101 protein-coding genes and 3 tRNA genes (2 of these 104 only partly in view) are annotated in these 115,343 nt (G+C 45.1%); 43 read left to right on the top strand and 61 right to left on the bottom strand.

The window, feature by feature from the left end:
- The 13 genes from ACYIA1_RS20450 to ACYIA1_RS20390 all read right to left on the bottom strand — a co-directional run.
- Positions 1 to 351: the 5' portion of a sugar transferase gene (locus ACYIA1_RS20450; RefSeq protein ID WP_036616143.1), read on the bottom strand. 249 nt of this gene lie to the left of the window's left edge; the window shows 351 of its 600 coding nt (coding positions 1-351); its start codon is at positions 349 to 351; its stop codon lies off the left edge, out of view.
- A gap of 17 nt (positions 352 to 368) precedes the next feature.
- Positions 369 to 1,046, bottom strand: coding sequence for a PIG-L deacetylase family protein (locus ACYIA1_RS20445; protein WP_130882589.1), 678 nt, complete (start codon positions 1,044 to 1,046; stop codon positions 369 to 371).
- A gap of 69 nt (positions 1,047 to 1,115) precedes the next feature.
- Positions 1,116 to 2,174 carry an NAD-dependent epimerase/dehydratase family protein gene (locus ACYIA1_RS20440; protein ID WP_232044560.1) on the bottom strand — a complete coding sequence of 353 codons (1,059 nt, stop codon included), beginning with the start codon at positions 2,172 to 2,174 and terminating at the stop codon, positions 1,116 to 1,118.
- The gene (locus ACYIA1_RS20435) at positions 2,146 to 2,874 is read right to left on the bottom strand and encodes an IspD/TarI family cytidylyltransferase (RefSeq protein WP_036616126.1); all 729 of its coding nucleotides are present in this window, start codon (positions 2,872 to 2,874) and stop codon (positions 2,146 to 2,148) included. Before ACYIA1_RS20435 ends, ACYIA1_RS20440 begins: the two co-directional genes overlap by 29 nt.
- Positions 2,875 to 2,876: 2 nt before the next feature.
- The gene (locus ACYIA1_RS20430) at positions 2,877 to 3,782 is read right to left on the bottom strand and encodes a LicD family protein (protein ID WP_130882588.1); all 906 of its coding nucleotides are present in this window, start codon (positions 3,780 to 3,782) and stop codon (positions 2,877 to 2,879) included.
- Between the two features lie 45 nt (positions 3,783 to 3,827).
- Entirely contained in the window at positions 3,828 to 4,934 is a 1,107-nt protein-coding gene (locus ACYIA1_RS20425; RefSeq protein WP_036651326.1) for a glycosyltransferase WbsX family protein, read from the bottom strand.
- A 91-nt stretch (positions 4,935 to 5,025) separates the two neighbouring features.
- On the bottom strand, positions 5,026 to 5,673 hold the full coding sequence (locus ACYIA1_RS20420; protein WP_051635756.1) for an acyltransferase: 648 nt from the start codon (positions 5,671 to 5,673) through the stop codon (positions 5,026 to 5,028).
- A 63-nt stretch (positions 5,674 to 5,736) separates the two neighbouring features.
- Positions 5,737 to 6,876 (bottom strand): glycosyltransferase family 4 protein, encoded by a 1,140-nt coding sequence (locus ACYIA1_RS20415; protein ID WP_036651329.1) that lies wholly within the window; start codon positions 6,874 to 6,876, stop codon positions 5,737 to 5,739.
- Positions 6,877 to 6,983: 107 nt separating this feature from the next.
- Positions 6,984 to 8,249 (bottom strand): O-antigen ligase family protein, encoded by a 1,266-nt coding sequence (locus ACYIA1_RS20410; protein WP_036616952.1) that lies wholly within the window; start codon positions 8,247 to 8,249, stop codon positions 6,984 to 6,986.
- A 4-nt stretch (positions 8,250 to 8,253) separates the two neighbouring features.
- Complete coding sequence (locus ACYIA1_RS20405) at positions 8,254 to 9,510, bottom strand: flippase (protein WP_480336329.1); 1,257 nt, start codon at positions 9,508 to 9,510, stop codon at positions 8,254 to 8,256.
- An 18-nt stretch (positions 9,511 to 9,528) separates the two neighbouring features.
- Positions 9,529 to 10,848: a nucleotide sugar dehydrogenase gene (locus ACYIA1_RS20400; protein WP_036616969.1), complete on the bottom strand. Its 1,320-nt coding sequence runs from the start codon at positions 10,846 to 10,848 to the stop codon at positions 9,529 to 9,531.
- Positions 10,849 to 11,140: 292 nt separating this feature from the next.
- Positions 11,141 to 12,697, bottom strand: coding sequence for an ATP-binding protein (locus ACYIA1_RS20395; protein ID WP_443899444.1), 1,557 nt, complete (start codon positions 12,695 to 12,697; stop codon positions 11,141 to 11,143).
- Positions 12,698 to 12,844: 147 nt separating this feature from the next.
- On the bottom strand, positions 12,845 to 13,045 hold the full coding sequence (locus ACYIA1_RS20390) for a hypothetical protein (RefSeq protein ID WP_005868570.1): 201 nt from the start codon (positions 13,043 to 13,045) through the stop codon (positions 12,845 to 12,847).
- A gap of 109 nt (positions 13,046 to 13,154) precedes the next feature.
- Here ACYIA1_RS20390 and ACYIA1_RS20385 point away from each other — a divergent pair, with 109 nt between their 5' ends.
- The 6 genes from ACYIA1_RS20385 to ACYIA1_RS20360 all read left to right on the top strand — a co-directional run bounded on the left by ACYIA1_RS20385 (position 13,155) and on the right by ACYIA1_RS20360 (position 17,077).
- Positions 13,155 to 13,697: a BT4734/BF3469 family protein gene (locus ACYIA1_RS20385; RefSeq protein ID WP_008779381.1), complete on the top strand. Its 543-nt coding sequence runs from the start codon at positions 13,155 to 13,157 to the stop codon at positions 13,695 to 13,697.
- Positions 13,694 to 15,484 (top strand): DUF3987 domain-containing protein, encoded by a 1,791-nt coding sequence (locus tag ACYIA1_RS20380; protein WP_122246334.1) that lies wholly within the window; start codon positions 13,694 to 13,696, stop codon positions 15,482 to 15,484. Before ACYIA1_RS20385 ends, ACYIA1_RS20380 begins: the two co-directional genes overlap by 4 nt.
- Positions 15,485 to 15,569: 85 nt before the next feature.
- The gene (locus tag ACYIA1_RS20375) at positions 15,570 to 15,764 is read left to right on the top strand and encodes a DUF4248 domain-containing protein (protein WP_005868558.1); all 195 of its coding nucleotides are present in this window, start codon (positions 15,570 to 15,572) and stop codon (positions 15,762 to 15,764) included.
- A 101-nt stretch (positions 15,765 to 15,865) separates the two neighbouring features.
- Positions 15,866 to 16,291, top strand: coding sequence for a D-Ala-D-Ala carboxypeptidase family metallohydrolase (locus tag ACYIA1_RS20370; protein ID WP_480336303.1), 426 nt, complete (start codon positions 15,866 to 15,868; stop codon positions 16,289 to 16,291).
- A gap of 120 nt (positions 16,292 to 16,411) precedes the next feature.
- The gene (locus ACYIA1_RS20365) at positions 16,412 to 16,903 is read left to right on the top strand and encodes an HU family DNA-binding protein (protein ID WP_005858742.1); all 492 of its coding nucleotides are present in this window, start codon (positions 16,412 to 16,414) and stop codon (positions 16,901 to 16,903) included.
- Positions 16,904 to 16,969: 66 nt separating this feature from the next.
- On the top strand, positions 16,970 to 17,077 hold the full coding sequence (locus ACYIA1_RS20360) for a smalltalk protein (RefSeq protein ID WP_022193190.1): 108 nt from the start codon (positions 16,970 to 16,972) through the stop codon (positions 17,075 to 17,077).
- Here the strand turns inward: ACYIA1_RS20360 and ACYIA1_RS20355 are convergent.
- The 4 genes from ACYIA1_RS20355 to ACYIA1_RS20340 form a co-directional block, all read right to left on the bottom strand.
- Complete coding sequence (locus tag ACYIA1_RS20355) at positions 17,051 to 18,991, bottom strand: polysaccharide biosynthesis protein (RefSeq protein ID WP_121773128.1); 1,941 nt, start codon at positions 18,989 to 18,991, stop codon at positions 17,051 to 17,053. The genes ACYIA1_RS20360 and ACYIA1_RS20355 overlap by 27 nt on opposite strands.
- Positions 18,992 to 19,007: 16 nt before the next feature.
- A complete protein-coding gene (locus ACYIA1_RS20350; RefSeq protein WP_009017043.1) occupies positions 19,008 to 19,388 on the bottom strand; it encodes a hypothetical protein in 381 nt (126 codons plus the stop codon).
- A gap of 11 nt (positions 19,389 to 19,399) precedes the next feature.
- Complete coding sequence (nusG, locus tag ACYIA1_RS20345; protein ID WP_009017042.1) at positions 19,400 to 20,464, bottom strand: transcription termination/antitermination protein NusG; 1,065 nt, start codon at positions 20,462 to 20,464, stop codon at positions 19,400 to 19,402.
- Positions 20,465 to 20,971: 507 nt separating this feature from the next.
- Positions 20,972 to 21,904, bottom strand: coding sequence for a tyrosine-type recombinase/integrase (locus ACYIA1_RS20340; protein WP_008772578.1), 933 nt, complete (start codon positions 21,902 to 21,904; stop codon positions 20,972 to 20,974).
- Between the two features lie 86 nt (positions 21,905 to 21,990).
- Here ACYIA1_RS20340 and ACYIA1_RS20335 point away from each other — a divergent pair, with 86 nt between their 5' ends.
- The 6 genes from ACYIA1_RS20335 to ACYIA1_RS20310 all read left to right on the top strand — a co-directional run bounded on the left by ACYIA1_RS20335 (position 21,991) and on the right by ACYIA1_RS20310 (position 27,476).
- A complete protein-coding gene (locus ACYIA1_RS20335; protein WP_005858748.1) occupies positions 21,991 to 22,380 on the top strand; it encodes a putative signal transducing protein in 390 nt (129 codons plus the stop codon).
- 13 nt (positions 22,381 to 22,393) lie between these two features.
- Complete coding sequence (locus ACYIA1_RS20330; protein ID WP_005858749.1) at positions 22,394 to 22,576, top strand: hypothetical protein; 183 nt, start codon at positions 22,394 to 22,396, stop codon at positions 22,574 to 22,576.
- 165 nt (positions 22,577 to 22,741) lie between these two features.
- Positions 22,742 to 24,076, top strand: coding sequence for an NADP-specific glutamate dehydrogenase (locus tag ACYIA1_RS20325; RefSeq protein WP_009017039.1), 1,335 nt, complete (start codon positions 22,742 to 22,744; stop codon positions 24,074 to 24,076).
- Positions 24,077 to 24,264: 188 nt separating this feature from the next.
- Positions 24,265 to 25,695 (top strand): RapZ C-terminal domain-containing protein, encoded by a 1,431-nt coding sequence (locus tag ACYIA1_RS20320; protein ID WP_005868544.1) that lies wholly within the window; start codon positions 24,265 to 24,267, stop codon positions 25,693 to 25,695.
- Positions 25,692 to 26,429, top strand: a complete 738-nt coding sequence (locus ACYIA1_RS20315; protein WP_005858756.1) for a nucleotidyltransferase family protein — start codon at positions 25,692 to 25,694, stop codon at positions 26,427 to 26,429. The genes ACYIA1_RS20320 and ACYIA1_RS20315 overlap by 4 nt, the downstream gene beginning before the upstream one ends.
- 15 nt (positions 26,430 to 26,444) lie before the next feature.
- Positions 26,445 to 27,476, top strand: coding sequence for an endonuclease/exonuclease/phosphatase family protein (locus tag ACYIA1_RS20310; RefSeq protein ID WP_480336302.1), 1,032 nt, complete (start codon positions 26,445 to 26,447; stop codon positions 27,474 to 27,476).
- Between the two features lie 80 nt (positions 27,477 to 27,556).
- Here the strand turns inward: ACYIA1_RS20310 and ACYIA1_RS20305 are convergent, their stop codons facing one another.
- Positions 27,557 to 30,511, bottom strand: a complete 2,955-nt coding sequence (locus ACYIA1_RS20305) for a PEP/pyruvate-binding domain-containing protein (protein WP_413644826.1) — start codon at positions 30,509 to 30,511, stop codon at positions 27,557 to 27,559.
- Positions 30,512 to 30,706: 195 nt separating this feature from the next.
- On the opposite strand from ACYIA1_RS20305, the gene gdhA reads away from it, so the two are divergent.
- Positions 30,707 to 32,041, top strand: a complete 1,335-nt coding sequence (gene gdhA, locus ACYIA1_RS20300; protein ID WP_005868539.1) for an NADP-specific glutamate dehydrogenase — start codon at positions 30,707 to 30,709, stop codon at positions 32,039 to 32,041.
- A 98-nt stretch (positions 32,042 to 32,139) separates the two neighbouring features.
- Here the strand turns inward: gdhA and ruvC are convergent, their stop codons facing one another.
- Positions 32,140 to 32,697, bottom strand: a complete 558-nt coding sequence (gene ruvC / locus ACYIA1_RS20295; protein WP_480336301.1) for a crossover junction endodeoxyribonuclease RuvC — start codon at positions 32,695 to 32,697, stop codon at positions 32,140 to 32,142.
- On the bottom strand, positions 32,694 to 33,008 hold the full coding sequence (locus ACYIA1_RS20290) for a DUF4286 family protein (RefSeq protein WP_005868538.1): 315 nt from the start codon (positions 33,006 to 33,008) through the stop codon (positions 32,694 to 32,696). The genes ruvC and ACYIA1_RS20290 overlap by 4 nt, the downstream gene beginning before the upstream one ends.
- An 86-nt stretch (positions 33,009 to 33,094) precedes the next feature.
- Between ACYIA1_RS20290 and ACYIA1_RS20285 the strand changes: the two genes are divergently transcribed.
- Positions 33,095 to 33,168 (top strand) — tRNA-Ala (locus tag ACYIA1_RS20285).
- A gap of 22 nt (positions 33,169 to 33,190) precedes the next feature.
- Here the strand turns inward: ACYIA1_RS20285 and ACYIA1_RS20280 are convergent.
- Positions 33,191 to 33,463, bottom strand: coding sequence for a GNAT family N-acetyltransferase (locus ACYIA1_RS20280; RefSeq protein ID WP_350457271.1), 273 nt, complete (start codon positions 33,461 to 33,463; stop codon positions 33,191 to 33,193).
- Positions 33,464 to 33,697: 234 nt separating this feature from the next.
- On the bottom strand, positions 33,698 to 34,435 hold the full coding sequence (locus ACYIA1_RS20275) for an acyltransferase (protein WP_196009195.1): 738 nt from the start codon (positions 34,433 to 34,435) through the stop codon (positions 33,698 to 33,700).
- Positions 34,436 to 34,854: 419 nt separating this feature from the next.
- Between ACYIA1_RS20275 and ACYIA1_RS20270 the strand changes: the two genes are divergently transcribed.
- A complete protein-coding gene (locus ACYIA1_RS20270; RefSeq protein ID WP_480336300.1) occupies positions 34,855 to 35,079 on the top strand; it encodes a helix-turn-helix transcriptional regulator in 225 nt (74 codons plus the stop codon).
- A gap of 382 nt (positions 35,080 to 35,461) precedes the next feature.
- On the opposite strand, the gene ACYIA1_RS20265 is transcribed toward ACYIA1_RS20270, so the two are convergent.
- From ACYIA1_RS20265 to ACYIA1_RS20235, 7 genes are all read right to left on the bottom strand, one after another.
- Positions 35,462 to 35,755: a nucleotidyltransferase family protein gene (locus tag ACYIA1_RS20265; protein WP_005868525.1), complete on the bottom strand. Its 294-nt coding sequence runs from the start codon at positions 35,753 to 35,755 to the stop codon at positions 35,462 to 35,464.
- A gap of 95 nt (positions 35,756 to 35,850) precedes the next feature.
- Positions 35,851 to 35,923 (bottom strand) — tRNA-Thr (locus ACYIA1_RS20260).
- A gap of 39 nt (positions 35,924 to 35,962) precedes the next feature.
- On the bottom strand, positions 35,963 to 36,424 hold the full coding sequence (locus ACYIA1_RS20255; RefSeq protein WP_008772585.1) for a hypothetical protein: 462 nt from the start codon (positions 36,422 to 36,424) through the stop codon (positions 35,963 to 35,965).
- 62 nt (positions 36,425 to 36,486) lie between these two features.
- Positions 36,487 to 37,521: a DUF6340 family protein gene (locus ACYIA1_RS20250; protein WP_005868521.1), complete on the bottom strand. Its 1,035-nt coding sequence runs from the start codon at positions 37,519 to 37,521 to the stop codon at positions 36,487 to 36,489.
- A gap of 38 nt (positions 37,522 to 37,559) precedes the next feature.
- Entirely contained in the window at positions 37,560 to 38,411 is an 852-nt protein-coding gene (locus tag ACYIA1_RS20245; RefSeq protein WP_008772587.1) for a sugar phosphate isomerase/epimerase family protein, read from the bottom strand.
- A gap of 73 nt (positions 38,412 to 38,484) precedes the next feature.
- On the bottom strand, positions 38,485 to 40,398 hold the full coding sequence (locus ACYIA1_RS20240) for a sensor histidine kinase (protein ID WP_233554237.1): 1,914 nt from the start codon (positions 40,396 to 40,398) through the stop codon (positions 38,485 to 38,487).
- A 258-nt stretch (positions 40,399 to 40,656) separates the two neighbouring features.
- Positions 40,657 to 43,278, bottom strand: coding sequence for a valine--tRNA ligase (locus ACYIA1_RS20235; protein WP_480336299.1), 2,622 nt, complete (start codon positions 43,276 to 43,278; stop codon positions 40,657 to 40,659).
- A 367-nt stretch (positions 43,279 to 43,645) separates the two neighbouring features.
- Here ACYIA1_RS20235 and ACYIA1_RS20230 point away from each other — a divergent pair, with 367 nt between their 5' ends.
- From ACYIA1_RS20230 to mazG, 3 genes are all read left to right on the top strand, one after another.
- Positions 43,646 to 44,560 (top strand): RluA family pseudouridine synthase, encoded by a 915-nt coding sequence (locus ACYIA1_RS20230; RefSeq protein ID WP_005858777.1) that lies wholly within the window; start codon positions 43,646 to 43,648, stop codon positions 44,558 to 44,560.
- Between the two features lie 21 nt (positions 44,561 to 44,581).
- Positions 44,582 to 46,669: a protein-disulfide reductase DsbD family protein gene (locus tag ACYIA1_RS20225; RefSeq protein ID WP_121961436.1), complete on the top strand. Its 2,088-nt coding sequence runs from the start codon at positions 44,582 to 44,584 to the stop codon at positions 46,667 to 46,669.
- Between the two features lie 68 nt (positions 46,670 to 46,737).
- Positions 46,738 to 47,523, top strand: a complete 786-nt coding sequence (gene mazG / locus ACYIA1_RS20220) for a nucleoside triphosphate pyrophosphohydrolase (RefSeq protein ID WP_005858781.1) — start codon at positions 46,738 to 46,740, stop codon at positions 47,521 to 47,523.
- A 110-nt stretch (positions 47,524 to 47,633) separates the two neighbouring features.
- Here mazG and ACYIA1_RS20215 read toward each other — a convergent pair whose 3' ends face one another.
- The 13 genes from ACYIA1_RS20215 to ACYIA1_RS20155 all read right to left on the bottom strand — a co-directional run bounded on the left by ACYIA1_RS20215 (position 47,634) and on the right by ACYIA1_RS20155 (position 60,014).
- Positions 47,634 to 48,107, bottom strand: coding sequence for a hypothetical protein (locus tag ACYIA1_RS20215; RefSeq protein WP_005858783.1), 474 nt, complete (start codon positions 48,105 to 48,107; stop codon positions 47,634 to 47,636).
- A gap of 46 nt (positions 48,108 to 48,153) precedes the next feature.
- Positions 48,154 to 48,546 (bottom strand): hypothetical protein, encoded by a 393-nt coding sequence (locus ACYIA1_RS20210; protein ID WP_005858784.1) that lies wholly within the window; start codon positions 48,544 to 48,546, stop codon positions 48,154 to 48,156.
- 47 nt (positions 48,547 to 48,593) lie between these two features.
- Entirely contained in the window at positions 48,594 to 49,145 is a 552-nt protein-coding gene (locus tag ACYIA1_RS20205) for an RNA polymerase sigma factor (protein ID WP_008777938.1), read from the bottom strand.
- Between the two features lie 18 nt (positions 49,146 to 49,163).
- Positions 49,164 to 49,247 (bottom strand) — tRNA-Leu (locus ACYIA1_RS20200).
- A 143-nt stretch (positions 49,248 to 49,390) separates the two neighbouring features.
- Positions 49,391 to 51,031: a chaperonin GroEL gene (gene groL / locus ACYIA1_RS20195; RefSeq protein WP_005858786.1), complete on the bottom strand. Its 1,641-nt coding sequence runs from the start codon at positions 51,029 to 51,031 to the stop codon at positions 49,391 to 49,393.
- A 40-nt stretch (positions 51,032 to 51,071) separates the two neighbouring features.
- Entirely contained in the window at positions 51,072 to 51,341 is a 270-nt protein-coding gene (locus tag ACYIA1_RS20190) for a co-chaperone GroES (RefSeq protein ID WP_005858788.1), read from the bottom strand.
- Between the two features lie 188 nt (positions 51,342 to 51,529).
- Complete coding sequence (locus ACYIA1_RS20185) at positions 51,530 to 52,960, bottom strand: glycoside hydrolase family 30 protein (protein ID WP_480336298.1); 1,431 nt, start codon at positions 52,958 to 52,960, stop codon at positions 51,530 to 51,532.
- A 134-nt stretch (positions 52,961 to 53,094) separates the two neighbouring features.
- Positions 53,095 to 54,450: a histidine--tRNA ligase gene (gene hisS, locus ACYIA1_RS20180; protein ID WP_128577381.1), complete on the bottom strand. Its 1,356-nt coding sequence runs from the start codon at positions 54,448 to 54,450 to the stop codon at positions 53,095 to 53,097.
- Between the two features lie 175 nt (positions 54,451 to 54,625).
- On the bottom strand, positions 54,626 to 55,312 hold the full coding sequence (locus ACYIA1_RS20175) for a zinc metallopeptidase (protein ID WP_005868492.1): 687 nt from the start codon (positions 55,310 to 55,312) through the stop codon (positions 54,626 to 54,628).
- 120 nt (positions 55,313 to 55,432) lie between these two features.
- On the bottom strand, positions 55,433 to 56,704 hold the full coding sequence (locus ACYIA1_RS20170) for an adenylosuccinate synthase (protein ID WP_005858796.1): 1,272 nt from the start codon (positions 56,702 to 56,704) through the stop codon (positions 55,433 to 55,435).
- Between the two features lie 33 nt (positions 56,705 to 56,737).
- Entirely contained in the window at positions 56,738 to 57,199 is a 462-nt protein-coding gene (locus ACYIA1_RS20165) for a Fur family transcriptional regulator (RefSeq protein WP_121961214.1), read from the bottom strand.
- 55 nt (positions 57,200 to 57,254) lie between these two features.
- Positions 57,255 to 57,950, bottom strand: coding sequence for a DNA alkylation repair protein (locus tag ACYIA1_RS20160; protein ID WP_480336297.1), 696 nt, complete (start codon positions 57,948 to 57,950; stop codon positions 57,255 to 57,257).
- Between the two features lie 3 nt (positions 57,951 to 57,953).
- A complete protein-coding gene (locus ACYIA1_RS20155) occupies positions 57,954 to 60,014 on the bottom strand; it encodes a dipeptidyl-peptidase 3 family protein (protein ID WP_413641062.1) in 2,061 nt (686 codons plus the stop codon).
- Positions 60,015 to 60,183: 169 nt separating this feature from the next.
- On the opposite strand from ACYIA1_RS20155, the gene mnmA reads away from it, so the two are divergent.
- On the top strand, positions 60,184 to 61,260 hold the full coding sequence (mnmA, locus tag ACYIA1_RS20150) for a tRNA 2-thiouridine(34) synthase MnmA (RefSeq protein WP_005868490.1): 1,077 nt from the start codon (positions 60,184 to 60,186) through the stop codon (positions 61,258 to 61,260).
- An 80-nt stretch (positions 61,261 to 61,340) separates the two neighbouring features.
- Here mnmA and ACYIA1_RS20145 read toward each other — a convergent pair whose 3' ends face one another.
- Positions 61,341 to 62,282: a ribose-phosphate pyrophosphokinase gene (locus ACYIA1_RS20145; RefSeq protein WP_008772599.1), complete on the bottom strand. Its 942-nt coding sequence runs from the start codon at positions 62,280 to 62,282 to the stop codon at positions 61,341 to 61,343.
- A 112-nt stretch (positions 62,283 to 62,394) separates the two neighbouring features.
- Here ACYIA1_RS20145 and ACYIA1_RS20140 point away from each other — a divergent pair, with 112 nt between their 5' ends.
- The 4 genes from ACYIA1_RS20140 to ACYIA1_RS20125 all read left to right on the top strand — a co-directional run bounded on the left by ACYIA1_RS20140 (position 62,395) and on the right by ACYIA1_RS20125 (position 65,365).
- Positions 62,395 to 62,814 (top strand): hypothetical protein, encoded by a 420-nt coding sequence (locus ACYIA1_RS20140; RefSeq protein WP_048928166.1) that lies wholly within the window; start codon positions 62,395 to 62,397, stop codon positions 62,812 to 62,814.
- Positions 62,815 to 62,983: 169 nt separating this feature from the next.
- Positions 62,984 to 63,631 (top strand): DedA family protein, encoded by a 648-nt coding sequence (locus tag ACYIA1_RS20135; RefSeq protein ID WP_048928165.1) that lies wholly within the window; start codon positions 62,984 to 62,986, stop codon positions 63,629 to 63,631.
- A gap of 52 nt (positions 63,632 to 63,683) precedes the next feature.
- Entirely contained in the window at positions 63,684 to 64,331 is a 648-nt protein-coding gene (locus tag ACYIA1_RS20130; RefSeq protein WP_008772601.1) for a DUF47 domain-containing protein, read from the top strand.
- A gap of 14 nt (positions 64,332 to 64,345) precedes the next feature.
- Entirely contained in the window at positions 64,346 to 65,365 is a 1,020-nt protein-coding gene (locus ACYIA1_RS20125) for an inorganic phosphate transporter (RefSeq protein ID WP_005868484.1), read from the top strand.
- A gap of 161 nt (positions 65,366 to 65,526) precedes the next feature.
- Here the strand turns inward: ACYIA1_RS20125 and ACYIA1_RS20120 are convergent, their stop codons facing one another.
- The gene (locus tag ACYIA1_RS20120) at positions 65,527 to 67,230 is read right to left on the bottom strand and encodes an alpha-amylase family glycosyl hydrolase (RefSeq protein WP_008777935.1); all 1,704 of its coding nucleotides are present in this window, start codon (positions 67,228 to 67,230) and stop codon (positions 65,527 to 65,529) included.
- A 59-nt stretch (positions 67,231 to 67,289) separates the two neighbouring features.
- Positions 67,290 to 68,126 carry a patatin-like phospholipase family protein gene (locus tag ACYIA1_RS20115; RefSeq protein ID WP_057326598.1) on the bottom strand — a complete coding sequence of 279 codons (837 nt, stop codon included), beginning with the start codon at positions 68,124 to 68,126 and terminating at the stop codon, positions 67,290 to 67,292.
- Positions 68,127 to 68,292: 166 nt separating this feature from the next.
- Here ACYIA1_RS20115 and ACYIA1_RS20110 point away from each other — a divergent pair, with 166 nt between their 5' ends.
- On the top strand, positions 68,293 to 70,497 hold the full coding sequence (locus ACYIA1_RS20110; RefSeq protein WP_057327919.1) for a sodium-translocating pyrophosphatase: 2,205 nt from the start codon (positions 68,293 to 68,295) through the stop codon (positions 70,495 to 70,497).
- A gap of 145 nt (positions 70,498 to 70,642) precedes the next feature.
- Positions 70,643 to 72,835, top strand: coding sequence for a glutamine synthetase III family protein (locus ACYIA1_RS20105; RefSeq protein WP_005868480.1), 2,193 nt, complete (start codon positions 70,643 to 70,645; stop codon positions 72,833 to 72,835).
- Between the two features lie 107 nt (positions 72,836 to 72,942).
- Here the strand turns inward: ACYIA1_RS20105 and ACYIA1_RS20100 are convergent, their stop codons facing one another.
- Positions 72,943 to 73,830, bottom strand: a complete 888-nt coding sequence (locus ACYIA1_RS20100; RefSeq protein WP_232054478.1) for a TIM barrel protein — start codon at positions 73,828 to 73,830, stop codon at positions 72,943 to 72,945.
- A gap of 74 nt (positions 73,831 to 73,904) precedes the next feature.
- Between ACYIA1_RS20100 and ACYIA1_RS20095 the strand changes: the two genes are divergently transcribed.
- On the top strand, positions 73,905 to 75,233 hold the full coding sequence (locus tag ACYIA1_RS20095) for an MATE family efflux transporter (protein ID WP_005868477.1): 1,329 nt from the start codon (positions 73,905 to 73,907) through the stop codon (positions 75,231 to 75,233).
- Positions 75,234 to 75,303: 70 nt separating this feature from the next.
- A complete protein-coding gene (locus tag ACYIA1_RS20090; RefSeq protein WP_195320123.1) occupies positions 75,304 to 76,584 on the top strand; it encodes an O-acetylhomoserine aminocarboxypropyltransferase/cysteine synthase family protein in 1,281 nt (426 codons plus the stop codon).
- A 125-nt stretch (positions 76,585 to 76,709) separates the two neighbouring features.
- On the opposite strand, the gene ACYIA1_RS20085 is transcribed toward ACYIA1_RS20090, so the two are convergent.
- The 3 genes from ACYIA1_RS20085 to ACYIA1_RS20075 all read right to left on the bottom strand — a co-directional run bounded on the left by ACYIA1_RS20085 (position 76,710) and on the right by ACYIA1_RS20075 (position 80,947).
- On the bottom strand, positions 76,710 to 77,864 hold the full coding sequence (locus ACYIA1_RS20085; RefSeq protein ID WP_005868473.1) for a glycosyltransferase family protein: 1,155 nt from the start codon (positions 77,862 to 77,864) through the stop codon (positions 76,710 to 76,712).
- On the bottom strand, positions 77,861 to 78,631 hold the full coding sequence (locus ACYIA1_RS20080) for a UDP-2,3-diacylglucosamine diphosphatase (protein WP_005868472.1): 771 nt from the start codon (positions 78,629 to 78,631) through the stop codon (positions 77,861 to 77,863). Before ACYIA1_RS20080 ends, ACYIA1_RS20085 begins: the two co-directional genes overlap by 4 nt.
- Before the next feature lie 159 nt (positions 78,632 to 78,790).
- On the bottom strand, positions 78,791 to 80,947 hold the full coding sequence (locus ACYIA1_RS20075) for an elongation factor G (protein WP_005868471.1): 2,157 nt from the start codon (positions 80,945 to 80,947) through the stop codon (positions 78,791 to 78,793).
- Between the two features lie 190 nt (positions 80,948 to 81,137).
- Between ACYIA1_RS20075 and hemW the strand changes: the two genes are divergently transcribed.
- From hemW to ACYIA1_RS20060, 3 genes are all read left to right on the top strand, one after another.
- Positions 81,138 to 82,265, top strand: coding sequence for a radical SAM family heme chaperone HemW (gene hemW, locus ACYIA1_RS20070; protein ID WP_259011036.1), 1,128 nt, complete (start codon positions 81,138 to 81,140; stop codon positions 82,263 to 82,265).
- Positions 82,266 to 82,382: 117 nt separating this feature from the next.
- Complete coding sequence (locus ACYIA1_RS20065) at positions 82,383 to 82,982, top strand: ATPase (protein ID WP_005858862.1); 600 nt, start codon at positions 82,383 to 82,385, stop codon at positions 82,980 to 82,982.
- Positions 82,975 to 83,142 carry a hypothetical protein gene (locus ACYIA1_RS20060; RefSeq protein WP_005858864.1) on the top strand — a complete coding sequence of 56 codons (168 nt, stop codon included), beginning with the start codon at positions 82,975 to 82,977 and terminating at the stop codon, positions 83,140 to 83,142. Before ACYIA1_RS20065 ends, ACYIA1_RS20060 begins: the two co-directional genes overlap by 8 nt.
- A 162-nt stretch (positions 83,143 to 83,304) precedes the next feature.
- Here the strand turns inward: ACYIA1_RS20060 and ACYIA1_RS20055 are convergent, their stop codons facing one another.
- From ACYIA1_RS20055 to ACYIA1_RS20045, 3 genes are read right to left on the bottom strand one after another with little or no spacing between them, the layout of a single operon-like run.
- The gene (locus ACYIA1_RS20055) at positions 83,305 to 85,464 is read right to left on the bottom strand and encodes a S46 family peptidase (RefSeq protein WP_057326595.1); all 2,160 of its coding nucleotides are present in this window, start codon (positions 85,462 to 85,464) and stop codon (positions 83,305 to 83,307) included.
- Complete coding sequence (locus ACYIA1_RS20050) at positions 85,461 to 85,934, bottom strand: CYTH domain-containing protein (protein ID WP_480336296.1); 474 nt, start codon at positions 85,932 to 85,934, stop codon at positions 85,461 to 85,463. The genes ACYIA1_RS20055 and ACYIA1_RS20050 overlap by 4 nt, the downstream gene beginning before the upstream one ends.
- Positions 85,924 to 87,006: a DUF2027 domain-containing protein gene (locus ACYIA1_RS20045; protein WP_005868468.1), complete on the bottom strand. Its 1,083-nt coding sequence runs from the start codon at positions 87,004 to 87,006 to the stop codon at positions 85,924 to 85,926. The genes ACYIA1_RS20050 and ACYIA1_RS20045 overlap by 11 nt, the downstream gene beginning before the upstream one ends.
- Positions 87,007 to 87,130: 124 nt before the next feature.
- On the opposite strand from ACYIA1_RS20045, the gene ACYIA1_RS20040 reads away from it, so the two are divergent.
- Together ACYIA1_RS20040 and porE are read left to right on the top strand one after the other, a co-directional pair.
- A complete protein-coding gene (locus ACYIA1_RS20040; RefSeq protein WP_122369044.1) occupies positions 87,131 to 88,345 on the top strand; it encodes an S-adenosylmethionine:tRNA ribosyltransferase-isomerase in 1,215 nt (404 codons plus the stop codon).
- A 60-nt stretch (positions 88,346 to 88,405) separates the two neighbouring features.
- Positions 88,406 to 90,382, top strand: coding sequence for a PorE family type IX secretion system protein (porE, locus tag ACYIA1_RS20035; protein ID WP_005868464.1), 1,977 nt, complete (start codon positions 88,406 to 88,408; stop codon positions 90,380 to 90,382).
- Here porE and ACYIA1_RS20030 read toward each other — a convergent pair.
- The 3 genes from ACYIA1_RS20030 to ACYIA1_RS20020 all read right to left on the bottom strand — a co-directional run bounded on the left by ACYIA1_RS20030 (position 90,374) and on the right by ACYIA1_RS20020 (position 92,848).
- On the bottom strand, positions 90,374 to 90,742 hold the full coding sequence (locus tag ACYIA1_RS20030) for a hypothetical protein (RefSeq protein WP_036618242.1): 369 nt from the start codon (positions 90,740 to 90,742) through the stop codon (positions 90,374 to 90,376). The genes porE and ACYIA1_RS20030 overlap by 9 nt on opposite strands.
- Before the next feature lie 538 nt (positions 90,743 to 91,280).
- Positions 91,281 to 92,429 (bottom strand): aldose epimerase family protein, encoded by a 1,149-nt coding sequence (locus ACYIA1_RS20025; protein WP_413639721.1) that lies wholly within the window; start codon positions 92,427 to 92,429, stop codon positions 91,281 to 91,283.
- 242 nt (positions 92,430 to 92,671) lie between these two features.
- Positions 92,672 to 92,848, bottom strand: a complete 177-nt coding sequence (locus tag ACYIA1_RS20020) for a hypothetical protein (RefSeq protein ID WP_192938474.1) — start codon at positions 92,846 to 92,848, stop codon at positions 92,672 to 92,674.
- Between the two features lie 22 nt (positions 92,849 to 92,870).
- On the opposite strand from ACYIA1_RS20020, the gene ACYIA1_RS20015 reads away from it, so the two are divergent.
- From ACYIA1_RS20015 to meaB, 9 genes are all read left to right on the top strand, one after another.
- Positions 92,871 to 94,490 carry an FAD-dependent thymidylate synthase gene (locus tag ACYIA1_RS20015; RefSeq protein WP_413639720.1) on the top strand — a complete coding sequence of 540 codons (1,620 nt, stop codon included), beginning with the start codon at positions 92,871 to 92,873 and terminating at the stop codon, positions 94,488 to 94,490.
- A 3-nt stretch (positions 94,491 to 94,493) separates the two neighbouring features.
- Complete coding sequence (locus ACYIA1_RS20010; RefSeq protein WP_480336295.1) at positions 94,494 to 96,506, top strand: ATP-binding protein; 2,013 nt, start codon at positions 94,494 to 94,496, stop codon at positions 96,504 to 96,506.
- Between the two features lies 1 nt (position 96,507).
- The gene (locus ACYIA1_RS20005) at positions 96,508 to 97,164 is read left to right on the top strand and encodes an HIT domain-containing protein (protein ID WP_009276150.1); all 657 of its coding nucleotides are present in this window, start codon (positions 96,508 to 96,510) and stop codon (positions 97,162 to 97,164) included.
- A gap of 19 nt (positions 97,165 to 97,183) precedes the next feature.
- Positions 97,184 to 97,576, top strand: coding sequence for a pyrophosphohydrolase domain-containing protein (locus ACYIA1_RS20000; protein ID WP_146376139.1), 393 nt, complete (start codon positions 97,184 to 97,186; stop codon positions 97,574 to 97,576).
- 83 nt (positions 97,577 to 97,659) lie between these two features.
- Complete coding sequence (locus tag ACYIA1_RS19995) at positions 97,660 to 98,157, top strand: dihydrofolate reductase (RefSeq protein WP_005858889.1); 498 nt, start codon at positions 97,660 to 97,662, stop codon at positions 98,155 to 98,157.
- Between the two features lie 87 nt (positions 98,158 to 98,244).
- Positions 98,245 to 103,926 carry an alpha-2-macroglobulin family protein gene (locus ACYIA1_RS19990; protein WP_480336294.1) on the top strand — a complete coding sequence of 1,894 codons (5,682 nt, stop codon included), beginning with the start codon at positions 98,245 to 98,247 and terminating at the stop codon, positions 103,924 to 103,926.
- 192 nt (positions 103,927 to 104,118) lie between these two features.
- The gene (locus tag ACYIA1_RS19985) at positions 104,119 to 104,496 is read left to right on the top strand and encodes a DUF1573 domain-containing protein (protein WP_005858893.1); all 378 of its coding nucleotides are present in this window, start codon (positions 104,119 to 104,121) and stop codon (positions 104,494 to 104,496) included.
- Between the two features lie 27 nt (positions 104,497 to 104,523).
- Positions 104,524 to 105,633, top strand: a complete 1,110-nt coding sequence (locus ACYIA1_RS19980; protein ID WP_146376137.1) for a DUF1573 domain-containing protein — start codon at positions 104,524 to 104,526, stop codon at positions 105,631 to 105,633.
- Between the two features lie 12 nt (positions 105,634 to 105,645).
- Complete coding sequence (gene meaB / locus ACYIA1_RS19975) at positions 105,646 to 106,743, top strand: methylmalonyl Co-A mutase-associated GTPase MeaB (RefSeq protein ID WP_005867941.1); 1,098 nt, start codon at positions 105,646 to 105,648, stop codon at positions 106,741 to 106,743.
- Between the two features lie 43 nt (positions 106,744 to 106,786).
- Here the strand turns inward: meaB and ACYIA1_RS19970 are convergent, their stop codons facing one another.
- The 6 genes from ACYIA1_RS19970 to porQ form a co-directional block, all read right to left on the bottom strand.
- A complete protein-coding gene (locus ACYIA1_RS19970) occupies positions 106,787 to 108,259 on the bottom strand; it encodes a TolB family protein (protein WP_480336293.1) in 1,473 nt (490 codons plus the stop codon).
- Between the two features lie 3 nt (positions 108,260 to 108,262).
- Entirely contained in the window at positions 108,263 to 110,014 is a 1,752-nt protein-coding gene (locus tag ACYIA1_RS19965; protein ID WP_250788693.1) for a DUF6057 family protein, read from the bottom strand.
- A gap of 81 nt (positions 110,015 to 110,095) precedes the next feature.
- Positions 110,096 to 111,076, bottom strand: coding sequence for a 6-phosphofructokinase (gene pfkA / locus ACYIA1_RS19960; protein WP_005858904.1), 981 nt, complete (start codon positions 111,074 to 111,076; stop codon positions 110,096 to 110,098).
- A gap of 97 nt (positions 111,077 to 111,173) precedes the next feature.
- The gene (locus tag ACYIA1_RS19955; RefSeq protein ID WP_005867938.1) at positions 111,174 to 112,046 is read right to left on the bottom strand and encodes a 4-hydroxy-3-methylbut-2-enyl diphosphate reductase; all 873 of its coding nucleotides are present in this window, start codon (positions 112,044 to 112,046) and stop codon (positions 111,174 to 111,176) included.
- A gap of 184 nt (positions 112,047 to 112,230) precedes the next feature.
- Positions 112,231 to 112,920: a (d)CMP kinase gene (gene cmk, locus ACYIA1_RS19950; RefSeq protein ID WP_005867936.1), complete on the bottom strand. Its 690-nt coding sequence runs from the start codon at positions 112,918 to 112,920 to the stop codon at positions 112,231 to 112,233.
- A gap of 20 nt (positions 112,921 to 112,940) precedes the next feature.
- Positions 112,941 to 113,951, bottom strand: coding sequence for a type IX secretion system protein PorQ (porQ, locus tag ACYIA1_RS19945; RefSeq protein WP_022193218.1), 1,011 nt, complete (start codon positions 113,949 to 113,951; stop codon positions 112,941 to 112,943).
- Between the two features lie 207 nt (positions 113,952 to 114,158).
- Between porQ and ACYIA1_RS19940 the strand changes: the two genes are divergently transcribed.
- Positions 114,159 to 114,851, top strand: coding sequence for an energy transducer TonB (locus ACYIA1_RS19940; protein WP_048928203.1), 693 nt, complete (start codon positions 114,159 to 114,161; stop codon positions 114,849 to 114,851).
- A gap of 80 nt (positions 114,852 to 114,931) precedes the next feature.
- A protein-coding gene (locus tag ACYIA1_RS19935; protein ID WP_005867931.1) for a polyprenyl synthetase family protein crosses the window boundary here: on the top strand, positions 114,932 to 115,343 show its 5' end (the start). The gene runs 563 nt beyond the window's last position; only the first 412 of its 975 coding nucleotides appear in the window; the start codon lies at positions 114,932 to 114,934; its stop codon lies beyond the right edge, outside the window.

Genomic DNA, 115,343 nt, shown 5'->3' with positions numbered 1-115,343 from the left:
TAAAATCGGTCTCGGGCCGATAATAGCCATCTGACCAAGTAAAATGTTAAACATCTGAGGAAGCTCATCCAAACTTGTTCTTCTCAATACAGCACCAACTTTTGTAATACGAGTATCATCCGCACTAGTTACAACTCCACCTTTCTCAAAAGCACCATCACACATAGTACGAAACTTATAAATCCTAAAAGGTCTTTGTCCTTTACCAAGTCTTACTTGGCGAAACATAATGGGGCCTTTGCTGTCTAATTTAATTGTAATAGCAATAATAATCATAGGGATACAACAAACCATCAATCCAAAAAACGAAAGTAATATTCCAATCAGTGGCTTAAAAAAGTTCTTATACATAAATAATGGTATTAACACTAAATTCTCCTCAAAGTACATTCAAAAGCTTCCGCATAATTCGTTCCCCACTGGCTACCCCTAACAGTGGCAAGACCTGTAATATATTCGACACTACGAGGATGCGGATAAGGGCGCATCACACCTCTGTACATTCCCAATGCCGTAATCTTGGCATTCACTCCTTCTTTACCAACTTCCACGTAACAATTAGGACGGAACAGATTCATAGCGTTATTAATAGCCCATTCCGTGCAACTTGGCACCTCCATATACCAAAATTCATTCACTCGTTTCACCTCGGGCCTACGTTGGAACAAACGGATAGCTTCCTGACAAGCCATAGAAGTCTGCAAATGATCATTGTTTGTATCAGCGGGATGATGAGTAATGACAATATCTGGCAGACTCTCTTTGATAGCACTTTCAATAAACTGCACCAATTTCAAATGCGGCACCGTATTCATCTCTATATTAGGGAATAATCCTTCATATATTTTGTTTATTCCAAGAAATTTGGAAGACGCATTCAAGTTATTGTTTAATTCCTTATCCTCTGGACGGAAAGCCCTCGCTCTAGCTTCTGTACACATTAGACATACATCCACTATATGTCCCTCTCTAGTCCATTTGTAAATGGCCCCACCTGCACCTAAAACTTCATCATCAGGATGTGCTGCTACTATTAAATATTTCATAAGTATGGTACAATTAAATATTTTGAAATTTCCTTGGTTACATATGTAAAGAATCTACAGATTAAACCCCTAATCTTCTAATAAAATCGATTTTTTTAGATTATCTAAAATCTGACAAATAGAGTATTTTGGCTTCCAACCAAGAGCACATAATTTATTACTAGACAACCTCAGTTTAGTTTCTGGAGCATATCCCATCGCATTGTTAATCTCCAACTTAACTTTAATATTTGGATTGATTTTTTTTTGTATATATAATGCCAAATCTTTTGCAGAAATATAACTATCTTCATTTGCAACATTATAAGCTTGACCGTTATTTCCATTAAGAAGAATATACAGAATGGCACTTATTGCGTCCATAGTATAACAATATGGCCTAGCTGCATTTCCTGAAGAATGCAAAATAATATCTTTATCTTGAACAGCCAATCTACAGAATTGAACTATTACACGATTATCATCATTAGACACTCCAGCTCCTGTTGTTTGAGTTAATCTTGCTACTTTTACATTTACGCCATATTCCGAAGCATACAAACAGCAAAGATTTTCCGTAGCTCTTTTTGCCATAGGGTAACTACTACGTACAGCCATTGGTTCTAAATAGCCTTGAATATCTTCAGTTACAAGTATAGAATCATCCGTAATAGTCCCATACACTTCTAAAGAAGATAAATATACGAAACTCTTAACTTCCGACTTTCTAGAAAATTCCAAAAGATTACGAGTTGCTTGATAAATAATATCAAAAGTTTCTACCGGATGCTCTACAAAAAATTGGCTAGATGTTGGGGCTGCGCAATGAACTATATAGTCAATTGTACCAATTTCACTATAATCAAACTGACTTAGATCACACTCTATAAAATGAATATTCTTTAATTCAGCCTCATCAAACAGATCCACACCTTTCTTAATATTTCGTACTGGTGCTATAATATCAATATCCTGTTTTATTGCAAGTAAAGAATGAGCTAAGATAGAACCTATTAATCCTGTACATCCAGTAATCAAGAATCTTGAATGAGATAATCTATGTGATAGCTCAAATGATTGTGTAAAATCTCTTATATTCTGTTGAAGAACCACATTCATACTAGAACCCAAATATTTGTTGATTTTCATGAACTTCAACCATAGCCCTAAATATAAAATAATCAGTAGGTGTTGTTATTTTAATATTTTCCATAGGCCCCATTATTGTATTCATTTTATAGCCCATAGAACTCATTAAGGTACAAGAATCTATATAATCATGCCTATTCCTTTCTAATACTTTCTTATGAGCTTGCAATATATCATTCAATCTAAAGCTTTGAGGAGCACGGGCAATTTTAGAATGCTCCCGAGAAGGAATATCTAACGAACCATCATCTTGCGTAACAATAAAAGTCTCAGTTGCAGGAATACAAGTTATGCAATTACCCTTATCGTTAACCATGTTGATATTATCTGTTATAGTCTGCTGTGTTATAAGAGGTCTTACACCATCATGTATCAAAACATTAACATCATTCGCTTTTAGTTCTTTTGCATATTTCTCGGCAGCACAAAGACCATTATAAATACTATCTTGTCCAGTTTCACCTCCTGGCACAATACTTACGACTTTTGTGATCTCAAATTTCCTCAGTTGCTTTTCTAAGAAAGGAATCCAAGCTTTAATACAAACCACACAAATCGCATCTATATCAGGATGAGTATCAAATAATTCAAGGGTATAAATAATAACCGGTTTTCCTCGTAGCTCAAGGAACTGTTTGGGACGAGATATAGTGTTCATTCTTTTCCCCGAACCACCCGCAAAAATAATAGCAACATTCATAATCATTCGTTTACATCTACTAGATAATATATTCCTCTATATTTTGTATAAGGCTCATTTAAATCAATAAATTTTACAACTTCATATCTTGAAGACATATCTATTGATATATCTTTAGGAAGTGACATATAGTCTCCATAAATACACTTCATATAATAATCATATCCTGCTGGAATTTTAACCATATACCCTTCAAATACCGCATCTACAGTATTAAAAATATCTCTATCATACAATCGGAATAATCCCTTAAATGATGATACAGTTTCTTTCACGTATTTAGCTGTAAAAAAATCATACTGAGTCATTTTATCTTGATGTTTCTTCCAAATCTTATAACGGCTTTGTGAAGATCTAACAAGAGATAATAGAATTTTAGTAGGCAATCGCAACAAAGATCCTTGATTATCAGGAAGTCTTTGAACATTAAACACAGAAAACATTATGGAGTGATATATTTGTAAGGCTCTCTCTACTTTAGAGTTCGGACATCCTTCAAAAGGAATCACATCTATATAAATTCCATGATATATATCTTCATTCACTGAATGTCTGTTAACATAAGTAGTCCGTACATCAACTAAATTCATTGCTGCATGATGATAATTAACTTTTTCATCTGTACGGACAAGTACATAATGGCTGGTATCTGCTACTTGATCCCAAATCTCATACAATCGTTCGTAATCTTTTCTTGGTAAAAAGACATCCAAATCGTCATCCCAAGGTATAAATCCTTTATGACGTACAGCGCCCAGCATAGTCCCACCACCACACCAGTATGTAAGATTATTCTCCTCGCATATTTTTTTGAAATACAAGAAGATTTCCAAAAGCTTTAACTGCAATTGACGTACGGTGACACCATTAGAGAGTATAAAATTCCTATATCCTTGAAATTCATCCATAAGTTCTAATTGTTATCTGTTGACAAACCAATATCCTCTCTAAAATTAAAATTCATCTATAGCTTCTTTTAAAGCATTAATATATTTTTTACCCCACTTCAAATCAGGTTCAATATAATTACCTTCTGCCCATTCGTTCCACGATTTAAGAAAGACAACTTTATCCTCATCAGATTTATTTCTAATTCTATTTAATATCATACTTACATGTTTTTTAAATAAAGAAGGTGTTGATTCCTTATAAATATAAGCGACAGGCCCTCGACGTGGAGAATTATCCCATGCGGGAATAATATTAGGATAGACTTTTTCATTCTCATAAAAAGAAGAATCTATCAAATTTATAGCTTTATTATAAGAAACAACATTTAATGAATAACCTAATATGAGAGAAATTACTTTACGAAAGTACATCCAATATAATTTTATCTTTCCATACTCAATCTTCCACGGAGCATATAGTCTACACAAGGATATAGCATCATATTTTTTTAATTCTTCCTTGTTCAAATCTGTTATATCTTCTGAGTTTGCTATAAAATAAAATCCAGAAAGTCCATTATCTTTAGCAAGCATATTCCAGCGTTCTTTAAAATAGCTAAAATCGGGTATATCCATAGGAGAATAAATCAAAAAAAGCAATTTACCATGCAATTTAAAATATCTTTTATCTTTGAAGGCTGGTAACATCGTATAAAAATGATTATCTATATCTTCAGGCCCTGGATATTCTTGCCTTATCAATTCTTTAGACATAGCCATTTGTTTTTCACTATTCCATGACTTATTTATCCAAGAGTGATTAGCCCAACCCAAGCAAAAAGGAAAATTAGGCTTTCCCAATCTAATTACCTCTTTCAAAGGCTCTTCTAAAAGCTGTTTACCATTACCAAACCAATAATGCCAATAACAAAAGGCAGACACTCCTGCTTCTCTTGCCAAAACAGCTTGTTCTTCCCGAACTTGTGGAAGCCGTAAATCATAATAACCCAAATCAGCTGGAACATGAGGTTGATAATGACCCCAAAAGTATTTTTTTGCTTTTCCCACACTAGTCCACTCCGTGAACCCTTTTCCCCACCATTTATCATTCTCTGGTATCGGATGAAATTGAGGCAAGTAGAATGCTATAACTTTTACTTTATCAGACATCACAATTAAACATTACTAATTATTTATAAAACAACATACATATCTTATATTCAAGATACTTTATCAAGTATTCAGCTCTATCTTCTAATTTTTATTTCATATTTTTTAATACTTTTGCAGGTATCCCTCCAACCACACAATAAGGAGGTACATTTTTTGTCACGACTGAATTTGTTCCAACAATACAACCTTTACCTACATGCACTCCAGGAAGAATTGAGACATTATCACCTAACCATACATTATCCTCAATCACGGTGCTTCCTTTACTTACAAGACATCTATCTCCAGGAGGAATATAACTTGCAACAGACTCACCATGTGCATTATCTGTGATCAACACATTACGTCCAGTAAGTACTCCATTCCCAATCACAACAGAATGAATAGCCGTAATTTTAGCATTCATTCCAATATGGCAATTATCACCTATTATAATAGAAGGTTGAAAGATTTTTTGATTTCGATAAGAATCGTATGCAGTAAGTTCTATATTACCTTCTAGTACTGTATTCTTACCAATAGAGATATATTTAAGACCTTTCAAATAACGAAATTTAGAATTAATAAGACTTCCTGATCCAAATGATTTAAAGAATCTCTTCATTATCCCTGTATAAAAACATTTTATAAAAAAATTAAAGACACGATAAACAAGATCATACATACAAATATAAGAAACGAATTGTCCTATATAAACAAACAACAACACAACTATTTTTCTAATATTTTCAATCATGCCTATTTCCTATAAAATCAAAATACAACACGAAAATTTATTTTACAACCAACCATTCTATTCTCACTCACACAGGATTTCCTTATAAAAGGAAAGAACATTTTCCACATATTCCTCCTCAGAATATAATTGTACTGCCTTCTTTTGGACAAATAAAGCAATCCTTTGATACTCTGATTTCTCCAAAGCTGCCACAGCAAACATTTGCCTTAACAAATCGTCTGTAGTAAGAAAAGGGAAACCACCAACAGAATCCATAATTTCTTTCGTACCACCTGTATTACGACCAATAAGTAAACATCCTCGAAAGCAAGCCTCTGCGCTCATTCTTCCAAATCCTTCATTATAAGAAGCAACCACTAAAGCTGTCGCATTGTCCATCAAGGGTCTTACATCTTCAACATATCCACTAAACAGAACATTCTTCTCACACCCCAATTTCTTTGCTAAATCAACACACTGAGCGATATAAGATTCATTTCCAAAACCTGCTATGAGTAATTTGTAATCTACATGTTTCCTTAAAAACAAAGCAAATGCCCAAATAATATCCAAATGTCCTTTTTCAGGACTAACCCTACTGGCACATAAAAAGTACTTTTCCTTCGGATATATAAAATTTGCTTCCGATGCTTTAAATACACCATTGTATATAGTTCTTGAATAGGGGAAGTCTAATAAACCAAAATGTGCCTTTATATCATTTGTAATTGTTATCACATAAGATTTTCTCAACATTTGGCAATATGCAGAAAAACAAGGAAAAGCCTCCCAGTTAAAATCCTTATCTTGATACTCACGCAAATGCCAAACATGAGGTATTTTTAATCTCTTCGCAACTTTCAATCCCTCATGAATAACTCCCGTATTAGTATGTATAATATCAGGATTTTCACACATAACTATTTTCTCAATTTTTGAAATACTGTATTTTTTTGCAATCAATAAAAATACGCATTTAAACAGATTTACAAACAAGCCTTTCAATGTTCTAGTTTGCATATAAACTGAAGAATATATTGGAACAGAATATGTTTTTATCCCATATTTATTCACTATATCCAAGAAACATTTATCAACATTTCTATTAGGATACACTATAATTGGAACTATATTATTATCAATTAGCCCATGCACCAACTTTAAACAAGAGATCGTAGCTCCTCCCATAATAGTACTATGTAAAATAAATAACAATTTCATAACAACAATATTAACTTAATAAAAGCACACTATAGAAATATATAAAAACATTTTCATCAAATACTATATCAATCTAAACATAGGTCTTACACAAATAATAATCTTTATCAATACCTATCAACACATACAAATCCTTTATTTTTATACACACTTTCATCTAAAAAAATCGCAGCTCCTATAAACAAAAACAGTTCTACTTCCCAAAGCGCATAAGGACGCTGCCAAAAAGATATGATATAAAGCAAAAGTAATCCAAATAACAATTTCGATTTGTGATAATATGTATACACTGAAAAGAATAGCAGCAAAACAAAGATACCGAATAGTCCATATTTAACAATAAAAACTTTATAAGAGGCATTTCCTCCTTGTCCTCGATTATCCCCCCAAGAACTTTGGCTAAATATCTTTGGTCCAACTCCCAACAAACAATCCCCTCCTTTATAAAACTGTTGTTCATAATAGGAATCAAATGAGGCACTCGTTCGATTATTACCCCTGAGCCCTTTATCCTCATTATAATCTAAACGTTCTACTATTAATCGAGAAAATATTGAATTTGGATCATAAATATAGTAAGAAACTCCGACAACAACTATTAATAATAAATAGGCAAACGATAAAACAACACGTTTCAAAACTCTTTTGCTATTCATTATGTAGTATAATATAGCCCCAATAACCAACAATACATAAGCTGCTAATGACAGAGACGCAAAAATGGACAAAAGTAAAACAAATACTCTTGGTTGTTTCAAGCTATATCCATTTATATAAAGCAACAAAGCAGATATCATACCTAAGTGTCCTGGTTCTAAAAATACAGACTGAAAACGTACTATAGTTCCAGGTTCATTTTCTATTAACAAGAAAGGATAACATTTAAAATCAGAATAATTTGTATTGCCATCATATCTTATTGTTTCATAAGGAAGCTCTACACCTAACAAATATAAAATAAATGATATTAAAGAAATTCCTACTATTATCACAAAAATCCTTGTAAAAAGCAAAACCAACCGTTTCTTTTCCGTATCTTTCAACAAAAGTACAAAACAAACTAAAAATACATGTCGCAAAGCATACGAAAACAAACTTGTAATATTCTCTAAATGAAAGAGATCCAATACTGAATACATCACTAAACAGAAAAAACAGGAAACAAGATCAGACTTGCTTATCTTATGTGTAACAAATCTCATCCGGATTGAAACAAAAATAGATATCGCCAGGTAAACCACATAAGTCTTACCCCAAAACACAAAAATATGCATGGAGTAAAACATGATAACACACAGAAGCACCAAGCTCATCTCTGACAATAATCTATTTATTCCCCCCTTTTTCTCCAAGCAAAAATCTACCGCTCCCATTTTCTTATCTTTTCAATCTCAACAACCCCAACCGCCAATTCCTATAAACCAGCGACACGAAACAAAATCCCTCCACCATCACAGCCATCACCGTAACCGTGTACATATTTATATTTCTCGTAAGTAAAAGCAAACCTGTCCCTGCCAAGAAAAACAAGCAGTTACCTACCATCACCTTCATATAGACAGACGAATACCCCATCGGGACCAGCCGGTTGCCTCCCAAAAAGCCATTGAAAGAAACAAAGATCGCAGATACACCCAGCAACCGCATGACGGTAGAGGCTTCCTCCCTATATTCCCCGGTGAAAAGATATACGATCCAGTCGCTACCGAAAAACATACAAATGTAAGCCAGCAACACAGTTTTCGCCACCAGGAACATCACCTGATTCACGAAACGGATATTACGTTCTCGGGAAATCTTCGGGAAAACAGCTTGCGCCATCATGGAGATGGGGAGCTTCATCAAATGCAATACCTTATCCGCCATATCATAGATGGAGACCTCAGACATCCCCAAGAAGGCCCCGATCACCAACTTGTTTACATTCACGTAAATCTGTGTGGACAAACTCGACACGAACAACGGGAAACTCTCCTGATAAGCCGATCTCAATTCCCGCATAGGTATCACGGACAATTTTATTCTCTCCTTTCCCAACACAATATATAAAGACAAACAGCCGGCCAATATAGCTCCAAAACCATTCAATAACGGAACTATCAAATAATCCTCCCGCTCACGAACAAACAAGAATATAGCCACCACGAACAACAAGCGGGCAGACAGGTTCACGATAGTGATATACTTCATCTTCTCGATCCCTTGGAAAAACCAGATGGGTAGAAGAAGCTCATTAAATGTCAATAAGAAAGAGAGAACATAGACCCAATAATAATCCTTGAAAAACGGAACTAAACTTATAATCAATAAATATACGACAAGGCAAATAAGCCATAATATCAATTTACATAAGTAAGTAGATGATACAATTCTAGATAAAAGCACTTTATCCTCCTTATAAACCGCCACTTTCCTCGCCCCAGACATATTGAATCCGAAGTTTATCACCAACGAGACATAGTTTATAATAGCTTGAGCAAATACGATCACACCATACAATTCCAACCCTATAACACGCAACAAATAAGGATAGGTCAACAAGGGAAATAGAATCGTAAATACCTGCAATATACTTAGGTACGAAAAATTCGCTAATACGGTTTTATTCCTACTCAGTTTGTCTTGAAAAAACATCATCTTATTAAATACGGGCTAATCCCTGAAAAAAATATCCCTTGTATAAACCTTCCCCGCTACATCATCCAAACAATTGTTATAACGATTAGCTATGATAGCGTGGCTCATCTCCTTAAACCGGGCTAAGTCATTCACGACCATACTGCCAAAGAAGGAAATTCCATCTTCCAAAGTTGGCTCATAGATGATAATTGCCGCCCCTTTCGCCTTGATACGCTTCATCACACCTTGGATAGAGGATTGACGGAAATTATCACTATTCGATTTCATCGTCAAGCGATAGACTCCGATCACACACTCCTTCTCCTCTACCTGCCGGAAACTGTTCCGGTCACTGTAACCGTAATAGCCGGCCTTGCGCAATACCTGATCTGCAATGAAGTCCTTACGAGTTCGGTTACTCTCCACGATGGCACTCATCATGTTCTGAGGTACATCTTGATAATTAGCCAATAGCTGCTTGGTATCTTTAGGCAGGCAATAACCTCCATATCCAAAACTGGGGTTGTTATAGTGCGTACCGATTCGTGGATCCAAACCTACACCTTGAATGATCGCTTGCGAATCCAATCCCTTCACCTCCGCATAGGTATCCAACTCGTTGAAATAGCTTACTCGCAAAGCTAGATAAGTATTAGCGAATAATTTCACAGCCTCTGCCTCTTTCATTCCCATGAACAGGGTAGGTATATCCTGCTTGATGGCTCCTTCTTGCAACAAGGCCGCAAATGTTCGAGCCGCCTCTTCCAATGCCGGAATATCAGCAATTTTGCTTATCGCCTCGTTCTCATCGTTGAATTGATTATCAGCTATAAGCTTCGGCGTTCCCACGATGATACGGCTTGGATATAAGTTGTCGTATAACGCCTTGCTCTCACGCAAGAACTCGGGCGAAAATAGCAAGTTCAATTTCTGAACTCCCCTATTGGCATATTTCAAGTAAAGGTTCCGACAATAGCCCACAGGAATAGTCGATTTAATGACCATTATGGCCTCCGGATTAACACTTAGCACTAAGTCTATCACATCCTCTATATGATGCGTATCAAAGTAATTCTTCACCGGATCGTAGTTCGTAGGAGCTGCGATGACAATGAAGTTTGCCTCCCGGTATGCGGAGGCTCCATCTAACGTTGCCGTAAGATTCAGCTCCTTCTCTGCCAAGTATTTTTCTATGTATTCATCCTGTATGGGAGATTGCTTACGGTTAAGCATCTCTACCTTTTCTGGAATGACATCCACTGCTATTACCTGATGATGTTGTGCCAACAAAGTGGCAATACTTAGTCCTACATAACCGGTTCCGGCTACGGCTATCTTGATTTCTCTATTCATTTGATTATTTTTTCGTTAGCACCAAACATTTCTCATCTTTTTAATTTTCAAAAAAGATGAAGTATTTATCAACCTACTCCTCCCAAACTCCGGCCTGTTTATCCCAAAACTTAGTATTTGTACTAGACTGGAAGACTTTTTTCGGGGAAGATACAACAGGATTCACAGTTAAGTCATTTGTTTTATATCGGGAGGGACAGGAAGTAAGTGTTCAAATTAGGATATACTTCTTAATTAGGACACTTTTGAAGTGTCCTAACTGAGTTTGGTAAAAAAATTTCGTTTAGGTTCTTTATTCGATAACCCAATCCCCCAACGTATGCCGCTCACTATCAAAATTAATCCCAACCTTTACGATCGGCAACCCACAAAGAGCGAAGCGCTCCGGGTAATTGCGCAAATTGATTTGCTCAAGGGCTATATCCGCAGTCCTGTTTAACTTCAATTCCACGACATAGAGTGTTGTCGGTGTGCGCATCACCATATCCACACGGCCTTTCGGGGTACGGACTTCCACGTCCACATACATTCCTAGCAGGCTGAAGATCGTGTAAAGCAAGGACTGATAATGGCCCTCGTAATCCGTATTGTCACATTGGGGGATGGTGGACAGGAAGGTCTGCAACAGACGCAGGGCATCGTCCATCCGCTCTCCAGAGATCGCCTCGAAAAGAAGGGCTACTGTAGTAAGTCCATCCGCTGTGTATTGATGCAAATAATTGGGCAATAAACTCTTCATCAATCCCATACGTACCTCCTTGTTTGGGATGTCGAGCGTGTACAAATTCGTGAGCGAGGAATAATCCTTTATCGTGATGTAACCACTCTGATAGAGCAATGGCGTAATATCGACCATCCGTTCCGTGGGTGCGTCAAACGACTCTGCCAAAACCTTGCGTGCGCCTATTTGCTGGGGTTTCACGTGATACTTGTTCAGCATCTCGATCAAATAGGTGGGCGTACCGCTACCGAACCAATAGGAATTTAGTTTACTGTCGGTCAAGGCGTTCAACAGGCTGAACGGATTGTATATATCGGGCGAGGGCCACGTGAAATGGTAACCGTCATAATTCGATTTCAAGGCACCCAAGGCACCCTCCGGAGTAACGCCGAGGTTGTCGGCCAAACGACCGATATCCTCGCCCATCTGCTCACGCATTTCCTCCTCCGTGATGCCACAGAGCGAGGCGTACTCCGGGAGCATGCTGATATTCTTGATATTGTTCAACTCGCTGAAGATGCTCAATTGAGAGAACTTCGTGATACCTGTCAAGAATACGAAACGCAAATAAGGATCGCAGGCTTTCAGCGGACTATAGAAGTTACGCATCACGTCGCGAAGCTTCGGCAGCTCCTTCTCCTCATGCACCACGTCCAGCAAGGGAGCGTCGTACTCGTCGATCAAGACAACCACCTTTTGACCGGTCTGGGCGTAGGCACGTTGGATGAGACTTTCCAGACGTTGGTTCGTATAAATAGCGCTCTCATCACGTCCGTATATCTGCTCGTAACCATACAATTTCCTCTCCAGCTCACTCAGAAGCCGATCCTTGTCCATATGCTTCGCCGTGCTCATGTCGAAATGAAGCACCGGATAGCTTGTCCACTCCTTCTCCAGACACTCGATAGCCAAACCCTCGAACAATTCCTTTCGCCCCTCGAAATAACTATGGAGCGTAGAAGTAAGCAACGACTTCCCGAAGCGGCGGGGACGGCTCAAGAATATATAACCAGACGCACCGTGTGTCATTCGGTAGACCAATTCCGTCTTATCTACATACACATAATTCCCCTCTCTCAATTTGGAGAATGTCTGTATTCCTATCGGATATAATCGCCGCCCTTCCATCTTCGTCTCTGTTTATTGGTTCGTCAAGACAAATATAACGTTATTTCCCTAAACGATCAATTTTCAACCCTCTATTTTTCCATTCCACGCCTCATCGCCCTATACACCTCCTTGAGCGCCCCGGCCCCATACCCCATGAACTCCGGTTCATCCATCTCTACGCATAGTTCTTGTACCAAGCGGGTCAGACTCTGGGGATTGATACTCTTTTTTTTTCGCTTTGCTGTAGGTGGCGGTGCCTACGTGGGCCTCCGCACAAAACTCACGGATGGAGATTCCTAACCGCTTACGTGGAAATTCCACTAACTCATCAAATAAAATCTGGTTCAAATCTAAATTTTCCTTCATACTATGCTAATTTTCATTAAACAATCATTCGATATTTCAGCCTATAGGCTGAAACGCAGAATCAATTATTAGCAATAGCTTTAGAAAATTAATCTGAAATCCTATTGATATGGACCAACAAATGTCTTACTTCCTTCCTCCCATCACCAACACGCTTCCTACCGGGAACTGTACACTACGGGAAGTGTACCGATGGATCACCGAGGATAAATCTCTCGAAACGGTTACCAACGAATTACGCGCCTTCATCCGGGAAGGCCGGATAGCGGAATACCGCCAACTCAAACAGCGACAACTGCCGTTCGTAACGCCCCACGGCATTTTTTCCCGTCGTAAGAGCGACGCTCTCATCTCCGCCTCGGGGTTGGTAGTGGTCGATATCGACCATCTCGCCTCTCTCGAAGAGGCCGAACAGCTCCGGAACCACCTCTTCGAGGACCCCTATCTCGGGACCCGCCTCGCCTTTGTCAGCCCCGGAGGACTCGGAGTGAAACTTTTCATACCCGGAGACGAGACCGTTCGATGGGCCATGAGTTACATACAGCTCCTGTATGCCGACACCTTCAAGGGTGAGGTGGATACCTGTGGCAAGGATATCGCCCGTTGCTGTTTCTTGTCTCACGATTCTAACGCTAAAATATTCATACCATGAACAACGATCTTTCCAAACTAGTAGAAGCGGTACGGGCGGCCCATGCCGACATCGCCCCCACCTACGCCGAGTATGTACAATTGGCTTTCGCCATCGCCACCGATTGCGGGGAGGCAGGACGTAGCGACTTCATCAGTCTCTGCGAGCCATCGCCCAAGTTCAACGCCCTACACGCCAACAAGCTTTTCTCCAGTGCCTTGCGCACCGGAAACCAGAATGTCCATCTGGGCACCGCTTTCCACTTGGCCAAGCTGGCGGGCGTGGAAATAGGTTTCAAGTTTCAAGGTTTCACGAAACCCTTTTCCTCACACACACGTGTGAGTACATATAATACAGCCGATACGGTAGATCAAGCCCACGAGACCAGCGATCGGGAAACCGAGGCAAACGACGCCCCACTCCACATCGGCAGCGAGCCTTACACCTCCCTGCCACGGCTGGTACCCGGCTATCCATGGCCCTCGTTGCTACGGGACATCCTCGGTTTCGCCGATAATGCCGAGCAGCGGGATATCCTTTTGCTCACGGCTCTCACCGCCCTAGGCGCCACCTTGGGCAAGACGGTGCGTTGCCTCTATGGGATGCATTGGATCTATCCCTGTATCCAGCTCTTCGTGATCGCTCCGCCCGCATCGGGTAAGGGCATCATGGCGTGGCTGCGTAAGTTTATCGAGCCTATCCACCGGGAGATCCGCCAACAAGTGGACCTAGCGATGAAACAGTACCGCCAAGATTTGGCGGCCTATCATGCCTTAGGCAAGGAGAAAGCCAAGATGGAGATGCCCCAGATGCCTAAAAACAGTATGTTTATCATCTCCGGCAACAATACCGGGACGGGTATCTTGCAAAATATCATCGATTCGGACGGCACCGGTATCATTTTCGAGACCGAGGCGGATACCATCACCACCGCTATCGGGGGTGATTACGGGCATTGGAGCGATACGCTCCGTAACGCTTTCGACCATGCCGGGCTCTCGTTCAACCGACGGACCGATAACGAATACCGGGAATGCGACTCCACCTTCCTCTCAATGGTGCTCTCGGGTACGCCCGGACAGGTAGCGCCGCTTATCCCCTCGGGCGAGAACGGGCTCTTCAGCCGTGAGGTCTTCTACTACAAATCGCAGATCCGGGAATGGATCGACCAATTCTCCGTCGACGAGGTAGACGCCGAGAAGGAATTCCACCGGATGGGCTACGAGTGGAAGGCCACGATCGATCAGCTCAAGTGCCGGGGTACCATTACCTTGCGCCTCGACGAGCGGCAACAAGCCGCTTTCAACGACAGCTTCGTACGTCTTTTCCTGCGTGCCCGGCAATCCAACGGGCAGGAGATGAACAGTTCCGTGGTACGCCTCGCCATCAACCTCGTACGTTTCATGGAGGTGGTAGCCATGCTTCGTGCCTTGGAACAACCGGAATTACTGCTGCCGGCCCAAGGCATCAACAGCGACAACCTAAAGGACAAGATCATCGGAGGCTGGGAACTCCATATCACCGACGATGACTTCGCCGCCCTTCTGACAATGGCGGAGCCGCTCTACCTCCACGCCACCCATATCCTCTCATTCCTGCCTACCGGCGAGATCACCAGCCGAGGCCTCTCGGAAAAGGACAGTCTGCTCAGCTCCATGCCGGACGAGTTCACCACCGTCCAATGGATGGAGGCCGCCGAGCATGCCAACATCCCCAAGAACACCGCCAAGACATGGCTACGCCGACTATGCGACTCCGGAGCCCTCCTGCATGGCGAGCATAAAGGGATTTACTTGAAACCCTTATAATGTACGTACGTGTGTGTGAGGAAAGAGGGTTCATGAAACCTTGAAACTTGAAACTCTCCTATAGTCATTTTAAAATTCAATACAGATGAAAAAAATAGATCTCGCCCGTCAATATTGCCTGACAGGCACCCCTTCGAACGCTTTGCATAAGTTGAACCGATATATCCGTGACGTGAAAGGACTGAAAGAGGCCCTTATCCGTCATGGTTATCACTCGAAAGACCGCTCCATCACGCCGAAGCAAGTACAGATATTCTATGATTTTTTAGGGGAACCCTAAAATTCTTCTCCTAGAGCGAATAGGTGGAAACAAATGGTATATCCGGGCTTTCCGCCTATCGTATCTTTGCTACAGAAACAAAAACATCAACCTTGTCCCCTATGCGCTACTTTAATTATCAAGAGTTTGAAGACTCCGCCACGGCCCGGCGAGACGGGATCGACAACAGCCTCACCCCAGTGGCCCGGAGGATGATCACGATCCTAGTGGAAATGCTACTAGACCCGCTACGGCGGGTCTGGGGCAGCCCCATCGTCATCAGTAGCGGCTATCGCTGCCCCGAATTGAACATCCTTATCGGGGGAGCCAAGCACAGTCACCACCTCCTCGGTTGCGCCGCCGACCTGATAGCCGGCTCTCCAGATGATCATCGCCTCTTGTTCCGACTGATACAAGAGACGCACGAGCTGTGCGGACTCGAGTTCACTCAGCTCATTCTAGAGCCCGGCGCCCGATGGATCCATATCTCTTACGTACCCGGCAACCTTCGCTGTCAGGTTATCGATAAAGAAAAGTCGCCTAATTGACTTAAGTCTTTCAAACCGAAGACTTAAATCAAGGAGCACGAAAAGCCAAGTCATCAAGCGTGAGGACTCAACTCATCATCCCCCAAGTTCTTTATGTATCACTTAAAATATCTTACGATTATGTCATTAAACTATTCCATTGCCATGATGGGCAACCCGTTGAAAAAAGAGGAACCCAAGAAAGCCTACGCCAAGGCGCAAACCAACGGCGAGCTCAACTTAAAAGAGCTATCTACCCTGATAGCGAGTAAATGCACGGTGCACCAAGCTGACGTTTCGGCCGTGCTCATCGCCACCACCGAGTGCATGCTGGAAGGTCTGAAAGCTGGCAAGCAGGTGGATTTCGGCGATCTGGGCGCCTTCCGCCTCCAGATCAATTCCGGGGGAGCGCCGAGTGCCGACCTGTTCACCTCCGACTATATCAAGGGGGTGAACATCCAGTTCGTCCCCGGCGAGGAACTTCAAGTCATCTTCCAAGGCCTCAAGTTCAACCTCGTCCCCACCCGGGCCGCCCAAGCCGCCGTCATCAAGGCCCAGAAGGCCGGTAAGACAACAGTGGATATCTCCGGTAAGAACGGCTCCTCGGACTCCGAGAGCCCGGATGAGATATAATGGGGCACGCTTCGGCGTGCTCATTGATACAGACTTCGTATTATCAACCTTATAAAACAAATTTAAATGAGTGAAAAGAAGAAAACCAACGTTTGGAGCGTAATCATCAAAGTAGTCATCGCCATAGCCACCACCATCGCCGGGGCCTTAGGCATCAGTGCTTGCGCTTTCTAGCGCCTTATCCAAGACCTCGTACTTGGAGTGCCGGCTCTTGAACTCGGGGACGATCGCCTTCATCTTGCCTACAATGGCCATATCGTCCCTCGAGCGGCCTAGCCCGACGAGTTCATCTATATCTTGGCAAACCGTATCATAATCGTACTCCCGTACCTTGGCGATCTTGATCTTCGGATGGAAGGTAGGCAGCGTGATCTCCTCGTCGTTCAGTACCTCCTCGTACAGCTTCTCGCCGGCACGAAGACCCGTAAACCGGACCTCTACGTTCTTGGCGCCCGAAAGCTGAATCATACGTTTCGCCAAGTCGATGATACGCACGGGCTTGCCCATGTCGAAGACGAAGATCTCCCCACCGTTACCCATCGTACCCGCCTCCAATACCAACCGGCAGGCCTCCGGGATCAGCATGAAGAAACGGATGATATCCGGATGCGTCACTGTCACGGGACCGCCCTTGGCAATCTGTTCACGGAACAATGGGATCACGGAACCGTTAGAACCCAGCACGTTGCCGAAGCGGGTCGTAACGAACTGCGTCACGCCTTCCACATGGCCCTCCTTGATCGCCTTGTCGAGGCTCTGCACGTAAATCTCGCAGATGCGCTTCGAGCAACCCATCACATTCGTAGGATTCACCGCCTTGTCCGTGGAGATCATCACGAACTTCCTCGTGCCATACTTCACGGCCAAGTCGGCGATCACACGGGTACCGTCCACGTTGTTACCCACACTCTCACAAGGATTATCCTCCATCATCGGAACGTGCTTATAGGCCGCCGCATGGAATACATAGGCGGGGCGATGCTCCGAGAAGATCTCCTCCATGCGAGACTTGTTAGCGATGTCCGCCACCAAGGTATAGGCGTTGATATCCCGCCAATCCCTCGCCATCATCAAGCGGATGTCGTGCAAGGGAGTTTCCGCCTGATCTACCAAGATCAAGCGATCCGGAGCGAACGAGGCGATCTGGCGCACCATCTCGCCACCGATGCTGCCGGCGGCTCCCGTTATCAGGATGCGTTGACCACGAAGCAAGCGGCCCACCGCCTCCATGTCTATCTCTATCTTTTCCCGGGGAAGCAGATCCTCGATCTCAACCTTCCGGAGTTGTGTATGCGTCAAATCGCTCCTGCCATCCCATTCTTGCGCCGCCGGGGTCACGTAGATCTTGATCCCCGCCTCCGCCAAACGGGCCACCATATCCGGCTGTTCCCGAATGGAGTCGCTCTTCAAGGGGGAGACGAAAAGGATCGTCGCCCGCTCCCGGCGCATCGCATCGATCAGCTCCTCATCGAAAGGGTACACACGCACTCCCATCAATATACGATTCTGCATGTTCCCGGCCTCCGAGACGAAGCCTGCCAACACGTACTGTGCGGGATCTTGGTTCTGGATGCTCTTCGCCAAACTGATACCGCCCTGCTTCACGCCGAAGATAAAGGCACGCTCCGCCTTCGACTGGCGAAAGGTCGTCACGTAGAAATACTTCACGAACACACGCATCGCCCACATCAAGCTCATCGCCAGCAGGGAGGATAGCACAAGGTCTCGTTTACGGATATACACCAAGTAAGGCGAAAAATCCGTAAACTCTTGGAAGGTCACCACGCAAACCACACCGAACAGCACGGCGAAGCCCACCCGTTGCAAATCCACGAAGGAAGAGTAACGAATGATGCCCGAATACGTACGGAACAGCCTAAAGCCCACCAGATAAGGCACTAGGCAAACACCCCACGTGAGCGACAGGTGCCAAAAGATGCCCATCGTGGCGAAGATCCCGTTATTCAAGGCATATACCAGCAAGCCTGAAAACAGGATCACCAAGCAATCCAGCAGGATAATACTCCAATACGGCAACGCTTTCCTTGAGAAATACCACGTTGAGAGTTTAGAAAAAAGGTTCATCATGAATAAAATTTGGGGTTCATGTAAGCTGGGGCAAGCCCTCCACCTCACCGGCATGCCATCTTCGGTAGTCAGTCAAGGAGGATTCGGGGACGGTCAGCACCACGTAATCCGTCTCGTCCCGCCTCAAAATATGTTTACGGGCGTACGAACGCAACGAGCGATCCGTCACGGACACCATCACGATCGGGAACGGGTAGGCGAACAGGCGCAGCGGCGTGATCTCGCTATCCGGGAAGGTGAGACACAACTGATAGGCAGAACGCTCGAAAGCCACCCAATAAGGACCCGTACAATATAAATGGATCGAGGTACGGTTCGTGCGCTCACGATCCATGATCTCGCTCAGATGCTCGTTTAGTAACGTAACTAAGCGAATGCCAGAAGGAAGAGAAGGCATGTTTTGAATTTTTAATTTTCAATTCCCACGTGTTTTAGCCAGCGGTCGTAGTCGGCTAACCGACGGATCAAGGATAATTTACTCTTCTTCGGGGAGGATTCCCGGCTCCACGGATCGATCAACTCGTGCGCACGATAATAATAGATACTGCTATCCGTACAACCATAAAGCGTAAGTAGTAATAATGCCAACGACTGCTCCGCACGGATCAAGGGTAAGAACGAGACGATCGTTCCGATCAACGACTTTTGCCGCTCCTCGTCCCCTAGTATCGTATAGGCGGGCAACAAGAGGGAATAGAGTTTGCACCGCATCACGGCAGAATCCAGCTGTAACTCTCCATAGGCACGCAAGGTCTCAGTCGCCAGCTCACGATCTATAGCCGTAACGCCACCATCCCCCCAATGACGGCCCAACGCCTCATGAAGACCATTTTGTATCCGGGAATTGTCCAAACGGGTATATACATGCTTGCCTTCCTCGGCCAAGCTGATCACCTCATACTCGCCCGGCTGAACACGCAATAAAGGAACCCACATCCAGTTGTCCACGCATACCATTACTTCCCGCTCGCCAACACCGGGCTGTATTACTACACTTGCCTCAACACCTTTGAAACGACCATCCGTGATGCGTATCCGGTCACCTTTACGCAAATAACCCGCTTCCGGCACATACACCGGAAGCTCATCCGAGTAAGAACGGGCCACCCAACGCAAGTTTTCCATCTCACGATCGGAGACAAAAGGATATGAGCCACGGCCATCCACGCTAGGCAGGAAATTATACAAGGGAAAATCTCGTTTCAAACGAAAGATCTCATACACAGAAGAGCGGATAAACACATAATTGTAGAGCAACGGACGGTGAGTCTCCACCAAACGCCCCTCACGGCGATGCATCTCCACGAAAGAGGGGGCGAAAAAATCGAACGTAGGCTCGCCCAAACGCACCCTGCGATCTAACTCCTTCTCCAAACCCTTGGCTGGACCTTTGTGACAAGCGGGAAGAGATAATACATACCATCTTACGGTGTGGACATCACGCAATGGTAAAGGGGGAAGATCATGACCCATAGATACTTCAATGCCATATCAGCATATTTTATTAATATGCTGATAATCTAATACTTAAATCAAATACTCTTTTCTATTCCCGAAAATTTCAAAGCAATAGAAACCATGTCAATATCTCTTCTATCGGGACGTGGAAGATCGGCTACTTGGGAAGTAGCGTAAAAGATAGGAAATGATTATTACCCAGTTGTAGAGACGGAGCGTGCTCCGTCTCCCACCGTCTGGCAGTAATTTAAAATACCCATTTGAGGGGATGAGACGGGGCACGCCCCGTCTCTACACGATGTTCGTACGATTTTTTTGGGAGACGTGATGATGCAGGAAATATGAGGTCGTTTCGTCTCCATTGTCGTGCCCATACACCACGAATAGAAACGAAAAATCGAGGAAAGATAAATTCAGAAAACAAACAAAGCCTACACAAAGCCTAAAAATTGTTTGTTATTCGGTGTTTTTTACTAAATTTGCGGCGTGGAAGATTACGCTACTTCCCAAGTAGCCGATCGCCTACCCCACCTTTGATACATTATTATATATGCTCTCGAAGCAAGCCTTGTTCACCGCAGACATCTTATCCAAAGAGAAGCTCTTCAAATAGATTTGCGTCGTCTTGATCGATTGGTGTCCCAGCAATTCGCTGATCATCTCGATCGGTACACCCTGTTCCTTCAAGGTCGTGGCGAAAGAGTGACGGATTGAGTACGAGGTAACCATTTCCGTCACACCACAGGCATTTGCCAGTTCCTTCAAGGAACTGTTGAAATCAGCCAAGGCAGAGGTATATTCCCGGAAGGCCTCTTCACCCGTTTTCGTCCCACTCAAGAAAGTGAATAGATAAGGAGAATCCCGAAGCGTGCCGGTCATTAACGCAGCCAACAACTCCTTGGCCACAGGCTGTATCTCGACCAACATCGGCGTACCCGTCTTCTGGCGGTTATACCTCAAGACACCATTCCGGATATCACTCTTTTTCAAATGAGCGAAATCGACAAACGCCATACCGCAAAACAAGAACATCAAACACAATGCCCGCTGTGTTTTCCGCAGCCCCGAATCATCCAACGGAGCGGTCATCAACAAACGCAAGGATTCCGTAGGCAACGCCTTCTTCTGTTTGCTTTTCACTCCCATGAAAATCCCCTTGAACAAATAACGGGAAAAAGGAGCCTCCCCATTCTCCATCGCCAACCCATACACACGGCGAATCCTACGCATATAGGTAGACACCGTATTCCACGAGCATTCCCGGTCCCGCAAATAGTCTTGATACCTCAAAAGCATTTCCCGGTCGATACGGGTATAAGGAATCACCTCCTGCCCACAAAAACGCAGGAATGAATTCAAGGCATCTTGATAACTCTTGGCGGACGAATAACGTCCTTGCTCTCTCAATCGGGCTATATACATCCGCATACCCTCCGCTAAATCATACTGTTTCATATTTTCACGTATAAAAAAAGTAAATTACAATAAAAAACACGGTTAATTCGTGATTGTCTACTTACATTTGCAGAAAAACAAATACTATGGACAAGATCGTAGAAATAGCCCGGTTCACCTATCCGGCGGATGCCCAACCGCTGATGGCCCTGTTGAGGTCGGAAGGGATAGAATGTTATCTCCGCAATGAGTTAAGCAGCCAGATCATGGCCGGTTACGTAGACGTAGGCGGCGCACGGGTGGAGATTCTGGAAAGCGACGTTCCCCGAGCCATGAAGATCATGGAGGAAGGCGGTTACGACCTGCCCCGGGAAGACGAGCAAGCGGAACCGGTAGAACAAGTCGCCGGATTCGCACGTCATATCCCTTTTCTACGAAAATATCCCTTAGAGAAACAAATCATGATCCTATTCGTCATCATAGCTGTCTTTTTGGCTTTGGTGATTTACTTCGGATCGCTTATTTCCTCAAACTAAACAAATGTAATCAATGGCACGCAGAAAGATAACAAATAGTCAAGCCGTATGTATCACCTTACTATGGGGTGTCTTATGCTACATGCTGCTTGTATACAGCGAAACGATCAATTTCGACGTCATATTTGCCCTTGTAGCCTCCGCTATCATTGTGTTCGTTCCGATCTATAAGAATTTCAAGCATAGAGATGAATAACATTTCGTCGTTTTTTCAAACTTAATATATCTAAATGATATTTTTTACGCATTTTCTCTTTCAATTATTTGCTAGTGTCAAAAATTAGCTTACCTTTGCCACGTCGTTAAACAAACGGCGTACGGATAACAAAATGGTATAACATTCTAAATATAAAATTCAGTCATGAAGGCAAGTGAAGTTTTAGACAACTTGAAAAGAAGATTTCCGAACGAACCGGAATATCATCAAGCAGTATCAGAGGTTTTAGGGACTATCGAGGAAGCTTACAACGAGCATCCGGAATTTGAGAAAAGCAACTTGATCGAGCGCCTTTGTATCCCCGATCGCATTTTCTCTTTCCGTGTAACTTGGATGGACGATAAGGGACAAATCCAGACGAACATGGGTTACCGTATCCAGCACAACAACGCTATCGGCCCGTACAAAGGCGGTATCCGTTTCCACGCTTCCGTAAACCAATCGATCCTTAAGTTCTTGGCTTTTGAGCAAACGTTTAAAAATTCACTGACTACATTGCCGATGGGTGGTGGTAAAGGAGGTTCCGACTTTAGCCCGAGAGGAAAGTCAAACGCTGAGATCATGCGTTTCTGCCAAGCCTTCATCCTTGAGTTATGGCGCCATATCGGTCCGGACACGGATGTTCCCGCCGGCGATATCGGTGTAGGCGGACGTGAGGTGGCTTATATGTATGGAATGTACAAGAAATTGGCTCGTGAGAATACGGGTACATTCACGGGTAAGGGTATCGAGTTCGGAGGTTCCTTGATCCGTCCGGAAGCTACAGGTTACGGAAACGTATATTTCTTGTTGCAGATGCTGAAAACCCGCAACATTGATATCAAAGACAAGGTAGTTTGTGTATCAGGTTCCGGAAACGTGGCTCAATATACGGTAGAGAAATTAATCAGTCTTGGAGCGAAAGTTGTCACGATGTCTGATTCCGACGGTTATATCTATGATCCGGATGGTATCGACCGTGAGAAACTGGATTATATCATGGAGTTGAAGAACTTGTATCGTGGCCGTATCCGTGAATACGCGGAGCAATACGGATGCAAATATGTACAAGGCGCTCGTCCTTGGGGAGAGAAATGCGACATCGCTATGCCGAGCGCAACCCAGAATGAGTTGAACGGCGACGATGCCAAGACTTTATTGGCTAACGGTTGCTTCGCCGTATCCGAGGGTGCTAACATGCCTTCTACACCAGAAGCTATCGACGCATTCCTTGAGGCCAAGATCCTTTACGCTCCGGGTAAGGCCGCTAACGCAGGTGGTGTATCCGTTTCCGGTCTTGAGATGACTCAGAACGCACAGAAGTTAAGCTGGAGCAGCGAGGAAGTAGACCAGAAACTTCAGAGCATCATGGAAAACATCCACGAGCAATGCGTAAAATACGGAAAGCAAGAGGATGGTTACGTAAACTACGTGAAAGGCGCCAACGTAGCCGGTTTCATGAAGGTCGCTAAGGCTATGATGGCACAAGGAATACTCTAGGTAATTGAAAATTGAGAATTGAGAATTGAAAATTAGTTAGAGAGGAGAGATTGATGATCATATAAGCGAGGGGGATAGGCTTTGAGAGGCTATTCCCCTTTCTTATTTCCGACGAAGTCCCAATTTTCAATTTTCAATTCTTAATTTTCAATTAAAAAACGGTATCTTAGTGCCGTAAATCGATAAGTATGATAACAGAAGAACTTAGGAAGCTATACCAATCATATACCGGATCACCGGCAGAGGAAATAACGGAGTTACCGTCATCCGGCTCTAACCGCCGGTATTTCAGGATAAAAGGTCCTGAGACGTTGATTGGAGTTAGTGGCACTTCTATTGAGGAGAACGAGGCTTTTATCTATATGGCAAAACATTTCCGGGGGAAGGGCTTACCCGTACCGCAAGTATATGCCAGCTCGGACGACCATTCATTTTATATCCAAGAGGATTTAGGAGATACGCTTCTTTTCAACGCCATCGAGAAAGGCCGTAAAAGCAGTGTATTCGACGAGGAGGAACGCCGTTTATTACACAAGACGATCACCAAACTCCCCGACATCCAGTTCTTGGGGTCCGACGGTTTCGATTTCTCGTATTGCCATCCGCAAGCCGAGTTCAACCAACGGTCTATCCTTTGGGACTTAAATTATTTCAAGTACTGTTTCTTAAAGGCTACCGGGATGGAGTTTCAAGAAAACCGTCTGGAAGATGATTTCTTGAAGATGAGCGACGTATTGTTACGCAGTTCCTCCGCTACGTTCCTATACCGTGATTTCCAGTCACGCAATGTTATGGTAAAGGATGGAGAGCCTTGGTTTATTGATTTTCAAGGTGGACGAAAAGGCCCGGTTTATTACGACGTGGCTTCCTTCCTTTGGCAGGCGAAAGCGAAATATCCGGAGGATCTGAGGAATGAATTACTATCGGATTATATCACGGCCCTACGTAAATATATCCCGGTAGACGAGGCTTACTTCCATAGCCAGCTGCGCCATTTCGTCCTGTTTAGGACCTTGCAGGTATTGGGGGCTTATGGTTTCCGAGGGTATTTCGAGAAAAAGCCTCATTTCATCCAAAGCGTCCCGTTCGCGATCGAGAACCTGCGGCAGTTATTGAAGAATGACTATCCGGAATATCCCTATTTATGCTCCGTCCTTCGTGAGCTTACCGGGTTGAAACAATTCACGGATGATATCCAGAAACATATGCTGGAAGTAAAGGTCATGAGCTTCGCTTATAAAAAAGGAATCCCGAACGACCCTAGCGGGAACGGAGGTGGATTCGTATTCGATTGCCGTGCGATAAATAACCCCGGTAAATACGAGCGTTACAACCATTTCACCGGTTTGGATGAGCCAGTGATCCAGTTCTTGGAGGATGACGGGGAGATCACGAACTTCCTCGAGCATGTCTACCATATCGTAGACGCCTCGGTAAAACGATATATGGATCGTGGATTCACCAATTTGATGATTTGTTTCGGATGTACGGGAGGACAGCACCGTTCGGTCTATTCCGCACAACATCTGGCGGAACATCTTAACACCAAGTTCGGAGTAAAAGTACATTTAGTACATAGAGAACAAAATATAGAACAACTCTTTAACCCTACATTATGAAAGCTATGATTTTCGCGGCCGGTACTGGTTCCAGACTGAAGCCGTTAACCGATCACACGCCAAAAGCGCTTATACCTATCGGGGGCAAACCGATGCTAGAACACGTCATACTGAAACTGAAATCCTCCGGTTTCGACCAGATCGTGATCAATATCCACCATTTAGGCAACCAGATCGTGGATTTTCTGGAGGCGAACAACAACTTCGGTGTCCGGATCGAAATCTCGGACGAGAGCGATTATCTGCTGGACACGGGAGGAGGAATCAAGAAGGCCACTTCTCTTTTATGCGGGAACGAGCCTTTCTTGATACATAATGTCGATATCTTATCGAACGTGGATCTCAAGAAACTATACGATACCCATGTACAAACGAACCCGTTGGCTACCTTACTCGTCAGCCAGCGCAATACCTCACGTTATCTATTATTTAATAAGGAGAATAGACTGTGTGGTTGGCGTAATCATGAGACCGGCGAGGTAAAATCTTACTATCCCTATTTTGACCCGGATCAACACAACGAGTACGCCTTTAGCGGAATCCACGTACTCTCGCCCAAGATATTGGAGCTGATGGAAGAATGGACCGGAAAGTTCTCTATCATTAACTTCTATCTGGCTATTTGCGCCAAAACCGATATCAGGGCTTATATGGCGGATAACCTAAAACTATTGGATATCGGCAAGCCGGAAACCTTGGCCGCCGCCGAGGAATGGCTACGACAAAACATCTAACAAAATATTTCACACATGAAAAAAACTAGTTTTATCTACTTACTCTTGTTGATCGCGCTGGGCCTCAGCTCTTGCCAGCAAGAGAAGACTTTCAAGGTTCTTCAATTCAACATCTGGCAGGAAGGCGCTGTCGTAAAAGGAGGCTTTGACGCTATCGCTGACGAGATCGTAAGAAGTAACGCCGATTTCGTTACGTTAAGCGAGGTACGTAATTATCATCAGACCCGTTTTTGCGACCGGATCGTGGAAGCGTTGCAGCAAAGAGGACAAACGTACTATTCTTTCTACACCGAGGATTCCGGTCTGTTAAGCCGCTACCCGATCACGGATAGCACGACCGTCTATCCCTTGAACGATGACAGGGGTAGTATGTACAAGGCCATTACCCACATCGGCGATACCGAGGTAGCTCTTTACACCGCCCATCTGGATTATCGCAATTGCGCTTATTACGATGCCCGTGGATACGACGGAAATACATGGGACGAGGAACCTCCTGTCACCAATCTGGACACACTCCTATGGTTGAACGAGCAATCTGTCCGTGACGACGCTATCGCTTGCTTCCTAAAAGAGGCGAAAAAGGATCGGGAAGCCGGACGGATCGTTATCCTCGGAGGAGACTTTAACGAGCCTTCCCATCTGGACTGGACCGAGGCGACCAAAGATATGAGAGACCACCAAGGATTGGTTGTTCCTTGGCACGTATCCGTCATGCTGGAGAAAGACAGCTTCAAAGATACGTACCGTGAGATCTTCCCGAACCCTGTAACTCATCCGGGACTTACCTGCCCGGCGGACTGTAAGGATATCGCTTTAGAGAAATTGGTTTGGTCGCCGAAAGCGGACGATAGAGATCGCATCGATTTCATCCATTACGCTCCATTCGAGGGATTAACGCTTACAGATGTATGTATCATCGGTCCGAAAGGTGACATCCTCCGTGGGCAAAGAGAGACGGAAGAGACCTCCGACCCGATCATGACTCCCCTTGGAATCTGGCCTACCGATCATAAAGCGGTTCTTGCCACTTTCCACTTGAAATAAAAAATGGATTCGCGAGACCCGTCTTACCGGCTCGTCTCGCAAATCCACAAACAACTATCTTCTCTTGAAACGCTATCTTTTTATGGTTTCAATACCACGCCAAGACTTTTCTTCCCATCCATCTTAATCGTAATCGGAGCATCAAAACGTACATGACGAAGATATTCCGTCTCCTCTACGGCAGGTTGCGCATTCAAGAACGCCTCATCGAACCAACCATCTCCCTTAAATGGATTAACCGTAAAATAGCCCACTCCGAACGAAGTCAGGTTCTGGAAGAAATGGGTACCTTGACTCGGGTCTACCCGATAATTCTCCAATCCGCATTCCACGATCACCCGTGCGTTACTGATATGCGGCCATTTCACCGGGATACCCAACCAAGAGTCGCTGCTCCCCCATCGGCCGGGGCCGACTAATACGTATCCTTTCTCCTGATCGGTGAACGAACGGTTCATCTTCTCGATCTCATAAGCGATCAACTGATTATTGGATGAATTAAAAGCGCCCGTCTTCACATAGATAATATCCTGTACGTCGCCAACGATACCATGTCCCAAAACACTGGTAGAAGAAAGGATAGTTTCCTCGTTCTTCACCAAGCTCAGATCCTCGTCCATAATCTCTTTATTATCTACGATCGGACGGATTTGCAACAGATAGAAAGTCGCTCTCGTATGATCCGACGGGTCCATGTTGACAGCGAACTCAATCTCTACCGGACGGCCCATTTCCTGCTGCCCGATCCGTAAGATCTGATCCAACGTATCCGCCAGCGGGAACACGTCATGCTGTAGGATATTCACGAAAGAAAGGATCTTACGACCGCCCGGATAATAACCGTCACGGATAATCTGATCGTACGGATCGTATGTAGAGACAATATATTTCAAGGAACCCTCAGCGTCCGCCTCCTTCAAGCCCAGCTTCACCAAGTTAAAGGCATCATCTACCGAGAAGGCTTCCGCCATATTCTTCAAATCCAAGGCATAGAAACGAGTCTGCGTTTCCCTAAGAGCGAAATCCATCGTACTCATCTGCAAGATGCTATGGGGATGTCGGGGAGAGAAACGCAAGGTTTGCCCGCCATCGACGATATACTTACCCAATCCCAAGGCGATATTCGCGATCCCATCTTCCGCCTTCTCGTTACCGATCGGATAGAAATTCAAGGAACGGGCCACGCCCGACATCGTCGGATAGAAATGATCATTATAACGGGAGCCCACCACTTCTTGCAAGACGATAGCCATCTTCTCCTGATCGATCAAGTTCGAGGTAGCCGTCATATACGCCTTACTGTCCTTATAAAAGACAGAGGCATACACCGCCTTGATAGCGTCGCTCACCGTACGGAGCATATCGTATTTCTCCTCGATCTTAGGTACCATATACGTAGAATAGATCCCGGCGAAAGGTTGATAATGCGAATCTTCCAGCAGGCTGGAGGAACGCACGGCGATCGGGCTTTTCACCACATCGAAGAAAGCCATCAAGTCCTCGATTAAACGGGAGGGCAAGCTGGCCCGCAAGAAATACCGGAGGATCGTCTCGTCGTCCGCATCGCCCAGCGCTACCGGATACAACTCGTTCGTCTCCATGAACTCGTCGAAGATATCGGTACAGATCACGACCGTCTTCGGGATATTCACGGCAAAATTATCACTCTCCAGCTTAGGGTATCGCTTCACCATCGCACCGATAAAGGCAAGACCTCTACCCTTACCTCCCAGCGAACCGTCGCCGATACGGGCAAAATTACTATACTCATCAAAACGATCCTTCTGATAAACCGCCACGACACCCGTGTTCTTCATCCGGCGATATTGCACGATCAAGTCGAAAATCAATTTCCGGGCCTCATCCATATCCTTATAGTCACTCACGTCCACATGCTTCAAAACCTCGGCGGGCGGAAACATGGCACGGGAATAAAAGAAACGGGAGAAATGATTCCGGGAGAGATGGTAAACCAGCGAGTCGTCGGGAATCTGGAAGACTTTCTTTTGAAGGTCTTTCAAATCCTTGATGCGCATGATCTCCTCTTTCGTATGCGGATTCAGGATCACGAAATCGCCGAAGCCGAAACGCTGCATGATCTTCTTTTTCAAATCCTGCGGATAACTCTTGGAATTCTTATCGATAAACGAGGCGTTCAGTTCCTTCGCATATATATGGTTGCTGGCCTCCGAAGATTCCAACACGAAAGGAATGATCAAACCCGTTTTTCGTACATACTGTCCAAACTTATAACCGGCATACGGATCTTTCACGCCATTGTGCATAAAACTCATATCCGAGATAATACCCAACATATTATCCCGATACTGATCAAAAATACGTACCGCCTCCTCGTAATTCCGGGCCAATTTGATCTTCGGACGGCCACGCATACGCAACGTACGCTGGTGATCGTTCAACGCCTCCTTCGCGAACATTTGGCTCTGCTCCAGCACGAACTTATATAAATGAGGCAAAGCGGACGAATAGAAACGAATGGAATCCTCCACCAACAAGATGATCTGTACGCCCACGCTGGCCGTATCGTCCGGAGCGTTCATCTTATCCTCGATCAACTTGATAATCGCCAGTAACAACTCCGAGTTACCCAACCAGCTGAACACATAATCGATAGCGCTCAGATCCTCGTTGGCGATCCGCTTAGACACCTCTTTCGAGAAAGGAGTCAATACGACAATCGGGATATTCGGATAATGCACCTTTATCTCGCTCGCCGCAGCGAATATATCCCGGTTATCCATATTCGGCATGCAAATGATCAATTCGAAGTTCCGGTTCTTCAACTCATTCAAAGCCTCCTCCTCGGTAGTCACCTGCGTAAACCGGGGTGGGTAACGGAGGCTTAAGGAAGTATATTCGTTAAATATCTGCTCATCTACACGCCCGTCATCTTCCAGCATGAAGGAATCATATTTCGTAGCGATAAGCAATACATTATATATACGCTTATTCATTAGATTGGCAAACGGGGTGTCTCTGAACACCAAGTCTTTTAAGTTCGGTATACCGCTCATAATAGATTCTGATAGAATTATTCGAGTCAAATGTAAGGAAAAATAATAACTATTGAAACATGAAAGTACGCATTCTGACTCTAACTGAAGATTTTTAGGTTTTCACTGATAAAAAGTAAGCGAAACTCTTGGCCATTCCAAAGAATTACCTACATTTGCCAACAGAATGTTATCCTTTTAAAGAATATAAATGCTATGAAGACTGAAGTTATTTTATCAGCGCTAGAGGCAAAACATCCGGGAGAAAAGGAGTATTTGCAAGCAGTAAAAGAAGTGCTTTTATCAATTGAGGAAGTGTACAACCAACATCCGGAATTTGAGAAAGCGAAAATCATTGAACGCCTAGTTGAGCCGGAACGTATTTTCACTTTCCGTGTGCCTTGGGTAGATGATAAAGGTGAGATACAAGTTAACTTGGGATACCGTGTTCAGTTCAACAACGCGATCGGCCCGTACAAGGGAGGTATCCGTTTCCACCCGTCCGTTAACTTGTCTATCTTGAAATTCTTAGGATTCGAGCAAACATTTAAAAACGCTTTGACAACCCTTCCGATGGGTGGTGGCAAAGGTGGTTCCGATTTCGCTCCGAGAGGAAAGAGCGACGCCGAGATCATGCGTTTCTGCCAAGCGTTTATTCTTGAATTATGGCGTAATCTTGGTCCGGACAGGGATGTTCCGGCTGGCGATATAGGCGTAGGTGGCCGTGAGGTTGGTTATATGTACGGTATGTACAAGAAATTGGCTCGCGAGAACACAGGTACGTTCACGGGTAAGGGCATGGAGTTCGGAGGTTCTATCCTTCGTCCGGAAGCTACCGGCTTCGGCGCTCTTTACTTCGTACATCAAATGTTGGAGACTCACGGAATCGATATCAAGGACAAGACGGTCGCCATCTCCGGTTTCGGCAACGTGGCTTGGGGTGCCGCTACAAAGGCAACCGAGTTGGGCGCTAAAGTGGTTACTATCTCCGGTCCTGACGGATATATCTATGATCCGGCGGGTATCTCCGGCGAGAAGATCGACTATATGTTGGAATTGCGTAATTCCGGAAATGATATCGTAGCTCCTTACGCAGACGAATTCCCGGGCTCTACCTTCTATCCCGGCAAGAAACCTTGGGAACAAAAAGTAGATATAGCCTTGCCATGCGCTACCCAGAATGAGTTGAACGAGGCTGACGCTCGTAAGTTGATCGAGAACAAGACTTTGTGCGTAGCTGAGGTTTCTAACATGGGTTGTACGGCTGAGGCTGTAGACTTGTTCATCGAGCATAAGCAGTTATTCGCTCCGGGTAAGGCTGTCAACGCCGGTGGTGTGGCTACTTCCGGATTAGAGATGACTCAGAACGCTATGCATATCTCATGGACTGCCGCCGAGGTAGACGCTAAATTACATCAGATCATGAGCGCAATCCACGAACAATGCGTAGCTCACGGTAAAGATGGCGAATATATCAATTATGTAAAAGGCGCGAATATCGCAGGCTTCATGAAAGTAGCGAAAGCTATGATGGCGCAAGGTATCGTATAAGAATAAGGTCAGTTTAGGCTAAATAAAAACATAGTTATGAATTCTTTGAACCTTAGTTATGGTTTGAGAATTTCATAACTATGTTTTTTAAGCTCATATCAGCGGACTTTCCCGGGGTTCTTAGCGATAAAATCCTTCCATCCCGTATACTTCTTTTCCGAGACCGGATTATTGGTTTGGAAATAATGACAAACAGCCGCCGCCAACCCATCCGTAGCGTCCAATTGCGGAAGCATAGACTCATCCGGTATCTTCAGATAGCGTTGTAGCATGCCGGCCACTTGTTCTTTCGCCGCATTTCCATTCCCCGTGATCGAGAGCTTGATTTTTAGAGGGGCGTACTCGAAGATCGGGATATCCCGCTCTAAAGCCGCCGCCATCGCTACTCCTTGTGCCCTTCCGAGTTTCAACATACTCTGTACGTTCTTCCCGAAGAAAGGCGCCTCGATAGCCAACTCATCCGGATGGTATTGATCGATCAAGGCCAAGACCCGTTCGAATATCTTACGCAGACGGAGGTAATGATCCTCATACTTATTCAATTGCAGGATTCCCATAGCTTCCAGCTTCGGCTTATTTCCCTCGATCTTCAAGATTCCGTATCCCATCACGATCGTACCGGGGTCTATGCCTAATATAATACGGTCCTTGATCATTTAGGCAATTCTATATCTTCCAACAGGGTAGAGAATCCTGCGATTTTCTCTTTATAACGTCCTATCAAATCTTGCTGCAAGGCTCCGCCTTCCTTACGCACCCACTCATTCAACGAATCGATATCCCTCGTATGAAACTGTACGGAAAAACTTTCACCTTCCTCATTCCGCGAATCCAAGATCCGTCTCAAATAAGGACTATAAAGGATACCGCTCTCGGAGGCTTTCGGTATATAACTATTCTTCAAATATTCCAGACACTCATCCACGATATCCTTATGGATATGAAAAGTCGTATTATAAACTATCATCTTCTTTCCTTTCTCTTGAAATTTCTTATACAAAGATAGCGCATATATCAAGAAAAGCCTTATATTTGCACATGAATTAACAAGACGGGGCATTAGCTCATCTGGCTAGAGCGACAGACTGGCAGTCTGTAGGTGATCGGTTCGAGTCCGATATGCTCCACTTCTGATCTACCCTGCGTTTATTAAGCTTCTTGATATAATTTCAATGGTATATACATCCGTCTTGTCGAACTAGACATATCGAGAACAGTCTGATATATGAACCCATTTTTCTCATAAAACAAGTTTGTCTTCGGATTATTTAGTGAGTCAACTGTTATAAATTGACATCTGGCAACTTTATAATTAAGGAAAGTGTCCATGATGAAATTGATTATAAATGTCCCTATTCCTTGGCCTTGCATATCTCTATCCTTGTAGCAAGATGTCCTATATTTATAGCAGGGAAAGCGGATAGATCCTCATAGCCAGATAACAGCTTAATAGAAAAATCAATATCCGAGAATCGGGTTTTTTCCTCCATTATTATTCGCTACACGCTGCATCTCTCTTTTACGGAGTTCAATTTGTTCTTTCTCCGTATCCGTAAAGTCCTGGACAATACATTTACGTATTACACCGTGGAAACGTATAATGTCCTCACGTGTCATGTCTGGATTTGGAATGGAACTTTGCATGAATGAGCCTTCCTATCCTTTTAGATATTTATCGATACACCTACGATCCCAATTGATACCCCGTCTTACGATTTTCGCAGGAATTCCCGCAAGGATCACATTCGGCTCATTAAATTCCTTCGTTACGACACTGCCCCAGCCTACAATACTGTTATCAGATATTTTTACATTCTTACCGATCTTAGCATCTTTTCCGATCCACACATGTTTGCCTATCTCTATGTACTTCGCAAAATTAATCGGCGCACCCTCCAAATCCGTTATCGTATGCGCATCGGTACACCAGATATCGACACCCCAGCTTAACTGACTATCATCACCAATGCTGACACTCGAGTCATTTTCCTGCAAGTATAACGTAACGCCATTGATTACTACACGATCCCCTATATCTACCCGGCAATTATTAGCGACCCTCGAAACACCCGCACCCAATCCCGGCAACTGCCCAATGATGAGCTTTAATCCCGTCATACCCAATATCGAAGAGTATCGTAAGATAATCGTTCCCACATTTACGATGTTATTATCCCCTTTTACGATCAAGAGAAAGCCATCACTAAGCAATAATTCCTCCGCCTTATCTTCTGATTCAAAACACATTGAGACCTGATTATTATTTCCTGCGATCGTTATGTTGGCCCGATTGACAACCTTAGCGAATCTCTCATTCGGGGCAGAAATACAATTGACTCTACCATGCGGGAAAATTAATGTAAGCTCGTTGTTCTGTCCGTTTATATGTTCCATGTCATTCCATACTTTATAATTCGCATTCTATTATTGCAATACGACTCCTTGTTTCACTTCCCAAATATACGAAAAGAAATGATTCACGCCGAGAAAAGCGATAACGCTTGCCTTCATTATTATTCCCGGCCGACAATTAAAATCAGATGGGTAAAAAGGAGCCAACTTCATCGGCACATGGAGTTAACTTACTTGGTCATTTAAGTTAACTTACTTGGTCATCGAAGTTAACTTACTTTTCTGATACCTTTATTTTAATACAACCCGAACCTAAGTGCGTTTTTATATTCTTCTATTTCCACGATCTCGTTGAGTTTGCCAATATTGATACGATGAGCGTCATCTACAAAAAACAATATCCTTTCGCATGGCAATAAATATATCCTTCGTATATTTGTTGGAAATTAAAAATAACGAGCATGGAAGAAACAAGTAAAGTTACAAAAAGCCGGGTACACCACGGATTCAACATCTCTATAGCACGAAATAGAAAAGGTTTGAAGCAAGCTGCTTTGGCTGATATGCTCGGTATATCCCAACAAAGGCTGTCCCAACTAGAGAACCAGCGGGGTAGTCAAGGACGAGATACTAGAAAAGGTATCCGAGGCAACCGGCGTTTCCGTAGAAGATTTAAAGACGATTGAGGAACCGATGAGCGTTTATATTGAAAATAATAACACAATATCCGATTCATCAAACATTGGAAGTGTCGGTGATAGTATTGGAGAATACACACAAACATATAACACCAATCCCCTCGACAAGATCGTAGAGTTATACGAACGTCTCCTAAAGGAAGAGAAAGAACGAGTAAAGACATTAGAAAAGCGCATCAAAGAGCTAGAAGGAAAAGCGTAGATCTTTTTTGACACCGTCCAGCATTTTGTGTAAATAGAAAACTTTAGGATTCAGGTTTCATACTTGAATCCAGTTTTCAAATATAGTAATAAATCGATAGTCCCATCAAATAACATCTTATCAATAGTTGTTTGTATCTTCATCAAAGAGGAATGGACTAATTCTGTATCACATATAAATACCTTCTTTTTCAATTCGGTTTCTCAAAAGTGAATCCATGTGATCCCGTAATCGGACGATATCGACATTACAACCAAACAGAGTTTGCAGATCTTCCTTTATATGTACCAATGCGAACATATTAGGCTTTGAGGTTTCCAAATAAACATCAACGTCACTATCTTCTGTTTGCTCCCCTCTGGCAACAGAGCCGAATATTCCCATACGGATAATGCTATATTTAGAAGCATTCTTCGCCATATAATCACGCAAGATATTCATATATTCAGCTGTTGATTCCATATCCTCTTATTCATTTGATACAAATGATACGTGTTCAATTTTAAACAAACCATAAAAAAAGGCAGCTATCTTTTAGATAACTGCCTTTTATTGCGAGCCGAAAGCCGGACTTGAACCGGCGACCTACGCATTACGAATGCGTTGCTCTACCAGCTGAGCTATTTCGGCAACATTTGTTTCTTTATTTCGGGCGCAAAGATACAGGGTTTATTTGACATCTGCAAGAAGATTCGCTAAAAAATCATCTAAATCCGCATCTAAATCTTTTAATAGAGGATCGTCCAGACGAAGCACATCATCGTCTATGAAGAGAAGTTCCTCTATCACAACAAAATCTTCATCAGTCAAGCTAACAGAAAGAGGTTTCATGAACCGGGGAGCGTCAAAAATATTCTTGGTGGATAAGATCGTAAGGACCGCCTTCACCGAAGCGGCAACCCGCTTATTGAATGCGTTCTCCTCCTCGTTCGAGTTCACCCAATCGAAGATAACGATCTTTTCGATCAAATGCTCCTCATCATCATAAATTTGCAGTTCCCCGCTTTCCGCATCGGCCTGCACATATAAGTCGCTTATAAAATTACCGGACTCATCCTTGGCCAGCTTTTCAATAGCCGACGTAAAAGCATTCTCGATGAGGGATTGAACCTTTGCTATATTTGCGTTCATATATTAATTCTCCTTTATTCGAATATGCGTCAAAAGTAATAATAATTCACCGAATAACGCCGTTAATCCTCACCAAATTGCACATTTAGTTTCTTATCGGAACGAATTCGTTCGGCCAACGCCTGCACATAGAGTTCCAATAATTTGGTACTCTTATCATTATCACCACTATTACGCTTGAATAAATCGTATGATTTATGAGCCCACTCATAGGCTTCTTTTAAATCTCCTCTCATCTCATGGCATAGGGCCAGATTAGAGGCCGCCTTCGCCCGGCTTTTCCAGTTTTCCGTACCCCGGTAAAGCCCGGACCAACGATCTTCCGCCATATCCCATTTCTCATTAGCCGCATAAGCGGAAGCCTCTTTCCAACGTGAACCCATTCCGGTAAAGTACCAACGAGTCTCCTTCTCCCAATGAGGAACAAAATTAGCGTAGACCTTCGCCCCGAAATATTTACCGGCCCCACGCAAAGCATTCTCCGGAGAGGGCAATACCTTATCCAAGATCGGCATATAATCCGCACTTTCCGCCCAATAAATACTATCTTTCATATGTACCGTCGCCAGTGGAGCCTCACGATCGGGAACGTAACTGCGTATCACGCCAGCCATCTGCACGTCGATCATTCCCATTACATACCCTTCGCCCAAGGTACCTACGCTTTTCTTCATATCGAACAGCAAGCGGTCGATGGAGATAACCGCATCGGCACCAGTCTCATCGCATAGCGACACTACTTGCCCTTGGGTAAGTTTCGTATCCAGAAATGCCTGATTATCTTTTCGAACCGCATCATGGTAAAGCAATACGTCGTTAAAATAAGAAGCCTCCACGATAGCCTCCCCTAAAGTACGGCAAGCGTCAAACAGCGCACTATCCGCTTTCGCTTTGCAAGTATCCTGCTTTTCTCCCTGCAAGGTGTATTCGTAACCCGCATCCTCCGGTTGGGGGACGGCATTGTTTACGATAAGTACTTTAGCGACATTCTCTGGAAATGTCACCTCCGCAGGATTATACGTCTCGATACCTACATAATTAATCGTGCTACAAGCGGACAACAAACCCGCTATGCCTATAAAAAGAATGCTTCTCATCTTCATCTATTTAAAAGGGGGCGATTTACGCCCCCACATTATGTCAAATCACTCACAGCCTTGAAATAGCCGATAGACTCCGCGATCCCCAAGAATGGGTCTTTCATGTCTTTCTCGTATTCCAAGCTACACATTCCCGTGTAATTAACTTCCCGCATCATACGGATCAGCGCAGGGAAGTCGATCTTTCCACGACCGATCTCGATCCCGACTCCCGCCTTCGAAGAATCCGTCACGTCCTTGATATGCATATCAAACACCCGGGTATGGTATTTCTTCAAGTCGGCCACAGGATCACAGCCGTTTCGCAAGTCATGTCCGACATCCAGACACATACCGATACGGGGGTCTAAATCCTTCGTATGCTCCCAAACGTCCGTAGCGTCGGGATACGTCTTAATATCAGGACCGTGCAAGTGGATGGCGTAATGGAAATCATACTCCTTCACTTTTTTATCCACATAGGGTAAAAGCTCGTAATTCGGGACACCGACGATCAACTTCACTCCTACCCGCTTCGCATAATCAAACGCACGGTCTATCTCTTCCTCGCTCTTCATATAAATAGGACCTACGGCATATCCCGTCACTTTATGGGCAGCGCATTTATCATGAAAAGCCCGAATCTGCTCATCCGTACTATTCAACGGCAAATGGAAATCCTTGATGCAAAGATAATGGATATCTAATCGTTCCAACGTCTTCAACGTCGTATCTAAATCAAAATTAACGAAAGTATATCCCGCCATTCCCAGATGGAATGGATTTACGGCCTTCGGAGCCTTTGGTTTTACAGGGTCCGGCAAACCGGCCTTAGCGATAGCGGAAGTTCCCAACAAGAGAGCCCCGGCCAATCCTTGCTTAAAAAATAAACGTCTTGAGTGTTTCATGGTTTATATTATATATAATAATGTATACTATCATCATAAACAGTTTTCATCCCGCAAGATAATAAAAAGATCTTTACGAGCCAGCATTCGGACGAATCAGTGGCAAAGTTACATAAAAGATCGAGCCTTTTCCCAGCTCAGAGGTAACCCATATCTTTCCTCCCATTTGCTCTACCAATCCCCGACAGATAGCCAATCCCAGTCCAACGCCTTTGCTCCAACTGTCCAATTGGACAAAACGGCTGAATATGGAATCGATCTTATCTCTCGGTATTCCCTCTCCGCTATCCTCCACGAAAAACTCGACAGAAGCCGCCGTTCTCTTATATCCAAAACGGATGAACCCCTTCTCGGTATGCTTGATCGAATTCGTGAGCAAATTCGTAAGGATTTGTGTCAAGCGGTTCTTATCAGCCTCCATCACCAAGGCCTCGCAGTCGTTCAGTCGCAACTCTATGCCCGACGGCATACGCAACAAGATCATGCTATAAATCTCTTTCATCAGCAAACCAATATCCAGCTCCTTATAAATCAGAGGCATGGAATTTGACTCGATCTTGGATAGATCGAGCACATCCCCGATCAACCGCTGCAACAACTCATTATTACTTTGGATGATATTTGAGAACTCAAGCCTTGTCTCCCGGTCTTCCTCATCCACCAATACTTGCGAGAAACCTACGATAGCGTTCAAAGGTGTCCGTATCTCATGATTCATATTGGCAAGGAAAGCCGATTTCAAGCGATCGGCTTCCTCCGCCTTATCTTTTGCCTGTTTCAATTGCAATCCATATTTATGCCGTGAATAAGAAATATACCCCAAAGAGCAACAAACCAGCAACAATAGAACAAGCCCTCCACCCATCACCAATAATTTCGTACGTGAATGAGCCGCCTCCAATTCCATCTTCTTATTTGCCAATTCCAATTTATCCACGTCATGACGAGCTCGTAAATTCGCTAAATCATTATAAAATGCAGCATTAGTCACTGAATCCTTCAAACTGATATACTCGCGATACGCATCCGCAGCCTCCATTCCATGGCCTGAATTATAGCATATTATGGCCTTATCCTTCATCAATCCCAATACGGATACCGCCCTCTTACGTTGTAAGCAATAATCAATTAACTCATTAGCCAATGCTTTCCCCCGCTCATAATCGCCCGATATCCGATAATAGAGTAAACGGATATTAGAAATCGAGAGATATTCATCCCTCATGTTACAGTCTTTAACCAACTTCTCTGCACGAGCTAGATGGTAAGATGTGAGGGAGACATCTTTCTTATCAATACCCAGCAAGGCGTAACTACGGTGATAGAGGTATTTAACATAATATAAAGGAGTATCTTCGTCTAATTCCTCTATTCCTTTTTCTTCGCATTCCACGATATACTCTTTCAATTTCTTTAAATAAAACAGTCTCTTCGATGCTTGGATATTTTCATTTTGTAAATGCCGGATAACGGTAATCCTTTTGGCCAATGGGGAATCCCTTTTCTCCATATCAAGGAAAACCTCCTCATACAAGGCGATTCCCTCCGCGTCAAATCCTGTACTGAAGTAAAAATCCGCCAGGGCTTGATTCGCCATATCGATACCATCCGGAAAATCAAGTTCGCTGGATAGATCTTTCAATGCCTGTACATTCTCTAGCACCCTTTCCTTCTCGCCATTACTCGATAAAGCGTAAATATACCATCCCTTAACTCGGCAAAGATCCTCATAACGTTTTTGGGCTAAATAAATAGGCTCGGCTTTCTTTATGAAAAAATGCATACTGTCTATATTCCGGGAATAATAATACCGGATGATCTGGAACAAAGCGTTGCCTTTATAAGTATCATCCTTACTCAACTCCGCCTCCTTGAGCAATCTATCCGCATAATATTTATAATCCAGCCCTTGTCCTTTATCACTAGCAAGTTCATCCAACTTCACAAGCCTGTCACCCGAAGGCATTTTTGCCAGCACACATTCCATGCTATCGATATCAGTGGCCGCAGTAGCTACAAATATTGGGGTAAGAGATAAATATATTATTAACAGTATGTTTCGCATTTAAAGTTTACAAAATAGACATCAATTAGTTAACGTGTGGCAAGTTAGTAAAATTTAGACAACAGCGTATCATTATTTACAAGTTTAATATTATAATTTTCAACTCAATCAACAAAAAAGCCTATATCAATCAAAGAAAGATTGATATAGGCTCTTATTTCAAAGAAACAGCTGTTCTCTTTATTTTGTCAAGGCGGCGATACTTTCCTCGATAGACTTAATCTTCGATTCGGCATCGGCTTGCTTTTTCTTCTCCATCTCGATTACTTTCGCCGGGGCTTTGCTTACGAAATTCTCATTGCCTAATTTCTTCATGACAGAAGTCAAGAAACCTTTTTGGTATTTCAATTCTTCTTGAAGCTTAGCCAACTCTTCTTCCACATTGATCAGATTGCCTAAAGGTACGGCATATTCAGTCGTACGTACCAAGAACGATACAGCGCCGGCCGCTTTCTCCTCTACCTTGGAGATGGAAGAGAGGTTACACATCTTAGCGATCACAGCGTTGAATGCCTCATTGTGCTCACCCACGATCTGCAATTCCAGCGCATCCTTATTCGGTATATTCTTTTGCAAACGAATGGTACGGACACCGCCAACGATCTCTTTCACGATCTCGAAAGCATCCAAATAAGCGCTATCTATAACCGCTATTTCCGGCATTTGGGCAACCATCAAGCTCTCACCTTCCTTGCGAGGCTCAAGGGCTTGCCATAATTCCTCGGTAATAAACGGCATGAAAGGATGAAGCAAACGAAGCAAGGCATCGAAGAAACCTAACGTAGCCTCATAAGTAGCCTTGTCGATCGGCTGCTGATACCCCGGTTTTACCATCTCCAGATACCATGAGGAGAACTCATCCCAGAACAATTTATAGACAGCCATCATCGCCTCGCTCAGACGATATTTACTGAAAGAATCGTCTACCTCGGCGATTGTCTTATCCAGCTGCATCTTGAACCATTTCACGGCGATAGCGGAAGCCTCCGGCTGGGCGATCGTATCGTCTACCGTCCAGCCCTTCACCAAGCGGAAAGCGTTCCATATCTTATTATTGAAGTTACGTCCTTGCTCGCACAAAGCATCATCGAAAGGAATATCATTTCCGGCAGGAGCCGCGAGCATCAAGCCCATACGTACGCCGTCCGCACCGTATTGCTCGATCAATTGCAACGGATCGGGAGAGTTTCCTAAAGATTTGGACATCTTACGTCCCAGCTTATCGCGAACGATACCCGTAAAGTAAACGCTCTTAAACGGCATTTTCCCTCTGTACTCATAGCCGGCCATAATCATACGGGCTACCCAGAAGAAAATAATATCCGGTCCGGTTACCAAATCACTGGTCGGATAGTAATAATTGATTTCCTCATTATCCGGGTTATTGATACCGTCGAACAGGGAGATCGGCCACAGCCAAGAAGAGAACCAAGTGTCCAATACGTCCTCGTCCTGACGCAAATCAGACATGGTCAGATTCGGGTTACCGCATTTCTCTTTCGCCAGTTCCAAAGCTTTCTCTTCCGTCTCGGCTACCACGTAACCGCCTTCCGGCAAGAAGTAAGCCGGGATACGGTGCCCCCACCAAAGCTGACGGCTGATACACCAGTCCTTGATATTCTCCATCCAATGGCGATAGGTATTCTTGAATTTCGGCGGATAGAACTTGATATCGTCGTTCATGACCGGCTCCAAGGCGATCTGGGCTAGATGTTCCATCTTCAAGAACCATTGCATAGACAATTTCGGTTCGATAGGCACGTTCGTACGCTCCGAGAAACCCACCTTGTTCTCGTAAGCCTCTACCTTCTCCAAAAGGTCAGCGTTACGCAAGTCTTCCTCGATTTGCTTGCGGACATCAAAACGATCCATGCCCACGTACAGGCCGGCGGCCTCGCTCAGCGTACCGTTATCGTTGAATATATCGATAGAAGGCAAATTATATTTCTCGCCCAACATATAGTCGTTTACATCATGTGCAGGGGTCACTTTCAAACAGCCCGTACCGAACTCTATATCTACGTAATCATCTTCGATCACCGGAATCTCACGGCCTACCAGCGGAACGATCACTTTCTTTCCTCTCAGATGTTGGTTCTTCGGGTCGTTCGGGTTGATACACATCGCCGTATCTCCCATAATCGTCTCCGGACGGGTAGTGGCGACAATGGCGTATTCCTCCTCGCCTACGATCTTATAGCGAAGATAGTACAACTTACTATGCTCTTCCTTATAGATAACCTCCTCATCGGACAGGGCCGTCAACGCCTTCGGGTCCCAATTCACCATACGGACACCCCGGTAGATCAAACCTTTCTTATATAGATCGACAAAAACCTTGATAACGCTCTCCGAACGTTTCTCGTCCATCGTGAACGCCGTACGATCCCAATCGCAGGAAGCACCCAATTTACGAAGTTGCTTCAAGATAATGCCGCCATGCTCTTCTTTCCATTCCCAAGCATGCCGCAAAAACTCGTCGCGAGTCAGATCGGTCTTCTTGATTCCTTGCCCGGCCAAACGATTCACCACTTTCGCCTCCGTTGCGATCGAAGCATGGTCCGTACCCGGTACCCAACAAGCGTTCTTACCCATCATACGGGCACGGCGAACCAAGATATCTTGGATCGTATTGTTAAGCATATGTCCCATGTGCAATACGCCGGTGACGTTAGGGGGCGGGATTACAATCGTATACGGCTCACGACCGTCTGGCTTTGACTTAAAGAAGCCGTTATCCAACCAATACTGATACCACTTCCCCTCTACTTCAGCGGGATTGTACTTACTAGCGATTTCCATATTTTTATAACTAATTAGTCTTTACACATTTCTCGATCCGCGAAAGTACAAAAAATATAGACAAAAAACGCTGAGCATCGGGAAATATAGTCGGCCGAGACAATAGGCATTCTCTCTCGGATACGCCACTATTCTATAAACCACGACATGGTTTGTACAGACCAAGTCGTGGTTTATACAGATCACGACGTGATTTATAAAGACCACGCCGCTATTTTGAAAATAGAGTGAATGGCAATTACTTTTACATCCGGGGATTTGAAGGTTTATTCCTATAACAAGCAAACTATTTATAACGGTTTTTCTATTCCACGCTATTGCAGTTTCGCGTAAATGCCTGTATCTTCGCGTACTATAAAAAATAGATATGAGAAAGCGATCTGAGTATAAAGGAGGGGATAATCGACGTAAACCCTCTAAAGAACGACAGGTAACGGTGGGTGAAAGTAACACTTTGCTACCTTTCCTGTTCGAGTTATTAAAAGAACAAAGCCGTTCATCCGTGAAAGGATTATTGAGCAGGGGACAGATCTCGGTAAACGGGAAAGTCACCCGGCAGTTCGATGCCCCGCTGAACCCTAACGATACGGTCGGGATCAACTATGGAAGAGGGAAGGTGGAATTCAACAATCCGTTACTTAGAATTGTTTGGGAAGATGATGACCTCATCGTGATCAACAAGCGGGAAGGTTTGCTATCCGTATCTACCGATCGTATCAAAGAGCGTACGGCCTACCGTATCCTGAGCGATTACTTGAAAGAATGCGACCCTCGCAACAAGATATTCGTCTTGCACCGTCTGGACCGAGACACATCGGGTATCATGATGTTCGCCAAGAACCAGAAGGTAAAAGAGCAACTACAGTCCAACTGGAGCGAGGCTATCACGCAACGGACCTACGTGGCCGTGATAGAGGGACGGCCGGAGAAAGACACGGATTTGATCGTATCCAACCTCGTGGAGAACAAGCATATGCAAGTGTACGTGACACAAGATGGTGACGGGAAGGAAGCGATCACACGCTACCGACTCCTGCAAACGAACAATCGTTATTCGCTCGTGGAACTCGATCTGGAGACGGGACGCAAGAACCAAATCCGTGCGCAGATGCAATCCATCGGGCATCCGATAGCCGGAGACTCTAAATATGGGGCGGAGACAAATCCTGCCGGACGCTTGATGCTCCATGCCCGCAGGCTCTGTTTCATCCATCCGGTAACAGGCGAGGAGATGCGCTTCGAGACACGGATCCCGGAGAAATTCACATCGACAGCAAAGTAATCTATCAATAAAGGACAAAAAATGAAGAAACTCATCAGTTCGATCATGCTGGCGCTAATAGCGCTGGTAGCGCAGGCGCAAATACTTACGCCTGTCAAGTGGAAAATTAAACTAGACGACAAGGGCGGCGCACCCGAGAAAGAGATCGTCTTTACCGCCACGGCGGACAAAGGTTGGCACCTGTATGACATGAACCTGCCGGAAGGAGGTCCTGTTTCTACATCTTTCACATTCGAGACATTGAATGGAGCTGAACTGATCGGTCAACCGGTTCCTTCGGTAAAGCCGACCACGGTTTACGACGAGCAATTTGCCATGAATCTTCGTTGGTATCCGGGTACGGTATCGTTCACCCAAAAACTAAAGGTTACCGATCCCGCTAAATTCAAGGCGGAGGGCGAGGTGGAATTTATGGCTTGTAATGACGAGACTTGTCTTCCCCCGGATCAAATACCTTTCTCTTTCGATAAGAAAAGTATCCATGTAGATCCAGCTCTGGCAGCTAACAGCTCGACTACAGAGGTGGATAAAGAGGACGCCACGGCCATACAGCCGGATACGCAAGTCGTAGCGGAAGAGGCCAGCGAGTTGAACACTCCGGACCCTGCCGCTAAAGAGACACCGGCTACGACATCTCCTAAAGCGTCCGACAGCTTAACCGACAGCCCGAATCTTTGGTCTCCGGTGATCGACCAATTGAAATCGTTCGGCGACGCTACGGTATCGGCGGCGGATACCTCTTGGTTATTCATCTTCTTCGCGGGTTTCTTGGGAGGTTTGATCGCCTTATTGACTCCTTGCGTTTGGCCGATGATCCCTATGACGGTTAGCTTCTTCCTGAAACGTACGAAAGATCGTAAGAAAGCGATTCGCGACGCTATCACCTATGGGTTATCTATTATCGTAATCTATTTGGTGATGGGCTTGTTGATCACCGGTATCTTCGGAGCGAGCGCATTGAATGATTTATCAACGAACGCGATCTTTAATATCCTGTTCTTCTTGCTGTTGGTAGTATTCGCAGTCTCCTTCTTCGGAGCCTTCGAGCTGGTATTACCTGCGTCATGGACTAGCAAATTGGATAGCAAGGCCGATTCGACGACCGGCGTATTGAGTATTTTCTTTATGTCGTTTACGTTGGTATTGGTATCTTTCTCTTGTACGGGCCCGATTATCGGAACCTTGTTGGTACAGGCCGCTTCTATGGGTACGGCGGTAGGACCGGCTATCGGTATGTTCGGTTTCGCCTTGGCGTTATCCATCCCGTTCAGCGTCTTCGCCATCTTCCCGAATATGCTGCAAAGTATGCCGAAATCCGGCGGATGGTTGAATTCCGTGAAGGTCGTATTGGGCTTCTTGGAGTTGGCCTTGGCCTTGAAGTTCCTTTCCGTAGCGGACTTAGCGTATGGTTGGCGTTTACTAGACCGTGAGGCTTTTATCGTGCTTTGGATCGTGATCTTCAGTTTATTGGGTGTTTACTTATTAGGAAAGATCAAGTTTAGCCATGATAGCGAAGTAAAATATGTATCTGTTCCTCGTCTGTTTATGGCGATTATCTCTTTCGCTTTCGCCATTTACATGGTTCCGGGACTTTGGGGCGCTCCGTTAAAGGCGATCAGCGCATTCGCTCCTCCGTTGTATACACAAGATTTCAATCTATACAAAAACGAGGTACACGCCGCATTCGACGATTATGAATCCGGTATGGCTTATGCCAAGAAGGTAAATAAACCCGTCATGATCGACTTCTCCGGTTTCGGTTGCGTAAACTGCCGTAAGATGGAGGCTTCCGTTTGGACGGATCCTAAGGTGAAGCAAATGCTAGAAAATGATTACGTGCTAATCACTCTCATGGTAGACGATAAGACGAAACTCCCGCAACCCATCGAGATCCAAGAGAACGGAAAGACTCGTAAGTTGAAGACGATCGGTGATAAATGGAGTTATTTGCAACGAAGCAAGTTCGGTTCTAACGCCCAGCCATTCTACATCTTATTGAATGACGAGGGACAGCCGCTCGGACCTTCATACGCATTCAATGAGGATGTTTCCAAATACATCCAGTTCCTTCAAAACGGATTGAAAGAATTCAAGAAAGAACAACAATAAAACAAACAGAGGGCCGGGTTCTACCCTGCCCTCTTTCTTTTACAATCATTATAGAATAAGTAAATAATATGGCAACTAGAGAAGAGAAGATGGAAGCCTTCGGGCAATTACTCGACATTCTGGATGAATTACGGGTAAAATGCCCTTGGGATCGTAAACAGACAAACGAGAGCCTCCGCACGAATACGATCGAGGAAACCTATGAACTATGCGAGGCCTTGATGCGTGAGGATAACACAAACATAAAAAAAGAATTAGGAGACCTGTTATTGCACATCGTCTTTTACTCCAAGATCGGCGAGGAAAAAGAAGCTTTCGATATCAAGGATGTCTGCGACAGCCTTTGCCAGAAACTGATTTACCGCCATCCACACGTATTCGGAGATACCTCCGCCGATACCGCTCAAAAGGTAGAGCAAAGCTGGGAGCAGCTTAAGTTGAAAGAAAAGGGGGGTAACAAAACCGTACTGGAGGGTGTTCCCGCTTCCCTCCCATCCGTAGTAAAAGCGCATCGTATCCAAGATAAGGCCCGTAACGTAGGTTTCGACTGGGAACAACGTGATCAAGTATGGGATAAGGTACAGGAGGAATTTAATGAGTTGAAAACCGAGATAGACAGGATGGACGCAGATAAGATGGAAGCTGAGTTCGGAGATCTCTTCTTTAGCTTGATCAACGCTGCCCGCCTATACAAAATAAATCCGGACAACGCATTGGAACGCACGAACCAGAAGTTTATCCGCCGTTTTAATTATCTAGAGGAGCACACGATCCAAGAAGGTCGTTCCTTGAAAGATATGACATTGGAGGAAATGGATCAACTGTGGAATGAAGCCAAGGCCAAAGGCTTATAAAGCAAGGATAAGGGCAAAACAAAAGGGGAACCGACATCACGTCGCCACCCCTCCCTTAACTTAAACGCCAAAACTAAATCTAAACAAAAAACACAAATAATGATAATATTTTACTTTTTCTGTTTTTCTTCCTTTTTATTGTCCCGACCACTCTTCATGAAATTCCGGACAAACTTATATTCCGCATTTCGGTACTTATAGACCTTTTCGGGAGAAAGTATCTTCTTGAATCTCTCAAAATACTCTTTTTCCAACTGTGCCTCTTTTATCTCAACATCCAGACATTCGTCTATCACTTTGTTATAATCAGCATCTGTCGGATTCTCCTTATGTCGAATTTCTTTTGATAACTTACGACATTCACGACCTACCTCAAATTTTTTCTGTCGCAACTCATTGCATAAAGGAATAAATTGTGCAGCTTCCTCAGGTGTAAGGCCAACTTCAGCCGTAATAAAAGCATTCCGCCTTGCTTCGAATGCCTCTCTATCAAAATGTCTTTGCTCTTTCTTCTCTTGTGCCGTAGCATTGAAAGAGAGTAGAACCGAAATCGCTACAAATGTAATGAAAAATATTTTATTCATACAAGTATTATTACAAAAATCTTCGATAAAATTACTATTTTAAACTTTATTCAGAATAGGAAAGTTCCTCATCTAAGAGATAATTGGCGTACTGAGCTTCCAAATACTCCAAATACTCCTCATCTTCTTCCGCTTCAATAGCGTCTAAAGCCGTTGTCGGGACTTCCGTCCGGACCAGTAAAGAATCAGACGCAGTACTACCATCGGAACCGTTTATTCCCACGATAGCCTTGAAAAACAAACCAAGACCAGCGAATACCGCAGCCATGTACAACCACGGACGAACACGATCCATCAAGGAAATCCGTTTCGCCCTCTCCTCCTGCTTCTCGGGGAGCTGACTCATGATCCGCTCCGTAAGCCCTTCCATATACCCTTCCGGTACAGTGAAAGGATTAGTTCCTTTCAAGCGATCTAGGTTGTTTTCTTCTTTTTTCATACTTTTTCTCTTTTTATATTGCTTTGACAGCGATTCGGGAAAAAGGTTTAAACCTCTTTTGTTAAAAACTCCTCGATTTTTTTCACCGCATGATGATACGAGGCCTTCAAAGCCCCGACAGAGGTACCTAGTATCTCGGACATCTCCTCGTACTTCATCTCCTCGTTATACTTCATATTGAAAACCAAGCGTTGTTTCTCCGGCAAGGTAAGAATAGCGTTTTGCAATCTTACCTGTATCTCGTCACCATCGAAGTATTCATCACCTTTCAAACGATCCAGCAAAAAGGTATCCGCATCGTCGATAGATACGTTATTCATATTTCGCTGTTTATTCAGGAAAGTAATGCACTCGTTGATCGCGATCTTATAAAGCCATGTAGATAATTTGGCCTCACCACGAAAAAGCTCGATGTTCGTCCAAGCTTTCAAAAATGTATTTTGGAGTAAGTCGTTCGCATCCTCATGATCCAGTACCATCTTTCGTATATGCCAATACAACTTCTCGCCATACAAGCTTACGACCTTGGCAAAGGCCTCACGTTGTCGGGCCGGGTCCCGGAGCTGTACTACAATTTCGTCTTCTGTATAGGATTGCATTTTTTCTATTTTGGGAGGTGCCCAGAACAGGACTCGAACCTGCACGATCGCAAAACCACTCGCACCTGAAACGAGCGCGTCTACCAATTCCGCCACCTGGGCTTTTTTTAATCATTCTGAAGCGCAACCTATCGGTATTGCGCATACAAAGGTAATCGTTTTTTCCAATTAGCAAGCAAATGAAAATAAAAAAAGCGACCGTCCCTTCCGGAACGGCCGCCCATATCATTAATCACGGGAGTCGATTACATCATACCACCCATTCCGCCGCCCATACCCGGATTCATCGGAGGCATAGCAGGAGTCTCTTCTTTTTTCTCAGCGATCACGCACTCAGTAGTCAAGAACATACCTGCGATAGAAGCAGCGTTCTCCAATGCTACGCGAGTTACCTTAGCTGGGTCGATTACACCAGCCTCGCACAAATTCTCGAAACAGTCCTTACGAGCGTTGTAACCGAAGTCGCCCTTGCCTTCCTTCACTTTCTGAACGATAACGGCACCTTCCTTACCAGCGTTAGCTACGATCTGGCGAAGCGGCTCCTCGATAGCGCGCTTAACGATCTCGATACCTGTAGTCTCGTCCTCGTTGTCGCCCTTCATACCTTCCAATGCATCGATAGCACGGATATAGGCAACACCACCACCGGGCACCGTACCTTCTTCGATAGCGGCACGAGTTGCGTGTAATGCGTCATCCACACGGTCTTTCTTCTCTTTCATCTCAACCTCAGAAGGAGCACCTACGTAAAGAACAGCTACACCGCCGGCCATCTTAGCCAAACGCTCTTGCAATTTCTCTTTATCATAATCAGATGTCGTATTCTCCATCTGGATCTTGATCTGGCCGATACGAGCTTGGATAGCCTCCTTGTCACCAGCACCATTTACAATGGTAGTGGTATCTTTGTCTACCGTGATCTTCTCAGCGGTACCTAGCATATCCATTGTAGCACCTTCCAATTTCAAACCTTTCTCCTCAGAGATAACCGTACCGCCTGTCAATACAGCGATATCTTCCAACATAGCCTTACGACGGTCGCCGAAGCCCGGAGCCTTAACAGCGCAGATCTTCAAGGAACCACGCAGACGGTTCACTACCAATGTAGCCAAAGCCTCGCTGTCGATATCCTCAGCGATGATCAAAAGAGGACGTCCGCTCTGTACGGTCGGCTCAAGGATAGGAAGAAGGTCTTTTAATACGGAGATCTTCTTGTCATAAATCAAGATATACGGATTCTCCATCTGGCACTCCATCTTCTCTGTATCCGTTACGAAGTACGGAGAGATATAACCGCGGTCGAACTGCATACCCTCAACTACGTCAACTGTAGTTTCAGTACCTTTAGCTTCCTCAACCGTGATAACACCTTCAGTCTTCACACGTTGCATAGCCTCCGCGATCAACTTACCGATAGCCTCGTCACCATTTGCGGAGATCTTCGCTACATGCTCGATCTTCTCGAACTTATCACCTACAGCCTCAGCTTGGTTAGCGATGCTCTCTACAACCTTAGCGACAGCCTTGTCGATACCACGTTTCAAATCCATCGGGTTCGCTCCGGCAGTAACGTTCTTTAAACCGACACCAATGATAGACTGAGCCAAAACCGTAGCTGTAGTCGTACCGTCACCGGCGTTATCGTTTGTCTTGGAAGCCACTTCCTTAACCAATTGAGCACCCATGTTCTCGAACGGGCAAGTCAACTCTACTTCTTTAGCAACCGTTACACCATCTTTCGTGATGTGAGGAGCTCCGAATTTCTTCTCGATAATTACGTTACGACCTTTCGGGCCTAATGTTACCTTAACGGCATTAGCCAACTCATCCACACCTTTCTTCAAAAGGTCGCGGGCATCCATATCGTATTTAATCTCTTTTGCCATGATTGTATTTCTTTTTAATATTGTTGTTTATAAAAATGAATTAGATAATAGCTAAAACGTCTGCTTGGCGCATGATCAAGTATTTCTCACCGTCTAGTTCGATTTCCGTACCCGCATACTTACCATACAATACGTTATCACCAACCTTTACAACCATCTCCTCGTCTTTCGTTCCGTTACCTACGGCTACAATCTCACCCTTTAAAGGTTTTTCCTTTGCTGAGTCAGGAATAATAATTCCACCTAATGTTTTCTCTTCCGCAGCGGCCGGCTTAATCAGCACGCGGTCTGCTAATGGTCTAATGTTCATTTTCTTGGTATTTTAAATGTTAATAATATTACTTTTTTAGTTATGAACTTTATGTTCACGCCTAAGCCTATGCGAATAGTGTGCCAAACGAATTCACCCGGGTTCGACTGACAATATTTCGGACGAAATGGACAAATATCCGAAGAGATAACTGACAACTTGTCTTTTTGCATCTCTCAAAAGGAGAATCAATCGACCAGCAGCGTATTCATGGAATATGCTTTTACGATCGGAGTATAGACTCGATCGCCGATGCGAATGGAAAGAGAATGATCATCACTGGTCTCATTGGCGATAATCAAGGCGATACTGTTATCCGGGTTACGGAATGCCAGCAGATTCGTATAAGCTCCTTCCGTTTCTAATTTATACGCACCGGGCTGGACATAATGGCTGACATGTTTCATCACGTAGTATTCCGGAGTATATCGATAGCTCTTGGTTTGCGGATCTACGACAACCAATGAGTTTTGCGCCCATCCCCAACGACTGATCCCTCCATTTTCCAAAGATATATTCCAATACATATAGGCAGAAACGCCATTATCCAGAAAATGTCGCATCAACCCCCAAGAATACATGGCACCCTTCCAATCGTTCTTGCCATCTCCACATTCTTGCTCGGTTTGGTAAAGCTTCAACCCGGGATAACGTTTGTGGATTCCGACGATAGCTCCCTTACCCGCCCATTGGAAACCGACACCTTTTACATATTTACCACTAACAGGATCTGTCAATACCGTATCAACAAGCAACTCATTCGCACGTTCCATCGTGCCGAACATAATTTCCACTCCTTGAACCTGCATGGCCGGCCCGAGATAATTACCGATAAAATTAGCCAAAGAAGCCGATGTCCAACAACAACTCGGGAATATTTGCGCAGAGTTGAACTCGTTTTGGGGCATTACGGCAAAGATTGGAATTCCGTGTTTCTTATAGGCCTCGATAAATTTAGAGAAATAGAGGGCATAGGCTTTCAGGTAAAGAGAGTCTTGGATAAACATATCCGTACCTTCATGGCCGACCTTATCGGCCGACAAACCATTTCGATACTTCTCGTCATAATTCTCACCCGTATAGGCTGAGGCATAGTGTTTGTTATATTTCATCCAAGCGGGAGGGCACCACGGGGAAGCCCACAAGCGTAAATCTGGTTGATACTTTTGGGCGTTCTTGATAAAAGGGATCAAGGTTTGTTGGTCATTGGCGATGGTAAAATGTTCCATCGTGAAATCACCGTCTACCTCGTCATACGAATACCAATCACGGGAGAAATCATTTGCTCCTACAGGCATCCGGCAAATCGTGAAGTTGGCTCCGACTCCGGGGAAGAAAAGCTCTTCCATGATTTCCTCACGTACACTTGGCTCCAGCTTACTCAAGGAAAGCCAACCTAACTCATTAAAACAGGCTCCGAAACCATCAATTTGTTGTTGATGCTTTTCTGTTAGAATTGTTATATCAATATTAGGTATCGTATCCGCAAGGGCGGAGATCAGATCGGGTTGCTCAGCCCAAGGGGTATTCTCGGTTGTCGTTACCCACTCGGCACGGGGGGTGAAAGAGCAGGAAGAAAAGTATAAAGATATTGAGAGTATAAAAACAGGTATTTTCATGGTCGTTTCATTAATTTATAAGTTTAGAACCATTTAAACACGGACTACACGGATGACACGGAACACACGGATAAATACTAATACCGTGTGTTCCGTGTCATCCGTGTAGTCCGTGTTCCATAATCCACTATTTTCTAAAAGCGTTCTATCAGCTCCTCGATAGTCACAAGGGTTTGCTCACCCGTGAGCATATTCTTTAAGTTGATTTTATTCTCGGCCATCTCATTCTCTCCGACTATCGCGACGAACGGGATTTTCTTAGCGTCCGCATATCCCATTTGCTTTTTCATTTTAGTAGACTCAGGATATAGCTCCGTACGAATCCCCGCCTTGCGAACCTTAGCGATCAACGGCAATAAATGAATCTCCTCTTTCTGTCCGAAGTTCACGAATAGAAGCTGTGTAGTCTTCAAAGACCCTTCCGGATATAAATCCAATTGGTTCAATACATCAAAGATACGATCAGCGCCGAAAGAGAAACCGACACCAGATACGCCTTCCATGCCAAATACCCCTGTCAGGTTGTCATAGCGACCACCACCCGTGATACTACCGATCTGTACGTCCAAGGCTTTCACCTCGAAAATCGCACCTGTATAATAGTTTAAGCCACGAGCCAATGTCAGATCAAGCTCTAATTCCGCACGAATTGGCGTATAAGAGATACGCTCCAAGATAAAATCCAATTCGGCTACACCTTTCAAACCAGTCTCAGACGCAGATAATACCTCTTTCAAGGTAGCGATCTTTTCTTGATTTGAACCCTGCAGCATAATGATCGGCTGCAAACGCTCGATCGCCTCCTCGGGTAAACCCTTGGAACGAAGCTCTTCATTCACGTTGTCCAAGCCAATCTTATCCAGCTTGTCGATAGCTACCGTAATGTCTACGATCTTATCCGCCTCGCCTATGATTTCGGCAATACCGGAAAGGATCTTACGATTGTTCATCTTGATACACACACGAATGCCAAAGCGATGGAACACCTCGTCCATAATCTGGATCAGCTCCACCTCATTGATCAAGGAATCAGAACCCACAACGTCGCCATCACATTGGTAGAACTCCCGGTAACGTCCCTTTTGCGGACGATCGGCACGCCAAACCGGTTGGATCTGGTAACGTTTGAACGGAAAACTGATCTCATTACGATGTTGTACCACGTAACGGGCGAACGGAACGGTCAAATCATAACGCAAGCCTTTCTCACAAGCCTTAGCAGCAAATCTCAACGGGTTCTTTTCCATTAACTCCTCATCTGAGATGCCCGCGAAACAATCTCCGGAATTCAATATCTTGAAAAGGAGCTTATCCCCTTCCTCACCATATTTCCCCATCAATGTAGAAAGGTTTTCCATGGCAGGAGTCTCTATTTGCTGGAAGCCATACAAGTGAAATACTTCACGGATCGTGTTGAATATATAATTACGTTTCGCCATTTCCTCCGGCGAAAAATCCCGGGTACCTTTGGGTATGGAAGGTTTTTGCATGATCTTATGTTTTAAATGATTATTCTGTCCGCAAAGGTAATGTTTTTGCTCGAAATAAATAAGAAAATAACAATGCCCACTGTAAGGAGCTTACAATCGCAGTTATAAGCATCTTACAATGGGCATTCTAACATCTTTATAATGGGCATTCGAGGAAAGCCTCCTCCGAGACTTATCAATCCCTGCTTCTTCCCCCCAAGAATATCATTATATAATATAATAATGTAGCAAGCGAACCTAACGCTGCGACCACGTACGTATAAGCGGCGGAACGTAAAGCGTCCTCTGCCTTATCATGCGTATAAGCATTTGTTATACCGGCATTGCTCAACCACGCTAAAGCACGTTGGCTGGCATTGATCTCGACCGGAAGCGTGATAAAGCTAAATAGCGTAGTCGTAGCGAACAAGATTATACCGAATAACAATAACTGAGGAAACGTATGCAATAATAACATACCACCCAACAACACCCATGTCATGATATTAGAGGCGAAACTAACAACCGGAACCAAAGCCGAACGCATTCTCAACGGAGCGTAAGCGGTAGCATGCTGCACAGCGTGACCGCACTCATGGGCGGCAACCGCAGCGGCGGCGATACTATTGCTATAATAAACCGACTCACTCAAGTTCACCGTCTGGTTAGCGGGATTGTAATGGTCCGTCAGATGTCCGGGTGTAGAAATCACCTTTACATCATAGATACCATTGTCATGCAACATCTTCTCAGCGACATCTTTTCCTGTCATGCCATTCGGCATAGGGATTTTCGAATACTTCTCAAACTTGCCCTGAAGGCGGGATGACACCAGCCAACTCAATAGCGCAAATCCAATAAATATAATCCAATACATACTCATAAATTTCTATCTTATTTAGTTTTATAAAACAACGACAAAAAGTTTGCCAAAGACAAAAATGGCAGGAGACACCCCTTGAGGAATGTGGTCTTCTGCCATTTTGTACGATTTATAACGAGTTTATTCTTCTGTATATCTGACAATCGTCTGTTCACGATCCGGTCCTACGGAAACGATCTTCACAGGCACACCCAGTTCTTCCTCCAAGAAAGAAAGGTAAGCGTTGAACTCCTCCGGGAACTCGTCCTCGCTCTGCATCTTCGTCATGTCCGTCTTCCAACCCGGTAATTCCACGTATACAGGTTCGATCGTATCATCGATCTCATACGGGAACTCATTAGTCTCGACACCATTCATCTTATAAGCCACGCAAGCCTTGATCGTATCGAAGGTATCCAACACATCACTCTTCATCATGATCAATTGGCTTACACCGTTGATCATCACGGCATATTTCAAGGCTACCAAATCAATCCAGCCACAACGACGTTTACGTCCCGTAACCGCACCGAACTCATGGCCTAATTGACCGATCTTATCTCCCACCTCATCAAACAACTCGGTCGGGAACGGACCGCTACCTACACGTGTACAATAAGCCTTGAAGATTCCATATACCTCACCGATATTCCGGGGAGAAACACCCAGTCCCGTACAACATCCGGCACAGATCGTGTTAGAGGAAGTCACGAATGGATAAGAACCGAAGTCTATATCCAGCATCGTACCTTGAGCGCCTTCCGCCAAGACCGACTTACCTTCCTTCAAATAGTTATTGATGACATGCTCGCTATCAATCAATTTGAATTGTTTGAGGTAGTTCAAGGCCTCCATCCATTGAGCCTCCATCTCGGTTATATCATATTCATAGTTCAATGAACGCAAGATCGCTTCATGTTTTGCTTTAGCGGCCGCATATTTCTCTTCGAAGTTATGCAATAAATCGCCCACACGAACACCGTTACGGCTAATCTTATCCGTATAAGTCGGGCCGATACCCTTTCCTGTCGTACCGATCTTTCCGGAACCTTTTGCGGCCTCATAAGCGGCATCCAAGATCCGGTGAGTAGGTAAAATTAGGTGAGCTTTCTTAGAGATATAAAGCTGCTTGGTGATATCGTGACCACTCGCTGCCAATGATTCCGCTTCCTGCTTGAACAATAACGGGTCCAGAACGACACCGTTACCGATTACGTTTATTTTTCCACCTTGGAAAATACCGGAAGGAATCGAACGTAACACATACTTTTCCCCGTTAAACTCCAATGTATGTCCGGCATTAGGGCCTCCTTGAAAACGAGTTACCACATCGTAATTCGGAGTCAGCACATCGACAACCTTGCCTTTGCCCTCGTCGCCCCATTGCAATCCTAACAAAACGTCTACTTTCATCTTTTCTATATTTATTATAGGCTATTAATATTCTTATTTAACTGACCTTTGCTGCTTAAACTTGCATTTACTGCACAGGCCATAAATGTACAAACAATAATACTCCGGCGTAAAACGAGAAACTTTCAAGTTTCTCATATCCGCTTTCAACGCACTGTTTCGCAGCTCCCGGATGGCCCCGCATCTCGTACAAACCAAATGCAAATGCGTATCGGCATAAATCCTCAACTCATATTGCACCGACTGGACGGTTATTTGATGACGCACCACCAAACCGGCATCAACCAGTACATCCAACGTATTATAGAGTGTAGCCTTACTGACATGGAAGTTGTCTTGCTCCAACCGATCCGAAAGCATACACACATCAAAATGACCGGGAAAAGCACATATCTCTTTGAATATAGCATATCTCTCCTCGGTTTTCCGCAGTTTCTTCTCCGTTAGATATTCGGTAAACAACGCACGTATTTCCGTATAAACTTTCGCTTCCATCTCCTAAAGACCGCACAAACGACAAAGTTAGCGCATTTATTTTAAACGCAAAGCCTTACCGATAATATTCAAACTCGAATTTTAATTCATTATAGATTTCTTGTAATTCCGGCGTGTTTCCCACAGCCTCCTGAAATTCCTTGAAACCGTCTAGGATCCTTTCCGCATTCCCCTCGGATTGACGCCCATAAAACTTCATGGCTTGAATAGACGCTTGTTTCTCTTTCAGCGTAGACTTAAAATCCTTAGTCTCCACTAAGCTGCTTAAGGTTTCTACCAAAAAAGATCCTAAAACCACAGAAGACAAGCTACCACCTCGCTTGAAATTCTCGGTCCAAGTAAGAAAGGCGACCGTGCGAGCGAACTCATTTTTCTTATCAGCAACCAGATCTAACGTGAAGTCCTCCATATAAGGCAGATGAACGAACAAGTTCCGGCAACAATGCTCCGCGATCTCCAAATAAGGAATCTCCTTGACCCAACGTTTCGCTTCCTCCAAAGGCAACTTCTCGGCGGGTTGGAGAAAGGTCGCCAATATCTTAAACTCACGAATATCTTCTTTCCATAGAGCCGCCGCCAGTTCTCCATTCGGTTTATGCTTGCGGGCGATTTCTTTTATTTCGGGGTACGGAACCCCGAAATTTAACTTATATACGATACCTTTCTCACGCATACTCGTAGAAATCACCCCGTTCATCGCCAAACGAAGTTGCTTGCGGATCTCCCTTATCTCGTCTTGTAAACTTTCCATCTATTAATTATTATAAGTCGGCAAGAAAGAATAATCACGGCCATAACGAAGCATCTGATCTGTATAACCTTCCGTGTAGTCCAAGACAATATCAGTAACCTCACCGTTAGAGTTCTTTACCTCTTTCATCACAGGATTGACAAAACCTTTATAAGGAGCCAAGTTTAACTTAGCATAGCGCTCCAAGACCTCCGCATGCAGCTCCGGATCTACTTTCACGCCGTATCCTTCAACAAGATTCTTTCCGGCCGCATAGTCACCCTCACTCTTGATACGTTGAATCTCAGCGAGCAATGTCCCAAACAACTCACGTAACCTCGGATAGTCATTCACAACCACATAGGTCTTTCCTTCCCGTTTTTTCAGTTCGATCACATTCGCTTTCTTCCCTTTCTCGTAAGCCCACTTAGCGATCAACTGGCGGTTACGCATATGCGCCTCTTCTACATTCTTGCCTAGCTCGATGCGAACCAACTGGGTCATCAAGCCATTCATTATATATTTATAGTATTCCGATTTATAAGCCTCGCCGTCCGGAAGCAATCCCAGTTCCACCAGCTTCGGATCTGCCAAATAATACAGGCCAAACAAATCCGCACGGGTTTCCTCCAGTGTAGAGCTATAGGCTTTCAGCGCATCCGGGTCCGTGTTTTCCAGCAATTTACCGGAACCATGTCCCAGACACTCATGTAAATCCGTATGTAGATTATCCGTTAAGAAACCGTACTGTTTCATACCGTTCCGCTCCACGTCACTCCATACAAACTCTTCGCTAAAGCCATTTCCCTGAGATGCCTTATCATAAGCCTCCGTGATATTCTCTATCGTAACAGACTTCGAGCCATGATCTCGACGAATCCAATCCGCATTTGGCAAATTGATACCGATCGGGGTAGCCGGATAGCAATCACCTCCCAACATAGATACCGTGATTACCTTAGCGCTGACTCCTTTCACCTTCTCTTTCTTGAAACGCTTATCTACCGGAGAATGATCCTCAAACCATTGCGCATTATCACTGATGATTTTCGTACGCTTAGTCGCCTCCTTATTCGTAAAATTTACGGTAGACTCCCAGCTTGCTTTCATTCCTAACGGATCCCCATAAGTCTCGATAAAGCCATTCACGAAATCCACTTCCGAAGCTGTATCCTCTACCCAAAGGATCGAATAAGCATCGAACGTCTTCAAATCGCCCGTTTGATAATATTCGATCAATTTCCCAATGATCGCTTTCTGCGTATCATTCTCGGCGAAAGGCAAGGCTTGTCGCAATTGATCTACGATTTTTTCTATCGCGGCGGAATAAAGCCCTCCTACTTTCCAAACCTTTTCAACGACCGTACCGTTCTCTTTTACCAAACGGCTATTCAACCCGTAAGAAATCGGGGAAATGGTATCCTTTCCCATTTTCATTTGCGCATAGAAGTCCTCTACCTCTTTTTGACTGATGCCTCCCCCGTAATAATTATTAGAAGAAGCTTTGATCAGATCACCGTCACCGCTTTGTACGCTACGCTTTGGCATAACGCCCGGATCAAAGATTACCGGAGCGATCTCGATCATGAACTGATCCACGTTTTGATTCTCACGAAGAGGTAACTTCTTAGCGTCGATTTGGTGAATACAATCCATCAAGAACTCAGGAGAAAACCCCGGGGCAAACTTGTCCAACGCATAATGATGATGGATACCACTGGAGAACCACACCCGTTTCAAATAGGTTTCCAAAGCCTTGAATTGAGGGTCCTCCCGATCTCCCTTATAATTCGTATAAATAGCCTCCAATGTCCTGCGGATCGCCAGATTATAGCGTCCATTCTGATCGAAGAATATATCACGTCCCATCAAGGCCGCTTCGGAAAGATGATATAATAGTTGCTTTTGTCGCAAGGACAGGGATTCGAAACCCGGAACTTTATAACGAAGAATCTCCAGATCAGCGAACTGATCCACTACATAATTGAACTCCTTATCGGAATTTTGAGATGCCGTATCCGACTGTTGGCCTGTACAAGCCGTCATAACCATAGCTGTCATAAGCGATAACATTATTTCTTTCATACTTACTACGATTTGCTTTTCCTATAATATATTACATCTAAAGTACATAGTTTGAAGGCCCGCATTCCAATAAGGGCCAACCGCAAAGATAGAGAATATACAGTCAATATCAAAGGTTTGAGATTTTTTCTCTACTTTTGTAAGTTCAAAAGCAAAGACAAAAAAGAGAATGGAAATAGCGGCATTAGTTTCAGGAGGAGTAGACAGCTCTGTCGTAGTGCATCAACTCAAAGAGGCAGGATACGATCCGACCATCTTCTATATCCGTATCGGTATGGAAGACAAGGATGGCTATATCGATTGCCCGGCGGAAGAGGATATCGAGATCACCTCATATATCGCCCGCAAGTATGGATGCCGGTTCGAGATCGTCTCCTTACACGACGAGTATTGGGATCGGGTGGTAAGCTATACGATCGAATCTGTCAAACGCGGTCTTACCCCTAACCCGGATATGATGTGTAATAAATATATCAAGTTCGGTTGTTTCGAGGAAAAATGGGGCAAGGATTTCGATAAGATCGCTACCGGTCATTATGCCACGACCACGGAGATAGACGGCAAGATATGGCTTTCTACCGCCAAGGACCCGGTAAAAGATCAGACTGATTTCTTAGGGCAAATCACCCGCCTACAGATACAGAAACTCATGTTTCCGATCGGGCATTTAATGAAAAGTGAGGTACGTGCCATCGCCGAGGCCCAGAAATTGCCGAGCGCCAAGCGTAAGGATAGCCAAGGCATTTGCTTCTTAGGCAAGATTAACTACAACGACTTTATAGAGCGTTATTTAGGGAAACGCCCGGGAAAAATCGTGGAACTAGAGACGGGTAAGGTCTTGGGTAAACACAATGGATATTGGTTCCATACGATCGGCCAACGTAAGGGATTGGGATTAAGTGGCGGCCCTTGGTTCGTTATCCAAAAAGACATTAAGCGAAATATCATTTATGTCTCCAACGGCTACGACCCGGAAACGCAATATGGTAAGGTGATCAATATGCAAGGCTTCGATTTCATCACGGAAGATCCATGGGGAGAATTTGAGGGTGAGAAAGAAATCACTTTCAAGATCCGTCATACCCCGGAATTTACGCATGGCTACATCCGTCGTATCGGAGATCTATATCGTGTAGAATCCGACGAAAAGATTCAAGGTATCGCTCCTGGCCAATACAGTGTAATCTACGACAAAGACCATCACTTATGTCTGGGCAGCGGCATGATTATTGATGAGACCAAGTAACACATATTCAGATTTATTCTAAATAAAAAACGGTCGCCTCCAAAAGGAAGCGACCGTTTTTATTTTTCTATCTTATTCTATTAAATAGCATATAAAGAGCTGATAGACTCACCACTACATACACGACGGATCGCCTCTGCAAACATGTCAGCGACAGATAACACCTTTACTTTCTCGCATTTCTTAGCGTAAGGAATAGAATCCGTAAAGATCATTTCCGTTAAAGCGGACTGATCTACACGAGTAGAAGCCGGATCAGACATCACAGCGTGGCTGGCGATAGCACGAACAGACTTCGCGCCATTCTCCAACATCAAGTTCGCGGCTTTCGTAATTGTTCCGGCCGTATCCACCATGTCATCAACCAAAAGGACATCCAAGCCCGTCACATCACCGATAATACGCATCTCGGCCACCTCATTGGCACGCAAACGAGATTTGTGGCAAATGACCATCGGCAAGCCTAAATACTTAGAATAGCTGCTGGCACGTTTCGTACCACCAACATCCGGAGTCGCGATACACAAGTTATCCAAAGGCAAAGACGTCTTGATATAATCCAAGAATACGGAAGAAGCATATAAGTGATCCACCGGCACATTAAAGAATCCTTGGATCTGATCCGCATGAAGGTCCATCGTAATCAAACGATTGATACCTGCCGTGCTCAACATATCAGCGATCAACTTAGCGCCAATAGAAACACGAGGCTTATCCTTTCTATCCTGACGAGCCCAACCGAAGTAAGGGACTACAGCGATGATTGAATGTGCGGAAGCACGTTTAGCCGCATCAATCATCAGAAGCAACTCCATCAGATTGTCTGAATTAGGGAATGTAGATTGTACTAAGAATACATCTCTACCGCGGATAGACTCTTCATAAGAAACAGAGAACTCACCATCGGCAAAGTGCTGGATATTCATCTGTCCCAGAGGACAACCTAAACTGTTGCAAATTTTCTCTGCAAGATACCGGGAGTTCGTTCCCGAAAACACCAAGAAAGGAGTTTGTGCACTCATTATTCCGAATATTTATCTTAAAGTGAATAGATTTGAATTGTGCCGCAAAAGTACAAAACTTATTTACAATAACCTCTTTATATTTGGAAAACTTTCTATATTTGCAACCGCAATGATGAAGTATTTACTCTATTTCTTCGTATTGGTAAGTGTATTTCTGACTTCGGGTTCTTCATCAACTCCCGAGAACCAACAGAAATACAAGGATATTTACACCATGTACTCTCCGAATGAAGACAAGACGGAATACAATATCCCCCAAACAGATATCGAACGATACGAAAAAAAGCTATACAACGGAAAACAAAGCTATAAGATGGAAGATGGCTATATCAAGGCTTCTTCACTATTCCGCAGCACCTCCACATCAAAAAACTCAAGGACAAACCTATCCTCATCCGCGGAAAGGATCGTACGGTTTATAAAAACTCAATATCCTAAAGAAAGACAAACATTCATTTCATTTTGTATAAATCCCCTTAAATTCTCCTATGGGTACTATATCTATACCCTAAGACGTATTCTCATTTAAACTCTCTTTCCCCCTTATTTCCATCAAAAAAGTAGAAGATAGCACTTTAATGTCTGCTTTCTCACTATTCTTATTTTCTAGATTTCTCAAAGGGAACAGAATAAACATCTATTTTGTTTTCTTATTAGGTCATATAGGATAGTTCTTATCAATTAATAATCAATCTAAAATGGAATTTTTATTAGACTTCATCTTACATATCGATCAGCATATGATCGAGATCGTACAAGAATATCATACTTGGGCCTACGCGATATTATTCCTAATCATTTTTTGTGAAACGGGATTGGTAGTCACCCCATTCTTGCCCGGGGATTCCCTCTTGTTCGTCGCCGGAGCGATAACAGCGTTACCCGGTATGCCTCTAGAGATAAATCTCTTAGCCTTGATATTATTCGCGGCGGCAGTATTGGGAGACTCCTGTAATTATATGATAGGTCATTTTTTCGGTCGTAAACTATTTAACAATCCCAACTCCAAGATATTCAAGAAAAGCCATTTGGACAAAACGCATGAGTTCTACAAAAAATATGGAGGCAAAACCATAATCATCGCCCGATTCGTACCGATTGTCCGTACTTTCGCTCCCTTTGTAGCCGGAATGGGTAAAATGCATCATTACTATTTCATGATCTACAACCTGATAGGCGGCGCTTTCTGGGTGCTGCTTTTCTGCTATACGGGATACTTTTTCGGAGATCTTCCTTTCGTACAGCAGAACCTCAAGATATTGATCATAGCAATTATATTCATATCCATACTTCCTGCCGTAATAGAGGTAGTACGGGCAAAACTAAAAGCACGGAAACAGAGATAACAAACTTTCATTCAACAACCAAGTATTTAAAAACGATTTAATATATACATGTATGAAAAATTCTTTTTTTAGTCGATTCACCCCCAAAGAACCCAAGTTCTTTCCACTCTTAAAGCAATTGTCTGAAATATTATCCGCCTCTTCCAGCATTCTGGTAGAAAGCTTACGACATGATTCTCCTACGGAAAGAGCTAATTATTATAAGCTAATCAAGGATAGGGAACGGGAGGGGGACAAACTGACCCATCTGATCTTTGATGAACTAGGAACGACATTTATAACCCCCTTCGATCGGGAAGACATTCACGACTTAGCCTCATCCATAGATGATGTTATTGATGGAATAAACAGTTCCGCCAAACGTATTACCATCTATAACCCACGCCCCATCTCTGATAGCGGAAAAGAATTGAGTTTACTCATTCAACAAGAGGCGCACTATATCAGCAAAGCGATGGATGAACTCGAGACTTTTCGCAAGAAACCGACTACGTTACGTGATTACTGTACCAAGCTACATGACATAGAAAACCAAGCGGACGACGTATATGAGCTTTTTATCACGAAGCTTTTCGAGGAAGAAAAAGATAGTATAGAGCTTATCAAAATCAAAGAAATCATGCATGAGTTGGAAAAGACAACGGATGCCGCCGAACATGTCGGTAAAATATTAAGGAACTTGATCGTAAAGTACGCATAAAACAGGGCTATATTATGGAATTATTAGTGATTATCATCATTCTGTCTCTGATATTCGATTATATCAATGGCTTTCATGATGCGGCAAATTCGATAGCGACCATTGTATCGACCAAGGTCCTTACCCCTTTTCAGGCTGTAATATGGGCAGCATTCTTTAATTTCGTCGCATTTTTCATCGCTAAGTATATAATCGGGGGATTCGGTATCGCCAATACCGTATCAAAAACCGTAGTAGAGCAGTATATCACATTACCGATTATCCTGTCCGGGGTAATCGCCGCTATCGCATGGAACCTGTTCACTTGGTGGAAAGGCATTCCTTCCTCTTCTTCCCACACCCTTATCGGAGGATTCGCCGGAGCGGCTATCATGGCACACGGCTTTGAAGCGATCCAATTGAACATTATCCTAAAAATAGCGGCTTTCATTTTCCTTGCTCCCTTCATAGGCATGATTGTCGCTTTCGGGTTTACCTTATTAGTGCTTCATATGTGCAAAAGAGTGCACCCTCATACGGCAGAGGTATGGTTCAAGAAACTCCAACTCGTATCTTCCGCCTTATTCAGTATCGGGCATGGATTGAATGATTCCCAAAAAGTGATGGGTATTATCGCCGCGGCCCTAATCGCAGCCCACTCCGAAGGATTGGGAATGGGGATAAATAGTATTTCCGATTTACCCGACTGGGTAGCGTTCTCTTGTTTCACCGCTATCTCACTTGGAACCATGTCCGGTGGCTGGAAAATAGTAAAGACAATGGGTACTAAAATCACGAAGGTAACCCCCTTGGAAGGGGTTATCGCTGAGACAGCCGGTGCCTTCACTTTGTACCTTACGGAGTTTCTGAAGATCCCAGTCAGTACCACGCATACAATTACAGGGGCTATTATCGGAGTTGGTGCGACCAAACGTCTTTCAGCCGTTCGTTGGGGAGTAACTCAAAGCTTGATGACCGCATGGGTTCTTACGATCCCGGTAAGTGGGCTTTTAGCAGCTGGCATTTATTATATGGCTTCCCTTCTTTTCATTTAAATCAAAGAAAAAAGTCATCTAGCTTCATCGGGCAAGTATGTTAAGTTACTTTGCCATTTCACTTAAGTTACTTGCCCGATGAAGCTAGATGTCCCGTATCAACCACCTAACTCCACCAACGAATTATCTATACAGCACACCTAAACTTTTCAAGAAAGCTCTTATTTATGGAGAAAAGAGAACTTTAGCATCTTACCGGAATAAGCAGGGAGTTTCACTTGATAAGGATAAGCGTCTGTTAGCGTACTGATAGTCGTTTCCCCGGTTAACAAGTCGGTCAATTCAGCCGGTTTGTTATCCTCAAAATCAAGAGCCTTGAATGCCTCGACCGGGATATTTACCCATACACATTGGTCGGCACGGTCGAAATTCACGACAACCAGAAGTACCTCGTTCTTCCATTTGCGCAAGAACGCATACTGACGGTTCGGATTGAAATAAGGATTACCGGAGTTCGCGTACATCAAATCATAAAACGCTCCCTCGACAATAACCGGCTCGGATCGTACCACATTCAATAACTTAGCGTACATCTCACGCAACGAGCGTTCTGCCGGCGTTAATTTAGCCCCATCAAAGAGTCCATTATTATTCCAGTTTCGCAAACTCTCGACGCTCCAATAATCGAAGATGGTCGTACGGCCATCACGTCCACTGAAACCTTCCGCGTCCATTCCTCTTTCGCCAAGTTCCTGACCACTATAGATCATAACCGGATTCGTATTCATGGCAGCGGAGACAATCATGCCCGGAATACCCGGACGAGCATCCCCCGCAAAGAAATCAGAAGCGACACGCTGTTCATCGTGATTCTCCAAGAAATTCAACATATTTTTCTGGATTCCCTCCAACGATTGCCAACAATGCGATATATTACTAGCCGGAGCCTGTCCGCACATCACCGCACGAACCGTATCATAAAGACCAACCTTGTCATACAAATAATCAAAGTGTCCCGTATAAATATAATTCCTATACTCATCCGGATTATACACCTCCGCTATAAAGATCACATCACGCACCTTCTTCACCTGAGGAATCACCCAGTTCCAAAACTCTACCGGGACCATCTCAGCCATATCACAACGAAAACCATCCACCCCCTTATCAGCCCAGAACAACAAGATCTCCAACATTTTCTCCCACGTATTGGGAATGGTATTGAAATGGCAAGCACCACCGTGCATATAATCCACGCCGTAGTTCAGCTTCACCGTCTCATACCAATCGTTCTGGCTTGGATAGGCATCGAAATGATTGTTACCGGTCACCTTCGCCGGAAACTCACTATAGGCAAAATCCTCCTCACGCTGCGGATCAAAACGAAGCGTCAAGGTCTGTCCCGGAAGATAATAAAAGTTATTATTCACATCAAAAGCCTTGGACACATTATCCGTTTGACCTAAGTCCTCCACGAAAGGTTCCCGTGCGTCCGAGAAATATTGACGTGCCACATGGTTGGGTACAAAATCGATAATAACCTTCATCCCAGCCTCATGCGTACGTTTCACCAAATCCTCGAACTCACTCATACGGTTCTGGATATTATCCGCCAAATCCGGATCTATATCATAGTAATCTTTTATAGCATATGGAGATCCGGCCTTACCTTTTACTACGGCAGAATGGTCTTTCCGGATGCCAAACATGGTGTAATCGGTTTTTGTAGCGTGCTCTATCACCCCTGTATACCATACATGAGTAACACCTAGTTCTTTGATTTTGGATAAAGCCAAAGGAGTAAAAGCCGAAAACTTACCCACTCCATTCTCGGCTAAACTACCATTCATTACAGGAGATGGTCGCAGATTCCCAAACCAACGCGGGAATACCTGATAAATTACCATCTTGTTTTTTTGTTCCATTGCGTTCATCTATATATAAAGTTTTTGTGGGAAAGCGCTTTGTCCAGACAGACGATTTGTCACGGCATCAGGCCTTTCTTTCTTGCCGCGATCGCTTTCACCAAGGTTTCATATTTATTCTCATCCAACACTTTCTCAAAGCAACGGGCAGCGGCGGAATAGCCAATATTACAAATCACGTCTACATTCTCAAGATCGAATGTCTTATATAAGCCAAACTCCTCCGCCTCTATTAAGACATCACACATCTCTCGATCCTCCAGCGTATTTGCCCGGAACATATAATGATAAGAGCGCTCGGCGATATGGAATATGGTCTGCTTATATTTTTGCGGGATCAACGGGCTTACGTTCACCCCGATAATACGCTCACATTCCTCACGGATGATGGAGACCGGAAAGTTGTGAAATAATCCTCCATCCACATAATGAACGCCATTGATGACTACAGGACTGAAAATAATCGGGATACTACAAGAAGCTGTCACCGCCTCAACAATAGGACCACTCCTAAATTCATGGCTTTCGCCATTATCCAAATCAGTCGCGACAATCACCATCGGAATCTGCAAGTCCTCGATGTTCTTGGTCCGCAAGTGTCGCCTCAAGAAATAACGAAAGCGCTTACTATCGAACAAACCCGCCTTAGGAATCTGCAACTGGGCGAATTCCGAGAACTCACGTCCGGTAAAAAGCTCTTGGATCTCCGCCGCCGAATAGCCATCGGCAAACAAGGTGCCCATTAAAGCTCCCGCACTGGTACCGACTATAATATCCGGTCTTAGCGCACATTCTTCCATCATTCGAAATACGCCGATATGCGCAAAACCTTTCGCTCCGCCTCCGCTAAGCGCCAAGCCCAACCTATAGGGTTTATGGTTTGTCTCTTCTGCCATTTATTTCTTGTCTCTTAATCTGGTAACAAATATGCTGTTTTTTTTAATTAGAAACATTATTATTAGGGAAAAAGTTTCCATCCTCTTTTATTTTTGCTACATTTACACGGAAAGCAAAGGTGTTGTCACATTGTTTTCTTAAGTATAACATTAAATCTACCATGTTATGATTACGAGTATTTTCTGGATTATTCCGTTAGCGTCTGTCCTAGCGCTAGCATTTGCCTGGTTCTTCTTCAGGCAAATGATGAAAGAGAGTGAAGGAACTGAGTTGATGAAAAAGATCGCCTCCTTTGTGCGTGAAGGGGCGATGTCGTATCTGAAACAGCAATACAAAGTAGTCGCCTCGGTTTTCGTTGTCCTAGTAATCTTATTCTCTATTATGGCCTATGGCTTCCATGTGCAAAACGAATGGGTCCCGATCGCCTTCCTGACAGGAGGTTTCTTTTCCGGATTAGCGGGTTTCTTAGGCATGAAGACAGCGACTTATGCCTCGGCCCGTACGGCGAACGCAGCCCGCACTTCCTTGAACAAAGGCTTACAAGTCGCTTTTCGAAGCGGGGCGGTCATGGGCTTAGTCGTTGTAGGACTTGGATTGCTGGATATCTCATTCTGGTATATCCTGTTAAATGCTTTCATCCCAGACGAGGCTTTGGACCCGACCCATAAACTCACCATTATCACGACAACCATGCTTACATTCGGAATGGGTGCCTCCACGCAAGCCTTGTTCGCACGTGTGGGAGGAGGAATCTATACGAAAGCCGCCGATGTCGGAGCGGATTTAGTAGGTAAAGTTGAGGCTGGGATCCCGGAGGATGATCCTCGTAACCCGGCGACAATCGCCGATAACGTAGGCGACAATGTAGGTGACGTCGCCGGTATGGGAGCCGACCTATATGAATCTTATTGCGGTTCCATCCTAGCGACCGCCGCATTGGGAGCCGCCGCGTTCGTTTCTTCCGGAAGCGTAGAATTACAATATAAGGCGGTTGTCGCCCCAATGCTTATCGCTGCTGTCGGTATCATTTTATCTATTATTGGTATTTTCGCCGTCCGTACGAATGAGAACGCGACGATCAAGCAACTATTGAAAGCCTTAGCCATAGGAACGAACTTGAGTTCCGTATTGATCGCTATCTCCACGTTCGGGATTCTTTATGTATTAGGCATGGAGAATTGGTTCTGGATCGGTTGTTCCGTGATCGTAGGTCTGCTAGTCGGAATCGTGATCGGGCAGGCGACGGAATATTATACCTCCCAATCCTATAAACCGACCCGGCTCGTCTCCGAAGCGGGACTGACTGGACCGGCAACGGTTATTATCTCCGGTCTCGGACTGGGGATGCTCTCTACGGCCATCCCGGTACTTGCCGTCGTGGTCGGTATTATTTGTTCCTTCTTGTTCGCCTCCGGATTCGACTTCACGAACGTGGGCATGGGATTATACGGAATCGGTATAGCTGCCGTAGGTATGCTATCGACCTTAGGTATTACGTTGGCTACAGACGCTTACGGTCCCATAGCGGATAATGCCGGAGGCAACGCCGAGATGTGTAACCTAGGGAAAGAAGTCCGCAAGCGTACAGACGCATTGGATTCATTAGGAAATACGACTGCCGCTACAGGTAAAGGTTTCGCTATCGGTTCCGCCGCGTTAACCGGCTTGGCTCTGTTGGCCTCTTATGTAGAAGAGATCAAGATCGGTTTGCTCCGTTTAGGAGAGACCGTCCTGAACTTTACCGATGGCAGGAGTATCGAAATATCTAAAGCCTCATTCTCGGACTTTATGGTATATTATGATGTTACCTTAATGAATCCTAAGGTTTTAGCCGGAATGTTCCTAGGTTCCATGATGGCATTCATGTTCTGTGGCCTTACGATGAATGCTGTAGGGCGTGCGGCCGGGCACATGGTGGAAGAAGTTCGCCGTCAGTTCAAGGAAATCAAGGGTATTCTGACTGGAGAGGCACAACCGGATTATGCCCGTTGCGTTGAGATCTCGACGAAAGGAGCGCAACACGAAATGGTACTTCCCTCCGTTTTAGCTATTATCGCCCCCATCTTAACCGGACTCATATTTGGTGTGACGGGTGTTGTCGGATTATTGATCGGTGGATTAAGCACGGGCTTCGTATTAGCCGTATTCATGGCGAACGCCGGAGGAGCATGGGATAACGCGAAGAAATTCATCGAGGAAGGAAACCACGGCGGCAAGGGTAGCGAGGCGCATAAGGCAACCGTTGTCGGCGATACGGTTGGCGATCCGTTCAAAGACACTTCCGGCCCGAGTTTGAATATCCTTATCAAGCTGATGAGCATGGTAGCGATCGTGATGGCGGGATTGACGGTGGCTTGGAGTTTGTTTTAATAGTTGACCGTTAGTAGTTGGCAATTGACAGTTAGAGAAGTAAATTGACAAATTAATAGAGAAAACTAAATAATTGTCAATTGCCAACTGTCAATTGTCAACTGTTTTGTATTTTTGCGTCGTAAAAACATAAAACAATTCAACAATGTCAATCTCACGCTTTAATGCTGTGGAGAAGGCATCCAACCGAAAGGCCGTGGAAGCCGTTACTCCCGAACACAAAGTATCTGAGTACTATGGCGAGAATGTCTTCAACCGGAAGGCGATGCAAAAATATCTCTCCAAGGAAACGTACAAAGCCTTGACCCACGCCATTGACAATGGCACACCTATCGACCGGGAAATCGCCAATCATGTGGCAGCCGGCATGCGTATGTGGGCACTGGAAAAAGGAGTCACTCATTACACCCACTGGTTTCAACCGCTTACCGATGGCACCGCCGAGAAGCACGACGCTTTTGTAGAACACGATGGCAACGGCGGCATGATCGAGGAGTTCAGCGGCAAGTTGCTCGTCCAGCAAGAACCGGACGCTTCCAGTTTCCCGAACGGTGGACTTCGCAATACCTTCGAGGCCCGCGGCTACTCCGCTTGGGACCCTTCCTCTCCCGCTTTTATCGTAGATGACACACTTTGTATCCCAACCGTATTTATCGCTTATACCGGTGAAGCGCTGGATTATAAGACCCCGCTGATCCGCTCTATCGAAGTATTGGGAGAGGCCGCCAAGGACGTATATCGGTATTTCGATGAGGATGTCAATAAGATAATTACTTACCTTGGTTGGGAACAGGAATATTTCCTTGTTGACGAGGACTTGTATTCCGCTCGTCCGGATCTCTCACTGACCGAGCGTACCTTGCTAGGACATGAGAGCGCAAAGAACCAACAATTAGACGACCATTATTTTGGCGCTATCCCCTCTCGTGTACAAGAATTCATGAAAGACTTGGAAACCGAATGCTATAAACTAGGCATCCCGGTAAAGACCCGCCATAACGAGGTAGCCCCCAATCAGTTCGAGCTAGCTCCTATTTACGAGGAATGCAACCTTGCCAACGACCATAACCAATTATTGATGTCGGTCATGAAACGTGTCTCCCGCCGTCATAATTTCCGTGTATTATTGCACGAGAAGCCATTTAACGGGGTAAACGGTTCCGGTAAACACTGTAACTGGTCTATGGGAACAGACAAGGGTGTAAACTTATTCTCTCCGGGTAAAGACCGTGAGGACAACCTACGCTTCATCACTTTCGTGGTAAACACCATCATGGCCGTTTATAAATACAACGCTTTATTAAAAGCGAGTATCGCTTCCGCCACGAACGCACACCGCCTAGGCGCGAACGAGGCACCTCCCGCTATCATCTCCACTTTCCTCGGAACGCAAATCAGTGATATCTTGGATAAGTTCGAGAATAGCTCTATCGAGGACGCTATCGAGGTAGACGATAAAAAGGGCTTGCATCTTGGCTTCGGGCAGATCCCCGAACTGCTGTTGGACAATACGGATCGTAACCGTACCTCTCCTTTCGCCTTCACCGGAAACCGTTTTGAGTTCCGTGCCCCGGGCTCTTCCGTGAACTGCGGATCGGCCATGTTAGCGTTGAACTCCGCCGTAGCCTATCAATTGCAACAATTCAAGAAGGACGTAGAGGCTTTGCAAGCGGAAGGAAAAAGCAAGGAAGTAGCGATCTTCAAGGTGCTGAAAGCCTATATCAAGGAATCTAAGCCGATCCGCTTCGATGGAAACGGTTATTCGGACGAATGGAAAGAGGAAGCTGCCAAGCGAGGTCTGGATTGCCAAAACAGTGTTCCCTTGCAATATGACGCTTATCTTAAACCGGAGTCGATCGAGATGTTCACGTCTACCGGCGTACTTACCCAGAAAGAATTGGAAGCGCGTAATGAGGTAAAATGGGAAGTCTATATCAAAAAGGTACAGATCGAGGCTCGGGTATTAGGGGATTTATCCTTGAACCATATCATCCCGGTAGCCGTTCGCTACCAGAGCGTATTGCTGGATAATATAGCGAAGTTGAAAGAGACATTCGGCGATGACCCGGAATTCCGCGATATGTCGGAAGAGCCCCGTCGCTTGGTTCGTAAGATAGCCGGGCATATCTGTGCCGTGACCAAGAAAGTGGATGAGATGGTAGAAGCCCGCAAGAAAGCGAACCGCTTGACCGATATGCGGGAAAAGGCGATCGCTTACCACGACTCGGTAGCCCCTTATTTGGATGAGATCCGTGACCATATCGACGATCTGGAGCTGATGGTGGACAACCAGATGTGGCCGTTGCCAAAGTATAGGGAACTCCTGTTTATCCGATAAAAAACACCAGTACTGGCGTTGCCTTGCGCCAGTATCGGCATAGCCTCACACTGATATAGGCGCAGCCTTATACCGATACTGGCATAAGGCTACGCCTATACTCCCGTTTACCACTTCACATAAGAAGCATTCATCAAGAAGTCATAATCATGTTTCATCGCTTGCAGCGGTGTCATATTATAACGCTCTTGCTCAATGAAGTAATCCTCTAATCCGGCTTTCTCCGCCACAGCGAATAAGGATTTGAAGTCTACGATTCCGGCGCCCATCTCCGTGCTGCCCTTTCCATCCGCGTTCGCGTCTTTCAAGTGCCAGTTGGCGAAACGACCGGGATAACGGTTCACGTAATCATGACATTTAAAACCGCCATACACTAATTGAGCCGTATCGATCTGGAAAGTAACCAACCCCTTGTCCGTATTCTCGATCATCACGTCGAACGGGATCCTCCCTTCCAGCTCATGGAACTCATCCACATGGTTATGGAAAGCGAAACGCAACCCGTTCGCCTTCGCGATCTCACCACATTTATTAAATTGATCCGCTAAACGCTTCACGTCCGAAAGGCTCTTGATATCTTTGGAGGGATAACCCGCCTGAACAATCCATTTACAACCTACCTCTGCCGTATCGGCGGCATTCTTTTTCCAGAAGTCCCATCCTTTGGTATCACCCTCCGCCAGCAAACCGCTTCCGGTATGGGAACCTACCATACGGGCACCCAGATCCGCCAGATATTTCTTCATCTCGGCCGGGGATTTCCCGTAGAATTTGCCATCCCGGTAACCGGCGGCTTCCATCCGTTTATAACCGATATCCACCAAAGCCTTCATCGTACCGTCAAAATCCGTCTTCAAGTCGTCCCGGACACTATACAACTGTACACCTATCGCTTTCTCTTTCTTAGCCAAGATAGAGGCAAAGCCGTTCGGTACTACACTCAGCGCAGCCACAGCGGCACCCGCTTTCAAAAAATTCCGTCTCGTTATCATCATACTATTCTTTAAGATTAACGTCGCTAAAGGTAGCAAAATTATTTCTACTTTCGCGCACATTTAAACAAACGATCATGCAAGGAACAAAAAATCTGACCGAAGGGGTCATCTCCCGGCAACTATTCAATCTGGCGATGCCGATCATGGGTACCTCATTTATCCAAATGGCCTATAGCATCACCGACATGGCTTGGGTAGGCCGATTGGGAAGCGAGGCCGTAGCCGCTATCGGCGCCGTTGGTATCCTTACTTGGATGACGAACTCGATCTCTTACTTGAATAAAGTAGGCTCGGAGGTGAGTGTCGGGCAAAGTATCGGGGCGCAAAACGTGGAAGATGCCCGAGGATTCGCTTCCCATAACCTAACGATCGCCTTGATCCTCTCGCTTTGTTGGGGATTCTTGCTATTCGTCCTCGCTCATCCGATTATCGGCTTCTACAAACTGGAGGAACCGATCGCGTTGAACGCCGTGGAATATTTAAGAATCGTCGCTTCCGCATTCCCATTTATCTTCCTCTCGGCGGCGTTTACCGGGATTCATAATGCGGCGGGATTGAGTAAGATTCCATTTTATATCAGCGGAACAGGTCTTTTACTGAATATGGTGCTAGATCCTTTATTTATACTCGGCTTCCATTTGGGCACGGCGGGCGCGGCTTGGGCTACGTGGATCTCCCAAGCGGTGGTTTGCGGACTATTCGTCTATCAGCTAAAATGCCGCAATAAATTGTTCGGGGGATTCCCTTTCTTTGTCCGTTTAAAGGAACGTTACACCAAGCGGATCTTCCAATTGGGCCTGCCGGTAGCGTTATTAAATACATTCTTCGCGATCATCAATCTTTTTATGGCCCGTACGGCTTCCACCTACGGAGGGCATATCGGTTTGATGACGCTTACGGCAGGCGGACAAATGGAGGCGATCGCATGGAACACCTCACAAGGCTTCAGTACGGCCCTCTCCGCTTTCACCGCTCAGAACTACGCCGCACGCAAGAAAGAACGTATCTTGACCGCTTATCATACGACGCTTAAAATGACTTCTATCATCGGTGTACTCTGCACGTTGTTATTCGTCTTTTACGGTAGCGAGGTCTTCTCGCTGATCGTGCCGGAGCAAGCCGCTTATGAGGCCGGTGGTATATTTCTCCGGATCGACGGATATTCGATGATCTTCATGATGCTGGAGATTACCACGCAAGGCATGTTCTACGGTACCGGCCGAACGGTTCCGCCGGCGATCATCAGCATCTCGTGTAACACCTTACGCATACCTTTGGCCATCGGGCTAGCGGCAGCGGGACTGGGTATTACGGGTGTTTGGTGGGCGATCAGCCTTTCCAGCATGCTAAAAGGTGTCGTCGCTTTCATTTGGTTCAGTATCTTACAGAAGAAGATCTTGTAAGCGGAACAATTCTTACCGATTTTCCGTACATTCGCGATTAAAATGACATTCAATTAAAAAAACAACCTATATGGATAACAAATTCAAACCGGAAACCCTGTGCGTACAGGCCGGTTGGCAACCCAAGAAAGGAGAACCCCGTGTCCTCCCGATCTATCAAAGCACGACATTCAAGTATGAGACGAGCGAGCAGATGGCTAAATTGTTCGATTTGGAGGAAAGCGGCTATTTCTATACCCGCCTTCAAAACCCGACAAACGAGGCTGTAGCCGCCAAGATCGCGGCGTTGGAAGGTGGCGTGGCCGCCATGCTGACCTCATCCGGACAGGCCGCTAGCTTTTTCGCTTTCTTCAATATTTGCGAGGCTGGCGATCATATCGTAAGCGCTACCAGCATTTATGGAGGTACTTATAATCTACTGGCCGTTACCTTGAAGAAGCTGGGAATCGAATGCACGTTCGTAGATCAAGACGCGAGCGAGGAAGAGATCTCCAAGGCTTTCCGCACGAATACGAAGGCGATGTTCGGCGAGATGATCTCCAATCCGGGCGTTATGGTATTGGATGTGGAGAAGTTTGCCCGCATCGCCCATAATCATGGCGTACCCTTGATCGTCGATAATACGTTCGCCACGCCGATCAATTGCCGTCCGTTCGAATGGGGGGCGGATATCGTTACGCACTCCACGACTAAATATATGGATGGCCATGCCACGAGCGTGGGTGGTTGTATCGTGGACAGCGGTAATTTCGATTGGGAAGCGCATGCCGAGAAGTTCCCGGGACTTTGCCAACCGGACCCTTCTTACCACGGATTGACCTATACCAAGGCATTCGGGAAATTAGCGTTCATCACGAAAGCGACTAGCCAACTGATGCGTGACCTTGGAGCAATCCAATCCCCGCAAAACGCATTCCTATTGAATCTGGGATTGGAGACCTTACATCTTCGTGTACCGCAGCATTGCAAAAACGCCTTGGCGGTAGCGCAGTGGCTACAGAAATGTGATAAGGTAGCTTGGGTTCATTATCCGGAATTGGAAGGCAATCCGTACCATGAACTCGCCAAGAAGTATCTACCGAATGGCTCTTGCGGTGTATTATCCTTCGGATTGAAAGGTGGACGTGAGGTGGCGATCAAGTTTATGGATAGCTTGAAACTCGCCGCTATCGTAACTCACGTAGCGGATGCCCGTACTTGCGTGCTTCACCCGGCCAGTCATACGCACCGCCAGTTGAGCGATGAGCAATTGATAGAGGCTGGCGTGGCTCCGGACTTGATCCGCTTCTCTGTAGGTATCGAGAACGCCGATGATATCATCGCCGATATTGAGCAAGCGCTCAATAAATAAGACATCTGTGCCATGCTGATGAAACGCTTGTGCCATCAGCGTGGCACGCTTGTGCCATCAGTGTGGCACGCCTGTGCCATCAGCATGGCACACCTGCATCTACAGCACGGTACTGCTATAAGTTCCTAGATAGGCAGGAATCTCCCCAGACGCGCCACCCAATTTGTCGTAATCCTCCCTAGGCTCGTTACCGGATGTTCCTCACGCAACAAATCCTCACGGAACTCACGAAGAATAAGCCAATCCGCCTGTTTCACCCAATGCCGGAAGACCGGATTCTCCACATGACTTTCCGAAATGGATAATAACACGTCCAGATCAAAACAATCAGCGACAACGCCTGCGCCAGACAAAGAGGCATCGTAAGCATTGCAAGCTTGCTCAATATGTGTAGGAACCATCAATACAGGTTTATTCAGATACATCGCCTCACATACGGATTCGAACCCGGCGGTCGTAGCATAAGCCTTCGCCCCCGACATATAACGTAGAAACAACGTATCATCCAGCTGATGGAAAGAAAGGCAATCGTCTATTTTCACCTCGGCTCGCTGATCTTTCTTATCCCAAAAGAAATGCATCGGAACCGAAGGATGACGGGAATGCCAAGAACGGATCTCCTCACTAAACCCGCTATTCAACAAATAACCATGCAAATAACTGCCGTTCGAGGGAACCGCATCCAAGACTTCTTGCCTTAATAAAGGAGGAACCACGACTATTCCTCCCAACGGCGCCTCGCGCATCTTCCGGAAAGACAAGGCTAATTTTTTGACGGAGCCTATCGCCGTTAATCTCGTAAAAAATCGTAGCGATGCCAACGACAATGTGCTCTGCTTCGGGAAAACGAAGTCCGGATGCAAGAATAGATATTGATGGGCGATACATACCATCGTTGCTTTCGGACGGAGAATCAAGTAAGTCAGCCCCGTCAATAGCTCGTAGAAGTTCACGACAACATCCGCATCCGTCTGCCGAATCATCCGGTCGATATAACGGATACTTCCCATGTATTTATGCAGACGCAATACATTATATAATACGCTACGCATCAAACTCACTTGTTTATTCTTAGCCGTCGGTAAAAAATTCGGACTCTCAAACGGATATACCGGCGATTGTATCTTATTCAAGAAGAAATCCGGCAAACGGCGGGCCGGGCTTTTTCCTACCAACACACCAACGATCTCATGTCCTTCGGCCATCAATTTCTGGCGTAAGGATAACGCTTGGGTCAAGTGCCCACGTCCCTCACCTTGTATGATAAACAGAATTTTCATACGGCATCCGCATATAGTTGTACATTATTATATGTAACAATATCCCACTCTCCTTGTTCATCCTCCACGAGAGCGGTCATGCTTTCCACCCAATCGCCGGAATTTAGATAATGCACATTACCATACCATACGCTCGCCGCTTGATGAATATGGCCGCAAATAATCCCATCCAAATGCTTGGCCTCCGCTAAGCGTACCAGCTCTTTCTCAAACTCCGAGATATAAGAGACCGCACTTTTCACCCGGTGTTTCACCTCTTGGGATAAAGAGAAATAAGGTTTTCCTTGCCGCTCTCTACGATGATTGTAAACCTTATTCAACCACAATAAAAAAGTATATCCCACATCCCCGAGCATGGCAAGCCAACGCATATGGGTCGTAACCGTATCGAAAATATCGCCATGTGTCACGAAATAGCGTTTTCCTTGTCTCGTCTTCAGTAAATAATCCTTTACGATCGATATATTGGAGAACTTAAAAGGAGCCAAGCTATCGAGAAAATCATCATGGTTCCCCACTACATAGATAATCTCCGTACCCCTTTTCTCCATCATCTTCATCAATACCTTAAAGAAATCGGTATGCTTTTGTTTCCAGCGTTTACCGGATTTCTTCAATTGCCAGCCATCGATGATATCACCATTCAAAATCAATCGATCGCAATCTACGTGCTTGAGAAAACGGGTGACCTCCTCCGTCCGGGAATGTTCCGATCCCAAATGGATGTCAGAGAGGACAATAGTCGGATAGTACTTTCTTAATATCATCTTTTCCTTGTTTAAGATGATACAAAAGAACACTTTCGGTATTACAAGTTCACGACAACCTAATGAAAAAGACATAACAAAAAGGCCAGCTCTTCACAAAGCCGGCCTTTTCTCGTTTAACTTTAAATATTAAAAAATTATGATGACATTTTACTTTACCTATTCTTCTGATTGAGTAGCCTCGTAAGCCTTTAACAACTTCTCTTGTACATCGGCAGGAACTAACTCGTAACTAGCGAACTTCATCGTAAAGGAAGCACGTCCGCCCGTAATGGAGCTTAGTGAAGTAGAATAGTTAGACATCTCTTTCAAAGGAACTTTCGCCAATAGTTTCTCAAATCCCTTCTCGCTATTCATACCCATAATCAAGGCACGGCGTCCTTGCAAGTCACTCATCACATCTCCCAGATAATCAGCAGGAACGGAAACCTCGACATCGTAAACAGGCTCCAAGATCTTAGGGCCAGCCTCCTTGAAAGCGGTACTGAACGCATTGCGTCCGGCAAGCATGAAAGAGATTTCATTACTGTCTACCGGGTGCATCTTACCATCGTATACGCAAATACGCACATCGCGAGCATACGAACCCGTCAACGGCCCTTGCTCCATACGAGCCATGATACCTTTTAGGATAGCCGGCAAGAAACGAGCGTCGATAGCACCACCAACGATACAGTTTACGAACACGACTTTACCACCCCAATCCAAATCAATTATTTGAGTATCACGAACATTCATCTTATACTCCTGTCCGCCGAAACGGTAGGTATCCGGAGCAGGCATACCTTCATAATAAGGCTCGATAATCAAGTGAACTTCACCGAACTGGCCTGCGCCACCAGATTGTTTCTTATGGCGGTAATCCGCACGGGCCGCTTTCGTAATCGTCTCACGATACGGGATCTTCGGCTCCAGATATTCGATCGGCAATTTATCATTATTCTCGATTCTCCATTTCAATGTACGAAGATGGAACTCACCTTGACCGGAAACGATTGTCTGCTTCAATTCCTTGGACTGCTCGATTACCCATGTCGGGTCTTCCTCGCGCATACGTATCAAGATTTCCATCATCTTCTCGGCGTCAGCCTCATTCACCGGCTTGATAGCACGACGATATTTCGGATCCGGATATTTAATGAAGTCGAAACGATAATCACAACCCTTTCCGTTCAATGTATTACCACGGCGAACATCCTTTAACTTAACGGTCGCTCCAATATCACCCGCCACCATTTCCGTAACCGGGGTACGAGTTTGTCCGGCTACCGCAAATAACTGTGCGATACGCTCCTTAGAACCACGATCGGCATTCATCAAATCGTCACCTTCTTTTACTTTTCCTGATATCACTTTAAAATAGGAAACCTGACCAATATGAGGTTCCACGGTAGTCTTGAAGAAGAACAAGCTAGTAGGACCATTCGAGTCCGGAGTCACCTCTACGCCTTCCGTAGTAATCAGACGAGGCATCTTGTCGGTACAAGGAACCACGTTACCCAAGAACTCCAACGTACGACGAACACACATATCACGACCGGCACATACGCAGAATACCGGGAACATACCGCGAGTAACCAAGCCCGCACGGATACCGGCACGCATATCATCCTCGCTCAAGGCACCTTCCTCAAAGAATTTCTCCATCAAAGTATCATCGTTCTCAGCGGCGGCTTCCACCAAGGCTTGATGCAACTCCATCGCCTTATCCATTTCCTCGGCGGGGATTTCCAATACATCAGGAACTCCACCTTCCGGTTTCCAACGATACATCTTCATTTTTAATACATCCACCACGGCATTGAAAGAAGAGCCGCAGCTAATCGGATATTGGATCGGAACGATCTTACTGCCCCAACGGTCTTTCAACTGGGCGATGGTTCCCTCATAGTCGGCTTTATCATTATCAAGCTGATTGACAACAAAAATCACCGGTTTATGAAATTGTTCAGTATACCGGAACTGGTTAATGGTTCCAACCTCAACACCGTACTGGGCATTCAATACCATCAGTGCCGTATCCGTGACATTCAGAGCGGAAACAGCTCCTCCAACGAAATCATCCGAACCCGGACAATCGATGAAATTCAGCTTCCGATCCTGCCACTCAACACTGAAAACGGTTGAGAAAACTGAGTATCCATACTCTTTCTCAACCGGGAAATAATCGGACACCGTATTTCCTGCCTCAACGGAGCCGCGGCGTTTTATAACTCCACCCTCGTAAAGCATAGCTTCAGCGAGAGTGGTTTTCCCAGAGCCCGAACTTCCCAAGATAGAGATGTTCTTAATTTCATTTGTTTGGTATACTTTCATGATATCAGGATTTATTTGAGTTTAACAATACGTTTATTTGGCGTGAATCACTTTCACGAGGGCGCAAATTAGAGATTGTAAAGGAAAAAAGCAATTATCGCCCGGTGTTTGAGAACTATGTTGTGCAGCAGCAAGGTTTTTTGAAATTTAAATTATATCTTTGTGTAAAGATATAATTGTGTCCATACAGATGGCAGGTTTATACATCCACGTTCCTTTTTGCGCCAAGCGGTGTTTATACTGTGACTTTTTTTCCAATACGGAGATGAAGTATAAAGAGCCGTATATAAACGCACTTATAAAAGAGATGGAATTGCGGAAGGAATATATAGGAAACGAAGCATTAGAAACCATTTACTTCGGGGGAGGCACCCCCTCTCAATTAGACGAGAAGGATTTTGGCAAGATATTCGAGGCCATCTATCGTCATTTTGATGTAGCCGAGCAAGCGGAGATTACCTTAGAGGCGAATCCGGATGACATGAAACGAGAATATGTATCGCTTCTCCGTAATTATCCTTTTAACCGGGTCAGTATGGGTGTACAGAGTTTTCATCCGGAAGATTTGCGTTTTCTGAATCGTCGCCATGACCGGGAACAAGCGATTAAAGCAGTAGAACTATGCAAGGAATATGGGATTACAAATATCAGTATCGATTTGATCTACGGACTCCCCAACCAAACGCAGCAAGCATGGGAAGAGAATTTGCGACAAGCGATCCGGTTGGATGTTCCCCATCTTTCCGCCTACCACCTCATTTACGAGGAAGGTACCGCACTTTACAAATTGCTGGAAGCGGGAAAAGTGACCCCCATAAACGAGGAGTTAAGCGTCTCGTTCTTTTCCACATTAATAGATCGGTTGGCAGAAGCAGGCTATTTGCATTACGAGATATCTAATTTCGCCCGTCCCGGGTTCTTCTCCAAGCACAATAGCTCCTACTGGACCGGAAAGAAATATCTAGGCCTCGGTCCTTCCGCCCATTCTTATAACGGGATAGACCGGGAATGGAATCCATCTTCTCTACCTATATATATAGAAGGTATAGAAAATGGGCATCCGACAATAGAATCCGAGGATTTAGACCTATGCACCCGGTACAACGACTTCATCATCACCGGCCTTCGAACCATGTGGGGAGTCTCTTTCGCTGATATCCAGACAAAATTTGGCAGGAAGCTCCTTTCTTATTGTCAAAAGCAAGCTCAACCCCATATCAACCAAGGTCTCTTATTACAAACCGGTGACAAATTGATTTTATCCAAGTCAGGAATCTTCGTTTCCGACGGAATCATGAGTGATCTACTTTGGGTATAAAAATTAACAAAACCACCACTTTCTCCAACAAACCTGTTAGTTAAAAGTACATTTCCTGCACATTTTCACGATTTTTGAGAAATAAAACGACGCATATTAAAAAACTATTACATATATTTGCAGCATCAAAAACAGCAAACAGTGCCATATTTGTATATAATATCAGGTTGCAACGGAGCAGGAAAAACAACAGCTTCCTTCACTATTTTACCAGAAATGCTAAAATGTAGGGAGTTTGTTAACTCAGACGAGATAGCCAAGGGACTTTCCCCTTTTAATGCAGACAGTATAGCCGTCGCCGTTGAAGCTAGTCGTATTATGTATAAGCGGATAAAGGAACTCATCGGTGCTGGTGAGACTTTCGCAATGGAAACTACGCTGGCCACCCGTTCAGTCGCAAACTTGATACGGGAAGCACAAAGGGAAGGTTATTATGTTACATTGCTTTACTTCTGGCTGAATACGCCGGATCTAGCCGTGGAACGTGTGAAAATGAGGGTAGCCGCCGGAGGTCACAATATTCCGGAAGCAACGATACGGCGTCGATATGAGGCTGGTATCCACAATTTATTTGAGCTATACCTTCCTATTAGTGACTATTGGATGATAACAGATAATTCGATGTCTCCCATGGAAGTGATCGCCAAGGGATTCAAGAATGATAAAAGGGAAGTGTATAATCTAGATATTTTTACAAAACTTGAACATCATGAATGAGCAAGAAGTTAGAGAATTCGAAGAGAATATAGTAAAAGGTGCAAATATAGCTTTTCAGCGTTTGGTGAATCAGAAGAAGAAGGAAGACGGAGAGTTGGTATTCTCTCGTAACGGTCATATCTTCAGAGTCAAAGCTGTTGATCTTGACAAGATTTATTAAGTTATAGATATAACATATACAAAAAGAGGAGACGTATCTTTCAAGGATATGTCTCCTCTTTTTGGCTTTATAGAAAAAGGAACTTAGGTTCATGGGCGAAGTATGTTAACATACTTCGGCATTTCAGTTAACATACTTCGCCCACGAAGTTAACTTACTTCTCTATCTTGAGAATTCCATCTCGTTCAATAAATAACCGGCTCCGGCATATTTATCGATTACGAATAGGACATAACGGATATCTACGATAATACTGCGTTGATAATCGGGCAGATATTGGATATCCCCTCCTACTCCTTCCCAGTTACGGTCGAAATTGATACCGATTAACTCTCCTTGTCCATTCAATACCGGACTACCGGAGTTCCCTCCCGTTGTATGGGTCGTAGCACAGAAGGCAACCGGCATTTTACCGTTAGGCATCTTATAAGGGCCAAAGTCTCCTGCTTGATATAATTCCTTCAAACGAGCAGAAACCACAAATTCCCAATTCGTAGAATCCTCCTTCTCCATGACGCCGTCTAAAGTGGTTTGATGACCATAATAATCGCAATCACGAGGACTGTAACCTTTCACCTGCCCATAAGTCAGACGAAGCGTAGAGTTCGCGTCCGGAAAACTAGCCAAGTCTCCATACATCGCTAAAAGTCCTTTCACATACGCACGATGGGCGATCGCATATCCGGCATCAAAATCAGCCAAAGCCTTATCTAACGCCTTTTTCTCATCCTTTACGGATTGCGCGAACAGAATCATCGGATCTTCTCTCAAAGTTTTGACAGACGGATGCTCCTTGAACGCATTGAAGTTCTTCTCACTACCATAGATCGATTTATCAAACAGATAATCAACGAATTTATCCACATCCCCCTTAAACTTGCTATCGATTACGGAAAAATAAGCCGGCTGCGACTTCGGAGCGACCAAACGCCTATATTCCTTTAACATGACTTTTGCTATCTTCTTATCAACCATCGGCGCATAATCCTTATCAGCGAAACGGTGGAAAGCCCTCTCCAATTGAGTGACCTGTTTTTGCTGCTCGGAACGATCTTTCCCCTCCAAAGCCTCACAAACAGTCTCGATATCGGTCGGAACTTTGGAGAACTCGATGCCACGGCTCAATGCCTCATCCAACATCCAACTACGGAAACGCAAATCCTTACGATCATTAACGATCTGCTCCAATGTCAGAAGCGCTTCCGGATAAGCAGGCTCACACATCTTCTTCGACCAAGCGATCAAACGATCCTGCTCATCGTTTTTCACCTGCTCAAAATTACGTTTGTTGATCGCCCAGTTACTACCGATCGCATTCTTATAAGCGTTCGTAGAACCCGCATACTTACTAGCGTATTGAATCCGGACTTGCGGATCTTTCAGCATTTCTTCCAGCATCGCCTCTTGACGGAGATTACGGATATTGATACGTACCGCATTATCTATATCCCGACGTTCGGCTACCTCCCATGAGGTATAGTATTTATTGGTACGACCGGGGAAACCCATGATCATGGCATAATCGTTCTCCTCCACACCTTTTAAAGAAAGCTTTAGCCAACGTTTCGGACGAAGCGGGACATTGGTTTCCGAATAAGGTGCCGGATTTCCGTTCGCGTCGGCATACACACGGAAAAGAGAGAAGTCTCCGGTATGGCGAGGCCACATCCAGTTATCCGTATCCGCCCCGAACTTACCGATAGAGGAAGGGGGAGCACCGACTAAACGGACATCCGAATAGACCTTCTTGGTAAACATATAGTACTTATTACCTCCATAAAAAGCCTTGATCTCGACTTCCGTACCGGGGTTATCCTGTAAGAACTTCTCACCTACTTTCGCTTTAGCGAGGCCATTCAAGTACTTAGCGGACAAGAATTCCATGCTGTTCGGATCCGTGATCTTTTTCAGTTCCGTCCTCACATAATCCGTCACGTCGTCGATCTTATCGATAAAAGTAACCGTCAATCCCGGATTCGGAAGCTCCTTATCACGAGACATCGCCCAAAAGCCGTCCGTCAGATAATCATGTTCCAAGGTACTATGCCGTTGGATGCTACTATAACCACAATGATGATTCGTCAGCACCAACCCGTCCGGAGAGATCATCTCGCCCGTACAACCACCGCCAAAACGAACCACGGCGTCTTTCAAGGAAGGAGCCTCGGCGCTATACACTTCCTGATCGCTTAATCGCAGACCAAGGGCCTGCATCTCCGCAAACTTTTGTTGCTTCAATAAAGGGAGCAGCCACATGCCCTCATCGGCCAAGACCGGAAACGCCAATATAGCGGCCGCTACAGATAAAAAGAGTTTCTTCATGTATTTGAACTATTAAAAGGATGTTTTGTCAACATTGAATTATAATAACGGCGATCTCCACTTACCTCCTTACCCAGCCAAGCCGGTTTCTCAAAAGGCTCGTCCTCAGACGATAACTCGATCTCCGCAAGGATCAACCCTTCATTCGCTCCGTGGAAAACATCGACTTCCCACGTATGGCTGCCTCTGGGAACCAGATAACGAACCTTGTCGATCGCACCCGGCTCGCAAAGCTCCAACAACCGCTCGGCATCCACCAGAGGAATCTTTTGCTCAAACTCATAACGGCTCAAGCCTTTCTCATCCGAAGCGCCTTTGATCGTTAGAAATCCCTTCTCTCCCCGGATACGAATACGAACCGTACGTCCGGGCTGTGAGCAAATATATCCCTGCACGATACGGGTGGAGCTAACAGCCTCCGGTAAGAAATCACCGGAGACCAAGAATTTCCGTTCTATCTCAATGGCCATGTTGCGAGGTATCAGCCTTAATCGTTACCATCGTCGCACCAAAACCATATTCGCGGAAAGAAGCATCTTGAAAATAATGTTGTTTATAACGGGTCTTCAAATCCTTCTCGATCGCCTTACGCAGCACGCCATCGCCTTTTCCATGGATAAAGACAATCTTCTGTCCGTTATTAAGAGCGTACTGATCCATCACCTCACGGAATTTTCCCAACTGGTACGTCAGCATATCCGCATTGCTCAATCCATTCGTATTATCCAACAATTCGGTTATATGCAAATCGATCTCAAGGATAGCGCTATTCGTCGGCTTCTTTTTCACGATTTGCCGGGGAACCCTACGTTCCTCACGAACCTTTTGCTGCATAGCTTCCTTCAACTCTGCCGCAGAGACCAATAGTTCTCTCTCGGGCAAGTCATTGCGGATAATCGGATAAATCAAGGCATCCTCCTCAAAGAAATCATTCTCCATAAAGCAGTGAAGCTTGTAGAACTTAACCGTATCCAAGCGCAACTCTACAGATACGGCGTTTTTCAACGAATAGGGTTTATCCTTCTTGAAAGCGATCAGTTGCACGCAGATCCTTTCCAGATCATTCAACTCCGGCTTACCGAACTCCTCTAGGAATATTTTCGTATTCGGCTCGATAATCCCGTTATAACGGCTTGTCCAGCTATTATTCGTCCGGTTCATATAATTGAAGAACAAATAGTAATTGCTATCATTCACGAAATACGTCTCATAGCCGCATTGCTGGAACGCCTTCGGATCGACCGGGAGATAAGCCAGATACACATTCAGACGCTCTCCCTCCGGTGTCTCCTCGACCTTTTCCTCTTTGGGTTCAGGCTTCTTTGGGGAAGGAGTCTCTACCGGAGCCTGTACTTTCGGACGGTTCGAACTATGCACTTGCATATCATTACCCCCAACCACGACACATTCCTTGATCAAGGCAGGAACCTCAAACCCATCCTCATCCTCAACCAACACTTGGTCCTTTCCACGGAATCCACGTACGACTCCACCTCCCACACTATTCAGGAAGCGAACTTTATCACCTATTTGAATACTCATATTCTATACCTTATTATATTATGCGCACAAAATTAGGGAATAATCCGCGAATCCGAAACCTATTTACTACTTTTGCACCCGGAATCCATACAAACGGATGTTTTTTAACAGGACAGAAGAAGTAATGAAGACGCAAGAAATACGTATTGAAGATTATAACTATTCGTTACCGGACGAACGAATCGCGAAGTTCCCATTGCCTAAAAGGGATGAGTCCAAACTTTTACTCTACCGTAACGGGGAAATAAGCGAAAGTATCTTTAAGCATATCACGGATTATCTTCCCCAAAACACCTTGATGGTATTCAATAATACCCGGGTCATACAAGCCCGCCTACTTTTCCAGAAAGAGACCGGCGCACGCATCGAGATTTTCTGTTTGGAGCCCATCGAGCCTCATGATTACGCCTTGATTTTTCAAGAGACCCGACGCTGTAGCTGGACTTGCTTGGTTGGCAACCTTAAGAAATGGAAAGAAGGCACTTTATCCAAAACGATCTTCATTAAGGATGAACCGGTCGTGCTGACAGCGGATAAGAAAAAGTCTCATGGTGACACACATTTGATCGAATTCACTTGGGATAATGAGGCTTATACGTTCGCAGATATCTTGGATGCCGCCGGGGTCTTGCCGATTCCTCCTTATTTGCACAGGGAAACAGAGAAGAGCGACCTACAGACCTATCAAACAGTTTATTCTAAGATAAAAGGCTCCGTCGCCGCACCGACCGCCGGACTTCATTTCACTCCGGAAGTACTTGCCGATATAGATGCTCGGGGCATCGGGCGGGAAGAAGTCACCTTGCATGTCGGAGCGGGTACCTTTAAACCGGTAAAAAGCGACACGATCGAAGGTCACGAGATGCACACGGAATTTATCTCCGTCCGCCGCAGTTCCATCGAACGTATCAAAAGCAACCTTGGAAATATCATCGCCGTAGGAACGACTTCCGTACGGACCTTGGAAAGTCTCTATTACATGGGCGTGATCCTAGATAATAACCCGGAAGCGACTTCCGAAGATCTCGTCGTAAAACAATGGATGCCTTACGACACCAATAACAACCGGCTGACAGCGGAGCGATCCCTTCAAAACATCCTCGATTATCTGGATAAGCATGATGCGGATACGCTGGTAACGGCTACGCAAATCATCATCGCCCCGGGCTATGAGTTCAAGATCGTAAAAGGAATCGTCACCAACTTCCACCAGCCCAAAAGCACCTTGCTCTTGCTGATCTCCGCTTTCGTAAAAGGAAACTGGAAATCCATCTATGAGTATGCCTTAGAGCACGATTTCAGGTTCCTGAGTTATGGGGATAGTTCCTTGTTATTGTAACAGACATACAATAAGATCCCATACAATTCGTTATATTTGCACGAATATATTCCAGATTGAATGAAAGCGCATTTTACTATATATATTTTATTTTTGCTTATCGTATCTTCCTTGTATTCCTGCAAATCGGCGAAGTTGAGCGATGCCGAGGAGAAGCAGCGTATCGGGGAATACTATGAGGCAGCCGCCATTTATCGTAAGGTTTACACGAAAACATCCCCGAAGAAAAGGGATTTGCGCGGCTATATCGCTTACCGTATGGCCGAATGTAACCGGTTGATCAATAATACGGCGAAAGCGACTAGCGCCTATATGAACGCCATCCGCTATGATTACCCGGATAGCACCGTCTACCTACGCATGGGACAGATGTTACAGAAGACCGGACGTTATCCGGAGGCGATCAAGAACTACGATATCTATATGGAGAACGATCCTAGCAATTTATTAGCTATCAACGGCATACAAGGATGCGAGTTAGCTCCCGGATGGAAAAAGAACCCTACCCGCTACGAGGTAAGACGCATGGATAAATTCAATTCCCGCCGGGGAGAATTCAGTCCGATGCTGGCCGGAGATAAATACGACCAACTATACTTCGCTTCTTCCCGCTCGAAAGACAAAGACGCGAAAGTCAGCGCCATCACCGGGCAAAATAACAATAACCTCTTCCTTGTCAAGCAAGACGAGAAAGGGGCTTGGCTAGCTCCCGTAGAGCTCGAAGACGAGGTGAATACGGAATACGACGAAGGAACCCCCTCTTTCTCCCCCGATGGAAACACGATGTATTATACCTATTGCGCCCAAGATCCGGAAGGCCCTCGTACCGCCGAGATTTACATATCTACCCGAAGCAGCGCCAAATGGGGAAAAGGAACCCGTGCGACGATCGTAAAAGACTCGGTTACCGCCCTCGGTCATCCTTCCATCTCGCCGGACGGCAAATACTTGTATTTCGTATCCGACGCCGTGGGCGGTTTCGGTGGCAAGGATATTTTCCGTGCCCGGGTAGCGGGAAACGATTTCGGCCCGATGGAGAACCTAGGAGAAGAGATCAACACCCCGGGAGACGAGATGTTCCCGTATGTCCGGGATTCCGTCACCCTTTATTTCGCGTCCAACGGACATCCGGGAATGGGCGGCCTCGATCTGTTCAAGGCCACGCAAGACAGTACAGGGAAGTGGAAGGTCGAGAACCTAGGCGCTCCCATCAACTCTATGGCAGACGATTTCGGTATCACCTTCGCCGGAAAAGAGGAACGGGGCTTCTTCTGCTCCAACCGCAACGACGCACGGGGCTATGACCATATATATTCCTTTGAACGGCCTACGATCACCATCTTCATCGAAGGAATCGTAAACGATGTCGATGAATATCCGATCGAGGACGCTACCGTACGCATCGTCGGAAAAGACGGACTGAACGTGAAAGTCCCGGTCAAGAAAGACGGTACCTATCGTGTCGAGTTGGAACGGGACATCCGTTATGTCATGATGGCCAGCGCCCGTGGTTACCTCAACCAGAATTACGAGTTGCATACCGGCCCCGAGGAGAAAAACGAGACGTATATCGTGGATTTCTTTCTCTCTCCGATCAGCAAGCCGGTTGTTATCGATAACATTTTCTACGATTTCGATAAAGCGACCCTTCGTCCGGAATCCAAGAAAGCTTTGGACGAGATGATCAAGATGCTGAACGATAACCCGAACGTAACGATCGAACTGGGTGCCCACACGGACCGGAAAGGTACGGACCAGTATAACGAGCGTTTGGCTCAACGCCGTGCGCAATCGGTCGTGGATTACCTAATAGCGGGAGGTATCGAGGCGGCTCGTCTGGAAGCGAAAGGATATGGAGAAAGCGTTCCCAAGACGATCAATAAGAAGATGGCTAAACAATTCGATTTCTTGAAAGAAGGCGATGTGCTTACCGAGGAATTCATCCTTGCCCTGCCGCCGGAACAGCAAGAGATCGCCGACCAGATCAACCGCAGAACGGAATTCAAGGTCTTACGTACAAACTATAACTTATTTTGAGGGAGCAAAGAGCGTGATCTCCTTAAAAGAGACCGGCCAATCGATCGCACTCATCAGCACATCGAAGGACAGGCGTTGCTGATAAGAGACCGAGGACTCCCTTGAATACAAGTCATGAGCTACCAAACCGATCATCATCTTAACCTTATAATGCAATTCCTTGGATAGTACCAAGCAGGCAAGTACACTCAAATCTCTCGCTTCTTCCCAATCCCGATCCGCAAAACACATCTCCTTTTGAAGTGCCGGATAATGACGAGTCCGCATGATCAGATCCGGATCACGGACCTCACACGCACCTTCCACTACATCCAATAATATACGACAGACAGCCAAACGTTGCTTTTTAATTACCTCCATATACGTTTCCCTCAAACCGGACCGTTCACCTTGTTCGGTATTTCTATATGCTACAAAAAAGAAGCGTGGGAACTGTTAATCTACTATTCGAAACTGAGGCATCGCCAAACACCCATCGGACAAATAATAAACAACAGCCCACGCCTTATTACGTATACTATTAGGCAGTATATATAACAAGCGTGAGCGTTTAGTTGCCTATTATCTCTGTCCGACTTGAAACTTGGCGATTTTCAGTTCCAAAGATAATATCTTAAACGCTTATCGTAATCACACTTTGATTCATAAACCCTTGAATTTCCACAAGAGTTTACTTTATCGATACAAATATAACGCTTTTTCTCATACATCATATGGATTTATTTTTCTCTTTTAAAATCTATTGGGAAAAGATGGCGTATACTCTCTAGCGATAAATCCTTCCACTATAAACAAGATGCTTCCGTGAGTAAAAAAGAGAGGCGCATATACATCCTATTTATGTATATACGCCTCACCATTATGTAGATATTTCCAAATCCGGAACTTTCTTCCTTATTTACTCTACCGAGAACTTATAAATACACTCACTCGTATATTTCTCGCCCGGACGAAGCACTACGCTCGGGAATGTCGGCTGGTTCGGGCTATCCGGGTAATGTTGAGTCTCCAGACATAGGGCGCCACGATGTGGGTAAACCACACCTAACTTGCCTTTATCACCCGCTTTCGTCATTGAGTTACCGGCATAGAATTGAAGACCCGGCTCGTTGGTGTAGACTTCCATAACGATACCGCTTGTCGGAGATACAACCTTAGCGGCTACCTTATTGATATCGCCGGCGGCGTTCAAGATCCAATTATGATCGTAACCACCACCGTAAACCAATTGCGTAAACGGATTGTCGATATCAGCGCCTACCACTACCGATTTGCGGAGATCCATCGGCGTGCCTTCCACGGGTTCGATACCAGTCGGGATCAAAGTCTCGTCCACCGGGTTATATGTATCCGCGTCGATCATGATCGTATGATCCATGATTTGCGAGCCGGGGACACCGGAAAGATTAAAATAACTATGGTTTGTCAAATTCACGACAGTAGGTTTATCCGTCGTAGCCTCGTACTTAATATCAACGGCGTTATCATCCGTCAACTTATAGATCACCTTGATATCCAGATTACCGGGGAAACCTGCCTCACCGTCTTTCGATAGATAAGTCAACTCCAAAGTTTGGTCATCGATCTGTTTCGCGTCCCAAACTACCGCGTGATATCCTTTCGGACCTCCATGCAAGCAATGCCCGTTATTATTCTGCGGAAGTTGATACTCCGTTCCGTCCAACGTAAACTTACCATTCGCGATACGGTTGCCATAACGTCCGATCAAACCACCATAGTTATTATCCGGAAAAGCTACATACTGAGCGATATTATCATATCCAAGCACAACATCCGTCATCTTACCGTTCTTATCAGGCACCATCACGGAAACCAAGCGTCCGCCCCAATTCGTTACGCAAGCCTCAGCCCCTTTCTTATTCTTCAACACATACAAAGCAGTCGGCTTACCATCTACCTCAGATACAAAATCCGACTTCATCAAACCAGAAAGAGTGGCCTCTTCCGTAGCCGCCCCCTTCTCATTCTTACCTCCGCATGACAATAACATACACATTGCCATGACCGCAAAACAAAGTTTTTTCATCTCTTTCCTTTAAAATTAATAAATGTTATTCTTCGGGCAAAGATACGCATTCTATCCACATGAGGTCCAATATCCTTACGCATTTTCTCGGGAATCCTTACCGATTTCCTCCCGAAGTACTACACTCTTCCTCTTGACATCTTAATCATCCACCAATTGGTAGATGATCATGCAACAGCCGTTGGAAGATCATGCAACAGTTGGTAGATGATCGTCCAACAGCTGATAAATAAGCTAGACCTTCATACAAATCCCCTAATACCTCCCGAAGAAACAGCCAAGGAAACCCGAAGAAACCGGTAGAAGACTCGTACTTTACAAATGGCATCATGGAATTTTTTAATACCTTTGCAACCGGTCTCTATCACGGCGAAAGTATCAACGCTTGCCAAAAACAAAGAGAGGCCAAGTGTCATCATATTAAACACATTATAATTTTCTATGAGCAAACAACTTTATTTCATACAAGAATCATTCACTGATCAAGAGCTTGAGATATTAAACAAATATTTCACCAATACGGATAAGCCTGTTTTTGGCCTTATTAATTTACCCGATGTCGTAAAAGGAGCGCTTTTCGCTAGATATAGTCGATCTAATAAATCATTAAGAAGGTTATTTTTAGATGAGTTCTATACCCATTCAACGAAACTTACGACAGATAGTATGCCTGTTGCCGGTATGGAAAGAGCCTCTTCCCTGTATGACAAAATGATCTTGGACTTTGGCGATGACTCTGTCGCCCAACTGGGTGGCGCGCACATAGCTTGCGAGCAAGTATCCAATATCTTGACAAAAATCATAGAAAAAGGACGTATAGCTTCCTATTTAGAGCAGAGTACACGATATGTGTACTATAATAAAAAGATAAACGGACAATATCACTATGTTATCCCCCCTGAGATAGCCGGTTCTCCATTAGAAAGCCTGTATAAGGAATATATGGACTTTCTATTTGACACATATACAGAGATCCTCGAAGAACTTACCCCAATATTAAAGAAGAAATACCCGCAAGGAGAAAAACAAACAGACAGGGCTTGGGAAGCGATTATCAGGGCAAAAGCATGTGACATCGTCAGAGGTTTATTACCCGCGTCCACAAGGTCTAACCTTGGGGTGTACGCGAATGGACAAGCCTTTGAATACATGTTGGTTAAAATGTACGCAAGCGATAATGCCGAGGTCATACAATATGCCGATATGATATTGCACGAACTAAGGAAGATAATACCCGCCTTTTTAACCAGAGTCGATCTAGAGAACAGAGGTAAACTTTGGAGTCAATATATCAAAGATATTCATTCGGAGATGAATGGCGTAGCGAAAAGTCTATTAAAAAAAGAAACCGTTGCGCTTCCAATCAGACACACACAGAATGAGGTCAATCTGATCGCATGGGATAAAGACGGTCTGGATAAAATAATACAGTCCATATTATTCGAATATACATTTGAATCAGAAAAGGATATACAGAAGAGAATCGAGACATTCACTGAAGAAGAAAAACGGGACATCCTAAAAAAGTACTGTGGCAACCGGCAGAACAGGAGACATAAGCCGGGAAGGGCCTTGGAGACGATATCCTATAAATTTGAGGTTCTATCGGACTATGGAGCATTCAGAGACCTGCAACGACACAGGATGCTGACTTTAGAATGGCAAAAGTTATCACCTCGCAACGGGTACATAATCCCTATTGAGCTAGAAGACTTGCCTCGATTGAAGAAGCTTTATGAGAATGCCTTGATCAAATCCGAAGGTATCTATGAGAAAATAAACGACGCGTTCGGAGAAGAAGTCGCCCAATATGTCATTCCTTTCGCATACCGGGTACGGTATGAGATATGTATGAATCTAAGGGAAGCGACCCACTTCATCGAATTAAGATCGCAAAAGCAAGGTCATTATTCTTACCGTAAGGTTTGTATCGATATGCACGATTTAATCATTAATAAAGCAAAACATGATTTTGTCGATGATTGCATGAAATTCGTGGATAAGAACTTCTACGACTTGTCAAGGGAAGATGCGGAAAATAAAAAAGATAGAAAGCTGTAAGATATGGAAACGGATAATTTGTATATAAACAACGCCCTAGACTGGTTGAAGCGAGCTGTCGACTCTCTGGTCAGCCACAAAAGAACGGATGAAGGTACGGGGTTCATCCGCTCTTCCAAACAAATAATACCGGAACAAAAAGAAGGTATCTTCTATACCGCTACCTTCCAAGCCTACTCCGCCTTGTTGGAAAGTGCGGAGACTTATGAGGCGGGAGCATTCGGGCTAAAAGAAATGACCCTTGAACTGACCCATATATTTACCCCCGATATATTTGGGAAAAAAGATCAATACTCAACCAACAATGGCAGCCGCTCCATCATCTTGCTGGAACAAATATTAAAGGTGATGGTTTATCTCCAGAAGTATAGACATACGATTGGCGAAGACATCATAAATGCGGCAAAAGAAGCCATTGATATAGAAACTGCCAAAACAGACATCCTATCCAATAGCGCCAACGATGAATACTATTACCCGGAAGCAAGCAGGTCACCTTGGTTCCTGCTCAGCTTACTCAATTGCCAGAAATACATCGAAACCATATATGGGGATGCCAACGGAATCATAAAAATACCATCCGTGGACACTTTGATAGATAGCCATATCAATTACCACATGGCTCGCTATAACGTAAAAGAATTATCCTTCGACCCCATCTCATTGGTAATCGCACTTTGCTGTAAAATAACAAGAGATCCCGGTTTTAAGACCTCCCCCTTCTGCATCTCATGCCTTGAGGCGATTGTCAAATTACAACATAACGATGGCTGCTGGCCCACGGGAGCTACGATATCGTTCGATGATTCCGGAGATGTTATCCAACAAGCTAGCATCCAAATTGCGTCGCAACTGGCCGAGGCCATCATTGATTATAAATTCTTAGTCGATTGCAATGACAACGTTGAGCTAATCTTGGATATAATTATCCCTTCTTTCAGAAAATTGTTCAACTACATAACCTCCACGTTCGAGAAACTTGACAATCCGTGCGTATATGGCTGGAGCAGCGACCGAATCAAGCTCAAAGGCTATACGGAAACATGGATCACGGCTTATACATGCCGTTTTTTGTATAAATATTGGCTTGCTGAAAAAGCGTACGCACGCATAAAAGCATTAAAAAGGCTAGGCGTGACAAACTATGTCTATGACGAACAAAATACAATAAAAGAGATCAAACGCTGGAATGATGAAATCATCGAACCGGATCACATCTTAAAGCCTAAAGAAACGATCGATGGGATTATCCAACCGATTATAGGAAATAAGGAAAAGGGCTGTTTGCTTCTTTCTCCCCAAAAAGACAATATCTCCTTCATTATATGTGGTCCCTCGGGCAGCGGGAAAACCTATATCGTGAAGCAAATGGCTAAGGCCTTGGGCTGGCCATTGGTCGAATTATCGCCAAGCCATTTCATAAAGAAGGGGCTCGATTTCATAGAAAGTACCAGCAGAGAAATCTTTAACGATCTATACAATCTGCATCATGCTGTCGTATTCTTCGATGAATGCGATGAATTATTCAGAAACCGATCCGAATCCGGAGAGACAACATCGAGTAGGACGATCCTCAATTTCCTCACGGCCAGCATGCTTCCCAAACTGCAAGATTTACATGATAAGCAAAACATCATTTTCGTATTGGGAACAAATTACTTACATAATATAGACTCAGCCGTCAGAAGAAAAGGACGATTCGATCACAGGATACTTTTCGACCGTCCGGACGAAGAGGCCAGACGACTGTTCTATCGAGCAAAAGGAAAATCTAATGACTCTGATATTAGCGAGGATGAATTTGTCAAACGGACAGAGACCGCGTTAGTCAAAGATCTTACTAAAGCTCTCTCCTCATCGTACCAACAAGAAGAAGACCAGAGTTATTTGGATTGGTGTGGCGCCAAAGGCGAGGATTCCGAAGGTTTATTGGAATTAAAGAATTGTGATAAATCGGAATGCCATCAAGAGAAAATAAAGGAATGGAACAAGATGTTGAAAGAAAACAGGGAATAAGATGCTGAACAAAAGGACTTCTTGTGAGTTCTGCACGGAAATCCATGATCCCGAAGATAGCCTTTTTGGGAAATTATATATGAATGCCAAGATCCCATCTAGGATCATGAAAGATTGTGAGCATTTTGTCGTGATGCCCACAATTGGGCATTTTCTCAAGCACTACCTGCTTGTCATTTCAAAAAGGCATATCGAAAGTATGTCCAAACTCACCGATGAGGAATTAAGTGAATTGGAAGATTTACTGAATGGACTCAAAGAAAAATTAGCATCGTACGGGCATGTTGTATGTTTTGAACATGGAGGAGGTTCCTTTAAATATAGCACGTGTAGCGTATACCATGCTCATATCCACATAATACCAGTACCTACTTCTCTTGATTTAACCTCTTTCTTACTCGAAGAAGAGAATATATCTCGGTTCCATACATTTACAGAATGCTATCAGAGTCTTAGGAATACCCCGCAATATCTAATGGCGATGAACGCGGATGGCTCCATATACGCTACTGATATCTCCAAAACACAAGAAAGATATGTGTCTCAATTCTTTAGAATGAAAATCGCGGAATATTACAAAATCAACGAAGAATGGGACTGGAAAAGGATCAAGGCCATAGAGCCAAATCTCATCCAAACGCTCAATGATATATTATAAACTCTTTAATTTACATACGATGAATAAAGAATGGGAAAAGGTAAAATTATTCCACGATAAATTCGGGCACCCTAGTTCTGATCGTCCTGCTTTTATCCCCAAGGAACGTGCGAAAGATAGGGCAAAATGGCTTATGGAGGAAATAGCCGAATTTCTGGTCGCTCCTGATATCTACGAACAAGCGGATGCCATGATAGATCTCATCTATTTCGCTCTAGGCACTTTAGTTGAAATGGGGATCAAACCGGATGAGTTGTTTGATATCATACAAAAAGCAAACATGGAAAAATTAGGAGAAGACGGAAACCCCATATACAACCCTAAAGACGGCAAAATCATGAAACCTAAGCATTGGGAAGATCCCGCTCCTAAGATAAAGGCATACATCGATAATCTATCACAGAACAGTTAACGAACCTGCCCAATTTTGTTATACAAACAAAAGTAAGTACCTTTGTTACTAATTATAACACTTATATTAAAATCAATAAGTCTATGAGTACAATTTCTATCATCGCAGCAATCGCAGATAAAAGCGCGATCGGAAAGAATCAGCAATTATTATGTCACATGCCTTCAGACATGAAGCGTTTCAAGGAATTAACCACGGGACATGCGGTAATCATGGGACGTAAGACATTCGAGTCTCTCCCTGTAGCGCCACTGCCCAATCGGAAGAATGTCGTATTGACGACTATGCCCGAGGCTGGTTTCGTGAATTGTTTCGCTTGCGAGTCAATGGGGGCCGCTCTGGATTTATGTGAGAAAGAGGACGAGATATTCATTATCGGCGGCGCGTTGGTATACAGACAGGCTTTGAGAATAGCCGACAAGATGTATATTACCCGCATCCATCATGAGTTTCCCGACGCTACCTCGTTCTTTCCCGTCGTAAACTGGGACCTTTGGGAAGAGACTGAACGTGAGGAGTATCCCGCAGACGAGAAGAACCCTTACCCCTACACCTACATCACCTACGTGCGCAAAAAATAAACATTAACGTACGTTTTACAACTTTTTGCTCTTTCTTTGTATCTATATAGGAAAGGTTTATTGTTAAACTTATAAAACCCAAAAGATATGAAGATAAGAGCAATTATTTTATCTGCCCTGATACTTTGCGGCATCTCGGCGGTTATTATGTATAGCCGGGCCGCCCAGCCTCAACAAAAAAGTTCTGTTATCACGCAAGCTATAAACGATAAGAATACCCCTATGGTGATCAAGAATCTTATCCTTAAAATGAAAGAACAGATGGAGGTAAACGATGATCAGTTCCCGGAACTGATCAAGGAGGTGGAGAATTACACCAACAGTTGCGCCGACTCGGCTTCCGTGGCGGTATTACATTCCATGCTGGCGGAGATGTATCAGAACTACTTCCAACGGAACCAGTGGACCATCAACCAAAGAACCCAATTAAGCGGTTATATCCCGGAGGATATCCGGGTATGGACTTCCAACTTATTCACGGATAAGATCAAGGAAGAGATCGATTTATCATTGCGACCTACGGCTTTATTGCAAAATACGCCTGTCAGCAAGTTCAAGGATATTCTGGAGATCGGAAAGGACTCGCAAACCCTGCGTCCGACCCTCTATGAGTTCCTTGCCTTCCGGGCACTAGACATCCAACCAACCGTACAGATCTATAAAGACTTGATCGCCTTTCAAAATAAGGAGCCAAATATGAAATCGGTCCTCCTTACGGAATTGGATTACCTACGATTCCTTTACGGGGATAAAAGGGATAAAGAGTCTTTCGTGGCTTACATGAACGCATTGGATGAGCTTTACAGGAACTTAGCTTCTCAAAACTATGCAGCCGAGATCTTAATCGCTAAATTGGATTTGGTTAGCGGCAGTATGTTTCGTTACGTCTCTACCCAATGGGATTCTATCAAAGTGGAAGAGGTGAAACTATGCGAGGAGGGTATCAAGCGGTATTCCGGTTACCCTCGCACGGCTATCTTAAAGAATCGCTTGGCACAATTGGAACAACCTACTTTATCCGTATCTACAAACAATACGGTTTATCCGGGACAGCAACTGGGGATCAAGCTGGAATATAAGAATGTACAGAAAGTCATCGTACAAATCTATCGAAGCTCGAAAACACCTTTACAAGCGGCAGCCCATACATCCGCAAAAAAATCAAGTAGCAGCACCTTGGGACAACTCGTAAATGAGAAGACATTCTCCTTGCGGCTGCCCGACACCTATTCGCAGCAAGATACGACCTTACATATATCTATGGATCAACCGGGATTGTATGAATGTGTCGTAACCGTACCCGGACAACAGCTAAAGACGATCAATACGGTTAGCGTAACCCGATTGGCCGCGATCTATCGTAATCTTTCCGGTAATAAACAAGAGGTCATGGTTACCGACTATCTTAGCGGGAAGCCTGTTGATGGGGCTATCGTTACCTATTACGGAGGTCAGCGTCGTAGCTTGCAAGTACTGGGTACCGTCAAGACAGACCGGGAAGGCTTGGCCACGCTTCCGGCGAACAGTCAAGTATTGGCGTTCCAAGCCAGCAGACCGGGAGATACCAACGCTATGTTGACAAATATCTACCCGATGGGTTCCGGCCACAGACCGGAAAAGAACCCGGTAGAAGTCTCAATCTTTACGGATCGTGGGCTTTACCGTCCGGGACAAACCATTTTCTTCAAAGGTCTCGCCTATGTAAAAGACTCGAACGACCCGCATGCCGTGGCCGGACAGCCTTTTACGGTGACCTTATACGACGCTAACGGGAAAGAGATAGCCCAGAAGAAAGTCACGACCAATGAGTTCGGTTCTTTTAACGGAGAGTTCTCCCTCCCCAAACAGACCCTAAGCGGTGTCTTCCGGTTAAGTACCGGACAGATGAGCGTATATATTCATGTAGAGGAATACAAACGTCCGACTTTCCAAGCGTACTTCCTCCCGATCAAGGGAGATATCGCTTTCGGCGATTCCGTTACCATACAAGGCAAGGCGGCTACATTCTCCGGCGTGTCACTGCCCAGCGGAGATGTCACTTGGCGTATTACACGCAGGCCCTTCCTGTTGTGGAGGTATTTCCGTCCGAGCGCTCCGACACAAGTTGCGGAAGGGAGTACCACCCTTTCCGGCGATGGGACATTCAACGTATCTTTCCGTCCCCAAAAAGAGGAGGATACGAATCCATACGCTTCCGCATACCAGACCTACAAGGTATCGGCTACCGTAACCGATAGCAAGGGAGAGACCCAAGAGGCGAATTACACCTTCTCGGTAGGAGAATCCAGTATCGTCTTATTCACGAACCTACCGCCACAAATCGAGAAAGACTCGGTAAAAGCCGTAGTCGAAGCCCGGACAATCAATGGGGAGATGGTTTCCACCTCCGGTACTTTCAAGATCGTAGAACTGATCGCAAACCGATCCGATAAGAATAGCGGAGAGAGCTATCAAGAAGGCAAGCAAGTAGCTTCCGGTAGCTTTACCAGTGGCAAGGAGATCAGTCCGGCTATTTTCAACCCATTGCCCTCCGGGCGTTACCGTATTTTAGTAGAAGCCAAAGATAGCCAAGGACGGCAGAGTAAGAACCAGTCCGATTTCATCCTATACGGAAAGAACGACAAGCGTCCTCCCGTATTTACCCATACTTGGCTGCTGAAAGAGAAGACAACTTGTTTACCCGGGGAGGAAGCGGAGATCGTATTCGGCACCTCCGACAAGGACGCCTACGTACTCTATGAATGGTTTGCCGGAAATAACCGCATCCATCACGAGTTGATAAAGCTAAGCGACGCGAACCATCGGTTTAAGATCCCGTTCAAGCCGGAATATGGAGAGGGAATCATCGTATCCTTTACGTTCGTAAAAGAGGGTGAGCTATATATTACCCAAGTACCCGTAGAGCTTCAGCTACCCAACCGGCAATTAACCATCAAGCCGATAACCTTCCGGGATCGTTTACTTCCGGGAAGTAAAGAGAGCTGGAAATTCCGTATCACCGACGCGGACTCCACGATCGTATCCGCCGAGGTACTGACCAGCATGTATGATGCCTCGCTAGATAAAATCATACCATTCAATTGGTATTTCTCCCCGCGGCGAACGATCTTGCTACAAGCTCCCCGTTTCTCAACCGGAGCCGGATTCCAGCGTAGTTATCAATATGACCAGACAGAGGCCAAGTATATAAAAGTACCTCAATATCAGTATGACCGTTTAAATTGGTTCGGTCTATTCAATGAGATTGTCATACGAGGATACGGCTCCAGCAACCGGGCTTTCGCCACAGGTGGTATCATGCTGAAATCCGCGGCAGCCCCAGTAGTGGCGGAATCCATGAACATCATGGAAGACAGCGCCGTGTTAGAAGAGCCTAGTGTGGAATCTACGGAAGGGGAACCCGTGTTCAGCCTATCCGATCCTTTCGCCAAAGAGAGCAGCCAGCCGATAAGTCCGGAGCAAATCCGGCAGAACTTCGCGGAAACCGCCTTCTTCTACCCGACCTTACAAACGAACGAGGAAGGAGACGTATTCGTAAATTTCACCCTGCCGGAAAGTAATACGACTTGGAAACTACAGATGTTGGCCAATACCAAAGACCTAAAATACGGTCTGCTTACGAAAGAGGTCATTAGCAGCAAACCCTTGATGGTTCTACCGAATCTGCCTCGTTTCGTCTGCCAAGGGGATGAGGTCAGCATCAGCACGCAAGTCATCAACAATTCTAAGGAAGCGGTATCCGGCCGTGTACGCATCGAACTATTCGATCCCGCTACAGACCAACCGATTATCTGCTTGAGCAAGTCACAACGTCCGTTTGAGTTGCAACCGGATAGCATCGCTACTGTAAGCTGGATGATCCCGGTTCCCAAACAGATCAGCCTACTGGGCATACGTATCCTAGCCGACTCTGAAAAGGGAAGCGACGGGGAGCAGCAGATCGTACCGGTTCTTTCCAATCAATTGCTTATCACGGAAAGTACCCCGTTCTATTTGCTCAAGGAAGGAGAGAAACAAATCCGTATCTCCGGGAACTCGGAGGGAGCGACACCGTTCCGTCTCACGCTGGAGATGACCGGGAATCCGATTTGGTACGCGGTACAGGCATTACCGACGATCACACAGCCGAACAATGATAATATCTTATCTTGGTTTGCCGCTTATTACAGCAATACGTTGGCTTCCTATATCGCCCAAGCCCATCCCCGCATCCAGAAAGTGATCAACCAATGGACCGCCCAAGGAGGGAATGCCTCTACCCTCTATTCAAACTTGGAAAAGAACCAAGAGCTGAAGAACATACTCTTGGAAGAGACGCCTTGGGTACTGGCCGCCGATAACGAGACAGAGCAAAAACAACGCTTGTCTTTATTGTTCGACCTAAACCGTGCGGACGGATTACGGGAAGCGGCCTTGCAACAACTGATCCAACAACAGAACGAAGAGGGTGGATGGAGCTGGTTCAAAGGTTTCCCCGCAAGCCGTGCGATCACGCTTTCTATCCTGAAAGGTATGTCACAGCTTGTACAGCTAAACGCGATCCAATATGGGCAAGCGGAGAAAGAGATGCAAATGAAGGCCCTCAAGTTCTTGGACAAAAGTATGCAAACGGATTATGAGAACTTGCTGAAATACGATAAGAAATGGCAAAACGCATGTCCCTCGCCGGAGCAGGTAGAGTTCTTATTCGTCCGCAGTTCCTACCGGGATATCCCGGAACTGGGAGACGCCCGGGAAGCGATCCGTTTCTATACGAACCAAGCGGAGAAGCACTGGAATCAATATTCCTTAATCAGTAAGGGCGAAATCGCCTTGTTAATGCATCGAAACGGTAAAAAGGAGGTGGCGACAGCGATCCTGACAGGACTAAAGAAGACCGCTACGATCTCCGAGGAGAAAGGTATGTATTGGGCAAACAACCGCAGGGGGAGTGATTATTTCACCTCACCGATCGACACGCATTGCTTATTAATGTCCGTCTTTAACGAGATCGCGCCGGATACCCAGAATACAAACCGGATGAAACAATGGTTGCTAAACCAGAAACGTACACAAAACTGGGAATCCGTACCCGCCACGGTAAACGCCATTTACGCCTTGCTACTCACAGGTAGCGATTGGCTGAACACGCAAAACACCTGTGTAGCGACATGGGACGGCAAGACCTACAGTACCGCGGAAGGGGAAATCGCCATCGGTTACCTCAAAACGATACTTCCGAACGAGCCGGCAAATAGTTCCGCCAATCCCGTGCTCTCGATCCGCAAGGAAGGAAACACGCCGGCATGGGGAGCTGTTTACGAGCAATACTTCCAAGAGATCGACAAGGTAAAAGGACAAAAAGGGGTGTTGAGTGTCGAGAAGAAATTATTCGTCGAGACCAATAACGGTACCAACCGCCAAATCCGTCCCGTAACACCGGAGCAGCCGCTCCGCATCGGAGACAAGGTAATCGTTCGGCTAACGATCCGGACAGACCGTGAAATGAATTACGTATTCTTGAAAGATCTACGTGCGGGCTGCTTCGAACCGGCCGATCAACTTTCCGGCCCGGAATCAAGAGACGGTATCTGGTACTACAGATCCCCGAAAGACGTATCCGAGAATTTCTTCATCAATCGTCTGCCGGAAGGTACGTTTGTCTTGGAATATCCGGTCTACGTATCCCGTAGCGGCGAATACGCCGGAGGTATCAGTACGATTCAATGTATGTACGCCCCGGAATTCGTGTCGCACACCGCCGGAGAAAGCTTGCGGATCATGCCCTAAACAAGCCTTTTCTTACAATGCCCGTTCTAACCTCCTTACAATGCCCAGTATAAGGAGGTTAGAATGGGCACCGTAAGAAGGTAAGAATGGGCATCGCAAGAAGCGTTATCTTCCTCTAATTTTCAATTTTCAATTCTCAACTTTCAATTGAAATGACTATCTTTGTAATTCGAATTAAAACTAAACGATAAGATGAAACAAATAGTTTTTATTTTCATGGCGATCCTGTTAGCGACAGGAATGGCTTCAGCTCAGAAGAAAGCAGTTATTTCCGCGGAAACAACCAGTTTCGATTTTGGTACCATCAAGGAAGCAGACGGAAAAGTATCCCATACGTTTGAAGTATCCAATACGGGCGATATGCCTCTGGTCATTACACGTGTAATCGCGTCTTGCGGATGTACGACCCCGGAATGGCCGAAAGAACCGGTAGCTCCGGGTAAGAAAGCCCAGATCAAGGTTACTTTCGATCCGGCAGGACGTCCGGGCCCTTTCACGAAGACCATTTCCGTATACAGTAACGGGAAAACCGGAAGCTTCATCATGAACATCCGGGGAGAGGTTGAATAAGAAATACGTAAAAAACCCCCAATTGGAATGCTGAATATAAAAAGGTTGATCCTTGCTCTTACAGCAATTATATCTATAACGACAGCTTGGGCACAACAAGGCGCCCAAATCTTGTCGGACGAGTTGACTTATAATTTCGGGACAATAGCCGAGGCCGATGGATTCGCCAGTCATACTTTCACGATAAAGAATACGGGAGACGCCCCTTTGGTCATCACCCGTGTTACCGCGTCATGCGGTTGTACACGGCCGGAATGGACCAAGTCGCCGATCGCTCCCGGTAAGACCGGTGAAGTTAAGATAACGTATAATCCGAAAGGACGCCCCGGCCCGTTTTATAAAACCGTATCGATATTCAGCAATGGAAAGAAAGGGAGTTACAGCCTAGCCATTAAGGGAAATGTCACCCCGAAACCTTCGCAGCCGGTCTTTACGTATCCTTATTCTATCGGTGATCTGAAGCTGCATACGAAGACTGTTCTATTCAGCAGTATCCGTCCGGAGGAAACGTTGGGCGAGAAGATCAACATTAAGAACGAGGGAAAGACCTCGGCTACGATTCATCTGGGTAAAGTACCTCACTATCTCAACGTACAGGTGAACCCGGCTACCCTTCAACCGGACGAGGTCGGTGCCATTACGATCCTTATGGATGCCAAGGTCTTGAAGCGAAAAGGACGAGTCTCTACGCTTTTGCCGGTCATGGTACAGAACGCCGGAAAGAAGGAAGTATCCGGAGAGATCCATATCTCCGCCAACGTGATCGATAATTTCAGCAAACTATCCGCTGCGGATAAAGCCCAAGCCCCAATAGCGGAATTATCCGGCACTTTACTGGAATTCGGCAAGCTACCGAACAAGAAAAACATCGTTCCGTTGATCGGTGGTAAGGTATCGGGTACATTTGAGATTACGAATGCCGGAAAGACTCCGCTCACGATCTACAGCGTCACTTGTGATGATGAGCGTGTCGATTTGTCCGGCGGCAAGAAAGAACTTAAACCGGGAGCGACCGCTACTTTCAAAGTAACCTTGCGACCGAAAGAGATAAAGACAAAACTTGAAGCACTTATTAATGTCGTATGCAACGACCCGAACGGGCCTATTCGCTTGATCAAGGTCACCGCATATAAATAATGAATTATTAATATGGAACATCCAGAAAACGATGATCAGTACAAGGGATTGAAAGTGAATAAGGGCATTGCGGATGTCCCTACCGTAAATCCTTATATAAAAAAGCGTGCCCAACGCAAGGTATATACGCCTTCCGAATTCGTGGAAGGTATCTTAAAAGGGAATATCACGATACTCAGTCAAGCGGTTACCTTGGTGGAAAGCTCTAAGCATGAGCACCAACAGGTGGCGCAGGAGATTATCGAGAAATGTTTGCCTTTCGCTGGAAAATCGGTCCGTATCGGTATTACGGGTGTTCCCGGAGCGGGAAAGAGTACCTCTATCGACTCTTTCGGCATGCACTTGATCAACCAAGGGCGTAAGCTTGCCGTACTAGCGATCGACCCGAGTAGCGAACGCTCGAAAGGTAGTATCCTAGGAGATAAGACTCGTATGGAGGCCTTGTCGAGAGAGAAAAACGCCTTTATCCGTCCTTCACCATCCGCAGGCTCCTTAGGGGGGGTCGCCCGTAAGACCCGTGAGACGATCGTATTATGCGAGGCCGCCGGTTTCGACACCGTATTCGTAGAGACCGTGGGTGTTGGACAAAGCGAGACGGCCGTACATTCTATGGTGGACTTCTTTCTATTGATCCAACTTGCCGGTACCGGCGATGAATTGCAGGGTATCAAGCGAGGTATCATGGAAATGGCGGACGGTATTATTATCAATAAAGCGGATGGAGACAATATCGATAAGGCGAATCTCGCCGCCGCTCAGTTCCGGAACGCCTTGCATCTTTTCCCACCTTCGGAATCAGGTTGGTTCCCGAAAGTATTGACTTATTCCGGTTATTACAACATAGGTATCAAGGAAATATGGGATATGGTCGGAGAGTATATGGAGTTCACCAAAAAGAATGGCTACTTCAACTATAAACGTAACGAGCAAGCTAAATACTGGATGTACGAAAGCATCAACGACACGCTGCGGGATAAGTTCTACCATAACCCGGCGGTAGAAGGCATGCTGGAACAAACAGAGAAGCAAGTCTTGAACAACGAGATCAGCTCGTTCGTGGCAGCCAAACGAATGATTGATTTATTCTTGGATCATATCGCTACGAAATAAAAGAATAAGAATGTCGCACGATCGGATCATGCGACACTCTTTTTCACTTGAACCTTACATCAATTCCTTTATCTTCTTTCGCTTTCACGGCCAACGTGCGTCCTTGTCTCTTTACCTCTCCTGTGATGAATTCAGGTATATTGTAGGATTTCATAAAGCGAAAATAAAAATCCGTATCCTTCTGGGGTAACAGGAAAGGTTTGCAAGCCTGTCCTTTCTCATCGATATAAGCGATAAACGGTCTTGTATACAAACCATCCATCCGCCGGCTGCTAAACACGATCCAACGGCTATCGCTACTCCATGAATGATAGCTTTCCACATCGTCGCTATTCGCCGCCTCCAATGGATAACTTCGCAGAGTCGATAAATCAATCATGTACAAATCGGCATCCTTATGCCAAATAGAGAAATTCCCATAACCGGACAAGGTATAGAGCAAATACTTTCCATCCGGGGAAACCCGGGGAAAAGAAACGCTTTTATCGATCTCCGATGCCTTATACAAAGTATCGACTACCGTCCCGAAACGGCGTGTAGCGGGATCGAACGAGACTGAGCATAGATCGTATCTCACTTGATCGTATTCCTTGGGCATCGTACGGACTTTAGCCGAACAGAAATAGAGCGTATTTCCATCCGGGGAAAATGTAGGGAAAGTCTCGAACGCTCCCTCTGAAGACAACAGCGGAGAAGTCACGATCTCATGCTTTTGCGTATCATAGACGACCACATCCGAAGCCGAGTCGAATACCTCCACCCGATTCCTATCGTTCATATGAAACGCTTGCTTGGTTTTATTCACAGAGAAAGCGACATATTTTCCGGAAGGATGCCAAGAAGGATAGACCAGTGGAGAAAGGGTCTGATCGGTCTTCGTATTCAGCTTCTCCACCCTATCTCCATCGATCAATAAGGTACAAGAGTAGGTCTCACGCATATGGAAAAGCATTTTCTCCGGATTCTGCATACAGAAAGAATGGCAGTTCATACAGTTATTGCCGCTCATCTTATTTTCGATGATCGCGTTCTCCGTATAATTTTCCAAGTTACGTTGATAGATACCCATACGGTTCCACAACTCATAGCCCGGTTCGATTAAACGATAAGCCAACCAACCATCGACCGGCTCCTTCGCCACCTTGATGATGAAGGGGGCATACGCGATCCATTCATCATTCACGAAGGCTTGTACGATTACATTCAGATGATTCCCGGAAGCGGTGCGCAACAGCCTTTTCCAACCGGAGGCCGGGATCACGAAACAAGCGTCTTTCCCGGTCTTGATCTCTAATTTCTCCGGGCCACATTCGAGAATGGCACGGGCCTCAGCGCAAGCGTCTTTCAGCTTAAAATTCAAGGGAGCTATATTCGGCGGGATTGTCACATCCGCATAATCCGGAAAGATCTCCGGCTTGACTTCCAGATTCTTCTGTATACGTACCGGACCGGAACAAGCCATCAAGCCCAGAATCATCCACAGACATATACAGCTTATTATATACATTTTTCTCATCTCCTATTTAAACATATAATAATACCAATACGTATCGCCATAAGAGCGATACATCAAACCGGGCAGCGCATTACTATTATTCCGCCCAGCGAGCACTTGCCTCTTATAATCGGTGAATCGCCCTACGATAGATTCCGAGACACCGAAACGTTTCCAGTAATCCGGATCTTTCTCCGATAGGATGATGACCGCCTCTTGAAAAGAGACCGGTAAAGAAGGGAGTAAATCCGTTCCGTAATAGGTTTCCACCAACGTCTTAAAGCGCGTCACATCTTTTGCTAAAAGATAGAATACGCCGGCATAGTGGAAAGCGGCTTTATTGGAAGGATTCTGCTCCGCCAAGCGAATCAAGTCCGTGTCGAATCCATCCATCTGGATCAGATGATTCTCAGCTAGCAGGTTCCTGCGCATATTCCCCAATAGAGGATCTGTCTCGACCGCCTCATCATTATACAGGAATTTCCGCTGCGCTTTGGCCCAATCCTTATAATAGAAAGTATTCTCTAAGACAGCGATATATTTCTCCGCAACCGGATAGGCTCCATAAATCAAGTTCGTTTGTACCAAACGTTGCGTCATGCGGGGATTTCCATCACATAAAGCGCCGATATTACTCTCGAAAGCCATCTCTTGAGCCGCAGCGACATTTCCCATCGTAAAATAAACATCACTCAACAAGGCGGATATGGTGGTCGATTTATTCCATGCCACCATTAATCCACGAGGCCCGTGCTGCGTGTACTTAAACGCCTCATCCGCCAGAATACCTTTCCGGGCCAAAGCCATATTTTGGTAACATAAATAGAGTTGATTAGTGGTCGGCTCCTTGCATGATACCAAGATCCGGTCCCATTGCTCTGTCCGGGTAAAATAGTCCATCATCTTCAAACGGTATGATTTCTGTTCGCCATATAGATCGAAGCCTTTCCAGAAGATAAGCCCTAAGATAATGAATTGGGAGATTCCCAGCGCTAGACGCTTTTTACCAGCCCATGATTCCTTGTTTTTACAGAGGCAGGTTACAACCAGCGCCGCATAGAAAGCGATCCATGAGAAATAAATTACCTTATCCGGCACCAAACGGAAATAATAATAACTATCCGGTAAAAAGACAAAGCGGTATTCTCCGATCACCGAGTAACGCACACATAATTCACCCAAGATCAACACGATCATCGGTAAAATCGCGGAATAATACCAACGGGGCGTCCGGCTCATGGCCTCGTATCCCATCATGGACAAGGCAAACAACAAAGAGACCGGCCCGGCCAACCCAAAGAGTAACAGGGAGGCAAACAGACTTGCAATCAAACGAGGTATGAAATTCCTTATCCCTAAAACGAGATATAAAGCAAGCAGCATCATACCGAAGGCGACCGTTCCTTGAAACCTGTAATTAAAATCCCATTGCACAAACAACAAGGATAGGACGGGAAGCCAAGCCCATAAAATACCATGGCTTCGCGGATCGATCCGCCTCAAGATCGCCCAAAACAAGGCCCCTAGGCTTGTCAGCAGGGGCGCCGTTATCATAGCTCCCACATTCGGGAGAATGAAGAACTGCACCAAACAACCGGAAAGAACCATCGCTAAACCTCCCGGTTGCATTAACTTATCGATAATAAAAATGGGAGTCAACTGGAATAACTGGTTCTGCTCGACACAGTAAAAGTGGTACTCACTGAATATCCTCAAGAAGATAAACAGAAAGACAAATACGATTACATTCAAGGCCACGCCGCTATACTTCTTCATGATATCAGGTTCTTCAAATAAAAACCCGGATGTACGCAATCGCTACATCCGGGTTCCTATTCGTATAAATATATGCCTTATTTAGATTGAAGAAACACGGAGCGTGTTCAACAAATCCCGGTTAATAGGCTTATCATTCTTGATCGCTTTAGAGAACGGTACATAAACGATCTGGTCGTTCTGGATACCCATCATCACGTTACGTTGATCATCCAACAAGGCATCGATCGCGGCCACACCCATACGAGTCGCCAAGATCCGGTCTTGTGCCGTAGGAGAACCACCACGCTGCAAGTGACCTAAAATAGAGACACGCACATCGAACTGCGGATATTCCTTCTTCACACGCTCAGCGACACCCATAGCGCCACCGGTTACCTCACTTTCGGCAACCAATACGATACTACTGTTCTTGGACTTACGGAATCCATTCTCGATCATCTCGGCCAATTGGTCTTTCTCCAAGGAGATTTCCGGGATAATAGCGGCTTCGGCGCCAGAAGCGATCGCTCCGTTCAACGCCAAGAAACCCGCATCGCGCCCCATAACCTCCACAAAGAACAGACGATCATGCGAGGTAGCGGTATCACGGATCTTATCCACGCATTCCATGATCGTGTTCAAGGCCGTATCATAACCGATCGTCGTATCCGTGCCATACAAGTCATTATCAATCGTACCCGGCAATCCTACGATCGGGAAATTAAACTCCTGAGCGAAAATACGCGCTCCCGTCAACGTTCCGTCACCACCGATAGCGATCAAGGCATCGATCCCATGCTCTTGCAACTTATCATAGGCCTGTTTTCGTCCCTCGGGAGTCTTGAACTCCACGCAACGGGCGGTCTTAAGAATTGTTCCACCGCGCTGAATTATATTACTGACATTTTGTGTCTTAAACTCTTCAATCTCATCTAGGATCAACCCTTTGTAACCACGGTAAATACCTTTCACTCTCATTCCGTTATAAATAGCGGAACGTGTTACCGCACGAATAGCGGCATTCATTCCCGGGGCATCACCTCCGGACGTTAAAATACCAACACACTTTACTGTAGACATAGCGTCATTGATTTTAATGTTCTCCGGCAAAAGTAGTAAATATTTAGTTATCCTTCTGTCTTTCTCCCGGAAAGTTCACGTAATTTTAATCAAAATATCATTCCGAAGCATTCAGTTCCTTGATCCGGACCGCCACTTCCTCCATCAACCACTTGGGAGTGGATGTAGCGCCGCAAACCCCGACCCGGCGCACGCCCTCGGGCAAAGGCTCGGTAATCTCTGATACCTCGGAAATAAAAAGCGTATTCGGGTTCGCTTTCCGGCACTCCTCGAACAGCATCTTTCCGTTGGAACTTTTACGACCGGCCACAAAATAGACCCAATCGTGGCTGGAGGCGAACGCTTTTATATTCGGAAGGCGATTCGCCACCTGACGGCAAATCGTATCGTAATAATTAAACTCCACCCCTTCCGCCATCCGCTGCTTGATCTCCGCCACTACCGCCTTGAATCCATCCAAGGACTTCGTGGTTTGGGAAAACAGACTGATCGCACGGGTAAAGTCCAGACGATCGAGGTCTTCTATTTTCTCGATAACAATCGCCGTACCTTCTGTCTGGCCCACCAAGCCATTCACCTCCGCATGGCCTTTCTTTCCATAGATAACCAGCTGGGTGTTATTTGCCCGGGTCTCTTGATAACATTTATGGATCTTGCGCTGCAAACGCAAGACAACCGGGCAAGTAGCATCTATAATCGTGATATTGTTTCGCTTCGCTAAAGAATAGGTAGAAGGTGGCTCGCCATGCGCCCGGAGCAACACCTTCCGGTCTCTCAACTTTGAAAGGCCATCATGATCGATCGTATGCAGCCCCATATGCTCCAACCGCTCCACCTCCAAACTGTTATGAACGATATCGCCTAGGCAATACAGCGTATCCGTATTACCCAGCTCCCGCTCCGCGCTTTCTATGGCGGTAACAACCCCAAAGCAGAATCCGGAATCTTTATCTATCTCGACTTCTATCATATCTATAATATCATTAACAAACAAGCACTTACAGTTTTCTTAATTTTCAATCACAAGAAACTAAAGTTTCTTCATAACAAAACTAGAGTTTTCCCTAAGAGAAACTTTTGTTTCCTAGTAACGAAACTATAGTTTTCATTCGAAGAGACAAAAGTTTTCTTTATAGGAAACTCTAAGCACTCGTTTATGAACCGATCGCTTTATGATATTGTTCCAGCAACCAAGCCTTTTGCTCGTCCAAAGTCATATGGGAATTATCCAATACCAAGGCATCATCCGCCTGTCTCAAAGGACTTTCCTCCCGGGTTGAATCTATATAATCCCGCTTCTTCACATTCTCCAGCACTTCCTCGTAAGAAGCGGGGATCCCCTTCGCCTCTAGCTCATCCACCCGGCGCTTGGCACGTACCTCCGGCGAGGCCGTCACGAAAAGCTTCAACTCCGCATCCGGGAATACGACCGTACCGATATCACGGCCATCCATCACGATGCCTTTCGCCTTCCCCATCTCTTGTTGCTTAGCGACCAACGCACGGCGCACAAAGCCTAGAGTGGCTACCGGACTCACTTTATCCGCCACTTCCATGCCACGGATCTCTTTCTCTACATTCACACCGTTCAAATAGGTATCCGGCCGGCCGGTCTCCGCGTTCAAACGAAATGAAATATCGATATCATGGATAGAAGCCTTCAGCTCTTCCTCCTTAATCTTCTCTCCCTCAAAAAATCCATGCTGGATGCAATACAAAGTCACGGCCCGATACATGGCACCCGTATCGATATACGTATATCCGATCTCCTTGGCAAGATCTTTTGCCATGGTACTTTTGCCACTGGAAGAGTGGCCGTCTATAGCGATAACTATTTTCTTCATATATATACTAATGTATAGGTTTATTCTGTCACCTTCTTAAAATCGGCCAAGGTCGTAGATACGCTAATCATCATCGACATGGCGGACGGATGATATTTCGCCAGCGAGAAGCCCACGTCAAACATCTTGATCCTTACGCCTGCGCCCGCCGAGAAGCCGGAGAAACTTCCCCCGCCTTTCAACTTCATATCCATATTGACCTTCGGATTGAATCCTACGCCTACCCAAAAGTTCTCGGACGGGATAAAATCCACGCCGATGATAAAATGCTTCGCCAACGTCTTAACAAAAGAATCCCCTTCATACTCTTTATCCGTATTATCGATATAATCGAACTTCCAACGGTTCAAGTATTGGGCCGTCAAAGAAAAACGAATCGGGGCATGCGCCATTTTCTGCGTGATACCCATCTGGATATCCCAAGGCATCTTTTGTCGCTCATCCTCGTAAGCTTTCAGTTGCGCGCCGATATTCTTCAAGGCGAAACCAAAAGAAAAACCCTTATCCGAATTATAATAACTCAATCCCGCATCCACGCATAAACCGATAGAGGTATAATCAGCCAAGCCCGAATACAAGAACTTCAACGACAATCCACCCCGCCAACGCTCGCTCAAGTCGCGGGAGTAGAAACCATTTACGCTGATATCTTTCGCCGAAAGACTCGCTCCGGTCACGACATTATCCGGCAACACCTCCTGGATATCGCCATAGCTTATAAACGTAGCGCCTACGCCCCAAGCCCCTTTCTCGCCATGCGCTTTCGTGAACAAGGCACTCCCTACGTTGATATCCGAGATGTAATTCATATAATTCAAGTTGATCATCCCATCCATCTCCGCGCCTAGCAACGCCGGATTATGGAAAATAAGTGAAGGATCTCTTTCTACCAACGCCACGGTATGCCCACCCAAGGCGTTAGCCCGGGTCGAGGTCGGAAAACGTAAGAAAGTATACGCCTCGCTCCCGTTTTGCGCTGAGACAGACAGTGTAACAACGAATAAAATCAGTATAAATAGTTTATTTCTCATATTTTCATGCAAAAAATCGTTCAAAGATACATTAATTCGGAAAAATGTTTTTACTTTACACCCGCAAATCTCAGAAATACGGATTTCACATTAACAGAAACGGGAAAAATGCCAAAAAGGTATATAATCGCTCTCATTTTTGTTTGATATATGAAATAATTTGTATTTTTGCAGAAGTGAAAAACACTTATAAATTATTATAAACGTATGGAAATTAAAAAATCACCGAAAGCGGACCTTGAGAAAGGTAAGACCCTAAGCATCCTTATGGGATTTGTAGTGGGCTTAGCTGTCTTGTTCGTGGGCTTCGAATGGAGTACCCGCGATGTAATGGTCGTTCAGGCTAGCGAGGGTGTAGCAGACATCATCGCTGAGGAAGAAGTGGAAATCACGAGACCGGAGAATACGCCTCCTCCACCTCCACCACCTCCAGCACCAGTTGTAACCGAGGTTTTGAACGTTGTTGAAGATGACGTTGAATTGGAACAGCAGGATATCTTATCATCAGAGGATGACCAAACCTCAGCGCAGGAGGCTGTTTATACTCCCCCCGCAGTTGTAGAAGAGGAAGAAGAGTCCGCACAACAGATCTTTACAGTTGTAGAAGAAATGCCGAAGTTCCCCGGTGGAGACGCAGAATTGCTGAAGTTTATCGCTAAATCAATCAAGTATCCGGTAATCGCACAGGAAAACGGTATCCAAGGTCGTGTAATCTGCGCATTCGTGGTTAACCGAGACGGATCAGTAGTAGACGCTGAGGTATTACGTGGTGTAGACCCATCATTGGACAAAGAGGCTCTTCGTGTGATCGGTACCATGCCTAAATGGACTCCGGGTAAGCAGAGAGGTAAACCAGTACGTGTTAAGTATACTGTGCCTATCACGTTCAGATTGCAATAGTATAACATTAAACATATCAAAAAGGCTGCTTCATTTTCGCAGCCTTTTTTTATTTCATAACTCCATTAATTGATACAGCTATGTTAGCATTCGAGAATATACTTCAAAGAATAAAAAGCGAGATCTCTCAACTACAATTCACCAATCCTCCCAAGAGCTTATACGAGCCGATAGAGTACATCTTGTCCCTCGGAGGAAAAAGAATACGTCCGGCGTTAACGTTGATGGCATGTAATATATATAATAATAGTATAGAGAATGCGATCAAGCCCGCTTTAGGTCTGGAAGTTTTCCATAACTTCACCTTGCTGCACGACGACCTGATGGATGAAGCTGATAAAAGAAGGAACAAACCTACCGTACACAAGGTATGGAATGCCAATACGGCGATTCTATCCGGAGATGCGATGCTAATAGCGGCTTATCAATTAATCGGATCAACGGAACACGGCCACCTCAAACAAGTGTTGGATTTATTTACGCAAACCGCGG

This window comes from Parabacteroides sp. KHUB-02, from assembly GCF_056640955.1.
This window is presented reverse-complemented; position numbering and strand designations above follow the sequence as displayed.

Bases quoted from the DNA above. Each gene is read 5' to 3' on its own strand.
- ACYIA1_RS20445 (WP_130882589.1), bottom strand. From the start codon at position 1,046: ATGAAATATTTAATAGTAGCAGCACATCCTGATGATGAAGTTTTAGGT.
- ACYIA1_RS20440 (WP_232044560.1), bottom strand. From the start codon at position 2,174: ATGAAAATCAACAAATATTTGGGTTCTAGTATGAATGTGGTTCTTCAA.
- ACYIA1_RS20435 (WP_036616126.1), bottom strand. From the start codon at position 2,874: ATGAATGTTGCTATTATTTTTGCGGGTGGTTCGGGGAAAAGAATGAAC.
- ACYIA1_RS20430 (WP_130882588.1), bottom strand. From the start codon at position 3,782: ATGGATGAATTTCAAGGATATAGGAATTTTATACTCTCTAATGGTGTC.
- ACYIA1_RS20425 (WP_036651326.1), bottom strand. From the start codon at position 4,934: ATGTCTGATAAAGTAAAAGTTATAGCATTCTACTTGCCTCAATTTCAT.
- ACYIA1_RS20420 (WP_051635756.1), bottom strand. From the start codon at position 5,673: ATGATTGAAAATATTAGAAAAATAGTTGTGTTGTTGTTTGTTTATATA.
- ACYIA1_RS20415 (WP_036651329.1), bottom strand. From the start codon at position 6,876: ATGAAATTGTTATTTATTTTACATAGTACTATTATGGGAGGAGCTACG.
- ACYIA1_RS20410 (WP_036616952.1), bottom strand. From the start codon at position 8,249: ATGGGAGCGGTAGATTTTTGCTTGGAGAAAAAGGGGGGAATAAATAGA.
- ACYIA1_RS20405 (WP_480336329.1), bottom strand. From the start codon at position 9,510: ATGTTTTTTCAAGACAAACTGAGTAGGAATAAAACCGTATTAGCGAAT.
- ACYIA1_RS20400 (WP_036616969.1), bottom strand. From the start codon at position 10,848: ATGAATAGAGAAATCAAGATAGCCGTAGCCGGAACCGGTTATGTAGGA.
- ACYIA1_RS20395 (WP_443899444.1), bottom strand. From the start codon at position 12,697: ATGGAAGGGCGGCGATTATATCCGATAGGAATACAGACATTCTCCAAA.
- ACYIA1_RS20390 (WP_005868570.1), bottom strand. From the start codon at position 13,045: ATGAAGGAAAATTTAGATTTGAACCAGATTTTATTTGATGAGTTAGTG.
- ACYIA1_RS20385 (WP_008779381.1), top strand. From the start codon at position 13,155: ATGGACCAACAAATGTCTTACTTCCTTCCTCCCATCACCAACACGCTT.
- ACYIA1_RS20380 (WP_122246334.1), top strand. From the start codon at position 13,694: ATGAACAACGATCTTTCCAAACTAGTAGAAGCGGTACGGGCGGCCCAT.
- ACYIA1_RS20375 (WP_005868558.1), top strand. From the start codon at position 15,570: ATGAAAAAAATAGATCTCGCCCGTCAATATTGCCTGACAGGCACCCCT.
- ACYIA1_RS20370 (WP_480336303.1), top strand. From the start codon at position 15,866: ATGCGCTACTTTAATTATCAAGAGTTTGAAGACTCCGCCACGGCCCGG.
- ACYIA1_RS20365 (WP_005858742.1), top strand. From the start codon at position 16,412: ATGTCATTAAACTATTCCATTGCCATGATGGGCAACCCGTTGAAAAAA.
- ACYIA1_RS20360 (WP_022193190.1), top strand. From the start codon at position 16,970: ATGAGTGAAAAGAAGAAAACCAACGTTTGGAGCGTAATCATCAAAGTA.
- ACYIA1_RS20355 (WP_121773128.1), bottom strand. From the start codon at position 18,991: ATGATGAACCTTTTTTCTAAACTCTCAACGTGGTATTTCTCAAGGAAA.
- ACYIA1_RS20350 (WP_009017043.1), bottom strand. From the start codon at position 19,388: ATGCCTTCTCTTCCTTCTGGCATTCGCTTAGTTACGTTACTAAACGAG.
- nusG (WP_009017042.1), bottom strand. From the start codon at position 20,464: ATGGGTCATGATCTTCCCCCTTTACCATTGCGTGATGTCCACACCGTA.
- ACYIA1_RS20340 (WP_008772578.1), bottom strand. From the start codon at position 21,904: ATGAAACAGTATGATTTAGCGGAGGGTATGCGGATGTATATAGCCCGA.
- ACYIA1_RS20335 (WP_005858748.1), top strand. From the start codon at position 21,991: ATGGACAAGATCGTAGAAATAGCCCGGTTCACCTATCCGGCGGATGCC.
- ACYIA1_RS20330 (WP_005858749.1), top strand. From the start codon at position 22,394: ATGGCACGCAGAAAGATAACAAATAGTCAAGCCGTATGTATCACCTTA.
- ACYIA1_RS20325 (WP_009017039.1), top strand. From the start codon at position 22,742: ATGAAGGCAAGTGAAGTTTTAGACAACTTGAAAAGAAGATTTCCGAAC.
- ACYIA1_RS20320 (WP_005868544.1), top strand. From the start codon at position 24,265: ATGATAACAGAAGAACTTAGGAAGCTATACCAATCATATACCGGATCA.
- ACYIA1_RS20315 (WP_005858756.1), top strand. From the start codon at position 25,692: ATGAAAGCTATGATTTTCGCGGCCGGTACTGGTTCCAGACTGAAGCCG.
- ACYIA1_RS20310 (WP_480336302.1), top strand. From the start codon at position 26,445: ATGAAAAAAACTAGTTTTATCTACTTACTCTTGTTGATCGCGCTGGGC.
- ACYIA1_RS20305 (WP_413644826.1), bottom strand. From the start codon at position 30,511: ATGAGCGGTATACCGAACTTAAAAGACTTGGTGTTCAGAGACACCCCG.
- gdhA (WP_005868539.1), top strand. From the start codon at position 30,707: ATGAAGACTGAAGTTATTTTATCAGCGCTAGAGGCAAAACATCCGGGA.
- ruvC (WP_480336301.1), bottom strand. From the start codon at position 32,697: ATGATCAAGGACCGTATTATATTAGGCATAGACCCCGGTACGATCGTG.
- ACYIA1_RS20290 (WP_005868538.1), bottom strand. From the start codon at position 33,008: ATGATAGTTTATAATACGACTTTTCATATCCATAAGGATATCGTGGAT.
- ACYIA1_RS20275 (WP_196009195.1), bottom strand. From the start codon at position 34,435: ATGGAACATATAAACGGACAGAACAACGAGCTTACATTAATTTTCCCG.
- ACYIA1_RS20270 (WP_480336300.1), top strand. From the start codon at position 34,855: ATGGAAGAAACAAGTAAAGTTACAAAAAGCCGGGTACACCACGGATTC.
- ACYIA1_RS20265 (WP_005868525.1), bottom strand. From the start codon at position 35,755: ATGGAATCAACAGCTGAATATATGAATATCTTGCGTGATTATATGGCG.
- ACYIA1_RS20255 (WP_008772585.1), bottom strand. From the start codon at position 36,424: ATGAACGCAAATATAGCAAAGGTTCAATCCCTCATCGAGAATGCTTTT.
- ACYIA1_RS20250 (WP_005868521.1), bottom strand. From the start codon at position 37,521: ATGAGAAGCATTCTTTTTATAGGCATAGCGGGTTTGTTGTCCGCTTGT.
- ACYIA1_RS20245 (WP_008772587.1), bottom strand. From the start codon at position 38,411: ATGAAACACTCAAGACGTTTATTTTTTAAGCAAGGATTGGCCGGGGCT.
- ACYIA1_RS20240 (WP_233554237.1), bottom strand. From the start codon at position 40,398: ATGGAATGTGTGCTGGCAAAAATGCCTTCGGGTGACAGGCTTGTGAAG.
- ACYIA1_RS20235 (WP_480336299.1), bottom strand. From the start codon at position 43,278: ATGGAAATCGCTAGTAAGTACAATCCCGCTGAAGTAGAGGGGAAGTGG.
- ACYIA1_RS20230 (WP_005858777.1), top strand. From the start codon at position 43,646: ATGAGAAAGCGATCTGAGTATAAAGGAGGGGATAATCGACGTAAACCC.
- ACYIA1_RS20225 (WP_121961436.1), top strand. From the start codon at position 44,582: ATGAAGAAACTCATCAGTTCGATCATGCTGGCGCTAATAGCGCTGGTA.
- mazG (WP_005858781.1), top strand. From the start codon at position 46,738: ATGGCAACTAGAGAAGAGAAGATGGAAGCCTTCGGGCAATTACTCGAC.
- ACYIA1_RS20215 (WP_005858783.1), bottom strand. From the start codon at position 48,107: ATGAATAAAATATTTTTCATTACATTTGTAGCGATTTCGGTTCTACTC.
- ACYIA1_RS20210 (WP_005858784.1), bottom strand. From the start codon at position 48,546: ATGAAAAAAGAAGAAAACAACCTAGATCGCTTGAAAGGAACTAATCCT.
- ACYIA1_RS20205 (WP_008777938.1), bottom strand. From the start codon at position 49,145: ATGCAATCCTATACAGAAGACGAAATTGTAGTACAGCTCCGGGACCCG.
- groL (WP_005858786.1), bottom strand. From the start codon at position 51,031: ATGGCAAAAGAGATTAAATACGATATGGATGCCCGCGACCTTTTGAAG.
- ACYIA1_RS20190 (WP_005858788.1), bottom strand. From the start codon at position 51,341: ATGAACATTAGACCATTAGCAGACCGCGTGCTGATTAAGCCGGCCGCT.
- ACYIA1_RS20185 (WP_480336298.1), bottom strand. From the start codon at position 52,960: ATGAAAATACCTGTTTTTATACTCTCAATATCTTTATACTTTTCTTCC.
- hisS (WP_128577381.1), bottom strand. From the start codon at position 54,450: ATGCAAAAACCTTCCATACCCAAAGGTACCCGGGATTTTTCGCCGGAG.
- ACYIA1_RS20175 (WP_005868492.1), bottom strand. From the start codon at position 55,312: ATGAGTATGTATTGGATTATATTTATTGGATTTGCGCTATTGAGTTGG.
- ACYIA1_RS20170 (WP_005858796.1), bottom strand. From the start codon at position 56,704: ATGAAAGTAGACGTTTTGTTAGGATTGCAATGGGGCGACGAGGGCAAA.
- ACYIA1_RS20165 (WP_121961214.1), bottom strand. From the start codon at position 57,199: ATGGAAGCGAAAGTTTATACGGAAATACGTGCGTTGTTTACCGAATAT.
- ACYIA1_RS20160 (WP_480336297.1), bottom strand. From the start codon at position 57,950: ATGGAAAGTTTACAAGACGAGATAAGGGAGATCCGCAAGCAACTTCGT.
- ACYIA1_RS20155 (WP_413641062.1), bottom strand. From the start codon at position 60,014: ATGAAAGAAATAATGTTATCGCTTATGACAGCTATGGTTATGACGGCT.
- mnmA (WP_005868490.1), top strand. From the start codon at position 60,184: ATGGAAATAGCGGCATTAGTTTCAGGAGGAGTAGACAGCTCTGTCGTA.
- ACYIA1_RS20145 (WP_008772599.1), bottom strand. From the start codon at position 62,282: ATGAGTGCACAAACTCCTTTCTTGGTGTTTTCGGGAACGAACTCCCGG.
- ACYIA1_RS20140 (WP_048928166.1), top strand. From the start codon at position 62,395: ATGATGAAGTATTTACTCTATTTCTTCGTATTGGTAAGTGTATTTCTG.
- ACYIA1_RS20135 (WP_048928165.1), top strand. From the start codon at position 62,984: ATGGAATTTTTATTAGACTTCATCTTACATATCGATCAGCATATGATC.
- ACYIA1_RS20130 (WP_008772601.1), top strand. From the start codon at position 63,684: ATGAAAAATTCTTTTTTTAGTCGATTCACCCCCAAAGAACCCAAGTTC.
- ACYIA1_RS20125 (WP_005868484.1), top strand. From the start codon at position 64,346: ATGGAATTATTAGTGATTATCATCATTCTGTCTCTGATATTCGATTAT.
- ACYIA1_RS20120 (WP_008777935.1), bottom strand. From the start codon at position 67,230: ATGGAACAAAAAAACAAGATGGTAATTTATCAGGTATTCCCGCGTTGG.
- ACYIA1_RS20115 (WP_057326598.1), bottom strand. From the start codon at position 68,126: ATGGCAGAAGAGACAAACCATAAACCCTATAGGTTGGGCTTGGCGCTT.
- ACYIA1_RS20110 (WP_057327919.1), top strand. From the start codon at position 68,293: ATGATTACGAGTATTTTCTGGATTATTCCGTTAGCGTCTGTCCTAGCG.
- ACYIA1_RS20105 (WP_005868480.1), top strand. From the start codon at position 70,643: ATGTCAATCTCACGCTTTAATGCTGTGGAGAAGGCATCCAACCGAAAG.
- ACYIA1_RS20100 (WP_232054478.1), bottom strand. From the start codon at position 73,830: ATGATGATAACGAGACGGAATTTTTTGAAAGCGGGTGCCGCTGTGGCT.
- ACYIA1_RS20095 (WP_005868477.1), top strand. From the start codon at position 73,905: ATGCAAGGAACAAAAAATCTGACCGAAGGGGTCATCTCCCGGCAACTA.
- ACYIA1_RS20090 (WP_195320123.1), top strand. From the start codon at position 75,304: ATGGATAACAAATTCAAACCGGAAACCCTGTGCGTACAGGCCGGTTGG.
- ACYIA1_RS20085 (WP_005868473.1), bottom strand. From the start codon at position 77,864: ATGAAAATTCTGTTTATCATACAAGGTGAGGGACGTGGGCACTTGACC.
- ACYIA1_RS20080 (WP_005868472.1), bottom strand. From the start codon at position 78,631: ATGATATTAAGAAAGTACTATCCGACTATTGTCCTCTCTGACATCCAT.
- ACYIA1_RS20075 (WP_005868471.1), bottom strand. From the start codon at position 80,947: ATGAAAGTATACCAAACAAATGAAATTAAGAACATCTCTATCTTGGGA.
- hemW (WP_259011036.1), top strand. From the start codon at position 81,138: ATGGCAGGTTTATACATCCACGTTCCTTTTTGCGCCAAGCGGTGTTTA.
- ACYIA1_RS20060 (WP_005858864.1), top strand. From the start codon at position 82,975: ATGAATGAGCAAGAAGTTAGAGAATTCGAAGAGAATATAGTAAAAGGT.
- ACYIA1_RS20055 (WP_057326595.1), bottom strand. From the start codon at position 85,464: ATGAAGAAACTCTTTTTATCTGTAGCGGCCGCTATATTGGCGTTTCCG.
- ACYIA1_RS20050 (WP_480336296.1), bottom strand. From the start codon at position 85,934: ATGGCCATTGAGATAGAACGGAAATTCTTGGTCTCCGGTGATTTCTTA.
- ACYIA1_RS20045 (WP_005868468.1), bottom strand. From the start codon at position 87,006: ATGAGTATTCAAATAGGTGATAAAGTTCGCTTCCTGAATAGTGTGGGA.
- ACYIA1_RS20040 (WP_122369044.1), top strand. From the start codon at position 87,131: ATGAAGACGCAAGAAATACGTATTGAAGATTATAACTATTCGTTACCG.
- porE (WP_005868464.1), top strand. From the start codon at position 88,406: ATGAAAGCGCATTTTACTATATATATTTTATTTTTGCTTATCGTATCT.
- ACYIA1_RS20030 (WP_036618242.1), bottom strand. From the start codon at position 90,742: ATGGAGGTAATTAAAAAGCAACGTTTGGCTGTCTGTCGTATATTATTG.
- ACYIA1_RS20025 (WP_413639721.1), bottom strand. From the start codon at position 92,429: ATGAAAAAACTTTGTTTTGCGGTCATGGCAATGTGTATGTTATTGTCA.
- ACYIA1_RS20020 (WP_192938474.1), bottom strand. From the start codon at position 92,848: ATGATGACACTTGGCCTCTCTTTGTTTTTGGCAAGCGTTGATACTTTC.
- ACYIA1_RS20015 (WP_413639720.1), top strand. From the start codon at position 92,871: ATGAGCAAACAACTTTATTTCATACAAGAATCATTCACTGATCAAGAG.
- ACYIA1_RS20010 (WP_480336295.1), top strand. From the start codon at position 94,494: ATGGAAACGGATAATTTGTATATAAACAACGCCCTAGACTGGTTGAAG.
- ACYIA1_RS20005 (WP_009276150.1), top strand. From the start codon at position 96,508: ATGCTGAACAAAAGGACTTCTTGTGAGTTCTGCACGGAAATCCATGAT.
- ACYIA1_RS20000 (WP_146376139.1), top strand. From the start codon at position 97,184: ATGAATAAAGAATGGGAAAAGGTAAAATTATTCCACGATAAATTCGGG.
- ACYIA1_RS19995 (WP_005858889.1), top strand. From the start codon at position 97,660: ATGAGTACAATTTCTATCATCGCAGCAATCGCAGATAAAAGCGCGATC.
- ACYIA1_RS19990 (WP_480336294.1), top strand. From the start codon at position 98,245: ATGAAGATAAGAGCAATTATTTTATCTGCCCTGATACTTTGCGGCATC.
- ACYIA1_RS19985 (WP_005858893.1), top strand. From the start codon at position 104,119: ATGAAACAAATAGTTTTTATTTTCATGGCGATCCTGTTAGCGACAGGA.
- ACYIA1_RS19980 (WP_146376137.1), top strand. From the start codon at position 104,524: ATGCTGAATATAAAAAGGTTGATCCTTGCTCTTACAGCAATTATATCT.
- meaB (WP_005867941.1), top strand. From the start codon at position 105,646: ATGGAACATCCAGAAAACGATGATCAGTACAAGGGATTGAAAGTGAAT.
- ACYIA1_RS19970 (WP_480336293.1), bottom strand. From the start codon at position 108,259: ATGAGAAAAATGTATATAATAAGCTGTATATGTCTGTGGATGATTCTG.
- ACYIA1_RS19965 (WP_250788693.1), bottom strand. From the start codon at position 110,014: ATGAAGAAGTATAGCGGCGTGGCCTTGAATGTAATCGTATTTGTCTTT.
- pfkA (WP_005858904.1), bottom strand. From the start codon at position 111,076: ATGTCTACAGTAAAGTGTGTTGGTATTTTAACGTCCGGAGGTGATGCC.
- ACYIA1_RS19955 (WP_005867938.1), bottom strand. From the start codon at position 112,046: ATGATAGAAGTCGAGATAGATAAAGATTCCGGATTCTGCTTTGGGGTT.
- cmk (WP_005867936.1), bottom strand. From the start codon at position 112,920: ATGAAGAAAATAGTTATCGCTATAGACGGCCACTCTTCCAGTGGCAAA.
- porQ (WP_022193218.1), bottom strand. From the start codon at position 113,951: ATGAGAAATAAACTATTTATACTGATTTTATTCGTTGTTACACTGTCT.
- ACYIA1_RS19940 (WP_048928203.1), top strand. From the start codon at position 114,159: ATGGAAATTAAAAAATCACCGAAAGCGGACCTTGAGAAAGGTAAGACC.